The sequence below is a fragment of the Flavihumibacter petaseus NBRC 106054 genome, from assembly GCF_000974785.1.
In the GTDB taxonomy this organism is placed as follows: Bacteria; Bacteroidota; Bacteroidia; order Chitinophagales; family Chitinophagaceae; genus Flavihumibacter; species Flavihumibacter petaseus.
This window is the reverse complement of record NZ_BBWV01000003.1, coordinates 230687-346029: the sequence shown is the minus strand read 5'-3', so window position 1 is coordinate 346029 and position 115343 is coordinate 230687. Positions and strand designations below refer to the sequence as shown.

At 49.7% G+C, this 115343-nt stretch carries 113 protein-coding genes (2 of these 113 running past the window's edge); 25 read left to right on the top strand and 88 right to left on the bottom strand.

What is annotated here, in order from left to right; genetic code table 11:
• On the top strand, positions 1–164 hold the final stretch of the coding sequence (locus tag FPE01S_RS16865) for a hypothetical protein (protein ID WP_046370217.1). The gene continues 1099 nt to the left of window position 1, outside the view; only the last 164 of its 1263 coding nucleotides appear in the window; its start codon lies off the left edge, out of view; the stop codon is at positions 162–164.
• Positions 165–233: 69 nt separating this feature from the next.
• Here FPE01S_RS16865 and FPE01S_RS16860 read toward each other — a convergent pair whose 3' ends face one another.
• From FPE01S_RS16860 to fusA, 31 genes are all read right to left on the bottom strand, one after another.
• A complete protein-coding gene (locus FPE01S_RS16860) occupies positions 234–905 on the bottom strand; it encodes a response regulator transcription factor (protein WP_046370216.1) in 672 nt (223 codons plus the stop codon).
• Between the two features lie 811 nt (positions 906–1716).
• The gene (gene rpsA / locus FPE01S_RS16855) at positions 1717–3624 is read right to left on the bottom strand and encodes a 30S ribosomal protein S1 (protein WP_046370215.1); all 1908 of its coding nucleotides are present in this window, start codon (positions 3622–3624) and stop codon (positions 1717–1719) included.
• Between the two features lie 83 nt (positions 3625–3707).
• Positions 3708–4946 (bottom strand): BaiN/RdsA family NAD(P)/FAD-dependent oxidoreductase, encoded by a 1239-nt coding sequence (locus tag FPE01S_RS16850; RefSeq protein WP_046370214.1) that lies wholly within the window; start codon positions 4944–4946, stop codon positions 3708–3710.
• 26 nt (positions 4947–4972) lie between these two features.
• Complete coding sequence (locus FPE01S_RS16845) at positions 4973–5743, bottom strand: hypothetical protein (RefSeq protein WP_046370213.1); 771 nt, start codon at positions 5741–5743, stop codon at positions 4973–4975.
• An 83-nt stretch (positions 5744–5826) separates the two neighbouring features.
• Positions 5827–6627 (bottom strand): type I methionyl aminopeptidase, encoded by an 801-nt coding sequence (gene map, locus FPE01S_RS16840; protein ID WP_046370212.1) that lies wholly within the window; start codon positions 6625–6627, stop codon positions 5827–5829.
• A 103-nt stretch (positions 6628–6730) separates the two neighbouring features.
• Complete coding sequence (secY, locus tag FPE01S_RS16835) at positions 6731–8065, bottom strand: preprotein translocase subunit SecY (RefSeq protein WP_046370211.1); 1335 nt, start codon at positions 8063–8065, stop codon at positions 6731–6733.
• A 75-nt stretch (positions 8066–8140) separates the two neighbouring features.
• Positions 8141–8590, bottom strand: coding sequence for a 50S ribosomal protein L15 (gene rplO, locus FPE01S_RS16830; protein ID WP_046370210.1), 450 nt, complete (start codon positions 8588–8590; stop codon positions 8141–8143).
• A gap of 67 nt (positions 8591–8657) precedes the next feature.
• A complete protein-coding gene (gene rpmD / locus FPE01S_RS16825) occupies positions 8658–8837 on the bottom strand; it encodes a 50S ribosomal protein L30 (protein ID WP_046370677.1) in 180 nt (59 codons plus the stop codon).
• Between the two features lie 19 nt (positions 8838–8856).
• Entirely contained in the window at positions 8857–9375 is a 519-nt protein-coding gene (rpsE, locus tag FPE01S_RS16820; protein WP_046370209.1) for a 30S ribosomal protein S5, read from the bottom strand.
• Positions 9376–9414: 39 nt separating this feature from the next.
• On the bottom strand, positions 9415–9768 hold the full coding sequence (gene rplR / locus FPE01S_RS16815) for a 50S ribosomal protein L18 (protein WP_046370208.1): 354 nt from the start codon (positions 9766–9768) through the stop codon (positions 9415–9417).
• A 47-nt stretch (positions 9769–9815) separates the two neighbouring features.
• Positions 9816–10370 (bottom strand): 50S ribosomal protein L6, encoded by a 555-nt coding sequence (rplF, locus tag FPE01S_RS16810; protein WP_046370207.1) that lies wholly within the window; start codon positions 10368–10370, stop codon positions 9816–9818.
• 91 nt (positions 10371–10461) lie between these two features.
• Positions 10462–10860: a 30S ribosomal protein S8 gene (rpsH, locus tag FPE01S_RS16805; RefSeq protein ID WP_046370206.1), complete on the bottom strand. Its 399-nt coding sequence runs from the start codon at positions 10858–10860 to the stop codon at positions 10462–10464.
• Positions 10861–10925: 65 nt separating this feature from the next.
• Positions 10926–11195 carry a 30S ribosomal protein S14 gene (gene rpsN, locus FPE01S_RS16800; protein WP_046370205.1) on the bottom strand — a complete coding sequence of 90 codons (270 nt, stop codon included), beginning with the start codon at positions 11193–11195 and terminating at the stop codon, positions 10926–10928.
• A 13-nt stretch (positions 11196–11208) separates the two neighbouring features.
• Positions 11209–11790 carry a 50S ribosomal protein L5 gene (rplE, locus tag FPE01S_RS16795; protein WP_046370204.1) on the bottom strand — a complete coding sequence of 194 codons (582 nt, stop codon included), beginning with the start codon at positions 11788–11790 and terminating at the stop codon, positions 11209–11211.
• On the bottom strand, positions 11790–12128 hold the full coding sequence (gene rplX, locus FPE01S_RS16790; protein ID WP_046370203.1) for a 50S ribosomal protein L24: 339 nt from the start codon (positions 12126–12128) through the stop codon (positions 11790–11792). Before rplX ends, rplE begins: the two co-directional genes overlap by 1 nt.
• Before the next feature lie 70 nt (positions 12129–12198).
• The gene (gene rplN / locus FPE01S_RS16785) at positions 12199–12567 is read right to left on the bottom strand and encodes a 50S ribosomal protein L14 (protein WP_039142952.1); all 369 of its coding nucleotides are present in this window, start codon (positions 12565–12567) and stop codon (positions 12199–12201) included.
• 40 nt (positions 12568–12607) lie between these two features.
• Positions 12608–12865 (bottom strand): 30S ribosomal protein S17, encoded by a 258-nt coding sequence (gene rpsQ, locus FPE01S_RS16780; RefSeq protein WP_046370202.1) that lies wholly within the window; start codon positions 12863–12865, stop codon positions 12608–12610.
• 48 nt (positions 12866–12913) lie between these two features.
• Positions 12914–13123 (bottom strand): 50S ribosomal protein L29, encoded by a 210-nt coding sequence (gene rpmC / locus FPE01S_RS16775; protein ID WP_046370201.1) that lies wholly within the window; start codon positions 13121–13123, stop codon positions 12914–12916.
• Between the two features lie 31 nt (positions 13124–13154).
• Positions 13155–13574: a 50S ribosomal protein L16 gene (rplP, locus tag FPE01S_RS16770; protein WP_046370200.1), complete on the bottom strand. Its 420-nt coding sequence runs from the start codon at positions 13572–13574 to the stop codon at positions 13155–13157.
• A 26-nt stretch (positions 13575–13600) separates the two neighbouring features.
• Positions 13601–14398: a 30S ribosomal protein S3 gene (gene rpsC / locus FPE01S_RS16765; protein ID WP_046370199.1), complete on the bottom strand. Its 798-nt coding sequence runs from the start codon at positions 14396–14398 to the stop codon at positions 13601–13603.
• A 29-nt stretch (positions 14399–14427) separates the two neighbouring features.
• Positions 14428–14763: a 50S ribosomal protein L22 gene (gene rplV / locus FPE01S_RS16760; protein ID WP_046370198.1), complete on the bottom strand. Its 336-nt coding sequence runs from the start codon at positions 14761–14763 to the stop codon at positions 14428–14430.
• A 52-nt stretch (positions 14764–14815) separates the two neighbouring features.
• Entirely contained in the window at positions 14816–15085 is a 270-nt protein-coding gene (gene rpsS, locus FPE01S_RS16755) for a 30S ribosomal protein S19 (RefSeq protein WP_046370197.1), read from the bottom strand.
• 43 nt (positions 15086–15128) lie between these two features.
• A complete protein-coding gene (gene rplB / locus FPE01S_RS16750; protein WP_046370196.1) occupies positions 15129–15962 on the bottom strand; it encodes a 50S ribosomal protein L2 in 834 nt (277 codons plus the stop codon).
• Positions 15963–16037: 75 nt separating this feature from the next.
• The gene (gene rplW / locus FPE01S_RS16745; RefSeq protein WP_046370195.1) at positions 16038–16337 is read right to left on the bottom strand and encodes a 50S ribosomal protein L23; all 300 of its coding nucleotides are present in this window, start codon (positions 16335–16337) and stop codon (positions 16038–16040) included.
• A gap of 25 nt (positions 16338–16362) precedes the next feature.
• A complete protein-coding gene (rplD, locus tag FPE01S_RS16740; RefSeq protein WP_046370194.1) occupies positions 16363–17001 on the bottom strand; it encodes a 50S ribosomal protein L4 in 639 nt (212 codons plus the stop codon).
• A 19-nt stretch (positions 17002–17020) separates the two neighbouring features.
• Positions 17021–17638 (bottom strand): 50S ribosomal protein L3, encoded by a 618-nt coding sequence (rplC, locus tag FPE01S_RS16735; protein ID WP_046370193.1) that lies wholly within the window; start codon positions 17636–17638, stop codon positions 17021–17023.
• A gap of 415 nt (positions 17639–18053) precedes the next feature.
• A complete protein-coding gene (rpsJ, locus tag FPE01S_RS16730) occupies positions 18054–18359 on the bottom strand; it encodes a 30S ribosomal protein S10 (RefSeq protein ID WP_046370192.1) in 306 nt (101 codons plus the stop codon).
• A 74-nt stretch (positions 18360–18433) separates the two neighbouring features.
• Positions 18434–19009, bottom strand: a complete 576-nt coding sequence (locus tag FPE01S_RS16725; protein WP_046370191.1) for a DUF4126 domain-containing protein — start codon at positions 19007–19009, stop codon at positions 18434–18436.
• Positions 19010–19391: 382 nt separating this feature from the next.
• Entirely contained in the window at positions 19392–21575 is a 2184-nt protein-coding gene (locus FPE01S_RS16720; protein ID WP_157474071.1) for a S9 family peptidase, read from the bottom strand.
• Positions 21576–21604: 29 nt separating this feature from the next.
• A complete protein-coding gene (locus FPE01S_RS16715) occupies positions 21605–23149 on the bottom strand; it encodes a M20/M25/M40 family metallo-hydrolase (RefSeq protein WP_046370190.1) in 1545 nt (514 codons plus the stop codon).
• A gap of 146 nt (positions 23150–23295) precedes the next feature.
• Positions 23296–25440 carry an elongation factor G gene (gene fusA, locus FPE01S_RS16710; protein WP_046370189.1) on the bottom strand — a complete coding sequence of 715 codons (2145 nt, stop codon included), beginning with the start codon at positions 25438–25440 and terminating at the stop codon, positions 23296–23298.
• A gap of 1083 nt (positions 25441–26523) precedes the next feature.
• Here fusA and FPE01S_RS25705 point away from each other — a divergent pair.
• Positions 26524–26952: a hypothetical protein gene (locus FPE01S_RS25705; protein WP_052955925.1), complete on the top strand. Its 429-nt coding sequence runs from the start codon at positions 26524–26526 to the stop codon at positions 26950–26952.
• Positions 26953–27129: 177 nt separating this feature from the next.
• Here FPE01S_RS25705 and FPE01S_RS16700 read toward each other — a convergent pair whose 3' ends face one another.
• The 4 genes from FPE01S_RS16700 to FPE01S_RS16685 are packed head-to-tail and all read right to left on the bottom strand — an operon-like array spanning position 27130 to position 31672.
• The gene (locus tag FPE01S_RS16700; protein ID WP_046370188.1) at positions 27130–27699 is read right to left on the bottom strand and encodes a gluconate 2-dehydrogenase subunit 3 family protein; all 570 of its coding nucleotides are present in this window, start codon (positions 27697–27699) and stop codon (positions 27130–27132) included.
• Between the two features lie 31 nt (positions 27700–27730).
• Positions 27731–29422, bottom strand: coding sequence for a GMC oxidoreductase (locus FPE01S_RS16695; protein WP_046370187.1), 1692 nt, complete (start codon positions 29420–29422; stop codon positions 27731–27733).
• A 39-nt stretch (positions 29423–29461) separates the two neighbouring features.
• Entirely contained in the window at positions 29462–30358 is an 897-nt protein-coding gene (locus FPE01S_RS16690; protein WP_046370186.1) for a hydroxypyruvate isomerase family protein, read from the bottom strand.
• A 9-nt stretch (positions 30359–30367) separates the two neighbouring features.
• On the bottom strand, positions 30368–31672 hold the full coding sequence (locus FPE01S_RS16685; protein ID WP_046370185.1) for an MFS transporter: 1305 nt from the start codon (positions 31670–31672) through the stop codon (positions 30368–30370).
• Between the two features lie 230 nt (positions 31673–31902).
• Between FPE01S_RS16685 and FPE01S_RS16680 the strand changes: the two genes are divergently transcribed.
• From FPE01S_RS16680 to FPE01S_RS16650, 7 genes are all read left to right on the top strand, one after another.
• Positions 31903–33639, top strand: coding sequence for a GMC family oxidoreductase (locus FPE01S_RS16680; RefSeq protein ID WP_046370184.1), 1737 nt, complete (start codon positions 31903–31905; stop codon positions 33637–33639).
• A 16-nt stretch (positions 33640–33655) separates the two neighbouring features.
• Positions 33656–34321 (top strand): gluconate 2-dehydrogenase subunit 3 family protein, encoded by a 666-nt coding sequence (locus tag FPE01S_RS16675; protein WP_052955924.1) that lies wholly within the window; start codon positions 33656–33658, stop codon positions 34319–34321.
• Positions 34322–34324: 3 nt separating this feature from the next.
• Positions 34325–35482, top strand: a complete 1158-nt coding sequence (locus tag FPE01S_RS16670) for a Gfo/Idh/MocA family protein (protein WP_046370182.1) — start codon at positions 34325–34327, stop codon at positions 35480–35482.
• Between the two features lie 21 nt (positions 35483–35503).
• A complete protein-coding gene (locus FPE01S_RS16665) occupies positions 35504–36556 on the top strand; it encodes a sugar phosphate isomerase/epimerase family protein (RefSeq protein ID WP_046370181.1) in 1053 nt (350 codons plus the stop codon).
• Between the two features lie 13 nt (positions 36557–36569).
• The gene (locus FPE01S_RS16660) at positions 36570–36959 is read left to right on the top strand and encodes a c-type cytochrome (protein WP_046370180.1); all 390 of its coding nucleotides are present in this window, start codon (positions 36570–36572) and stop codon (positions 36957–36959) included.
• Between the two features lie 4 nt (positions 36960–36963).
• Positions 36964–37707 (top strand): 3-keto-disaccharide hydrolase, encoded by a 744-nt coding sequence (locus tag FPE01S_RS16655; protein WP_046370179.1) that lies wholly within the window; start codon positions 36964–36966, stop codon positions 37705–37707.
• Positions 37708–37768: 61 nt separating this feature from the next.
• Positions 37769–38503 (top strand): ThuA domain-containing protein, encoded by a 735-nt coding sequence (locus tag FPE01S_RS16650; protein ID WP_046370178.1) that lies wholly within the window; start codon positions 37769–37771, stop codon positions 38501–38503.
• Between the two features lie 8 nt (positions 38504–38511).
• Here the strand turns inward: FPE01S_RS16650 and FPE01S_RS16645 are convergent, their stop codons facing one another.
• From FPE01S_RS16645 to FPE01S_RS16610, 7 genes are all read right to left on the bottom strand, one after another.
• Positions 38512–38844: a hypothetical protein gene (locus tag FPE01S_RS16645; RefSeq protein WP_046370177.1), complete on the bottom strand. Its 333-nt coding sequence runs from the start codon at positions 38842–38844 to the stop codon at positions 38512–38514.
• A gap of 145 nt (positions 38845–38989) precedes the next feature.
• A complete protein-coding gene (locus FPE01S_RS16640; protein WP_046370176.1) occupies positions 38990–39538 on the bottom strand; it encodes a dihydrofolate reductase family protein in 549 nt (182 codons plus the stop codon).
• A gap of 58 nt (positions 39539–39596) precedes the next feature.
• Complete coding sequence (locus tag FPE01S_RS16635; RefSeq protein WP_046370175.1) at positions 39597–39986, bottom strand: DUF1801 domain-containing protein; 390 nt, start codon at positions 39984–39986, stop codon at positions 39597–39599.
• Positions 39976–40392, bottom strand: a complete 417-nt coding sequence (locus tag FPE01S_RS16630) for a hypothetical protein (protein ID WP_046370174.1) — start codon at positions 40390–40392, stop codon at positions 39976–39978. The genes FPE01S_RS16635 and FPE01S_RS16630 overlap by 11 nt, the downstream gene beginning before the upstream one ends.
• 43 nt (positions 40393–40435) lie before the next feature.
• Positions 40436–41383: a nuclear transport factor 2 family protein gene (locus FPE01S_RS25700; RefSeq protein WP_052955921.1), complete on the bottom strand. Its 948-nt coding sequence runs from the start codon at positions 41381–41383 to the stop codon at positions 40436–40438.
• The gene (locus FPE01S_RS16615; RefSeq protein ID WP_046370173.1) at positions 41358–41915 is read right to left on the bottom strand and encodes an NADPH-dependent FMN reductase; all 558 of its coding nucleotides are present in this window, start codon (positions 41913–41915) and stop codon (positions 41358–41360) included. The genes FPE01S_RS25700 and FPE01S_RS16615 overlap by 26 nt, the downstream gene beginning before the upstream one ends.
• A 21-nt stretch (positions 41916–41936) precedes the next feature.
• Positions 41937–42512: a hypothetical protein gene (locus tag FPE01S_RS16610; RefSeq protein ID WP_046370172.1), complete on the bottom strand. Its 576-nt coding sequence runs from the start codon at positions 42510–42512 to the stop codon at positions 41937–41939.
• Between the two features lie 125 nt (positions 42513–42637).
• On the opposite strand from FPE01S_RS16610, the gene FPE01S_RS25020 reads away from it, so the two are divergent.
• From FPE01S_RS25020 to FPE01S_RS16595, 3 genes are all read left to right on the top strand, one after another.
• Positions 42638–43912, top strand: a complete 1275-nt coding sequence (locus tag FPE01S_RS25020) for a hypothetical protein (protein ID WP_052955920.1) — start codon at positions 42638–42640, stop codon at positions 43910–43912.
• Positions 43913–44012: 100 nt separating this feature from the next.
• Positions 44013–45317 (top strand): OmpA family protein, encoded by a 1305-nt coding sequence (locus FPE01S_RS16600; protein WP_052955918.1) that lies wholly within the window; start codon positions 44013–44015, stop codon positions 45315–45317.
• Positions 45318–45417: 100 nt separating this feature from the next.
• A complete protein-coding gene (locus tag FPE01S_RS16595; protein WP_046370171.1) occupies positions 45418–47364 on the top strand; it encodes a tetratricopeptide repeat-containing sensor histidine kinase in 1947 nt (648 codons plus the stop codon).
• On the opposite strand, the gene FPE01S_RS16590 is transcribed toward FPE01S_RS16595, so the two are convergent.
• The 20 genes from FPE01S_RS16590 to FPE01S_RS16490 form a co-directional block, all read right to left on the bottom strand.
• Positions 47365–48141, bottom strand: coding sequence for a hypothetical protein (locus tag FPE01S_RS16590; RefSeq protein ID WP_157474070.1), 777 nt, complete (start codon positions 48139–48141; stop codon positions 47365–47367).
• A 156-nt stretch (positions 48142–48297) separates the two neighbouring features.
• The gene (locus FPE01S_RS16585) at positions 48298–48933 is read right to left on the bottom strand and encodes a response regulator (protein WP_046370169.1); all 636 of its coding nucleotides are present in this window, start codon (positions 48931–48933) and stop codon (positions 48298–48300) included.
• 14 nt (positions 48934–48947) lie between these two features.
• Entirely contained in the window at positions 48948–50459 is a 1512-nt protein-coding gene (locus FPE01S_RS16580) for a serine hydrolase (RefSeq protein ID WP_083990304.1), read from the bottom strand.
• A 73-nt stretch (positions 50460–50532) separates the two neighbouring features.
• A complete protein-coding gene (locus FPE01S_RS16575) occupies positions 50533–51444 on the bottom strand; it encodes a phosphate/phosphite/phosphonate ABC transporter substrate-binding protein (RefSeq protein ID WP_046370167.1) in 912 nt (303 codons plus the stop codon).
• A 55-nt stretch (positions 51445–51499) separates the two neighbouring features.
• The gene (locus tag FPE01S_RS16570) at positions 51500–52402 is read right to left on the bottom strand and encodes a DUF1338 domain-containing protein (protein WP_046370670.1); all 903 of its coding nucleotides are present in this window, start codon (positions 52400–52402) and stop codon (positions 51500–51502) included.
• Between the two features lie 39 nt (positions 52403–52441).
• Positions 52442–54748 carry an aminotransferase class III-fold pyridoxal phosphate-dependent enzyme gene (locus FPE01S_RS16565; protein ID WP_046370166.1) on the bottom strand — a complete coding sequence of 769 codons (2307 nt, stop codon included), beginning with the start codon at positions 54746–54748 and terminating at the stop codon, positions 52442–52444.
• Between the two features lie 2 nt (positions 54749–54750).
• Positions 54751–59769, bottom strand: a complete 5019-nt coding sequence (locus FPE01S_RS25535) for a glycoside hydrolase family 2 TIM barrel-domain containing protein (RefSeq protein WP_174446983.1) — start codon at positions 59767–59769, stop codon at positions 54751–54753.
• Positions 59770–59792: 23 nt separating this feature from the next.
• Positions 59793–61352 carry a RagB/SusD family nutrient uptake outer membrane protein gene (locus FPE01S_RS16555; RefSeq protein WP_169749184.1) on the bottom strand — a complete coding sequence of 520 codons (1560 nt, stop codon included), beginning with the start codon at positions 61350–61352 and terminating at the stop codon, positions 59793–59795.
• A gap of 26 nt (positions 61353–61378) precedes the next feature.
• The gene (locus FPE01S_RS16550; protein WP_046370164.1) at positions 61379–64780 is read right to left on the bottom strand and encodes a TonB-dependent receptor; all 3402 of its coding nucleotides are present in this window, start codon (positions 64778–64780) and stop codon (positions 61379–61381) included.
• A 26-nt stretch (positions 64781–64806) separates the two neighbouring features.
• Positions 64807–65880, bottom strand: coding sequence for a FecR family protein (locus tag FPE01S_RS16545; protein WP_046370163.1), 1074 nt, complete (start codon positions 65878–65880; stop codon positions 64807–64809).
• A gap of 56 nt (positions 65881–65936) precedes the next feature.
• Positions 65937–66548, bottom strand: a complete 612-nt coding sequence (locus FPE01S_RS16540; RefSeq protein ID WP_046370162.1) for an RNA polymerase sigma factor — start codon at positions 66546–66548, stop codon at positions 65937–65939.
• Between the two features lie 82 nt (positions 66549–66630).
• The gene (locus tag FPE01S_RS16535) at positions 66631–67317 is read right to left on the bottom strand and encodes a hypothetical protein (RefSeq protein ID WP_046370161.1); all 687 of its coding nucleotides are present in this window, start codon (positions 67315–67317) and stop codon (positions 66631–66633) included.
• 5 nt (positions 67318–67322) lie between these two features.
• Positions 67323–68411, bottom strand: a complete 1089-nt coding sequence (locus FPE01S_RS16530) for a DUF695 domain-containing protein (RefSeq protein ID WP_046370160.1) — start codon at positions 68409–68411, stop codon at positions 67323–67325.
• Between the two features lie 67 nt (positions 68412–68478).
• Positions 68479–69075: an HI_0983 family protein gene (locus FPE01S_RS16525; RefSeq protein WP_046370159.1), complete on the bottom strand. Its 597-nt coding sequence runs from the start codon at positions 69073–69075 to the stop codon at positions 68479–68481.
• Between the two features lie 73 nt (positions 69076–69148).
• Positions 69149–69676 carry a hypothetical protein gene (locus tag FPE01S_RS16520; protein ID WP_046370158.1) on the bottom strand — a complete coding sequence of 176 codons (528 nt, stop codon included), beginning with the start codon at positions 69674–69676 and terminating at the stop codon, positions 69149–69151.
• Positions 69677–70232: 556 nt separating this feature from the next.
• Positions 70233–70592 carry a hypothetical protein gene (locus FPE01S_RS16510; protein WP_046370156.1) on the bottom strand — a complete coding sequence of 120 codons (360 nt, stop codon included), beginning with the start codon at positions 70590–70592 and terminating at the stop codon, positions 70233–70235.
• A 328-nt stretch (positions 70593–70920) separates the two neighbouring features.
• Positions 70921–71805: a sugar phosphate isomerase/epimerase family protein gene (locus tag FPE01S_RS16505; protein WP_046370155.1), complete on the bottom strand. Its 885-nt coding sequence runs from the start codon at positions 71803–71805 to the stop codon at positions 70921–70923.
• A 426-nt stretch (positions 71806–72231) separates the two neighbouring features.
• Positions 72232–72699: a 30S ribosomal protein S7 gene (gene rpsG, locus FPE01S_RS16500; protein ID WP_046370154.1), complete on the bottom strand. Its 468-nt coding sequence runs from the start codon at positions 72697–72699 to the stop codon at positions 72232–72234.
• A gap of 18 nt (positions 72700–72717) precedes the next feature.
• Complete coding sequence (gene rpsL / locus FPE01S_RS16495) at positions 72718–73119, bottom strand: 30S ribosomal protein S12 (protein ID WP_046370153.1); 402 nt, start codon at positions 73117–73119, stop codon at positions 72718–72720.
• A 63-nt stretch (positions 73120–73182) separates the two neighbouring features.
• Entirely contained in the window at positions 73183–74247 is a 1065-nt protein-coding gene (locus FPE01S_RS16490) for a branched-chain amino acid aminotransferase (protein ID WP_046370668.1), read from the bottom strand.
• 110 nt (positions 74248–74357) lie between these two features.
• On the opposite strand from FPE01S_RS16490, the gene FPE01S_RS16485 reads away from it, so the two are divergent.
• Genes FPE01S_RS16485 through FPE01S_RS16465 form a run of 5 tightly spaced genes read left to right on the top strand, consistent with a single transcriptional unit; the run spans position 74358 to position 77598 of the window.
• Entirely contained in the window at positions 74358–74969 is a 612-nt protein-coding gene (locus FPE01S_RS16485; RefSeq protein ID WP_046370152.1) for a hypothetical protein, read from the top strand.
• A 10-nt stretch (positions 74970–74979) separates the two neighbouring features.
• Entirely contained in the window at positions 74980–75564 is a 585-nt protein-coding gene (rdgB, locus tag FPE01S_RS16480; protein ID WP_046370151.1) for an RdgB/HAM1 family non-canonical purine NTP pyrophosphatase, read from the top strand.
• A gap of 18 nt (positions 75565–75582) precedes the next feature.
• A complete protein-coding gene (locus FPE01S_RS16475) occupies positions 75583–76146 on the top strand; it encodes an RNA polymerase sigma factor (protein WP_157474069.1) in 564 nt (187 codons plus the stop codon).
• Positions 76147–76154: 8 nt separating this feature from the next.
• Entirely contained in the window at positions 76155–77108 is a 954-nt protein-coding gene (locus FPE01S_RS16470) for a hypothetical protein (protein ID WP_046370150.1), read from the top strand.
• Positions 77109–77157: 49 nt separating this feature from the next.
• On the top strand, positions 77158–77598 hold the full coding sequence (locus FPE01S_RS16465; RefSeq protein ID WP_046370149.1) for a thioesterase family protein: 441 nt from the start codon (positions 77158–77160) through the stop codon (positions 77596–77598).
• Positions 77599–77601: 3 nt separating this feature from the next.
• Here the strand turns inward: FPE01S_RS16465 and FPE01S_RS16460 are convergent, their stop codons facing one another.
• Genes FPE01S_RS16460 through FPE01S_RS16450 form a run of 3 tightly spaced genes read right to left on the bottom strand, consistent with a single transcriptional unit; the run spans position 77602 to position 80577 of the window.
• Positions 77602–78336 (bottom strand): shikimate dehydrogenase family protein, encoded by a 735-nt coding sequence (locus FPE01S_RS16460; protein WP_046370148.1) that lies wholly within the window; start codon positions 78334–78336, stop codon positions 77602–77604.
• Positions 78336–79106, bottom strand: a complete 771-nt coding sequence (locus FPE01S_RS16455; protein ID WP_046370147.1) for a phosphosulfolactate synthase — start codon at positions 79104–79106, stop codon at positions 78336–78338. The genes FPE01S_RS16460 and FPE01S_RS16455 overlap by 1 nt, the downstream gene beginning before the upstream one ends.
• 49 nt (positions 79107–79155) lie before the next feature.
• Positions 79156–80577 carry a tetratricopeptide repeat protein gene (locus FPE01S_RS16450; protein ID WP_046370146.1) on the bottom strand — a complete coding sequence of 474 codons (1422 nt, stop codon included), beginning with the start codon at positions 80575–80577 and terminating at the stop codon, positions 79156–79158.
• 509 nt (positions 80578–81086) lie between these two features.
• Here FPE01S_RS16450 and FPE01S_RS16445 point away from each other — a divergent pair.
• A complete protein-coding gene (locus FPE01S_RS16445; protein WP_046370145.1) occupies positions 81087–81470 on the top strand; it encodes a hypothetical protein in 384 nt (127 codons plus the stop codon).
• A 209-nt stretch (positions 81471–81679) separates the two neighbouring features.
• Here the strand turns inward: FPE01S_RS16445 and FPE01S_RS16440 are convergent, their stop codons facing one another.
• The 9 genes from FPE01S_RS16440 to FPE01S_RS16400 form a co-directional block, all read right to left on the bottom strand.
• Positions 81680–82345: a hypothetical protein gene (locus FPE01S_RS16440; RefSeq protein WP_157474068.1), complete on the bottom strand. Its 666-nt coding sequence runs from the start codon at positions 82343–82345 to the stop codon at positions 81680–81682.
• Between the two features lie 45 nt (positions 82346–82390).
• Complete coding sequence (gene yidC, locus FPE01S_RS16435; protein ID WP_046370143.1) at positions 82391–84244, bottom strand: membrane protein insertase YidC; 1854 nt, start codon at positions 84242–84244, stop codon at positions 82391–82393.
• Positions 84245–84461: 217 nt separating this feature from the next.
• Positions 84462–84863: a four helix bundle protein gene (locus FPE01S_RS16430; protein WP_046370142.1), complete on the bottom strand. Its 402-nt coding sequence runs from the start codon at positions 84861–84863 to the stop codon at positions 84462–84464.
• 231 nt (positions 84864–85094) lie between these two features.
• On the bottom strand, positions 85095–86741 hold the full coding sequence (gene pyrG, locus FPE01S_RS16425) for a CTP synthase (protein WP_046370141.1): 1647 nt from the start codon (positions 86739–86741) through the stop codon (positions 85095–85097).
• A gap of 236 nt (positions 86742–86977) precedes the next feature.
• A complete protein-coding gene (locus FPE01S_RS16420; RefSeq protein ID WP_046370140.1) occupies positions 86978–87160 on the bottom strand; it encodes a hypothetical protein in 183 nt (60 codons plus the stop codon).
• Between the two features lie 158 nt (positions 87161–87318).
• The gene (gene proC / locus FPE01S_RS16415) at positions 87319–88113 is read right to left on the bottom strand and encodes a pyrroline-5-carboxylate reductase (protein ID WP_046370139.1); all 795 of its coding nucleotides are present in this window, start codon (positions 88111–88113) and stop codon (positions 87319–87321) included.
• A 72-nt stretch (positions 88114–88185) separates the two neighbouring features.
• Positions 88186–89166 carry an ADP-glyceromanno-heptose 6-epimerase gene (rfaD, locus tag FPE01S_RS16410; RefSeq protein ID WP_217998229.1) on the bottom strand — a complete coding sequence of 327 codons (981 nt, stop codon included), beginning with the start codon at positions 89164–89166 and terminating at the stop codon, positions 88186–88188.
• A gap of 23 nt (positions 89167–89189) precedes the next feature.
• Positions 89190–91502: a phosphoribosylformylglycinamidine synthase subunit PurL gene (purL, locus tag FPE01S_RS16405; protein WP_245624013.1), complete on the bottom strand. Its 2313-nt coding sequence runs from the start codon at positions 91500–91502 to the stop codon at positions 89190–89192.
• Positions 91486–92628, bottom strand: coding sequence for a glycosyltransferase family 4 protein (locus tag FPE01S_RS16400; protein WP_052955916.1), 1143 nt, complete (start codon positions 92626–92628; stop codon positions 91486–91488). The genes purL and FPE01S_RS16400 overlap by 17 nt, the downstream gene beginning before the upstream one ends.
• 51 nt (positions 92629–92679) lie before the next feature.
• On the opposite strand from FPE01S_RS16400, the gene FPE01S_RS16395 reads away from it, so the two are divergent.
• From FPE01S_RS16395 to FPE01S_RS16385, 3 genes are all read left to right on the top strand, one after another.
• Complete coding sequence (locus FPE01S_RS16395) at positions 92680–93903, top strand: hypothetical protein (protein WP_046370138.1); 1224 nt, start codon at positions 92680–92682, stop codon at positions 93901–93903.
• A gap of 165 nt (positions 93904–94068) precedes the next feature.
• On the top strand, positions 94069–96258 hold the full coding sequence (locus tag FPE01S_RS16390) for a glutamine synthetase III family protein (protein ID WP_046370137.1): 2190 nt from the start codon (positions 94069–94071) through the stop codon (positions 96256–96258).
• 854 nt (positions 96259–97112) lie between these two features.
• Positions 97113–97343: a hypothetical protein gene (locus tag FPE01S_RS16385; RefSeq protein WP_046370136.1), complete on the top strand. Its 231-nt coding sequence runs from the start codon at positions 97113–97115 to the stop codon at positions 97341–97343.
• 29 nt (positions 97344–97372) lie between these two features.
• Here FPE01S_RS16385 and FPE01S_RS16380 read toward each other — a convergent pair whose 3' ends face one another.
• From FPE01S_RS16380 to FPE01S_RS16370, 3 genes are all read right to left on the bottom strand, one after another.
• Positions 97373–98038: a hypothetical protein gene (locus FPE01S_RS16380; protein ID WP_157474067.1), complete on the bottom strand. Its 666-nt coding sequence runs from the start codon at positions 98036–98038 to the stop codon at positions 97373–97375.
• 49 nt (positions 98039–98087) lie between these two features.
• Positions 98088–98483 carry a VOC family protein gene (locus tag FPE01S_RS16375; RefSeq protein ID WP_046370134.1) on the bottom strand — a complete coding sequence of 132 codons (396 nt, stop codon included), beginning with the start codon at positions 98481–98483 and terminating at the stop codon, positions 98088–98090.
• Between the two features lie 119 nt (positions 98484–98602).
• Positions 98603–98986, bottom strand: a complete 384-nt coding sequence (locus FPE01S_RS16370) for a cupin domain-containing protein (protein ID WP_046370133.1) — start codon at positions 98984–98986, stop codon at positions 98603–98605.
• Positions 98987–99233: 247 nt separating this feature from the next.
• Here FPE01S_RS16370 and FPE01S_RS16365 point away from each other — a divergent pair, with 247 nt between their 5' ends.
• Entirely contained in the window at positions 99234–100718 is a 1485-nt protein-coding gene (locus FPE01S_RS16365; RefSeq protein ID WP_083990336.1) for a DUF1254 domain-containing protein, read from the top strand.
• An 85-nt stretch (positions 100719–100803) separates the two neighbouring features.
• Here the strand turns inward: FPE01S_RS16365 and FPE01S_RS25695 are convergent, their stop codons facing one another.
• The 5 genes from FPE01S_RS25695 to FPE01S_RS16340 form a co-directional block, all read right to left on the bottom strand.
• Positions 100804–101040, bottom strand: coding sequence for a hypothetical protein (locus FPE01S_RS25695; RefSeq protein WP_046370132.1), 237 nt, complete (start codon positions 101038–101040; stop codon positions 100804–100806).
• 112 nt (positions 101041–101152) lie between these two features.
• Entirely contained in the window at positions 101153–101767 is a 615-nt protein-coding gene (locus FPE01S_RS25015) for a M949_RS01915 family surface polysaccharide biosynthesis protein (RefSeq protein ID WP_052955915.1), read from the bottom strand.
• A 19-nt stretch (positions 101768–101786) separates the two neighbouring features.
• On the bottom strand, positions 101787–102215 hold the full coding sequence (locus FPE01S_RS16350) for a hypothetical protein (protein WP_046370131.1): 429 nt from the start codon (positions 102213–102215) through the stop codon (positions 101787–101789).
• Positions 102212–102805 carry a class I SAM-dependent methyltransferase gene (locus tag FPE01S_RS16345; protein WP_046370130.1) on the bottom strand — a complete coding sequence of 198 codons (594 nt, stop codon included), beginning with the start codon at positions 102803–102805 and terminating at the stop codon, positions 102212–102214. Before FPE01S_RS16345 ends, FPE01S_RS16350 begins: the two co-directional genes overlap by 4 nt.
• 71 nt (positions 102806–102876) lie before the next feature.
• The gene (locus tag FPE01S_RS16340) at positions 102877–103188 is read right to left on the bottom strand and encodes a hypothetical protein (RefSeq protein WP_046370129.1); all 312 of its coding nucleotides are present in this window, start codon (positions 103186–103188) and stop codon (positions 102877–102879) included.
• 575 nt (positions 103189–103763) lie between these two features.
• Here FPE01S_RS16340 and pnuC point away from each other — a divergent pair.
• Positions 103764–104390, top strand: a complete 627-nt coding sequence (gene pnuC, locus FPE01S_RS16335; RefSeq protein ID WP_046370128.1) for a nicotinamide riboside transporter PnuC — start codon at positions 103764–103766, stop codon at positions 104388–104390.
• A gap of 93 nt (positions 104391–104483) precedes the next feature.
• Positions 104484–104969: a lipocalin-like domain-containing protein gene (locus tag FPE01S_RS16330; protein WP_046370127.1), complete on the top strand. Its 486-nt coding sequence runs from the start codon at positions 104484–104486 to the stop codon at positions 104967–104969.
• Between the two features lie 154 nt (positions 104970–105123).
• Here FPE01S_RS16330 and FPE01S_RS16325 read toward each other — a convergent pair whose 3' ends face one another.
• The 4 genes from FPE01S_RS16325 to FPE01S_RS16310 form a co-directional block, all read right to left on the bottom strand.
• Positions 105124–105507: an iron chaperone gene (locus tag FPE01S_RS16325; protein ID WP_046370126.1), complete on the bottom strand. Its 384-nt coding sequence runs from the start codon at positions 105505–105507 to the stop codon at positions 105124–105126.
• A 39-nt stretch (positions 105508–105546) separates the two neighbouring features.
• The gene (locus tag FPE01S_RS16320) at positions 105547–107991 is read right to left on the bottom strand and encodes an ABC transporter permease (protein ID WP_046370125.1); all 2445 of its coding nucleotides are present in this window, start codon (positions 107989–107991) and stop codon (positions 105547–105549) included.
• A 263-nt stretch (positions 107992–108254) separates the two neighbouring features.
• Entirely contained in the window at positions 108255–110648 is a 2394-nt protein-coding gene (locus FPE01S_RS16315) for an ABC transporter permease (RefSeq protein WP_046370124.1), read from the bottom strand.
• A gap of 846 nt (positions 110649–111494) precedes the next feature.
• Entirely contained in the window at positions 111495–111809 is a 315-nt protein-coding gene (locus FPE01S_RS16310) for a hypothetical protein (protein WP_046370123.1), read from the bottom strand.
• Positions 111810–111960: 151 nt separating this feature from the next.
• Between FPE01S_RS16310 and FPE01S_RS16305 the strand changes: the two genes are divergently transcribed.
• Positions 111961–112206: a hypothetical protein gene (locus FPE01S_RS16305; RefSeq protein WP_046370122.1), complete on the top strand. Its 246-nt coding sequence runs from the start codon at positions 111961–111963 to the stop codon at positions 112204–112206.
• Positions 112207–112336: 130 nt separating this feature from the next.
• Here FPE01S_RS16305 and FPE01S_RS16300 read toward each other — a convergent pair whose 3' ends face one another.
• Together FPE01S_RS16300 and FPE01S_RS16295 are read right to left on the bottom strand one after the other, a co-directional pair.
• Positions 112337–114625 (bottom strand): GH92 family glycosyl hydrolase, encoded by a 2289-nt coding sequence (locus FPE01S_RS16300; RefSeq protein WP_046370121.1) that lies wholly within the window; start codon positions 114623–114625, stop codon positions 112337–112339.
• Positions 114626–114645: 20 nt separating this feature from the next.
• Positions 114646–115343: the 3' end of an aminopeptidase P family protein gene (locus tag FPE01S_RS16295; protein WP_052955912.1), read on the bottom strand. It continues 949 nt past the right edge of the window; 698 of the gene's 1647 nt are visible here — the last part of the coding sequence; the start codon falls outside the window, past its right edge — the gene reads right to left on this strand; its stop codon occupies positions 114646–114648.

Below are 115343 nucleotides of genomic sequence, written 5' to 3'. Positions count from 1 at the left end.
CAACAGCAAAGCTGGACTGTGCCAATCGCCGGTTGAGGGCCCAGCGACAGGCCGAACACGATATCCAGGAAGTATCAACAAAATATCCCGGTGAACCAGGCCGGACCTTCGCCGAGCAAAGCAAAATATACATGCGGATCTCTACAATGGCCGCATGCCGCTGACAAAAGAAAGGGTGCCTGGCAAATGCCGGCACCCTCTGTTTATTCAATATAGGGTTAGTGAAAATACACTTATTGTTCCTGGACAAAGCCCTTCTTTACAGCATACATCACAAGGCCCGCCATGGACTTTGCTCCCGTCTTCGTTTTCAGTTTGTCACGGATCGCCTCCACCGTACGGGGACTGATATCAACGATATCGGCAATTTCCTTCGTGGTCTTCTCTTCGCACATCAGTTTCAGAATGCGGATCTCCTTATCGGATAACTGCGCATCCAACATCGTGTCAGGCTCCAGCTTACGGGTGCGCAAACCGGTGAGCAGCGCCTTATTGGTAAGCTCATTAAAGAAGAACTCCTGTTCATAGCAGGTCTTGATGGCCTGGTAGATGGTCTCTGAATCAGAATTTTTGGTCAGGTAAGAATTGGCGCCGATCTCCATCAGCTTGGAGATCATGGAATGGTCATTGTGCATGGAAAGGATGATCACCTTAACACCAGGATGCATTTTTCTGATCTCCGGAAGCGTTGATATCCCATCCATAATCGGCATCTGAATATCCAGCAGGATCACATCTGGTTCAATGTGTTTCAACAGGTTCAGCAGTTGCATCCCGTTGTCCGCTTCAGCAATCAGTTCAACATCCTTCTTGGCGGAAAGTGCAGTTTTCACCCCGGCCCGGAACAATGCGTGATCGTCCGCGATGGCTACTTTAATGGGGTTGTTAGGGTCAGGCTTTTTCATACGGTGAATTTTTCGATACGTCCGTGGATTTTACCGTGGACATTTTCAGAGCGCAAATTGTTAAAAATCCTGAACATTCACTATAGTAATAGTACGTAAATATACTTTTACGGAATATACGAATTCCCGGCCACCCGTGGAAATTCCGATTGAGATTCTAGTAGGAATACAGGATTACACTTAGTGTATTTACGACGATCGCGGTAAATACCGAAGTCCTGAAATTCAGCAATTCCGCTCTTGTGCCGCTATAGGCCCTTTTCTACTTTTGTATCAGAAGTTGATTGACGAGGATCGCAACCTCCAGCATCCAATGTCCAAGTAACAACCGTCCAGAACTTTTTCAATATCCTAAGAAACCGTCGAATCCAGTGTCAATCAACTTTCTTTTCTTCCAACATCCTGAATAACCATCCATTCCACTATCCTGAATCGTAGGCGAATCCGTACCTGGATTCCATTATCCAAGTACAGTTGTGAACCAGAATACACAACTTATATCATATCATGCCTGCTTTGAATGCAGCTGGAGCGCAGTAGCGAAGGGGAGACGAGAACCAAGCGCCTGAATAAGGAGTGAATGTTTATGAAATCAGCAGCCAACCTTCTAGGTTTACTTATTCAGTTGTAGTTTCAAGGCAGGCTTTTTTAAGATCATACCCCTACCAGTATTATTCCTATGTTAACCACCCAGTTTTTTCAATGCCCTGACCGAAACGAATGACGAGGGTGTAGCATTGGACAAGCATTGGACAAAAAAAAGGTGCAACCGCAAAGCGGATGCACCTTTCGGTTTTTAGCTATATGCAGCTTATTGCTGTTCGTTTTCGCCGCCCTCCAGCTTCTTCTTGAGTTCTGCCAGTACACCCAGGTCGCCCAGTGTCGCTTTCTCCACTTTGCTCTGGATATTCTTAACAGCCTTCTTCGTTTTGTCTGATTCGGCTTTTGCTTCTTTCTTCTGTGCTTCTTTTTCTTCCGCACGTGCAGCTTCCCAGGTACGCGTATGGCTTACCACGATGCGCTTCTCGTTGCGGTCGAATTCGATCACCATGAACGGAGCAGTTTCCTCAGCATTCACCTGGCCACCGGCTTCCTTGTTGAGATGACGGTTGGGAGCGAAACCTTCGAGACCGTAAGGCAGTTGAACGATGGCGCCTTTGTCATCCTTGCGGATAATGGTTCCTTCGTGAACTGTTCCGATAGCAAAGGTATCTTCCAGGGCATTCCATGGATCTTCTTCCAGTTGTTTGTGACCAAGCTGCAGCTTACGGTTTTCCTTGTCGATGCCAAGGATCATCACGTCGATGCGCTCACCAACCTTCGTGTACTCAGAAGGATGGTTGAATCGCTTCAGCCAGCTCAGATCGCTGATGTGGATCATACCACCAATTCCAGGCTCGAGCTCTACGAACACGCCATATGGAGTGATATTCTTCACCAGGCCGTTGTGACGGCTTTCCACAGGGTATTTGTTTTCGATCTCGTTCCAGGGATCAGGTGTCATTTGCTTGATAGAAAGACTCATCTTGCGGGCGTTCTTATCGAGCGTAACGATCTTCGCATCATACTCATCACCCAGCTTGAAGAACTCTTTCGCATTGATCGGGGTATTGGCCCATGTGATCTCACTTACGTGAACCAGACCTTCAACACCCGGCATGATCTCAAGGAATGCACCATAGTCTTCGATATTCACTACGCGGCCTTTAACAACATGACCTTCGCCGATGTTCTCAGGCAGCACATCCCAGGGATGCGGAGTCAGTTGCTTCAGACCAAGGCTGATACGCTTCTTGTCGTCGTCGAAATCGAGTACTACCACGTTCAGTTTCTGGTCCAGTTTCAGCACCTCTGAAGGGTGGTTGATACGGCCCCAGCTGATGTCGGTGATATAGAGGAGACCGTCGAGACCACCGAGGTCCATGAACGCACCGAAATCGGTAATGTTCTTGATCGTTCCCTCGAGTACCTGACCTTTTTCCAGTTTGCCCATGATCTCTGCACGTTGTGCTTCGATATCGCTTTCGATCAGCGCTTTGTGGGATACTACAGCATTCTTGATGGCTTCGTTTACCTTCACCACTTTGAATTCCATGGTCTTTCCAACAAACTGATCGTAGTCGGTAACAGGCTTAACGTCAATCTGTGAACCCGGCAGGAAGGTTTCCATACCGAACACATCAACGATAAGACCACCTTTGGTTTTGCTGGTAACAGTACCGGTAACAATCTCTCCGGTTTTGTGTACTTCAACAATTTTCTCCCAGGCACGGGTAATACGCGCCTGCTTGCGGCTCAGGTTCAGGTTACCCTGCCGGTCTTCTTTTTCCACCACCATTACTTCCACGTCATCGCCAATTTTCAGGTTGGGCTGATCACGGAATTCGTTCAGGGAAATGAGACCATCACTCTTGAAGCCGATGTTCAGTACCACGTCGGTCTTGGTAAGACCCACAACGAGGCCACGGATCAGTTCGCCGTCAGTAATCGCAACGAAAGTCTGATCGTAAACCTTGTCATACTTTGCTTTTTCATCAGCGCTGTAAGTAGATACATTACGCTTGTCGATGCTCCAGTCGAAGTCATCGTGGGCTGTCGCCTTGGGGGCTTCTGCCACTGCCTCAGGTGCAGTTGTTGTCGCTGTAGTTGCCTCTGCGGGTGCAGCTGCAGACTCCTGATCATCAGCGTTTAGTTGTTTTACAAAAAGATTTTGAAACATAGTGATTTCCCGATGGTTTTATTCGGGGCGGCAAAGATACGATAATTTCCGCTTCCGGCCTGCTTTTCAACCTGTCCTGAGTCCTATTTTTTAACGCCTTCCTGCCCTGCGGAAACCGCCATCGCGGCCAGCATTCCGCTGGTCCACGCATGCTGAAAATTGAATCCCCCGGTGATGCCGTCCACATCCATGATCTCACCCGCAAAATACAGCCCCTCGCATAGCCTGCTTTCCATGGTTTCCGGGTCAATTTCTGCCAAATTGATGCCGCCTGCCGTTACAAATTCTTCCTTGAAAGTTGTTTTTCCGGAAACTTCCATTTCCTGGCTGGTCAGCAGCTTGCAAAGCAGATTTAGCTTTTTGGCCGGCAGATCTGCCCACCGCAGATCACTGTCGGCCCCGGCAAGACCCAGAAAATAATCCCAAAGCCGCTGCGGCATGTTCACAGGGTTACGGTTGGCAATTTTTTGGGCGCCTTTGCCTTCCCTGAACTTACGCAGGTACTCCAGCAGGCTATTCTCATGATATTCAGGGGTCCAGTTCACTACTATCCTGAAATGCCACTGCTTCAATGCCAGCTCCCGTGCTCCCCAGGCACTTAACCGCAGCACGGCCGGACCGCTGAGTCCCCAGTGCGTGATCAGCACGGGACCCGTCTCCTCAAGCTTCGACCCCGTCAGTTTTACCCTGGCCTCAGGTTTCACAACCCCCATCAACTGTGTGATCGGATGCCCGGGAAGGTTAAAAGTGAATAATGAGGGGACCGGTGCCAGGGCCGTATGTCCAACAGCCTCCAGCCAACCAAAATGCTCTTTTTTCGTAAATCCGCCGGTAGCTACACAAACAGCATCAGCCTGCAGAACTTCCCGGCTGGTCCTCACTTTCCACCTGCCCCCATCCATTTCAAGTTGTTTTACTTCTTCCTGCATACGGATCTCCACCCCCCAGCGGTCCGCCTCCCTCAACAGGCACTGAATAATCGTACCGGAATCATCAGTCACCGGAAACATCCTTCCATCTGCCTCCGTCTTTAATTCAACCTGGCGGTCCCGGAACCATCCAATGGTATCTTCCGGACCAAAATGCCGGAACGCCTTCAGCAGGAATTTTTCACCCCGGGGATATTTTTTCACCAGCATCCCCGGCTGAAAACAGGCATGTGTCACATTACACCGGCCACCGCCGCTGATGCGCACTTTCGACAGTAATTTGGATGATTTTTCAAGCAGCGTGACCTTTAGGGAACGATCCATCCTTGCAGCATTAACCGCACAAAAAAAACCTGCGGCGCCGCCGCCTATGACCAATAATGAGTTTGCCATCCGCCGGCAAATTTAGCAGCATTCCTTCACTCGGGGTTAATCGTTTCCCACCAGTCACAAATCAGCCATTCCCCCTCCTCACAAACAAGTTGAAAGGTGTACCCCCTGGTACCTGGCAATGGTCCGCTATCCCTGATCAGTGCCTTGCCTTCATTTCCAGAATCCGTCACTACCAGCAGATCAGTTTCCAGCGCTTCAGGAGCAGCGAGTACCAACTGTTGCCGGTCTTCAACTGCCGCCTGCCAGATCTCATCGCGCGACACCAGCACCCCACCAGGCGAAATCCGGCTGTGCACCAGCCTGGCTATCGCTTCGTCCGCGCTACCCTGTCGCAACTGCTCCAGGAAGTCAATCACGCATCCTGCTGCACGCTGCCCTTCGTCTGACAGATCCTCATAACAGAAAACCATTTCCAGTCCGGGCAGCCGGATATCACAGATCTCTTCCGTAAACAGATCTTCAGTAATACACCGGTAAATTGTAAGCGGTGGATAGTCGCGGTCAAGTTCCAGGAAAATACCACTGTTGGCAAGCTGTTGCTGCAGGTGAGTCAGGGCATCCGTCGCGGCAACAGGTTCCAGCAAATCAGCAGGTATAAATTCCGGTCTGCCGATGTAATCATACACCGCTATACGACTTGCTTTATGCTGAAGGTCCTCCAGCTGACGCAGGTAATTCAGAAATGAAAATTCGTCTTTGGGAGAAGTGAACGCAGGGAAGGAAAAGTCCATTTGAAACACAGCTGCCAGGGCTTCCCGCATGGCTTTGTTGGCAAGCGTGTATTCTGTTTCAGTCATACTTTTTTTAAGCAAACTTGCTGCTTAAAAAAGTTCTGGTCAAGCGTGAAAGGACGGAATAGACCAGCGTGAAAAAACATCATCTAATAGGCATCAAAAAGAGCGGGATTAGCCTTCTCCGCGGCTTCAATCTCCTCAAAGGAAGACAACACATCCGCCTTGCCCCTGCGCACACAAATCGTGTGTTCATAGTGAGCGGCTGGCTTGCCGTCTTTGGTCTTCACCGTCCAGCCATCGTCGTCATAAAAGACTTCCTTTACACCCATATTGATCATGGGTTCGATGGCAATCACGAGTCCGTCGTTCAGCTTGGGACCACTACCGCGCTTGCCATAGTTAGGCACCTGCGGATCCTCGTGTAACCTGCGGCCAAGACCATGACCAACCAGCTCGCGTACAACACCGTATTTATGTTTCCGCTCGGCATAGTCCTGAACTGCGAAAGAGACATCCCCTACCCGGTTACCGGCAACAGCTTTTTCAATGCCCAGACGCAGCGATTCTTTGGTAACCCGCAACAACTGCTGTACCTCAGGTGAAATGTTACCGATGGCAAAAGTGTACGCGCTATCGCCATGAAAGCCGTTTTTATATACACCTACATCTACGGATACGATATCACCGTCCTTCAGTGGCTGATCCGTAGGAAATCCATGCACAACAGCATCATTTACACTGATACAACACGTAAACGGGTATCCCTTGTAATTTTTGAAAGAAGGAGTTGCACCACGTTCCACCATAAACTTTTCTGCAAACGCATCTACCTCCAGGGTGGAAATACCCGGCTTCAGGATTGCAGCAACTGCCGCGAGTGTTTTGCTGACCAGCAAGGCACTTTCGCGCATCAATTCAACTTCGGCTGTTGTTTTATAGTGGATCATGTGGCTAAAATTAAAAAATCAAAAGTCAAAAAGGGTTTCCGAATTTATGGTTGATACAACCATCGGCAACCTTTTCTGACTTTTGATCTATTCAGAGATTGAATTAAATCGGCGTACTGCTTACTGTTTGCCTTCCCTGGATCCTTCCGCTTTTCATGAGACCATCATACTGGCGCATGAGCAGTTGGGTTTCGATCTGTTGCAGGGTATCAAGGATTACACCTACCATGATCAGCAGTGACGTACCGCCGAAGAAAGAGGCGAAGCCCTGGGTAATGTTAACGCGCATCGCAAATCCGGGAAGGATACCTACCACAGCGAGCAATATGGCTCCAGGGAGGGTGATGCGGTCCATTACGGCACCGATATAGTCTGCAGTGGGCTGACCAGGTTTAACTCCAGGCACAAATCCGTTGTTCCGCTTGAGGTCTTCCGCGATCTGTTTGGGGTTAAAGATAAGCGCCGTATAGAGGAACGTAAAGGCAACAACGATCACTGCATATATGACCATGTGCCAGGCGTCCTTGGGATCCGAGAAGATCTTTGCAATACCTTTTCCGGATTCAAAGCTCGTGTAAGAGAACAGTGTTGGCAGGAACATGATGGCCTGGGCAAAGATGATCGGCATCACACCTGCACCATTCACCTTCAGGGGAAGGAACTGGCGTGCACCACCGAACTGTTTGTTCCCAATGATCTGTTTGGCATATTGTACCGGGATCTTGCGAACTCCCTGAACCAGCAGGATCAGTCCCATGATAATGGCAATGAGCACTGCGATTTCAATGATGAACAGGAGGAGACCACCGCCGCCACGGTTGCTTTTAGCAGCCCATTCCTGGATGGCAGCCTGGGGCAGACGGGCGAGGATACCCACCATGATGATCAGGGAAGTACCGTTACCCAGTCCTTTGTCGGTTATTTTCTCACCCAGCCACATTACGAAGAGTGTGCCTGCAGTAAGGATGATAGTGGTGGAGATCCAGAAATACGGATCATAGGCGCCAATGAGTGCCGCACCATTTACCTGGCGGATATAGGCTACATAGGCACCTGCCTGAACAGCTGTCACAATTACGGTGAGGTAACGTGTCCACTGGTTGATCTTTTTACGGCCACTTTCGCCTTCTTTCTGAATCTTCTGCATGCGTGGAACCAGGATGGTCATCAGCTGCATAAAGATGGAAGCCGAAATGTAAGGCATGATACCCAGGGCGAAAATAGACGCCTGGGAAAATGCACCGCCGGCAAAAGCATCGATTAGCCCCAGTGCGCCGGACTTAGCGCCGCTAAGGTTGATTTTGTTGGGATCCAGACCGGGCAACACGATATGTGCGCCGACACGGTAGATCAGAATAAGCAGCAGTGTGGTGATGATCTTGTTCCTCAGCTCCTCAATGCTCCAAATATTCTTGAGCGTCTGAATTAATTTCTTCACGGGTTTTCTGAAATTTTAATGAGCCTCAATAAAAAAAGACGCATTTCGTCAATGCGTCCGGCAAGATAAAGAAAATTACTTCACAATTTCTACGCTTCCACCCGCTGCTTCGATTGCTTTTTTAGCTTTTTCGCTAACAGCGTTTACCTTGAAGTTGAGCTTTGTTTTCAGATCTCCGTTACCCAGGATCTTAACATTGTCATACTGGGCAATCAGGCCATTGATATACAGCGTTTCCAGGCTGAATTCGGTAATGGCGTATTTTTCGGCAAGCTGATCGATTTGACCGAGGTTAAACACTTTGTATTCAACCCTGTGGATATTGTTGAAACCACGCTTCGGAATACGACGCTGGATCGGCATCTGGCCACCTTCGTGGGCCCTTTTGCTGGAGTAACCGGCACGGCTCTGGCCACCTTTGTTACCTTTTGTGGAAGTACCACCCTTACCGGATGCTTCACCACGACCTAAACGTTTTTCCTTGTGCGTTGCGCCTTGTGCAGGCTGAAGATTGTGCAGATTCATTTTTTGTTGATTTTAGACTTAACGGGGATCTGTTACCCCTCGCAATAGGTTTTGCTTACGCAAAACCTTAGATTTCTTCTACTTTAACCAGGTGTTCTACGGTCCTGACCATACCCAGGATCTGGGGAGTGGCTTCAACTTCACGGGAAGCGTTCATTTTTTTCAGACCGAGCGCTACCAGTGTTTGCTTTTGACGCTCAGGGCGGTCAATTGCACTTTTCACCTGGGTGATTTTGATCTTTTTCATCTGTATTGATTCAATCAGGTTATCCATTAAATACTTTCTTCAGGCCGATAGTTCTGGTTTTAGCCACCTGAACCGGTTCGCGGAGGGTAGCGAGTGCCTTGAAAGTTGCCTTTACCACGTTATGGGGATTGGCTGAACCCAGGCTTTTTGCCAGAACGTCAGTGATGCCTGCGCTTTCCAGAACGGCGCGCATGCTGCCTCCGGCGATTACGCCGGTACCATGGGCTGCGGGCTTGATCAGTACTTTGGCAGCACCTTCCTTAGCCAGCTGATCATGGGGAATGGTTCCATGCATAACCGGAACTTTGATCAGGTTTTTCTTGGCGTCCTCAATGCCTTTGGTGATGGCTTCCTGAACTTCTTTAGCTTTTCCCAGACCATGTCCTACCACGCCTGATTCATTGCCTACCACTACCAGGGCTGAAAAACTGAAAGCACGACCACCTTTGGTTGTTTTCACAACGCGGTTGATGGCAACTACTTTCTCTTTCAGTTCCAGGTCACCAGCTTTGACTTTGTTTAACGTTACTTTTGACATCTATCGCAAAATTAAGTTTGTTGTTAGGGATGTAAGGGATCAGAATTGCAGACCACCTTCGCGGGCGCCGTCAGCTACTGCTTTAACGCGACCATGGTAGAGCACACCACCACGATCAAATACCACTTCCTTGAAACCAAGCTCACCAGCTTTACGGGCGATGGTACCACCAACCAGTTTGCTCTTTTCAGATTTGGTTCCCTTTTGTGCCTGGATATCCTTGTCGCGCGTTGAAGCTGAAGCAAGGGTTACACCATTTACATCATCAATCAGCTGAACATATGTTTCGGCATTGCTGCGGAAAACTGACAGGCGGGGCTTGGAAGCGCTACCCGCAATCTTTTTGCGGATACGATATTTGATCTTTTGCCTCCTGATTGCTTTCGATTCCATTTTTCTTTATTTGTATTCCCGATACTGCCGGGAACTATTAACGATTATTACTTACCAGCAGATTTACCAGCTTTCTTGCGAACCACTTCACCAACGAAACGAACACCTTTTCCTTTGTACGGCTCAGGCTTACGCAGGCTGCGCAGTTTCGCAGCTACCTGACCCAGCAGTTGCTTGTCAGATGATTCGAGGATGATCTTTGGGTTCTGGCCTTTTTCAGTAAGTGTAGCTACTGTCAGCTCCTTGGGAACCTCGAAAATAATGTTGTGAGAGTAACCCAGTGCAAGATCCAGTACATTACCGGTATTGGCAGCTTTAAAACCCACACCAACGAGTTCCATCTGTGCTTTAAACCCTACTGTAACACCTTTCACCAGGTTGGCGATCAGCGCACGGTAAAGGCCATGTAATGCACGGTGACGGATCTGATCTGTGGGACGGCTGATGCGTACTTCACCATCAACTACTTCGAGGGTGATATCGCGGTCAATCGCCTGTTTCAATTCTCCTTTCGGTCCTTTAACGGTAACCGTATTGTCTTTGGCTACAGTAACTGTAACACCGGCAGGAACAGTAACGGGCTTCTTACCTATACGAGACATAACTTTTCAGTTTGTTATTTATTAGTATTGATCCGGTCTGTCGGTCAGCCGGCATAGGACGGCTTAAGGAAGACAGGACATTTCAAGTCAATTAATAGATGTAGCAAAGAACCTCTCCACCGACGTTCTGAGCTTTTGCTTCCTTATCGGTCATCACTCCTTTTGAAGTGGACACGATAGCAACACCAAGACCATTCTTCACGCGGGAAAAATCAGCGGGCTTGGAATACTGGCGCAGACCCGGACGGCTAACGCGCTCCAGGCTCTGGATAGCGGGTGCCTTGGTAGATGGGTCATACTTCAGGGCGATCTTGATCAGGCCCTGTTTGTTATCGTCTTCGAACTTGTACTTCAGGATATATCCTTTTTCGTACAGGATCTCGGTGATGCGTTTCTTCAAATTAGAAGCGGGGATTTCCACAATACGGTGGCCTGCCATCTGGGCATTGCGCACGCGGGTCAGAAAATCTGCTATAGGATCAGTAACCATTGTTCAGAATGAGTTGAGTTAATTAAAAATTTACAATGCGATATCCTATGATATCAATACCAGGATTACCAGCTCGCTTTTTTAACGCCTGGAATTTTACCAGCAAGCGCCATGTCGCGGAACATCACCCTTGACAGACCGAAATAGCGCATATAGCCTTTCGGGCGCCCGGTGAGCTGGCAACGATTTTTCAAACGAACAGGTGAGGCATTCCGGGGCAACGCGTCCAGCGCAGCATATTCTCCGGCGGCTTTCAGTGAAGCACGCTTCTCGGCGTACTTAGCAACCATTGCTTCCCTTTTCCTTTGCCTGGCTTCTACAGATTTTTTTGCCATTAGTTATTATATATTAAGCGTTTTCAGTTTTCTTAGCTGCATTCTTGAAGGGGATGCCCAGTTCCTTCAGGAGTTCGTAGGCTTCTTCATTGGTTTGTGCAGTAGTAACGAAAGTGATGTCGAGACCTGTGATCTTATTCACCTTATCGATGTCGATTTCGGGGAAAATGATCTGCTCGGTAACACCCAGGGTATAGTTGCCGCGGCCGTCGAATGACTTCTCGTTCACCCCTTTGAAATCCCGTACACGGGGAAGGGAAACAGCGATCAGGCGATCGAGGAATTCATACATTTTTTCACCACGCAGGGTAACCCGGGCACCGATCGGCATGTTCTTACGCAGTTTGAAGTTGGAAATATCCTTCTTCGACTGGGTAGCAACCGCTTTCTGGCCAGTGATTGTAGTCAGTTCCTCTACGGCAATATCCACCAGTTTTTTATCGGCAACTGCTCCATTTACACCACGGTTCAAACAGATTTTAGTCAGTTTGGGCGCCTGCATAATGGTTGAGTAACCAAATTTCTTCATTAAGGCAGGTACAACTTCTTTCTTGTACTTATCTGCCAGACGCGGAGTATATTTTACTGTGCTCATTACTTAATTACCTCCCCTGATTTTTTAGAAACACGTACAAGTTTACCGGTTTCACGGGTACGCTTCACTTTGGTGGCAGCACCTGCCTTCGCATCCCACAGCATAATATTGGAAATGCTGATTGGCGCTTCCTGCTTCACAATACCACCTTTGGTATTCTGGGCAGAGGGCTTAGTGTGCTTCGTGATGATATTCACGCCTTCCACCAATACGCGGCTCTTGTCGATGATCACCTCCAGCACCTTGCGGGGTTTCTTGAGGTCTTTGTCATCACCGGCAATCACCACCACTGTGTCGCCTTTTTTTATGTTGAACTTCGGTTTGAATCTTGTGCTCATTAGATTCGAGTTTAGCTATTTTTCACATTTAATACCTGTCCGTGCTCCCTTCAGGGGCGCAAAGGTACGATTATAATACTTCCGGAGCAAGAGAAATAATCTTCATATATCCCTTGTCGCGCAGTTCCCTGGCTACCGGTCCGAAAATCCGCGTACCGCGAGGCTCATCAGAGTTGTTCAACAATACCACGGCATTGTCGTCAAACCGGATGTAGGAACCATCTTTACGGCGAAGTTTGTTCTTGGTGCGAACGATAACCGCCTTGGTAACAGTACCTTTTTTAATACCGCCTGCAGGGATCGCATCTTTAACAGTTACCACGATCTTATCTCCGATCTTGGCGTAATCCTGACCGCTGTTGCCCAGTACACGGATCACCAGCACCTCTTTGGCGCCACTGTTATCAGCTACGTTCAGTCTGCTTTCTTGCTGAATCATCTTATAATTATTTAGCTATTAGTAATGTAAAACAGAGGGATTACTTCACTTTCTCAACTACTTCCACGAGCCTCCAGCGCTTTGTTTTGCTGAGGGGACGGGTTTCCATAATCCGGACAGTATCACCAATGCTGCACTCGTTCTTTTCGTCGTGTGCATGAAATTTGGTGGTCTTTTTCACGAACTTACCGTAGATGGGGTGCTTCACCTTTCTTTCAACGGCAACAGTAACGGTTTTCTCCATTTTGTTGCTGGTTACAACACCAATCCTTGTTTTACGCAAATTTCTTTCAGCCATTTTTATTCGTTTTAAGCTATTCGCTTTTTGTGTACAGCTGGACTGCGATTAAGCAGTAGCCAGTTTTTTCGTTAATTCCGTTTTCAGCCGGGATACATCCCTGCGGAGTGACCGGATGCTCATCGGGTTCTCCAGCGGCGTGATGGCATGGGCGAATTCAAGTTTCTTCAGGCGCAGTTCATCTTCCTGGATGCGGGCCTTCAGGTCGCTCACGCTCATGTCCTTGAGACTTTTAACGAAATCGATCTTTTTAGACATCGTATGCTCGATTTTAGTTGTTTAGCAAATGTTAGGACTGCAATTCCCTGCGAATCACAAACTTGGTTTTGATCGGCAGCTTCTGTGCAGCCAGTTCCATGGCAGCTTTTGCAACCTCAACAGGAACACCGTCGCACTCAAAAAGGATACGGCCTGGTTTTACTACGGCAGCCCAATGGTCGGGGTTACCTTTACCTTTACCCATCCTTACTTCGGCGGGCTTGCGGGTAACGATTTTATCAGGGAAAATGCGGATCCACACATTACCTTCCCGTTTCATGGAGCGGGTCATTGCCTGGCGGGCACTTTCGATCTGACGGTCGGTCATCCACACAGTTTCCAAAGCTTTCAATCCGAACGATCCGAATGACAGGGTTGCACCACGCTTGGTGTCGCCTTTTGCAGGCATCTTCTGCATTTTCCGGTGCTTCGTTCTTTTAGGTTGTAACATCTTTATTCAGTTTGAAAATGTTCGAATTAGTTTCTGCGACCTCCGCGATCTCCGCCACGGCCACCACGATCGCCTCCACGGCCACCGCCACGATGATCACCACCGCGGCCACCGCGATCGTCATCCCGGCGATCACGACGATCACTCAGGGCACCTTCCTTACCACCAATGAAGTTGGGGTTCAGGTCACGCTTGGCCAGTACTTCACCTTTACAGATCCATACCTTGATACCAATCTTACCATATACAGTCAGCGCGAAAACGTTAGCGTAATCAATGTCCATACGAAGTGTATGCAGCGGGGTACGACCCTGCTTGATCTCTTCTGAACGGGCAATCTCAGCACCACCCAAACGGCCGCTGACCTTAATTTTGATACCTTCAGCACCCATACGGAGCGCAGAAGCGATCGCCATTTTGATAGCGCGTTTGTAGTTGATACGGTTTTCGATCTGCTTGGCGATAGTGTCACCCACGATCATCGCGTCCAGTTCAGGACGGCGGATCTCGAGAATATTGATCTGCACATCATCCTTGCCCGTCAGTTTCTTCAGTTCTTCCTTAATACGGTCCACCTCATTACCACCTTTTCCTATGATGATACCAGGCTTGGAAGTGTGGATGGTAACGATCAGTTTACCGAGTGTACGCTCGATGACGATCTTGGAGATACCTCCTTTATTGATACGCGCCATGAGGTAAGTGCGGATCTTATGATCCTCAATCAGCTTGGAAGAATAGTCTTTCTTGCTTCCGAACCAATTGCTTTCCCATCCGCGGATAATACCCAACCTTGCACCAATAGGATTTGTTTTCTGACCCATGTTTGGTATATTAAGTTTATTCGATTGAATTATTTAGAATCTACAGTTACGGTTACGTGATTGCTACGCTTGCGTACACGATAGCCGCGGCCCTGGGGAGCCGGACGCATCCGCTTCAATGTTCTGCCACCATCTACAAAAATGGTTTTCACCACCAGTTTGGTTTCATCACCACCCTCATTCGCCTGCTTCCAGTTGCTGATAGCACTAACCACCAGTTTCCGCAGGGGAACAGCCGGATGCTTGGCATTGTGTTCCAGAATTGCCAGAGCCTTTTCAACGTCCAGACCGCGAACCAGGTCAGCGAGCAAACGCATCTTCCGGGGAGAGGTGGGATAATTATTCAGTTTAGCTACTGCTTCCATTGTTTTATGATTCTGTGACCTTCCTTACCGGAGCGCAGAAGATCCTTATTAATTACATTTTCTTACTTGAGTGTCCTTTGAAGTTGCGGGTAGGAGCAAACTCACCGAGTTTGTGACCAACCATAAACTCCGTTACATACACCGGGATGAACTTGTTGCCATTGTGCACGGCGAAAGTATGTCCCACAAAATCCGGAGAGATCGTTGAACGGCGGCTCCAGGTTTTGATAACACCCTTCTTGATTTTGCCATCGGTCATGCTCAGCACTTTCTGCTCCAGCTTGCTTTCGATATAAGGACCTTTTTTAATTGAACGAGCCATATTAAAAATGTTAGTAGTTAACAGGCTGACTTCGCATTACTGCTTACGCCAGCTTCTTACCGTTTTTGCGTTGGATAATCAGTTTGTCAGAACCTTTGGATCTGCGGGTCTTCTCGCCTTTCGCGTACTTACCGGTACGGCTGCGCGGATGACCACCAGAAGCACGTCCTTCACCACCACCCATCGGGTGATCTACAGGGTTCATCGCTACACCACGGTTGCGGGGGCGGATACCTTTCCAACGGTTCCGGCCGGCCTTACCCATGCTCTGCAGGTTGTGATCGCTGTTGGAAGCTTCCCCTACGGTAGCATAACAGTTGATCAGCACTTTGCGCAATTCACCGGAAGGCATTTTCAATACTGCGTATTTTTCTTCTTTGTTGCTCAGCTGTGCGGAAGTACCGGCACTGCGGGCAATCTTGCCACCCTGACCAGGCTGCAGTTCAATGTTGTGAACTACGGTACCAAGCGGCATATTCTTCAGCTGAAGCGCATTACCCAGTTCAGGAGCAACCGCATCACCGCTGATCACTTCTGCACCTACCTGAAGCCCCTGGGGAGCCAGGATGTAACGCTTCTCACCATCAACATAGTTCAACAGCGCGATGAAAGCAGAACGGTTCGGATCGTATTCAATGCTCGCAACTTTAGCAGGAATCTCCTTCTTGTTACGCTTGAAATCAACGATACGGTAATGCTTCGCGTGACCGCCACCAATGTAGCGCATGCTTCTGCGGCCCTGTGCGTTACGGCCACCGCTGCCTGTTTTCTTTTCCAGAAGGCTCTTCTCCGGCTGATCAGAAGTGATCTCCGCATACGCGTTTCCGATCCTCCACCGGGTACCGGCCGTCATGGGTTTGTATTTCCTTAATGCCATCTCTTTTTATTTTTTCGCGAACTTCTCAGCGTCGCTTACTTTAATACTATTGTTCCTTGTCAGTTTTGACGTTGCTTATACAGCACCGTACAGGTCGATCGTTTCACCTTCAGCTACAGTAACCAGTGCTTTCTTGTAAGCAGGTTTCTGGCCTTTGATAAAACCGGCTTTGGTAAACCTGGTTTTATTCTTACCGGGGATCACCGCGGTATTCACGTCCACTACAGTTACACCGTAGAAAGATTCGATCGCTTTTTTGATCTCCAGTTTATTCGCCTTACGCGCTACTTTGAAGGCGAAACGACGCAGGCTTTCCTGCTGTGCATTCGCTTTCTCGGTAAGGATCGGCTTTATCAGAACTTCAGAAAGTTTCATTGCTTTCTATTTAAAATGGTAATGTTTATGCGTTTTCTTCAACTTCTGCTTCAGTGAACACTTTCGCTGCGCTTTCGCTCAGCACCAGCACCTGGGCATTAACGATATCATAAGTATTCATATCGCTGAGCAGGATACCTTCCACAGCCGGAAGATTACGCAGGCTCAGGTACAGGTTATCGTTGTTCTCCGGAAGCACATACAGTGTCTTCTTTCCGGAAATGTTCAGCGCCTTCAGGGCAGCAGCGAAATTCTTGGTCTTGGGAGCTTCCAGTGTCAGATCTTCCACTACCACGATGGCATTTTCCTTTGCCTTATGAGCAAGTGCGCTCATTTTCGCCAGGTCCTTCACCTTACGGTTCAGCTTGAAGCTGTAATCGCGGGGCTTGGGTCCGAAGATGGTACCACCACCTTTGTACAGCGGGTTACGGAGGTTACCTTTCCGGGAACCGCCGGTTCCTTTCTGGCGGTGAAGCTTGCGGCTTGCACCTTTTACTTCCATACGGGTCTTCACCTTGTGCGTTCCCTGACGCTGTGCAGCCAGGTATTGCTTTACAGAAAGGTAGATCACGTGGTCATTGGGCTCAATGCCAAAGATCTCTTCCGGCAGGTCAAGCGTTCTTCCGGTCTTTTGTCCTTGTATGTTGAATACATCTACTTGCATCGTACTTCAATTAAATGGTTTACTTCTGGATAAAAACGATAGAACCAATATGGCCGGGAACAGAACCGCTGACCAGGATATAATTTTTATCGGGGAATACTTTCAGGATCTTCAGGCCTTTCATTTTCACGCGGTCATTGCCCATACGGCCTGCCATGCGCATACCCTTCATAACGCGGGATGCGTCTGAAGAGTTACCCAGAGAACCCGGAGCGCGCTGACGGTCGTGCTGGCCGTGTGATGCTTCACCCACACCAGAGAATCCGTGGCGCTTTACTACACCCTGAAAACCTTTACCCTTGGTTTGACCTACTACCTCAACTTTATCGCCTTCAGCGAAAATGTCGGCGGTAACGGTTTCACCGAGGGCCTTTTCTATGGAATAATCGCGAAATTCTTTAACGAAACGTTTGGCAGCTGTTTGTGCCTTGGAGAAGTGATTGGTTTCGGCTTTGGTGGCGTTCTTTTCTTTCTTGTCGCCAAAAGCCAGCTGGAGGGCATTGTACCCGTCGGTTTCTTTGGTTTTCACCTGCGTAACAACGCAAGGACCAGCTTCAATGATGGTGCATGCGGTTTGCTTTCCATCGGGACTGAAAATGCTGGTCATCCCAATCTTTTTGCCAATAATTCCTTTCATTTAATTACCATTTGTGCCGCATGGTTAAAAGGACATTCCTACTGGCATCATCCTGCATTACCTGGCGGTATCATGCGGATGATTGCTTGCGGATTTCAATCCCCGTTTGCTATTGACCTTTTCCGTTCGGACGCCCGGACTGCTCCGGAGTGTCACCCGCCTACGCTAAAGCTTCGGCGGGCAAAGGAAGTACCAATAGTAAACAAACCCTGAACGGCTTGTTCATATTTACTTTTACTTGTAAATGGATGATAAAGGATTTCCGGTGGATTTGCCTTTTCATCCAACCCCAGCGCTCTTTTCCCCTTGCTTTCGCTTCAGGTTGAGAGATGAGGCAGTTATTTATAAGAACTAATTTCTTTTCTGGACCCGAAGGTCATTTCCGGACTGCCGCTTCCTCTGCCGCGGCCGGCCGTCAGGCTTTGATCTCTACTTCAACACCAGAAGGAAGGTCGAGCTTGCTCAACGCATCCACCGTACGGCTGGAAGAAGTATAGATATCCAGCAAACGCTTGTGCGTGCTCAGTTGGAATTGCTCCCGGGCCTTCTTGTTCACGTGCGGGGACCGCAGAACGGTGAACACTTTCTTCTGTGTAGGCAAAGGAATGGGTCCTGTAACCACGGCACCTGTGCTACGAACGGTTTTCACGATCTTTTCGGCAGATTTGTCTACCAGATTGTGATCGTAGGACTGCAATTTTATTCTGATTCGCTGTGACATACCTGTTATCCCAAAACTTTAATTGGGAGTGCAAAGGTAAAGGACATTTTGATTGGTGCCAAAGAATTGTGCGATTATTTACCATTTTTCCCGGAAAAAAACCGCCTGAAAACCTTTATGGTCAGCCAGCCGGCCACCATTACCATCGCCGCGGCGGTCAGCACAGGCAGAAACATCGCAGCAACCGAGCCGCCGCCGGCAGCCAGGTTCTCCCCGGTTGCAACAACAGCATTCCCCGCTCCCGCTGTGGTTTTTGTACTCAGTAACCGCAACATTCCCGACCCTACCTGGATCGTCCCGGCAATCGAACCTCCCGCCAGGATGGCTATCCCCCACCGCCAGAGCGGTGTCACATCCCCTGCGGGAAAAACAGAAAATGCCAGCAACGCCCCCGCCGCCACGGCCAGCGGTGCCGCTATGGTATCCAACAGGTTATCAATAAAAGGCACATAATAGGCAGCAATCTCCAATGCAGTTGCTGTTCCGAAACAGGCTATCGCCGGCCATCCCGCCAGCCACAGCATATCACCCTGTAGCGGTACCCAGCCCAACCTCGCCCCCACCGCACTAAGCAACAGCGGCAGGAAAATCCTGAACCCGCAACAGGCACTCAGGGCTATTCCCATACAAACGGCGATAAAATAAGACATGAGCGGGTTTTGGTTTAAAAGTAGAGAAGTTTAGGGGTTAAACTTTTGAAAATCCCATCACCTACCTGTTATTTAATTGATTATCAATCAATTATTTATTAATTGTAGGCTTACACCTGTATAAAACCCTTGTCCATGGCCCGTTTCAGCATTAAATATCCATTATTCATCGATTAAAAACCGTTTATTCATAGACAAGCCCTAAGCCTTATCAATAGATAATCGATGATTTAACGATATACAAACAATGCATGGATCTCCGGACGATCGTGGTCGAATAGATATTGTAACCGGAAAACAAAAAGTTTGGGGCTTGACAGCGGGCAATGAATACCCCCTGTCAAACCCCAAACTTTTATCCTTCGGCTATAACCTGTTACTATTACCGACCCCCCGGCGGACAATGCTTCCGCAGGTACTCCGTAAACAGGGTCGTCAGGTGCAAAAACGTTCCCTCTCCTTCAGAAATGCTGTGCGTCCGGTTAGGATAACTCATCATCTGGAACTGCCGGTTATATTTGATCAGTTCGTTGAACAGCATCTCTGCATTGTTGTAATGCACGTTGTCGTCACCGGTTCCATGGATATACAACAGGTTGCCTTTCAGATTTTTAGCGTAGGTGATCGGCGACCCCTTTACAAAATCTTCCAGGTTTTCCTGGGGCAGCCCCATGTAACGCTCCTGGTAGATATTGTCGTAGGTCAGCTGGTTGCCCACTGCTGCGACGGCAATACCGGTTTTGTAGATCTCCGGGTACTGGAACATCAGGTTCAGGGTAGCCGATCCGCCACCGCTCCATCCCCAGACAGCCACCCGGCTGGAATCCACGTAGGGTAATTTGAGAATCTCCCTCGCACCCATCGCCTGGTCGCGGATATTCACGATGCCGATTTTGCGGTAAACGCTTTTCCTCCAGGCCCTGCCCTTGGGTACCGGTGTACCCCGGTTATCGATAGAAACATAGATATATCCATCCTGCAGGAAATTCCCCCGGTACATGTAATTGTATCCGGTTCCCCAGCTGTCTTTTACTGTCTGGCCCCAGGGTTCGGTATACACCATGAAGAGCACGGGGTATTTCTTAGTCGAATCAAAATTGGCCGGCTTTGCCATCCAGGCATCCATAGTAATGCCATCTGCTGTCGTCACCTGGAAGAACCGCAGGTTGGATTTGGCTGAACTGGACTTTGCGACGGCATCAGCAACAGCGGGAGATCCCGTTACAGGACGCTGATCTTTCAGGGAGATGAACTCCTCCACCCCCTTGGTGTAATAATTCGAAAAGCGATGTTTGGCAAACAACGCATTGGGACCAATGTCATAGTCGTGCGATCCCTGCTGGGTAGCAGGACTCACCCTTTCCGCGTTTCCTTTTCCATCAAGCCTGGAGCGGTAGAGGTATCGTTGCGTGGCATTTTCAGGGGATGCGATATAATAAACATAATTGCCTTTCTCATCTATTCTTACCAGATCAAGCAGGTCAATATTCCCTTTGGTCAGCAGGGTCTCTTTTTTCCCGTCACGGCTGACCCGGTAAATGTGCCGCCAGCCATCTTTTTCACTTACCCAGAGAAACTCCTTTCCCCCGTTGAGCCAATCCCAGCCACCATTGGCATAATCCTGGTCCCATGACGGTTGTATATCTATCCAGGCGCTGTCATGTTCATGATAGATCGTTTGAATGGTACCGCTGGCCGCATTGCACAGCAGTAATTTGGAGTCTTGCTGCTTGCGGTCGAGGTACTGTACGATCACTTCATTGCTGTTGGCAGCCCATTCCATCCGCGGCGCATAGTTTCCTTTGTCTTCGTCATAGGGAATGGCCATCCATACAGTTTGGCCACCTGCAGCCGGCAAAACGCCAATCCGGAAAGAAGATGGTTTAATGCCCGCGACGGGATACTCAACCCGGATAGCTACAGGGTAAATGCTGTCGGTATTGTTCACCATCAGGTAATCCGGCGTTTTATTGGCATTGATCTGCCAGAAGGCGATTTGCCGGCTGTCGGGACTCCACCGGAAACCATCGCGACAGAAGAACTCTTCTTCATAAGCCCAGTCGAAAGTGCCGTTGATCCGCTGGCGGCTGCCATCGCTGGTTAATGCCAGCGGAACGTTGCTGCCCAACGTTTCCACATACAGGTTGTTGCCGCTTACATATGCAGCTTTGCTTCCGTCGGGAGAAATCTTGGCGAACATCAGTGAAGCTTCCGGAAGGCCTTTGCCCAGCTGTTGCAGCGTTCCTGTTGCCCTGTCGTAAACCCAGTAATCGCCCCTGGTCTCATAACGCCACACTTTCCGCGTATTGGTGAACAGGAGGAATTTGTTACCGTCAGCGCTGATGGAGAATTCCTTAACCGGTAATGGTGTGGAAGCGCCTGCGGGAATCAGTTTTTCCTTCGAAACAATGATTTCCGGCTGATTGGCAGGAAGGTTGACTTTTACAATATTTCCTTCCTGGTTATCCCAATAGGCCTGCCCGTCAGTGGTCCACTGTATACCGCTTTGCGCGAAGGATGTGCCGGTGAACAGGCAGCAGCACAATATTGACAGTATTCTGAACATATAAGTAAATGTATTATTGCTGTTTAAATTTAATTCAGTCCGCCTTTCCGGGTGGGTGATTTGGGTTCTGGCCACTTTCCGGGCTCACCTTTGCTGTTGGCGGGAAGGATCGCTTTTTCACGGGAAGTGGTAGCCGGATCTTCCGAAGCCATATAAGCGAGAATGGCTGCCAGGATCGCGTTACTGCGGAGATCGTCAAACACGATCTTATCGTAAGTATCACGATTGGTATGCCAGGTGTAATTGCCATAAGACCAGCTGAGTGAGCTCAGGGAAAATGCCGGTGCACCGGCTGCAACAAATGAAGCAAAGTCAGATCCTCCGGTACCGGGTGAACCGGGGAAACTTGTCTTCACGGTATCGCGGATAAAAGCAGGTGCTTTGGCCAGCCAGCGACCGAGATAGTCGTATGAATTCAGGAAACCCTGGCCGGCAAGGTTGGTCACGCGGCCGGTGCCGTTATCCTGGTTGAACACTACCTGGATATTCTTTACAATCTCCGGATGATCTGCCACAAATGCGCGGGAACCATTGAGCCCCTGTTCTTCGCTGCCCCAGTGCCCTACAAGGATAGTGCGTTTCGGGTTCGGGTACAACAGTTTGAGGATGCGCATGGCTTCCATCATGCAAAGCGTTCCGGTGCCGTTGTCGGTTGCGCCCGTGCCGCCATCCCAGGAATCAAAGTGCGCAGACAGGATCACATATTCATCGGGCTTTTCAATTCCCTTAATTGATGCGATAGTATTGAAGGTTGGTACTGTTCCCAATTCTTTGGAATCCGCCCGGATTGCCAGTTTGGGTTTCTTTCCGCCTTCTGCCAGCCGGTAAACGAGTCCGTAATCTTCCAGCGAAAGATCAACGGTCGGGATTTTTTTAGCCTGCGCACCAAAGATCTTGTTTACGCCGAATCCCTGTGACCAGTAACTCATCACGATTCCGGCTGCCCCGGCTTTTTCGAGGGCTTCGGGGAGGGTTCTGTTGGTAAGACCGGTTTTCTCAATGCGTTTTCTCCAGGCATCCGTTGCGGCGGTCCTGTCTTTCTTCATCTGATCGAAAGAGGCTTTAGCCGCATATTCATTCCAGTTATAGTCTGGCCGGCCTGTGGGCTGCAGCATAGAGATCATGACGAATTTGCCTTTTACGGCCGGAAGCCAGCTACGGAAAGCATTGGAATCAGAAACCTCCGGAAGGATAATGACCTCAGCCGTAACCGTTTTCCCATTCGTAGAGCCACTCCAGGCAAGTTGCATGCCTTCCAGCGATTTCACACGTGGGGCGACCATATCGATATGGGTGATGCCGCGTTCCCAGCCGCGCCATTCTCCCCAGGCTTCGTTCTTCGCTTCAATACCCCAGCTTTTATATTTTTCGATCGCCCAGTCATGGGCCTGTTTCATCTGGGGTGATCCGACGAGCCGTGGACCGATACCGTCCAGCAGTTCGTGAGCAAGTGGTTGAAGCTGCGAATTGGTTGTCGCTTCTTTCACAATAGCTTCAACCATGAGGGAATCTTTGTTTTGTGCATTGGCCGTCTGCACCAGGCCAGCTAAAATCAGGGCGTAAATAAGTTTCATCAAGTGGGTGTTAATAGGGCAAGATAAGTGTTCCGCTGCAGCACAACTATTCCCGGATAAAGAACTGTTGGTGTTGGTCAAAAAAAAGCCACCCCGCTGTTGCGGGGTGGCAGTATCTGCGAGCTGCCGGGATCCGGCTGCTTTCATTAAGCGTTCACTTTACCTTTTACCTTCGCGATCACTTCTTCAGCGATGTTGTTGGGAGCCGGTGCATAGTGAGAGAACTCCATGGTAGAGGATGCACGGCCGGAAGACAGTGAGCGGAGTTGGGTTACATAACCGAACATTTCGCTCAGCGGTACTTTAGCTTTGATCACCTGGGCATTGTTACGGCTGTCCATACCTTCCATCATACCACGACGGCGGTTCAGGTCACCTGTTACATCACCCATGTACTGATCCGGCGTAACCACTTCCACTTTCATGATGGGTTCCAGCAGTACGGGCTTCGCTTTGCGTGCAGCTTCGCGGAAACCTTGCTTGGCGCAAAGTTCAAAGCTCATCGCATCGGAGTCAACTGCGTGGAAAGAACCGTCAAATACGCGGATCTTCATGTTCACTACGGGATAGTTAGCCAGTACACCGTTGGTCATGGCCAATCCGAAGCCTTTCTGAATCGCCGGAACGAATTCGCGGGGGATAGAACCACCGAAGATATCGTTCACGAACTGGTAGCCCTGGCCAGGGTTTGCAGCCAGCCAATCTTCATCAGCCGCGCTCAGTTCAAACACGATGTCGGCGAATTTACCGCGACCACCGGTTTGCTTTTTCAGGGTTTCGCGGTGTTCCACTTTACCACTGAATGCTTCTTTATAAGCCACCATGGGGTTACCCTGGTTCACTTCCACTTTAAATTCACGACGCATACGGTCGATGATGATCTCCAGGTGCAGTTCGCCCATTCCACGGAGGATGGTCTGACCGGTTTCTTCGTCGGTATTCACGCGAAGGGTCGGATCTTCTTCCACCAGTTTAGCGATAGCCATACCCATCTTATCAACGTCAGCCTGGGTTTTAGGTTCAACCGCTACGGCGATAACCGGCTCGGGGATGAACATGTTTTCCAGGGTGATCGGATGATCTTCATCACAAAGGGTATCACCGGTTTTGATTTCCTTGAAACCTACTGCCGCACCGATATCACCGGCTTCGATAAAGTCGATCGGGTTCTGCTTGTTGGCGAACATTTTCATGATCCGGCTGATCCTTTCCTTTTTGCCGCTACGAACGTTCAGCACGTAGGAACCTGCATCGAGGTGACCGGAATAAACCCGGAAGAAGGCGAGACGGCCTACAAACGGATCGGTCATGATTTTAAATGCCAGGGCAGCGAATGGCTCTTTTGCGTTTGCTTTCCGAACCAGTGGCTCACCGGTGTTCGGGTCTGTACCCTGCGTATCCGGAATATCAACGGGAGAAGGCAGGTAACGGCAAACGGCATCGAGTGCTGTCTGTACACCTTTGTTCTTGAAAGAAGAACCACACATCATCGGAACGATGCTGAGGTCAATGGTTGCCTTACGGATCGCTTCGTGCATTTCCTCTTCGGTGATGCTGTTGGGATCTTCGAAGAATTTTTCCATCAGGTTGTCATCGTATTCAGCAACCGCTTCTACGAGGTTAGCCCTCCACTCTTCTGCTTCTTCTTTCATATCTGCAGGCACATCGATCTCGTCGAAGGTCATACCTTCTGTTTCCATATGCCAGATGATACCTTTCATCTTGATCAGGTCCACCACGCCTTTGAAGTCGTCTTCAGCGCCGATCGGGAGCTGCAGGGGAACTGCCTTGGAACCGAGCATTTCCTTCACCTGCTTCACTACATTAAGGAAGTCGGCGCCGGAGCGGTCCATTTTGTTTACAAAGCCGATACGGGGAACGCCGTAACGGTTAGCCTGGCGCCATACGGTTTCAGACTGGGGTTCAACACCATCAACAGCAGAGAACAGGGCGATCAAACCGTCCAGTACACGCATTGAACGCTCCACTTCCACGGTAAAGTCCACGTGGCCGGGAGTATCGATGATGTTGAAAGAGTATTTTTTAGAGTCAGGTGTAACTGTACCCTTGTTGGTCGGGAAATTCCACTGGCAGCTTACCGCAGCTGAGGTAATGGTGATACCACGCTCTTTTTCCTGCTCCATCCAGTCGGTGGTAGCGGCACCATCATGCACCTCACCGATACGGTGAATCATCCCTGTGTAACGGAGGATACGCTCCGTGGTAGTCGTCTTGCCCGCATCGATGTGGGCTGCGATACCGAAATTCCGTTGAAATTTTAAGTCTGCCATTGTCTATATGTTAAAAAAGTTAGGTCTAAAGTCAATTCGAGGCGCAAAGGTAGGGAAAAATGTTGTTTAGTTGTTTAAGTGTTTAAGAGTTTAGGAGTTGGCGTGATTGCTGGAGGGGAAGCCCGGTGAAAAGAAGGTTTGGGGTTTGGGGTCTGAAGTATGGGGGTTGGTTTGAAGTTTGAACTTTCAGCCGGTTGCTGAATTGTTTACAAAAGCGGTAGCGGTGCCCTTGTAATCAACAGCTATGATTGATGCAAAAGCCTGGAAATACCCGGGTGAGGGTCAGCACTTTAGGGTAAATGGCTGAAATCTAAATTCCTAAGCTACCACCAACAATCCCGGTCAATGCCCGCTGCTTTCCAATTGGCAGCTCGAATTGAAGCAGATATTGCAGCAGGTGTTGTAACTGGTGTTGAAACTGGTGCTGTAATTGGTTTTAAGGCACAGAAACGACACTGATTGTTCGACGGCAACCAAAGGCCTCAGGCATAAATACAGAAGGCGCAAAAAGGCTAAAACCGGCCAGCAAAACAGGGATTATTCAACTTGTCTGAAGCCGGAGTGAAGTCAAAACACCCACGCTGATGAGAAATTTACACGACCGGGGCTGGCATTTTGACGGGAACTACTGCTCAGCAAACCCGCGGACCATCGAAGAATTTCTGTAATGCCCGCGTTAACCTCCGCTGAAAAAATGTCAAATTTTCAAGCCTGATCGAGGCTATCCCATTCTGATTCCCATCTGGCAATACCCCAAAAAGCAGGTTATATCCCGTGTCTCATAATTCAGGAACCTCTTACTTTACTACGGGAGCACCAGGCTCATGAATCGCATGAAATCCTTTTCCAGTATACGTTTGGGGCTCCTCTCCTGTACTCCGGAAGTATAGCCGGAAACTACTTTCTGAAGGTTTTTGGATACAATCGATGAGTTTTCGGATGTGCATAGTTAACACGATATCCACTTTTTATAAAACCGGCATAAAAAAGTGACTGCCAATTTGGTATCTATTTAAAAAGGAATGTAAATTTAAAGATCATTCATGTAACCCATTATTTCTCACTCATTAAATCACGATCAATATGCCCACAAAAAAGAAGGCCGTTAAAAAAGCACCGGCCAAAAAGGCAGTAAAAAAAGCCGTTGTTAAAAAAGCGGTTGCTAAAAAAGCGGTTAAGAAAGCAGTTGCTAAAAAAGCCGTTAAAAAAGCGGTAGCCAAAAAAGCGGTTAAAAAAGCAGTCGCTAAAAAAGCTGTGAAAAAAGCGATCGCTAAAAAAGTGGTTAAAAAAGCTGTTGCTAAAAAAGCTGTGAAAAAAGCTGTGGTGAATAAGGCAGTTAAAAAAGCTGTGGTGAAAAAGGCTATTAAAAAAGCCATTGTGAAGAAGGCTGTGAAAAAAGCTGCGGTAAAGAGGGCAGTTAAAAAAGCCATTAAAAATGCAGTAATAGCCCCGGTTGTTGAAGCTCCCGTAATGGACACACCTTCAGCACCCATGGAAGAGTCTGCATCTTAAGCATAAACATTCTTGTAAAAAAGCCACCTGTCCGGTGGCTTTTTTTTGCCCCTGAATAACGTTTACAATTAACCGCAACTCGCTGCCGGATTTGCATAACAGGCTGAGGCTACCCACAAAAAGAAGAGTGGGTTTCAGGAAACCCACTCTTTATTTAGTTAATTGTAAACAACCTTATCAGGTTGCCCAGGCGCGATCACCTTTCTTATAAGGAATACAGCCTTCGTATTTACCCGGCACCGGCACATATCGCAATGCCTTCGTAGCGCCCACTTCAGAGGTGAAATACCCCTGGAGCGTCAGGTCCTTCATCATCTTGAAATAATGACTGGGATCCTCGTCTTTCTTGTTCTTCTGGTATTCCCTGGCTTCCTTGTCAAGCGCCGTCAGCAACTCTTTTTTCTGAGCCGCATCAAGGTTCATGAAATTTTTGCCAAACTGCTTATCGCTTGCTGCTTCCAATGCTGTCAATCCTTCCACAAAGGCCTTCTGATTCTTCTCTTCATAACAATCAGTAACCATCACTTTCATAAAGGCGCCGATCTTTGCAGCTTTTGCACCGGGCGTATCCGTAGTCGGAATAATGGTTTCTCCTACTTCGTCCAGCAGGGCAATGTCATCCGGAGTAAAATCCGTCAGCGAAGCCCTTTTGGGCTCCTGCTTACAACCCGTCAGGAAAAGCTGGGAACCCACCATGGTTCCGCCGAGTATTACCGCAACAGTCGATACTGCTTTTCTTCTGTTCATGATAATGATTTTTTTCGTTTACGTATGATGGTTATAAGTTGTTTTTCTTGAGCTCGCTTACTGCATGATCCGCAGCTCTCGCTGTAAGCGCCATATAGGTCAGCGAAGGATTCACACAGGCAGCAGAAGTCATACACGCACCATCGGTTACATATACGTTCTTCGCATCCCATACCTGGTTGAAGCCATTGAGTACAGAGGTTTTGGGATCACGGCCCATCCGCGCTGTACCCATTTCATGGATACCACGTCCGGGTGTTCCATCACCGTCCCATTTCCTCACATCCTTTACACCTGCCCTTTCCAGCATTTCTGCCGCATCATTCATCATATCCACCCGCATCTTCTTCTCATTGTCTTTCAGCTCGCAGTCGATCGCCAGTACATTCAGCCCCCATTTGTCCTTTTTGGACTTATCCAGGGTCACTTTGTTTTCATGATACGGAAGAATCTCACCGAATCCTCCCATACCCATGGACCACTGTCCTGGTTCCTGGAGGGCTTCTTTCAGTTCCTGGCCGATGTTCAGCTCAGCAATCTCGCGGCTCCATCCGGAACGGCTCGCACCGCCCTGGTAGCCGAAACCACGGAGATAGTCCCGCTTTGACTCACCACCAGCCCACGGCAGGTTCTGGTAACGGGGAATATAAATACCGTTCGGACGACGGCCATAGTAGTATTTGTCCTCATACCCTTCCACAGTTCCCGAAGCACCCACACCGAGATGGTGGTCCATCAGGTTGTGACCCAGCGCACCGGAACTGCTTCCGAGTCCGTCAGGCCAGATCTCTGTCGCAGAATTCATAAGGATCCAGGTACTGTTCAGTGCAGAGGCGTTCAGGAAAACCACCTTTGCATAGTATTCGTAAGTCTTGCCGTTTTCTGCATCGAGCACCTCTACCCCCTTGGCCTTCTTCGTGTCTTTATCGTAGAGGATTTTGGTAACAATGCTGAACGGACGCAGGGTCAGGTTGCCGGTAGCCATCGCTGCAGGCAAAGTGGCCGACTGGGTGCTGAAATAAGCACCGAACGGACAACCCAGCCAGCATTTATTGCGGTACTGGCAATTGGTCCGGCCATTATGGGGAGCAGTCAGGTTAGCGCTCCGTCCCATGATAAACGCCCGGGAGCCCTTATAGGCCGCTTCAATTCTCGTCTTTACATCCTTCTCCACACAGTTCATTTCCATCGCCGGAAGAAAATCACCGTCAGGCAGCTGCTTCAGCCCTTCCTTTGAACCGTTCACTCCTGCGAATTTCTCCGCGTAGCTGTACCAGGAAGCTATGTCTTTATAACGGATCGGCCAGTCCACACCAAAGCCGTCCTTGGCATTGGCCTCAAAATCAAGATCGCTCCAGCGATAGCTTTGCCTTCCCCAGGTCAGCGATCTGCCGCCTACCTGGTAGCCACGGAACCAGTCAAAACGTTTCACCTCCGTATATGGGCAATCTTTTTCGTTCACCCAGAAATCAAGGTTTGTTTCATTGAGCGGATAGTCTCTTTTCAGCACAGGATAATTAGCGATCATTTCCTGGGTACGACCGCCACGGTGGGGGAAATCCCAGGGATGTTTGTTGGCGCTCACGTAATCTTTCACGTGCTGCACATCACGCCCCCTTTCGAGCATGATCACTTTAAGCCCTTTTTCTGTGAGTTCTTTCGCAGCCCATCCGCCACTGATTCCGGATCCTACTACGATTGCATCAAAAGTATTGTCAGCCATAAACGTTGATTGAGTTTTTCAGGGTAAAACAAATATTTATCAGACATCGCAAAGTTGAACAGCCTTGCGCAGGGATGCGATCTTGTCATCATCTTTTGGAATGAATTCCTGGGCAACATATCCTTTGAAGCCGGTCGCAACAATCGCTTTCATGATCGCAGGATAATTCAGCTCCTGCCTTTCGTCGATCTCGTTACGGCCCGGGTTACCGCCGGTATGGTAGTGACCAAAGTACTGGTAGTTGTTCTGAATCGAGCGGATAATATCGCCCTCATCGATCTGCATGTGATAGATATCGAACAGCAGGCTGAAATTCGCTGAACCCAGTCGTTTTACCAGTTCGATGCCCCATGCGGAACGATCGCACATATAGTCTTTGTGGTCCACCCTGCTGTTGAGCAATTCCATATGCAGCACCACTTTGTGCTTTTCCGCCAGGGCGATGACGCGTTTCAATCCTGCTACTGAATTCTTCAGGCCGGTTTCATCATCCAGTCCTTTCCGGTTACCACTGAAGCAGATCAGGTTTGTATAGCCGGCCTTTGCCACTTGCGGGATCATGTCTGTATAATTTTTCACCAGCTGATCATGGTATTCCGTGTGACAGAAACCATCGGTGAGGTTGATCTCGGCACCATTGCACATGGATGAATAGAGATCATACTTTTTCAGGGTATCCCACTCTTTGGGTCCCACCAGGTCGATAGCGCTGATACCTATTGCTTTTGCCTGCTTGCACAATTCGTCCAGTGACAGCTGGCCATAGGTCCACCTGCAGACAGAGTGCCTGATATTTCCTTTCATGGTCAATTTTTCTGCTGAAGTTTCCGGAGCCGGTTCTATAGCGGCAAATCCGGCAGTGGGTGCGAGCGCAATTCCTGCACCGGCCACTAACAACTGCTTCACTGCCTTCCGCCTCGAATTATTTTGTTTCATTGGGGTCTGTTAATGGGAAGACGCCACGCGCACACTATTCCCTTTGGATTTTGATTTCATATAGAAGAATAACCCTGCGAATACGATCGACAGGATGATGGGAATAACCATGGTCACATTAATGATTTCGGGACCAGCTGCACGTTTTGCTTCTACGAGTGCATTGGCCAGGTCGGAACCGGGAGGCGCGGCATTGTAGGTTGCCAGGTCGGCACCGGCGGGCAATTTGGAAGCCAGCAGACGGTCATAATATCCACTTATGAAAATGGTATAGAGGGAAACACCGAACATACCTGCGCCACCAACGAGGTTAAGGCCAACAGCACCGGTGCGGGGCAGGTTCTCTGCTACAAATCCGATCATGGTAGGCCAGAAATAACACACGCCAATTCCGAAGACAAGTGCTCCGACAAAGAGCATGTTGCCGCTGAAATGGCCGAGCATATATAATCCTATGGTTGATACGATTGCAGACATGAGCAATACGCCGGTCGCTGAGAAGCGACCCACTACCGGTCCGGCAAAAGCGCGGCCCAGCACCATTACACCGGTTTCAATGGTCAGCAGTAACAGTGCATTATCGGTAACATTCTTTAATAATACATCAATCCATTGGCCGGTAAACAGTTCTGTAATGGCCGTACCCAGCATCAGGACCACCATCAGGATAAACAGGGGGTTCAGCAGTGAAGCATACATCTCACGGGTAGACACACCTGAAGCAACCCTTTCCGTAACGGGAAACTCACGTTTGGCAAAAAGGTAACCATACAAAACAGTCGGGATCAGCATGATCGCAACGAGGAACTTCCAGTTCTGCATGAAATCAGTACCGGGAACCTGTACCCCCAGCAGTTTCACGATCAGGGTTCCGATCACGATGCCGCCGGGAAACCACAGGTGAAAGTGATTAAGTTTGGTTGTTTTTTTATCGGTATAAAGACTGGCCACTAACGGGTTACAGGCCGCTTCTACTGTTCCGTTCCCCAATCCTATAAGGAGGGTGGATATAAACAGTGACCAGAATCCCGTTGCGGTGATCGTCAGAATGATACCCAGGAAATGAAATACTGCTGCCATCAGCAACAGCTTCTTCATGCCGATAATATCCACAACCATTCCACCGATGATAATGGCAAGCGGGAAACCCCAGAATGCAGTACTGGTAATGATACCTGCCTGTTCTGCAGTGAGGCCGAATTCATGAATCCAGGTTCCGAGAAGACCGGCACGGATGCCGAAAGAGAGTGAGGTTACAAGTAGGGCCAGACAGCTGGCAACAAAGAGCTGGTTACGGTTGATGTTGGCTTGCATATCGGTGTTTTATTCTATCAGAGCGGCATAAATTTATGGGTTTCACGTGTATTAAATACACTGTTTTGCTTTCTGACTGAAAAAAAATACCGGAAGTGAAGTTCCGTTGATTCTTTTTTAGCCAATTAACCTGATTTTTTATCAGATCTGCCATCCTGCGGATTTTCAGCAGTTGAATTATTTTATCGATTAATTTAGCCCCTCTTTCTCACTAAACCACACTTGCAACAATGGGAGATCTCCAGATCAAGAAGAAAGCTACCCAATACGATGTGATCATTGTAGGTTCCGGCGCGGGCGGCGGCATGGCTGCCTACATCCTTGCCCATGCAGGACTTAAAGTATGCCTGATGGAAGCCGGTCCGATGTTCGATCCTCAGAAAAATGTGACCCAATTAAAAAACCCCTGGGAGTCTCCACGGCGTGGTGCATCCAATATCCGGCCGTTCGGAGATTTCGACGCCTGTTACGGCGGCTGGGAACTGGAAGGCGAGCCCTATACAAAAGCTCCGGGAACACAGTGGGACTGGTTCCGCGCGCGGATGCTGGGCGGCCGTACCAACCACTGGGGTCGCATATCCCTGCGATTCGGGCCAAAGGATTTTCAGCGTAAAAGTATTGACGGACTGGGTGACAACTGGCCGCTCACCTATGATGAACTGAAGCCCTATTACGACAGACTCGACAAACTGGTAGGCATTTTCGGCACCGTGGAGGGAATCGAAAATGAACCTGATGGCATTTTTCTGCCACCGCCCAAACCGCGGCTGCATGAGCTGATGATCAAAAATGCCGCTACAAGTGCCGGTGTGAAAGTGATCCCATCAAGACTTTCCATCCTCACGCAAAAAATCAATGACTCGCGGGGTTCCTGCTTTTTCTGCGCCCAGTGCGGCAGATCCTGCCAGGTATATGCCGATTTCTCCTCTTCCAGTGTGCTGGTGAAACCTGCCATTGAAACCAAAAATGTGGAAGTGATACCGAACGCCATGGTGCGTGAAGTACTCACCAATAAGGAAGGCAAAGCAACCGGTGTTTCCTATATCAGCAAAGATGATATGCAGGAATACCAGATTGAAGGCAAGGCAGTCATCCTGGCTGCAAGCGCCGTGGAAAGCTCCAGGATCCTGCTTAACTCCAAATCTGACAGGCACCCCAACGGACTGGCCAATTCCAGTGATGTGGTGGGCCGCTACCTGCACGATTCTACCGGCGCAGAAATTGGCGGTATCATCCCCGGACTAATGGGCCGCAAACGCTATAATGAAGACGGCGTCGGCGGCATGCACGTGTATTCGCCCTGGTGGCTTGATAATAAGAAACTCGATTTCCCAAGGGGTTATCATATTGAATATTGGGGAGGTTTTGGCCAACCAGCGTACGGATTCGGCATGGGCATCCAGAGCATGAACGGACAATTCCCGGTAAACGGTCAGAAAAAAGAAGCCGGTGGCTATGGCCGCTCGCTGAAAGAAGACCAGCGTTATTACTTCGGTGCCGGCGTAGGAATGGCAGGACGAGGCGAAGCGATCGCCTACCGGGAAAATACCGCACTGATCGATCCGAATGTGGTGGACAAATTCGGCATCCCTGTGGTGAAATTCAATGTGAAGTGGAGTGAGCATGAGATCAAACAGGCCAAACACATGAAGGAAACCTTTAAGGAGATCCTGCACAAAATGGGTGCGGTGGTAACCTGGGGCGGCAGTGACGGACCGGAAAACAATTACGGCCTGAATTCTCCCGGTAAGATCATCCACGAAGCCGGAACAGCCCGTATGGGTAATGATCCGAAAACATCGGCTTTAAATAAATGGAACCAGGCCCACGACTGCAGCAACCTGTTTGTAATGGATGGTGCCTCCTTTGTTTCCCAGGCCGATAAAAACATTACCTGGACGATCATGGCGCTGGCAATGCGTGCCAGTGAATACCTGATCGATCAGCTTAAAAAACAGAATATCTAACGCCCATACTTAAACGATGGATAGAAGAAAATCGATCAAAGCCATAGCGCTCGGCTCATTGTCTACCGGTATATTGATGGATGCCTGTAAGGAACCGGAAAAGAAAGTGGAAGACAAAACCGCTGCTGCCTCCTCTCCTGCCGGACCCGACCGAAGGCCCGAAGAGATCGCCCGGTTTGAACAGCTGAATGCTATCAAATTCTTTACCGATGCAGAGATGGCAACTATCACGCTGCTCGGCGACATCATTATTCCCAAAGATGATGTAAGCGGCAGTGCTTCCGATGCCAAAGTGCCGGAATTCATAGAATTCATTGTCAAGGACATGCCGGAACACCAGATCCCGATGCGTGGCGGCTTGCGCTGGCTTGATCTGCAATGTCTTCAGCAGTTCGGCAAGGCATTCAAAGACTGCAGTGAAGGGGACCGCATCAAAATGGTGGATCAGATCGCATACCCGGAAAAGGCAAAACCCGCCATGCAACAGGGTGTGGCTTTCTTTAACCTGATGCGTGACCTGACCTGCACAGGCTTTTACACTTCCGAAATCGGTATTAAGGATATCGGCTATATCGGCAATGCGCCCAACCAGTGGAACGGCGTACCGGACGATGTGTTGAAACAATACAACCTGGCCTACACGGAAAAGGAATTGAAAGAATGTGTCAGCTTCAATAAATAATACATGAGCAGGAAACTCAGGATGGGAATGATCGGCGGTGGCAAAGACGCATTTATAGGCGCAGTGCACCGCATCGCTGCAACGATGGATGGGGAGATCGAACTGGTGTGTGGCGCCTTTAGCAGCAACGCAGAAAAATCAAAGATCAGTGGCGCGGCACTTTATCTTCCCGAAGACAGGGTATACGGCGACTACAGGGAAATGATCGAAAAAGAGAAGGCATTACCTGCCGACCGCAGGATGGACTTTGTCGCCATCGTCACGCCCAATCACATGCATTTCGGTCCCGCAAAGCTTGCGATGGAAAATGGTTTTCATGTAGTGCTCGACAAGCCTGCAACCTTCACACTTGATGAAGCAAAGGAACTGAAGAAGGTAATTGAGCAGACGGGTGCGATCTTCTGCCTGACCCACACCTATACCGGTTATCCCATGGTAAAGGAAGCCCGGCAGGTAGTGGCCAGCGGACGCCTGGGGAAGATCCGTAAAGTGTATGTGCAGTACCCGCAGGGCTGGTTGAGCACCTATCGCGAAGGCACGCATTACAAGCAGGCTGAATGGAGAACTGACCCGGCACGAAGCGGCATTTCCGGCTGCATGGGTGATATCGGAACGCATGCGTTCAATATGGCGGAGTATGTGACGGGCGAAAAAATGACACACCTGTGCGCTGAACTCAATATCGTGGTTCCAAACCGACTGCTCGACGATGACGGTATGGTAATGATGAAATTTACCAATGGTGTAACCGGCCTGCTCTATGCCAGCCAGGTTGCTGCCGGGGAAGAAAACAATGTGAGGGTAACAGTATATGGAGAAAAAGGGGGACTGGAATGGCGGCAGGAAGATGCGAACAGCCTCGTCCTGAAATGGCTTGACCAGCCGGCACAGATCCTTCGCGCGGGTGCAGATTACCTCAGCACATTTGCGAAGGCCGGCACCCGTACGCCGCCCGGTCATCCGGAAGGTTACCTGGAGGCATTTGCCAATCTCTACATGAATTTTGCTCATACCCTGCGTGCAAAACTGGAAGGGAAAAAAGTTCCTGAAGAATGGCTGGATTTTCCCGGAATTGACGAAGGAATACGAGGCATGGCCTTTATCGAACAGGTAATGGCCAGCAATGCCTCAGCGCAGAAATGGACTCCCTTCGAGATCTGATAAAACAAAAATTCAACGCTGATGACTACATTAAAAGGCCCGGGTATTTTTCTTGCCCAGTTCCTGGGTGACAATGCACCTTTCAATAACCTGCAATCCATCTGTCTTTGGGCAGAAGCGCTGGGATTTAAAGGTGTTCAGATTCCTACCTGGGACAGCCGGTGCATTGACCTGAAGCAGGCCGCCGAAAGCAAAACCTATGCCGATGAAATAAAGGGCATAGTGGAAAACGCAGGCCTGCAGATCACCGAACTCAGTACACATCTGCAGGGACAGCTCGTTGCTGTTCACCCTGCCTACAACGAACTGTTTGATGGATTCGCTCCCAAAGAAGTACACGGCAACCCTGCCGCCCGCACCGAGTGGGCGATCCAGCAATTGAAATATGCTGCCAAAGCATCCGAAAACCTCGGACTGAATGCACATGCCACGTTCAGCGGCTCACTGTTGTGGCATACTGTTTATCCCTGGCCCCAGCGGCCAGCCGGCCTGGTTGAGACAGGGTTTAAGGAACTTGCCAAAAGGTGGAGACCTATACTGGATGTATTTGATGCCTCCGGAGTAGACCTCTGTTACGAAATTCATCCCGGGGAAGATCTGCATGATGGCATCAGTTACGAAATGTTCCTGAAGGAGGTGAATAACCACCCGCGTGCCTGCCTGCTGTACGACCCCTCCCACTTTGTATTGCAATGCCTCGATTACCTGGAATATATCGATATTTATCATGAGCGCATCCGGATGTTCCATGTAAAGGATGCAGAGTTTAATCCAACTGGCCGGCAAGGCGTTTACGGCGGCTACCAGAGCTGGATCAACCGTGCCGGCAGGTTCCGTTCACTTGGTGATGGTCAGGTGGATTTTGGCAGCATCTTCAGCAAGCTTGCCGCATATGATTATAAAGGCTGGGCTGTGATGGAATGGGAATGCTGTCTCAAACATCCGGAAGACGGTGCAACAGAAGGTGCTATCTTTATCCGCGATCACATCATCAGGGTAACGGAAAAAGCCTTTGACGATTTTGCCGGAACCGGTTCAGATGAAGCGTTCAACAAAAAAATTCTCGGTATCTAACTAAACAACCAATATGAAAAAGTATGTTTTACTGGCAGGGATCAGCGCCTTTGCCATTGCTTGCGGAAGCGGCGGATCAGAAAAGACAGGTACGGATTCTGCCAGCGCTGCAAAAACAGAACAGCCGGCAGCTGCTCCGGCTGACGACAAGGCAATCGAACTGATCGCTGCAAACGACTGCCTGACCTGCCATAAAGTAAACGAAAAAGCTATCGGACCTTCGTACACGGATGTTGCTAAAAAATACGAAGCCAGCGACGCAGTGGTACATGATCTTTCTTCGAAGATCATCAAAGGCGGCAGTGGCGTATGGGGCACCGTACCGATGACACCGCATCCGCAGCTGAGCGAAGCTGATGCACAGACAATGGTGAAATACATCCTGACTCTTAAAAACCAATAATAGTATGCGTAAAACCCTTGCCCTGCTGGGTGGCGCTGCCATTATGCTGGCAGCCTGTTCAGGGTCCAAAAAAACATCTGCCGTGGCAGACAATTCACTTTCCGCGAAAGAACAAAAAGATGGCTGGCAACTGCTTTTCGATGGCCAGTCTACCAAAGGCTGGCATACCTACGGCAAAACTGAAGTAGGCGCTGCCTGGAAGATCCAGGACGGTGCCATCTACCTGGATGCGACCCACAAAGACGGCTGGCAGGTGAGTGGCGGTGGTGACATCGTTTCGGATGAATCTTTTGAGAATTTTCACCTTTCACTCGACTGGAAGATCTCCCCGAACGGTAACAGTGGCATTATCATTGACGTGCAGGATGACAAGCCAAAATATGAGTTTGTCTGGTATACCGGACCCGAGATCCAGGTACTGGACAACGACGGTCATCCGGACGGCAAAATCACCAAGCATCGTGCAGCCAATCTGTACGACCTGATCGCATCTACTGTTGAGCCGGTTAAACCAGTCGGTCAATGGAACCACGCTGAGATCATCCAGCATAACAATCACCTCGAAATCAAACTGAATGGCGTAACAACAGTGAGCACCAGTATGTGGGATGACAACTGGAAAAACCTGATCGCCAACAGCAAATTCAAGGACATGCCCGACTTCGGAAAATTCCATTCCGGCCATATTGCCCTGCAGGATCACGGCAATGAAGTTTGGTACAAAAACATCAAGATCCGCAAACTCTGATTTACAATGTTGTAACAAGGCTGCTACGGCAGCCTTGTTCTTTTTCCGCAAGTTTAGCCATATGAAAAAATTACTCCTCTCCGCCCTTATCGCAATCACCCTGTTTCCCGCCTGCACCCCTGGAAACCACCAGCAAAGCCCCGCCGGCAACAAGAAAGTGCTCGTTTATTCCGCCACCCGTGGTTACCGCCACGAATCCATTCCGGATGGCATTGCAGCCATCAAAACACTGGGAGCCACGAATCACTGGGATGTAGTCAGTTCAGAAGATACCGCCTTATTCTCCGATAACAAGATCTCCGGCTATGATGCGATTGTATTTCTCAGCACTACCGGTACCGTACTTAGCAACGAAGGAGAAAAAGCATTACAGGATTATGTTCATGCAGGCGGCGGTATCGTTGGGGTACATGCCGCGACGGATTGTGAATACAACTGGCCCTGGTACAATCGAATGATGGGTGCCTGGTTTGAATCCCATCCTGAACAACAGGTGGCAACGCTGAAGAAAACAACTGAGGTACACCCCTCAACTGCCATGTTGCCTGCCGAATGGAGCCGGAAGGACGAATGGTATAATTTCAAAAATTTCAACGACCAGGTGAAAGTGGTATTACTACTGGATGAAACTTCCTACAAAGGCGGGAAAATGAATGGTTATCACCCGGCAGCCTGGTACCATCAGTTTGAAGGGGGAAAGATCTTCTATACCACGTTGGGACACACCAAAGAAAGCTATAGTGAACCGCTATTCCTGCAGCATCTTGAGGCTGGTATCAGAAGCGTGTTGAAGTAAGGGCCACCTCAGGTTCCGTTCATCAGTCCGCGGAAAAACTGAATGCCACCAAACAGCATCAGTGCGTAGAACAGAAAACTGATTTCGGCGATCGTAGCGATCGTACCACCGATGAACCACAAGGCGCCAAAGAACATATCCTTACGGGCATCCGCTTTTTTTGACTTGATTACCTGTCGCTGGATATCTCTGACAACAGTATTTGCTGATTCAGCATCGTGCCCATCTTCCATGAGCGCCTTTACTGTTGCTTTTGCGTCCAGGTGTTTGTTGACCATGAGTTCAACGGCATGGTTATAGATGCCAGCCCCGGGAGACAATATTTCTTCTCTCTTTTCCATCACAGGTCGGGTGTTTAGGGTATTACAAAATACGGCAACGAAGGTAACCCGCCAATTAAAGGTTCTTAATTTCGTTGTGTTGCCAATAATCGACGACGAACGATTTAAATAGTTAACGGTAAGTGGGGAGAATGGGTTGCGTATTTTAACCCTTGCGGTAGATCTGCATCACGATGCCGGAGGCAAACGGTTTCGTGTTCAGCAGTTTAAGATCGATCCTGTGGGGAATATTTTTGAAAAGCCGCAGCCCTTCTCCCAGGATTATGGGTTGAATGCAGAGCCTGAGTTCATCAATGAGACCGGTAGGCAACAGGGCGGCGATAAATGACGGAGACCCAAGCGCGATGGGCTTTCCTTCCCGCTCCTTCAATGCACGAATGAAGTTTTCAGGATCCTGCTTCACAAGCGTGGTATTTTTCCACGTCACCTCCTGCAACGTGCTGGAAAAAACCACTTTATCAATGTCATCGATCAGCCGGGCAAAGGTATCCATGGGAATGTTACCGGTGGGATGTTTAACAACCTCAGGCCAGGCATCTTCCATCAGCTGGTAAGTCTTCCTTCCGAAAACTATGGTGTCGGTTTCGCGAAGCAGGTCATTTGCGGCTTCATGCACCTCGGCATCTGCGATCATTGCGGTATGGTCACAGAAGCCATCCAGCGTCATGTTGATAAAAGCTATTAGAGGGCGCATACAGGCAAATTACTGTATTGAAAAAAGGGAACCCGGGGCAAACAGGACAAACTTGCAGCTATTTAAGCCTTTCCAGTTTTCCTTTTCTTTTGATCAGGTTTTTGTAATCCCATTGAATTTCAGCAGATTTTTTCAGCCACCGGGTAAGTTCAGTGGTATCAACCTGGTTTGCTGCTGTATATCTTTTTTCCGCCGCTTTAAATGTACCCTCTTTGACCAGTCCGGGTTCATCAAATGATTGTCCGCTCCAGAACAACAGCCGTACAGCGTCCTTCAGCTTGCTGTATCCCACGATCGGGTTTCCTTCCAGGAACCAGACCGGATGCGCATGCCAGACCTTGTTCTCCGCATCCGGCAATGCCGCAAGGATCGTTTTGGCCAGCAGGTTGCAGATAGTCCGGTCTTCTTTGCCCTGAGCATCATTATAGGCTTTGACATCAGCGTTCATGATCTCCCTTTATTTGTTGGTGTTGAGGAAAATATTCTTTTGAAACCGCTGCTACCAGCGCACCAAATGCGCCCGCCATAAAAATCATTGAAATACTGGCAGCCAGCATTCCCAAGACTATCCAGGCCTCAGTAAAGCCGGAACCATAGGCTCCCAGTTTTGCAGCTATATAAAACCCGGCACTGCCATCAAATATGCCCATAGCTGCTGTCAGCAAAATCGTTGTCCACATCCCGGAAACCCGCCAGATAAAATGCCCTGCTACCGCATAATTGACGAGGCTAACCAAAGCAAACCAATAGTATGAAATGTCAAGTTGAACCGCTGCAAGTGATCCAAGAATATCAGTAGTCAGGATGCCAAGTATACCGAAGACAAAAGGGGTAAGAGCAGCTTTCAATTGCATAAGGTTTAAAAGTGTCCTCCAAATTAATACAGTTTATGCAAACTCAGGCGATATCAGTGATCCTGGAAATCAGTTCCCCGGAAAATTCAAAAACTGTCCGGCCCTTCAGCGCCAGCGACGATCCTTTTTTCATGCCATCCGGAAAGTCCGTTGCCAGAATTGCCGAATAGTTGATGTTCACGGTGGTTTGTTCCATGCTGTGCACCATGGATACAGGCTGTTGCCTGCGGCTGCTGAAATACGATAACGCTTGTGTCGCCTGCTGCCGAAAGGCATCAATGCCCTCCAGGTGAAGGGTAATGGTGCCCTGCGATTCATTTTCAAAAACGATCGATTCTGACAGATCAGCGATCATCGCTTCAACGTCAAAATTGTTGTACCCGCTGAGATAGTTATTGATCAGTTTTTCCCGGACAGGTACAGACGGCTTCAAGGCATGGGCGATATATCCAGGTGCTTCACCAGTCTCCTGTCGCAATAACATATTCAGTTGCGCCACATGATGCTGCACATGCCGGAGATTATAAACGAGTATCTCCAGCACCGAACAGTTACGGGAGGCGTCACTGACCAGGTCAAGGTTGAGATCAGCTGAACCGTTCAACCAGTGTGCAAGGAAATCGCTTTCCCCCAACCCGGAAACAACTGTATTACAACGATCCTTGCACACGTGCAACCAGGCTAACATTGCCCGCTTTGGATAAACAGCATCGGGTACCACATCATCAATGGCATTTTCGGGTAGCCGAAAAGGATCATACAAAGTGTACGGCAGGCCCGCTGAAAATTTTTCCGGTGGAATGGAAATGAAATAATCAAAGAACACCAGCGTATGGTAGGCGATATAATAAAATTTCGTTCTGCCGTTCCAGGTTTCATCCGGGCACATACTGATCGCATTACCCAGCATATCTGCTGCAGCGTTGAGATTGCTGAGTAACGAGTTCTGCAATGCGCCGGCAAGGTCATGCGGTGTGTTTGCTGATGCCATCAGATTGTTGTATAAAAGCTGACGAAAATGCCGCTACTGCAGCTGACGTGGCCGCGTCGGTGATTCGACCTTCCTGGTCGGTCTTTCCCCTGACACCCGGAATCAGCAGCGTTGTATCCTGCGTAACCCTGGCGCCGAGTGTTTCCATGATCAGCAGTAATTCCTCCTGCCCTTTTACGCCACTGGCAGAAGCCGTAATCAGCCCAACTGGTTTATCGGTCCAGATCACAGTGGCCACACACCATTCCAAAGCATTTTTCAGCCCCGACGGAATACTGAAAATGTATTCAGGAGTACAGATGATCACTCCCGCTGCTGCTTCAATCTCCTGCCGGAATTTCATGATGGCATCAGGAGGCGCCTCAACGGACAATGCCGGATCAAAGTGCGGCAGGGATTTCAGTCCGGCAGACATTCTCACGGCCATACCAGACCGCTGTAAATGGTCATTGACCACTTCCAGGATTGTTCCGGCGGAAGATCCCGTACTGGCACTGCCATTGATAAAGAGTATGTATTGCTGATCTGTCACAGTCAGAACACAAATATACGGTCACTGGTGTCTTGTATAGACGAATATGGGATCTTCCATCGAAGTGTCAGTAGCAGCATAGATATAAAGCAACATTTTGCCCTCCCAACTGGTTAATTTATACAGGTAGTTTTCCGGCTGCAATTCTTCTTTATTCGCCTGGCGTACGGTAGTGCCATCACCGGAACAGCCATGTTTGGTCGTTTTGAAATTACCTTCCACAGGATAAAAGATCAGCTTATCACTACCGGTAAAAACTACCGTTCCTTTTTTGGTGGTGAAAATTTCTGTTACACAATCAGACGAATTCCTTAGTCCCAGGTATTGCATGAACTCTATGCGCCCTTTCCCGCCCTGCTCCGAAAATACATATTGTCGCGCTGCCTCAGTTTCATTACCCACTTCGTGACCATTATCGTTATAATAGGCTATGGGACCAAAACCACCCCAAAACCAGATACCACTTAACAATATTTCCGGAACAGCCGAGCCTGGCGAATCCTGATAGAGGTCTTTAACTTCCTGATCAGTTTTACTGCAGCCCGATAGCGCAAACAGGGCAAACAATAAACCGAATAATTTTCTTTGCAACGTCATAGATAAAAATTTAGGACTGCGAAATAAGTCATCGGTCGTCGCCCCACAGACAGTAAAAGACCGTGTTTTCCAAACTCAGTAGTAACACGGAGATGCAATGCATTGTACCGCAGTAGTATTGCACCATGAAAAAAAACCGCATCCTGTTGCTGCTCCTGGTCGCCCTGGGCGCCTGCAGCAAACATCACCCGGAAACTCCACCTGACGGTGCCGTAACCCAGCCCCTACCAGCACCAGCCGGACAACCCATCGGAGAATCTGAAATTTTCTTTATTGGCACAGACGGAGGGATCATCGAAAGCGAAGACGGAATCGTCAAAATTGATATTCCTGCAGGGGCACTCGATGCCGAAACCGAAATCTCCATTCAGCCATTGCACAATACTGCCTCTCATGGCATCGGACAGGCATATCGCTTGACGCCACACGGAAACATCTTTCGAAAAAAAGTAACCCTTACTTTCAATTACTGGAAATACCGCCATGTACTGTCGGGCCCGCAGGCAGTGGAGATTGCGACACAGGATGACAAGGGATTCTGGACGGGTATCGGTGGCACAGTCAATGATACCGCGCAAAAAATAGTGTCCGTGAAATCAGATCATTTCAGTGACTGGGCGCTGATCGAATCTATGGAACTATCACCCGCAGTCAAAACTGTGTCACCCGGCGAAGCAATCAGGCTGCAGGCACTCCGATATGTTTTCCCGGTAGCGGGTGATGACTGGGTAGTGCCGCTTACGCATCCTGCCGCAGGCAGCGGAGAGCCCCTGAAAATTGAAGCAACCTACATCAGGAAATGGACGCTCAACGGTCCCGGCAAACTGGAACCAAATGGATCAGAAGCGGTCTATACAGCACCCACTTCAACCGGGGGCAGCAGGTCAGCCACCATTTCACTTGAGTTGTCGGTAAGTGGCAGCAAGGTATTGCTGATCAGTACCATTTATTTTATAGAAGATGGCATCTCACTGAGTATAAACGGAGGGTCCTGGCAACAATTCCCGGCTATGGCTTTTACCATGCAGGAATCCAATCTGCGTAGCCTGACCAACCTCCGGACGAATGCCACAGATCCCCAGATGGTGTTTCTATGGCCTGAAAACGATCTGGATAATGAAACCCATTATTGGTACATGCACAATGTAGAAGATGCTGATGTTACATTCGAATGGGATGACCCATCACTGGACAAAACCATTGTGTCCTTCTTTTTCGATGGTGAAAAGACTTACGACAGCGGCGGTTTTCTCGCTACGCAGGAGCTGGAAAAAGATGGTAAAAAATACCTGACCGGGGTTTTCATTATTGACAAAGCCGGAGAAATCGATCGCACTAATGGTGAACAGATCTCAGTCAAAAGGGTCATCGGAACCTACAAAGTGCAACGCGACTGGTAGCCGCCCAAAACTACGTACTACTACTGATTTGGGAATTACGACACAACTACTGATAAACAGACCCTTCCTGAATAATTTCTTTGCATAAACTGAATTCATTATGAAAAGGATACTGCTGGTGCTCGTGGGATGCCTGCCACTGGTCGCATATTGCCAGCTGCAGGTTGCAGACAGGGTGAAACAAAAAGCGAAACAGCGCGCTGAGAGGCATGTGGACAATGCCATAGACAAATCAATGGACAAAGCTGAAGAAGAAATCAGCAATGAAGTCAAAAAACAACCTTCCACCGATAAGGATGTTTCACAACCGGCCCAGAAAAACAGCCAACCAGCACAGGCCGGTGGCGGGGGACTAAAAAGCTATAGCCGTTATGATTTCATTCCCGGTGAACGCATTGTATTTGCAACAGACTTTACCGGCGACGCGATCGGAGAATTGCCCGTGAACTGGACCACCGATAATCGCGGAGAGACGGTATCCGTTGAAAACAGGAAAGGTCAATGGCTCCGGTTGTTTCCTAACAGCCGGTTTGCTTCTCCGGCTGTTCAGAAGCTTCCAGAAAATTTTACCCTGGAGGCTGATATCCTTATTGCCTACAACGGCGGGGAAGGGTATGTATATCCTGAGGTAGAAATCAAATTGCTGGATCTCCTGCCGGGAAAAGAACGGCTCAATTCCTATGTGATCAACCAGGACGCTTCCAATGAAGTATCGCTGGCACTGGCGCCCGGGGGCACCGGTAGTCCCATTAAGGTTCTACTGAAAAGCTTTGCAAAAGGCAGCAGCTATTTTAATAACCAGCCGAAAGAGCTCAATGCCGTCATCGGTAAAAATGGGGTTTCTTTTCACCTGGCTGTATGGGTGCAGAAAGAACGCATCCGCTATTGGATCAACCAGGACAAAATCTTCGACATTCCCCAGGCAGTTCCCTCCGAGGCCAGGTTCAACCATATCGGCTTTAGCGTGGAGTCTTCCCTTTACACTGACGATCAGCTGGGCATCTACGTTACCAACCTGAAGGTCGCCGAAGGCACTCCTGATGTCCGCAACAAGCTTATCACCGAAGGCAGGATGGAAACCAACGGTATCCTGTTCGACGTTGCTTCTGACTGGATCAAACCGGAAAGCGCCGGTGTACTTAAAGAAATAGCCTCGGTACTGAAGAGTAATCCCTCGCTTTCCATCCGGATCATTGGCCATACTGATACCGACGGCGATGCCGCTGCGAACCTGGAGCTTTCCAAAAAACGGTCGGCTGCCGTAAAAAATACGCTATCAACCGATTTCGGGATCGAACCGAACCGTATGCAAACGGATGGATTGGGAGAAACGAGACCAGTTTCTGAAAATAAAACCAGTGAAGGAAAGGCAAAGAACCGAAGGGTGGAATTTGTCAGGCTCTGACGGGTAATATGCCGTAGCCAACGGCTACCCCTGCAATTCATCGCGATTGCAGGGGTTTTTTACATGAATTCTATATTTTCGGGCTTCCCATTTATTGAAAATGAAATCAAACCTCCTTCCTGCTTTTATCATTTGCATGACGCTTTCATCCGTTGCTTTCTCCCAGGAGAAAAACGATGAAAAATTGCAAAAGATCATGAAAAACGCCGACGACACTTCCGGGATCAATGCCCTGATGAACTATGGTGTTGACCTGATCAATGTTGACAATAAAAAAGCTATCCGGATATTTACCGTATCCCTGGAAAAAAGCCAAAGGATCAATTATGACTATGGAATCGGATCCAGTTACGCGCGGCTGGGCTATATCGAAGGCCATGAAGGCCGGCATGCGGCAGGAATCGACTTCACCAAAAAGGCACTGGCACATTTCATAAAGATCAACAGGATCAAGGGGATCACTTTATGTTATATCAACCTCGGCTTCAATTACAATATTCTCGCCATGCCCGATAGTGCCCTTCACTATTTCTTTGAAGGTATCACGCTGCTGGAGAAAACCAAATCAGAACCGGGCAAACTCGCCCGCTTATACGAAAATGTTGGCAATACTTTCGGGAACAGGAAGGAACTGGACAAAGCGGTAGAATACGCGCAGAAAGCCATCAAACTGGCATTATCCATCCATGACAGCGATTATATCGTTACAGCCTGGACAAGCCTATCCAACAGCTATACGCAATCACAGCAATACGAAAAGGGGCTGGATGCAGTACTCGAAGCAAAAAAATACCTTCCGGTCAGGGAAGACCCGATACTGGCAGAAAAGGTCTATAGTAAAATGGCAAGCGCCTATGTGGGGCTTCAGCAAGCAGACGCCGCCATTGCCGCTGCCACGAAGGCCATGCAGTATTCCGCAGCAACTGCACCCGATTACTATATCGCCGCCGGACTAAACCTTGCAAGTGCCTATGAATTGAAAAAGGATTATAAAAATGAACTGCGCGTCCTAATCGACTTGCAGCATCGGGCAGAATCCAACAATAACCTGTTTCACCTGTTTGCGATTTACGATCAGCTGGCACAGGTAAATGCACTGACCGGGAATTACAGCGACGCATACCTGTTCAAAAGCAAACATGCCGCTTACAAAGACTCGTTCTTTACGGAACAGAATAGTAAAAACATCGCAGAAATTGAAACGCGGTATAAAACTGCAGAGCAAGGAAAAGCACTTTCCGAAAAACAACTCCAGCTTACCCAAAAGGAACTGGATCTGAAGAAAAGCAACCAGTTCATTCTGATTACCGTCGCGGGAATTGTGGTCACCGCACTGTTGGCATTGCTATTGTACCTGCAGGCCCGGAACAGGAAAAAAGCCTACCGCCTTCAACTGGTAGCCATACAACAACGCAAGGAACGCGATATGCTGCAGGCGCTCATGGAGGGTGAAGAAACAGAACGTGCCCGTATCGCCCGTGATCTCCATGATGGCGTAGCAGGAATGCTTGCTGCAGCGAAAATGCATATCAGCAACAGCCCCCTGGAGTCATCCAATGCAGAAAACATCATGCAAATCGTCTCACTGCTCGACACGGCTTCTGCTGAAATAAGGAAAACCTCTCACAACCTTATGCCGGAGGTGCTATTGCAACACGGACTGGATGAAGCGTTAAGGAGATACTGTGGCAATATCAGCAGCAGCAAACTAACCGTTCAGTATGATTCCTGGGGAGACCCCATTAGTCTTAACGCTACCGTCCAGCTGGCCATTTACCGCACCGTACAGGAACTATTGAACAACGTAGTGAAACATGCCGGGGCAACAGAAGCGATGGTACAATTCAGTCATCAGAATGGACTGTTGTCAATTGCCGTGCAGGACAATGGTATCGGTTTTTCAGCAGCGGAGGAAAATCACACCGGTATGGGCCTCCGTAACCTTGATAGCCGGGTAAGGGCTATCCAGGGGAGACTCGACATTGAAACTGCACCAGGAAAAGGTGTCAGCGCCTACCTGGAATTCGAAACGGCCAGGTCTGCCTGATCATTGTTTGGTGTCAGAATCGCTTCCTGCTGTCATGTTTAAAATACGGGTGTCGAAATATAGCACTTCGCCAATGGTTAGCAATGACATTTCAGCCCAAAGCATTTTCTCGATCGCTTCAATAGCCCTCGACTGAATATCTCCCAGTACGGGAAGTACTATATCCTTCTCCGCGGCAGTCAATAGGTCACCGTATGCCAATTCGTCAAGCAATAAATGCACCTTTTTAAACGCACCGGTATACTGGTCATAATGCGTTTTCCACAATTGCTGTCTGGCAGTATATTGAGCAACATTCAGGTCTACCTGCCTGGAAGCTTTCTCCCCGGCAACCATCTCACTGTTTCTAAGCTGTGCCTCTTTTTGCGAAAAATCGCGCTGGATTTTATTTTCTTCCTTATAAAACTGTTGCCACCCGAATTGTTGTTGCAGGTCGAAAATACGCAGCACAGCAACCTTATGCGGGGAATTCAACTGTTGCAGCTTTTTTCTTGTGCCTTCGTCCAGGTATGGCCGGTTGGCAGCATGTTTCCAGCGAATATCTTCAGCGTATACAGAATCGGGCATATCAGGCATGGGCTGCGCGTGCATCTTGTCACGAATAAATGCATCATGAATCGACGCATCCAGTTTCCCGAGCTGGTGATAGGGAACAGATACCTTTTCTTCAAAGGAAAACTGCTCGCCCCAGGTGGTATGCAGGGTAAACAATCTATGCAGTTCCTCCAGGGTCGGCGGAACCGGCTGGATCTTCCGGAGAATCAGATCAGCATTCAAACGAACAGGCTGTTGTGAATGGGCAGATAAACCAAAAAAGCACAAAAATATCCAAACAGGACTCAGGTGTTTCATAGGTGCAAAACAACGCAAACCCCTGCTTGTCCAGTTCTGCCCAAATACTGCTTTAAGGAATTCAGTAGTTATACGTAGCCGCTATTCCACCAGGCCGCGCCGGATCGCCTCTTTCACCAGCATTGCCGTGTTCTTTGCACTCAGCTTCTGGGAAAGATTCAGGCGATGGGTCTCAACTGTCCGGAGACTGATATACAGCCGGTCGGCAATTTCCTGGTTGCTTAACCCTTCTGCGATCAGCTTCAGGATTTCCTTTTCACGGTTGGTGAGCGGAATATCAAAAATCGATCGCCGCTGCCCCGTGAGGCTTTCTTTCAACAGGATATCCTTAATGGTTTCATCCAGGAACTCCTCTCCCGCCATAACGGTTTCAATCGCTTTGATCACCGTCTGCTTGTCCGCATTCTTCAGCAAATAGCCGCTGGCCCCGCTCCGCATCATCTGTTTCACCAGGTGCGACTCATCGAAACTGCTGAATGCAATAATCCGGAGATCCGGGTTGAGTTTACGGATCTGCCGGCAAAGGTCGATGCCGCTTACGCCCGGCATCTGAATGTCCAGGAATAAAACCTCCGCGGATCCCTGCTCCAGGTAAGACAATAAGGCGTCAGCGTTCGTAGTGGTGAACACAACATCCAGCTCCGCCCCCGTTAACATGCTGGTCAGCCCGTCTATTACTACCTGGTGATCGTCAATAGCTATTATTCTTACCGCCATGATCTCCAATGATACTATTTTCCCTCTATCTGTTGTAGCATTTTTCTGCCGTTTTCATTATTGGGGTTTAATTCCATCGACTTCCTGTACATCGCGATGGCTTCCTCTTTACGTCCGTTGGCCAGAAGCGCCTCCCCGTAGCTGTCCCAGGCATTCCAGCTGCCGGGAAACAAATCCGCATTCAGCTTAAAAACGATCAGGGCTTCCCTGAAATGGTGTTCTTCCGGAAAATGAAAAGGATTGTCGTTCCCCATCAGGTCATATCCCAGGAGGTTAATTTCCTCCTCATCTATAAAATAAGTGGCAGTGTCTTTCTCCATTTCGGCGAATGCCTTTGCGGCCGCTGCCTCACCCTGCTGCATCAGGATACGTCCATAGGCTGTTGCAATATTTTTCTTCGGGAGCGGTACCGTCCTGTTATTCAGCAATGACAATGCTTTCATGCCGGTAGCCTGCGCAGTAAAGTGCGCGTTATCAAACAGAATGACGGTTTGACGGCGGCTGATATTGCGCAGGAGCACACAACTCAGCCCGGTTGCTGCACCAGCGTGATACACTACCAGGCCGTTACTGGAATCAGCAGCTATTTCCCACCCCAGTCCGAAAAGATTGCGGTTGGCAGTACCACTGTTGAGCAACTGTGGCTTATACGCTGAATCCCTGGAGATATCAGACACCAGTTTATGACCATACCATGCCTCATCAAACAGCAGCAGATCCTCAACAGTACTCACATAATCTCCAAATCCGGAAAACCCGTAAGCGGTCCAGTATTCCCGGATATAGGGAACGCTATTGGCTTTGATGGCAAAGGAATCGTAACGGTGCCGGTAAAGGTGGGGATAAGCAAACTTGCCAACATCCTGCAGATTGTACTGATCCGTAAGCGGCAGAAAGACTGTGTGACGCATATTCGCCGGACGCAGGACCATCTTCTGGATATACTCTTTATACGACATTCCGGAAGCCTTCTCGATCACCAGTGCCAGTACGAGATAATTGATATTGTCATAATTGCCGTTGTCGCCGGGGGCATAGATCAGCGGAACCGGATGCGCAGCCACCTGTGGCAAAAAATCAGCATTGTAAAATATGCGCTGCGGCGATTCCTTCCTGAGCGAATCAAAATAACGGTTGTAAGGAGGCAGTCCTGATGTATGGGACAGCAGCTGCCGGATCTTAATCTCCGGGTAAGGAAACTCAGGGAGCAGTTTCCGGACGGCATCAGACACATTCAGTTTACCTTTCTCCTGCAACTGCAGGATGGCAGTTGCTGTCAGCAATTTGGAAATCGAAGCAATGGGAAACCGGATATCCGGGGTGTTGGGCAACTGCTTTCCAAAGTCAGCAAAACCATAGGATTTCCTGAAAAGGACTTTTCCATGTTCCGCAATCAGCACATTCCCGCTGAATTGCTGGTTGGCAGCCATAGCGTCAAAGAACCGGTCTAAGGTTGCCGTGGTTGGCTGGGCCTGTACGATCACCATATGGATGACCAGTAAAAGGGAAAGCAGGATTGTTCTCATTCAGGGTTTGTTTTGCGGCGTTGCCATTTCTTCCACAATAAAGAAGGAATAATTGGTTCTAACAACTGTGGTGTCATTCGATCAGTTGCCATAACCGGGTATTGCTGCCGAACATTTTCCGGAACTGATCATATTCCTGGTCACTTATCTTCCGGAAACCGCGCGCACCTTTGAACTCGGTCCAGCCGTTACAGAAATTTACAAAAACGCCGGGGTCTTTTTCATTCAGATTCGTTAAAAGTGCTGAAACCTGATGCCTGAACGGTTCGCTGGTGCCTGAACGGTATACAACCGGGCCAAGGGGAATGTTATTGAAAGAATCTATCGCGACGGCTTTTCCGGAAAAACCCTGGTGAATGCGGGCGCTGTCTATTTCTGCGCACCCACACCCGCCGAGTACAGCATTGCCACTCAGCACAGCTTCTACCACTTTCTTATGTGTGCCGGCATAGGTTAGTGAAAACGAGGAATCAGGATTGGCGATACCTGCGCTGTTGAACAACAACCTCGGTACCAGGTTGCCGGATGTGGAGGAACTGTTCACCAGCGCCAGGGATGGCCGGCCTTGTACAAGCCTGAGGTCCGACAGCCTGGTATATCCTGCCGACTTTAAAGCGATCAGGCAACCGCCATAGTTGGTACCTGCACTGCCCTGCATGTCAAGGTTCACCAGCGGCTTGGCTTTGCCCGGCGTTTTTCGTTGCAATATGAGATAGCCGGACGTATTCATCATGGCGAAATCCACGCTGTCATGCTGTATAGCGCTGATCAGCGCGGATACGGTAGGATAACTGACCGCCCTGAACTCACGGCCGGTAGCCTGGGACAAATATTGCACCAGTGGCCCGAGATTGGCCAGGCGATTATTGGTTGAGTAAGTATAAGTGGCGAAGATATACGGGCGTTGCTGACCGACAGCCCGGCATAAAGATCCGGACGCGGCAAAAAGTAAAGCTGCCGTAATCCAATGTCTGAAAATAATCATGAATGCTGCCTGTTAAGGAAACACAATATACGTCCCTCCTGAATAGGCGCGCCGGTCAGCGTTCTGTTTGGGCCCGGTAGGTACTCTCAAAAATACGGTTGGCATTCGCTGCTTCAAAGCCTTCACGCCGATGGTGGCGGGTTATATCCGCCCGATCAGTGTCACGGAAAGCTTCCAGCACCTTCCGCTCAGCAAATTCGACATAAGACCCTGGTATCAGCTGCTGAACACCACCGGCAAATTCTGCCAGCAACTTCCGCGCAACGGTAGCACTTTGCAGCAGGTTGCCATCCGGACTCGTTTTGATTTTGCCACCGGAGTTGTTCAGCACAAAGCCATGCCGTTCAAGGAAGGCATTAAAAGCAGGAATGGTATCGTATCCTTCCTTCAGGTTGTGAACACTGATGGTAAAATGATTGAGATAATACCGGTTGAATATTACCCAGGCGGCATATTCGCTTTCATTCAGCAACACCTGGTAGTCAGCAAAAGCTGGTGTCTCCCATAAGCCGCTATGAAGGAATTCGTCTACCTGTGCTGCGTTGTTCAGATCCAGCGCATCAACCGGATCCTGCTGTATAACACTGGTATACCTGCTGATGATATTTCTCGCCGCATCGCTGAGTTCTGGCACACGCAATTCACTGATGAAAATGCGCGGGAGTTCCGGCTTTGGCGGAGCATACCAGTACGCGTCAAGTTTTTTCTCCGCGAAATTATAGTAATCGCGTTTTTCATAACCAAGGTGCAGGAAGATCCTTTCCAGTGAACGGATGCCCAGGTGCGGAACACCCAACGTCCGGAAAGCAATATGATCGTTTTCAATCTCGCCGGCTTGGGTAATAATCCCCTCGGTAATCATGGCATTGATGATCGCATTCACATCGGGAACGCGATCCTGGTAGCGGCGCATGAGGCCTTCCATCACGTCATTGGCCAGCGCAGTTATAGTTTGCATTGTTGTTTGTTTTTTGCGTTTACGCTTTTCACGCATTTGTCAGTAACCTAAATCTGTCATTACTTCATGCAGCAGGGAAACAAAGCCATCCACGTTGCTTTTATTGAAAACCATCGGCGGTTTTATTTTCAGCACATTGTACAGTGGACCATCGGTGCTGACCAGGTAACCGCGATCGCGCATCGCTTCTACAATTCCATCTATCTCGGGTACTGCCGGTTCAAGGGTTTCTGCATTCCTGACCAGCTCCACACCGATAAACAACCCGTGACCGCGAACATCTCCGATCAATGGATGCAGCGGAGCCAGATTCCTTAACCGCTCCAGGAAATAGTTACCGGTATCCAGCGCATGCTGCTGCAGCGCTTCCTGCCTGATCACCTGCAATACAGCCTTACCGGTGGCCATAGACACAGGATTTCCACCATAGGTATTAAAGTATTCCATACCATTATTGAAAGCATCCGCCAAAGCTTCAGTAACCACCACAGCCGCCAGCGGATGGCCATTCCCGATAGGTTTGCCCAGCACTACAATATCGGGTTCCACGTCCTGCAATTCAAATCCCCAGAACTTTTCTCCAACCCTGCCAAAACCTACCTGCACCTCGTCGGCAATACATATACCCCCCACTGCACGGACTGCACGGTAAACTGCCTGAAGGTAGCCCGGGGGCAGGGGGATCTGTCCGCCCACTCCCAGTAGCGTTTCACAGATAAACGCCGCCGGTGCTTTACCCTCCTGCTGTAACATTCCGATGATCCGCTCCACATCGGCGGCGTACTTTTCTCCGGCCCCGGGATCGCTTAACCGGTACGGACCCCGGTAGCCATCAGGATTCATCGCCTTGTGGATATAGGGCATCCGGCCAAAACCACCCTTGCCATCAAATTTGTACGGACTCATTTCAATTGCCGCCGTAGACGTTCCATGATAGGCGTGATCCAGCACAATCACATCCTTCTGACGGGTAAAATGCCGGCTGATCCTGATCGCAAGATCATTTGCTTCACTCCCTGAATTGGTGAAGTAACAAACTTTCAGGCGCGACGGCAATGTGGCAGTAAGCATTTCTGCATAGTCAACCAGGTGATCGTTCAGGTAACGGGTATTGGTATTCAACGTGGCTATCTGGTGCTGCATAGCTTTGACGACTACAGGATGGCAATGACCCACATGGCTTACATTATTTACACAATCCACATATGTGTTGCCCAGGTCGTCGTAGAGATACTGCAGGGCACCCTTCACAATCCTGAGTTTTTTCCGGTAACTGATGCTGAGATTTCTGCCAACATGATCGCGCCGCCGTTCCAGGATCTCTTCATACCCCTCAGTTGCTTCGATCAGTCCTTCAAGTCCGCAGATCTTCCGGAAAGTGTCCTGCGCGCGCAGCGGGTTGATCGTGATCAGCTGTAACAGCAGCTTCCAGGCAGGTGCCTCCGTGATAAAATGATGTTCATTATCGCTGTCATTGGAACGGTTGGCGGCAGACTTGCAAACACTGATGCACAACCGGCCGGCAACCAGGTAATACAATAGATCCGCTTCCTGTTCCGTGATGGGTAACGTGTCATGATAACCTTTCACTACTTCAGCCGCCGCTTCCAGCGGGTCATCCTTACCCAGCATGGCATAGGTGCAGGCGATTGCGAGGTTATTGATCAGTGGCGCATAGACCATATCTCCGAAATCAATCAGTCCCGCAAACTGACCATCCCTAACCAGTACGTTGTAGTCATTCGCATCGTTATGGATATAGGCCTTCGTCAGCTTACCAAGTACCTGCTGCACTTCCGTTTCAAACTGCAGCAGGAAATAACCGGCCACACGGCGTTGCTCATGGTCACGGATGTATGGGAGCATCGGGCGCACTTCCAGTGCGTGGCTGATATCCCACTCATAGTGACGGTGCATGGCCGGGTGCCTGAAGTTTGCCAATGCCCGGTCCATCCTGGCCAATCCCCTTCCTATACTGTGCAGCAAAGCCGGTGAATGATGTGTTGTATCCACCAGGAAATCACCTTCCAGGTAGTTCATCACGCGCAGGTAGATCGTTCTGCCCTCAATTTCTTCCTGAACAATATTCAGGCCGCCTGCGGACTTCAGTGATCGTTGAAAAAAGCCTGCAACTTCAGTATCGGCGAGGTGTTCAAGTATACTTACCTGTGCCTCAAGAAAATATGGATCATGAGCAGCGGCAGCTACCTTGCAGATGTATTTCTTTCCGTCGTTGGTGGTTAATACTGCGTTCTGCTCGTCATATCCGTTCAGCATTTCCAGTTGGCCATTGAGGCTGAAATGCTTCTGCAATAAACCGGAAAACTGTGATGCGTTGATATACATGATCAGGGTGTGCGTTCTTTTAATAATAGTAATATCATGGCGGCGGACCAGCTAAAGTTAACAGCATTCAGCCCTTTACCGGATAACGGATGATAGTTTTCATAAAGGGGCGCATTATCAGACATGCCTGCTGCATGCTGCAAAACTTTTTGTTCCATTGCGTTAGCTGCATGGGTGAAACCCGCGCGGCGCAAGCCGGTGACGGCAAAATACACCTGGTCGAGCCAGACCGGCCCACGCCAGTAGCCGTTCAATGGATCAAATGCGGCGTGCGAAACATTCAGTGTTGGCAAGGGCACCCAGGTATTGAAATAACGCTCGTCAATAAGTTTGCTGCAAACTGCCTTAGCCTGATCAGGCGATGCTATTTCTGCCCAAAGCGGTAACCAACCCTCCGGCCCCGGAATGCTGATAAGCCGGTCGCCCGGAATTTTCCGGTCATAATAATATCCGGATTTCCGATCGTAAAACTGACTGTTGATCAGTTGTTTCAAATCATTGGCGTCCTTACGCCATTCGCCGGCTATTTCATTTCTACCCAATACCACAGCGATTTCGGCGAGGTACAGCTTTTCGCGATACAAAAAGGTATTCAGATCAACAGACTCCTGGTTAAGCGACCATGCTCCTTCGTGATTCTTCAGCATAACAGCACTGTCGAAACGAATAGCATTGTCCATACCACTTTCCCATGCAGCTGCAATGCGGGTGCCATCGGTAGAGCCAAATTCACAGAGACCGTTGCGGTCATGATCACGATTCAGATACCACCATTGGTGATATTTTACGAGTGAAGGATAAAATTCCCGCAACAATGCCGTATCTGCAGTTACCCGGAAGATCTCCAGTACCGCCCAGGCAGCCAGCGGTGCCTTTGTGTTGCGCCAGTTGTTCTCTGTCTTATCTGCATAAATACAATCCGGAACCATGCCCGCACTGTCCTGGTAACTGAACATACAACGGAGATTCTCTTTCGCCAGCGCGGTATCAATACTGGCGAGCGCCGCAGCATGTTTCCAGCTGTCCCAGCTCCAGAAGCCATAAAAACCCTGGTAAGATGCTGATGGAAAAGTTCCGGCGTGACGCAGGTCCTTCGAAGCAGACCGCCAGTTGGTCATCAGTGTAATGACAGCTTTTACTGCAAGCCGCTTTTCTGCCGCATTGAATTGCTGAGCAGAACAGGCACCGAAATAATTATAAAGGTAAGTATCCCACCGCTGCTCCTGTTGCTGTAATACCAGCCAGGGAGCTGTAGTTCGACCATACTGACCGCTGGTTGAACTGTCGGGAAAAAAAGACTGCAATTGCCAGGTTTCATACCTGTCTCCGGCAGGTATCCGGATTTCACCGGCAGCAGCAGAATACCCGCCTGATTCAGTTTTGATTTTAAAAGTTGCGTCATCCGGCAGGTCAATCCGGAACAAATTAGCTGATCCGGAAAACCGTGTCAGGATGCTGTTGTTTTCTGCATAAAGTCGGCAAGTTTTATTCAGTACATCTCCTATCCATCCAATTTCCAGGAGACGATCCTGCTTCCCCGTGTTGGTGATTGCTGCGCTGATCATCGCCTGCCGATCATTGACAAATACAAGTGTCAGATCAACCTGCAAGCCGGTATATTGCAAATGCTGTAACAATCTTCCGGGCTGATATTGTACCAGGGTGCGACTGGTATCCGGAGCAAGTAGCTCCCCCTTTTCCCGAATGGTGATTTTCCCCAGCGTGTTGGCCAGCCATTCACCCTGCATGTCCATCACAAGGGGGCCGATAAAAGACCCATGGTCTGTACCTGAAGCAGGTAAAGCATAGGCATGCCATGCACCCAGGTCGCTGAATACTGTTGTTTCGATTGCCTTTGCGTCAGAGACCTTGTAACGGAGGTCGAGCACATTGGTATACTCTTTCGAATGGGTTAGCTCACTGGCTGACCGGATATTGAAACGGAAGCGGTAATTCCCATAAGGCAGGCAGTATTCAGCATGCGTCTTTGCTCCCCAGCTGTTGTCGCCGCCAACGCCCATTTGTTTGAGGTCAATATTTACCTGGTGATAATTATCGTGATCGATCGTTGATCCATGAATATTGCGCGTTCGGTCAAAGTCGATTTTTTTCCTGTCGAATGGAAGTATTCCGAAGGAAAAAGCAGGATCGCCGGAAAATTGCAGCCCATTTCCGTTACTATCTGTCATGCTCATCCGCAACACATCAGTGCGGTATCCGGACTCCTGCGCCCTTGGATAGGGATGGAAAAGTGAATCTGCCGGCATCGAATACTGATCAATGGCAGCGGCGGCTTTGCGGTCGCTGTAATTATCAAAGGGGCCGCGACCGAACCAGGTGGTAGTTTGCAGTGATCGTCTGATTTTAAAACAAAGACCAAATCGCGGTAGTTCCGGCAGGTTGTTTCCAAGTACCTGCATATCCACGCTGATCGTCACACCACCATCACCTGATATCCTGTATACTGTCGTATAAAAAGCATTTGCTGCTGGCAGGAAATGCCGGGTCGTAACACCGGTAACTGACTCCTGCTCCCGGATAAGTGTCCATTGAACCAGTTTTGCGGTTTCACCGGCATGTTGCCAAATCGCGCTGCGTATCTGCAAACTGTTACCGATATCATTATCGGTAGCGGCCCGCCAGAAATCAGGCAGAACGGCAGCTGCAAGAATATTCCCATTGCCATAATCTATCTCGTTAAGCCATCCGCTGTGCTTGTCCCAACCCAGTTTTATCTTGCTGTTGCCGATATAATATCCGGTGGCGGTATCCAGCAATGCCAGTGGTTGTGTGTTCACCTGGCGCACCGCTATACCATCCTGCCGTTGCGCTGTTCCGTCCAGTTCAAACTGCTCCCAGGCCAGCAGGTGACCTGCAGGCACCAGCGCATCAGCAGCAGCGGTAAAGGCTTGTAGCAGCAGGTATGATTCGCCCTTAACCAGCAACCTGTTCTCAGGCAATTCCAGGTGAACAACCGTATCGCGGCCTGCCCCGATGTTGACTTGCGGCAACAATCCGCCGGCTATAGTTTTACCGGAAGATTTTACCGACCAGCGTATGTTAATTCCTGTAAGTGTGCGAAAGGCAAAACGGTTGCTGATGCGTACAGCCGCTGAAAGCGGTAGGGCTTCAAATGAAATATTCTGGTACACTTTCTTCAGCTCAAATGCCTGGGGATGTGGCTGCCGGTCTGCCTGGAAAAGACCATCAGCACAAAAACTGGTATCACTCGTCGCACCGACAGTTCCCATATCACTGCCATAGGCCCAAAAGGGCCTCCCCTTCTCATCTTTTTTGCGGAAAGCCTGATCCGAGAAATCCCATATGAAACCGCCCTGCAGTTGCGGATAGCGGTAAATCAGGTCCCAGTCGTCTTTCAGGTTACCACCACTGTTGCCCATCATATGCGCATACTCGCATTGGATCAGTGGCCGGTCACGCCATTCCTTCACATATTCCTGCATCACATTCACCGATTTATACATCGGGCAAAAAATATCCGTAAAGGGATTGGTCCTCGCTTCCTCATATTGCACCGGCCGGGTATTGTCACGTGCTTTGGTCCACCAGTAGGTCGCTTCAAAATTTTGCCCGAACCGGCTCTCATTGCCCAGCGACCAGGTAATGATGCAGGTGAAGTTCTTATCCCTTTCTACCATGCGCTGGGTGCGGTTTAGATATGCTGCCAGCCAGTCAGGTTTGTCCGACAACGTTTTGGCCGGATGAAAATCCATACCATCGCATTCGATATTGGCCTCATCGATCACATAAATGCCATAGCGGTCACACAATGCATACCATTCTTCCCTGTTGGGATAATGACTGTTGCGCACTGCGTTGATGTTAAACTGCTTCATGATCCGGATATCATTGACCATGCTTTCTGTGGTGATCACCTTCCCCTTCAGCATATCGTGTTCATGCCGGTTCACGCCTTTGATCTTGATTGCCCTGCCATTAACAAGGAACAACCCGTTCTTCACTTCCACCCGCCGAAAACCTATAGGCTGCCGGATTACTTCTATTAGTTTCCCGTTTGCATCACGATGCATCAATAACAGGTCATACAGAACAGGCTGCTCCGCATTCCAGGGATGTACACGCGGGATTACTTTTTTTACCTGCACCGAATCCCCGTTATCCACCTGAATTTTTGCCTGGTAAAGGACGCCGGGGCTAGCTCCCCGGTCGAGCAATCGCAATTCCAGCTGATGCCCTTTCGCCGGCCGCTTTCCCTCCCAGGCTACGGCAACGGATAACCCGCCATCGTGGTACTGATCATCCAGACCAGCTTTCACAAAGAAATCGCGGATATGGTACTGCGGCCGGCGGGTAAGCGTGACCGATCTTTCGATGCCACTCAACTTCCACATATCCTGCCCTTCGAGGTAAGTGCCATCGCTGAAACGAAACACCTGTACCGCAACGCGGTTCTTTCCTTTCTTCAGCAACGCTGAAACCTCAAATTCTGCGGGCGTTTTACTGTCTTTACTGAACCCGGCATACCGGCCATTCACCCAACAGTAAAAGAATGAATTAACCGCCCCGAAACGGAGATAGATCTTGTCTCCCTTCCAGTTTGCCGGGAGTTCAAAGTCGCGCAGATAGGAACCTACGGGATTGAAGTCCTTTGGCACAAAGGGGGGATCCGGCTTGATCGGATATTCAACATCGGTAAATATGTATCGATCGTACCCTTCCGTCTGCCAGTTTGCAGGTACACGGATGTCAGCCCAGCGGCCGGCGTCAAATCCCTCCCGGAAGAAATCCTGCGGCCGCTCCGCCACAGTTTTCACCCAGTGAAATTTCCAGGAGCCATCCAGGGAAATTATGGCTGTTGATGGCGCTTCGGTCATACAACGCTGTTCATCACGGTAAGGCTCAAACCATGCATGGGGCGCTACCGTATTGAAAGAAACACGTTGAGGATTCTCCCAGTCATTCACCTGTTGTGCTACCGCACAGCGCCCCGTAACCACCAGCGTCATAAACAGCAGCCGGCGCCACATTCTTGTACACATTGTCATTCGTCCCGCTTATACAATTACCAGTTCTGAGCCTGGCGGCTATTGGGATTTTTACTGATCTCCGACAGGGGCACCGGGTAGATATCATGCTTGCCATCAATGAAGTTATTGGCAAATTCCTGCTGGTGACCGGTCATCACCGCCTTGATCTTTTCCGGCGCCACTTTGCCCCTGCTCCAGCGATACAGGTCCGACCAGCGGATGCTGTATTCCATGGCGAGTTCGCAGGGGCGCTCATGATGCCTGATCTGTAGCCGCAGCGCATCCTTGCTCATCTGACCCAGCGGGGCAGCCTTGGATCTTTCCCGCACTTCATTTACGAGTGCCAGGGCGTCTTCCGTCAGGCCGCTTTCATTGAGCGACTCCGCCTGCATCAGCAGGACATCAGCGTAACGCATGAGATTGATGTTGATACCGGTGTAGTTATGGTTGTCGGCGAGATCAGTGGGTGTGGTATATTTCTTAAAGAAGACCGGGTGGTTCAGATCGTCCTTTACTTCAGCATAGGTGCGGTATACGTCGGGCTGATCCACTACCGGTGCCACTGACAGCGGATCATCAAAGAACATGGTACCGTACACACGGTCACTGTATCCGCCGTCTGTGCGTTTGTCTGTTTTCAATTCTGTAGCCAACCAGTCGGATGGATAAAAGAGCTCCCAGCCATTCAGGGCATAGGAACTTACTTCCCACGCCATCGGCGTACGTTCGTCGTTGTCGTTGGTCCTGTCTGCTGAAAACTGGATCTCGAACAATGACTCCGGACCGTTTTCGGACAGGCCATTAAAATTGTCTTCATACTTCGGCAGCAAATGGTATTTGCCACTGCTGATCACTTCCTGGAAGGCAGCGCTGGCTTCCGTAAACTTTTCCTGGAATAAATAAGTCTTTCCGAGATATGCCTGTGCAGTATACCGGGTAACGCGACCTAGTTCCTCCGGCGAAAGGTATTCCTCCGGAAGATGGGCAACACCATCTTTCAGATCTGCCTCGATTTGCGCCCAGATGTCTGCTTCTGTCGCGGGAGCCGGATAATATTCTGCATTGTTCTTAACAGTCGCAGTAATAAGTGGAATATTGGTGAAATAACTTTGCAACAACAGGTAAAAATGTGCTCTCAGAAACTTTGCTTCAGCAATCAGCGAAGCTTTTTCTTCATCTGACAATCCGGTCTGCGCATTGGAAGAAACATTAGGGATATTTTCAATGCACTGGTTGGCGCGGTTGATCCCCGCAAAGCACATGTGCCACAGGTTGGTGAAGCTACTTTCGTCGGTGGAATAGGTGAAAGTCTGCAGCCGTTTCCCATAACCCTCGGCCTTGTTGTTGATCATTTCATCGGTCTTGTATTCCGAAGCAACATAGGTCTCTTCAAACCAGGTCCATTTTGACCCATCCGCTGCCTGCAAGGCTGCATAGGTTGCAGTGATCGCCTGTAAAGCCTGCTCCTTTGTTTTCCAGAAAGAGGCACCCGACAATTCATTCTGATTTTCTTGTTCCAGGAAGTCTTTTGAACAACCCGTTCCTGCGGCTACCAATATAGAGAGTGCGGCACCGTATATAATATTTTTATTCATGGCAATTGATTGAATCATTAGAAGGATTAAAACTCAACATTCAGTCCGGCAAAGAAGCTGCGTGACAACGGGTAGAGTCCGCGATCGACACCCCTTGCAAAGGACGAATAGTTTACTACGCCGGGGTCATAGCCGGAATAATTGGTTATGGTGAACAGGTTCGTTGCACCTACATAGGCCCGGAGGACATTGAATCCTTTTACATTGAACCGATATCCAAGCTGCATGCTCTTCAATCTCAGGTACGAACCTTTTTCCAAAAATAGATCGGATGGCCGGCCCATATTTAAGTTCGCATCGATCTCGGTGACGCGCGGTATATTGCTGCCGGAATTAGCGGTCGTCCAGGCATTGAGCAAGTCAGTCGATTTGTTGAATATGTTGTTCTGATACATCAGGCGTTTCGCGCCGTTATACATATGGTTGCCCTGAGTCCCCTGGAAGAAGATATTGAGGTCGAAATGTTGATAGGAGAAATTGGTGGTTAGTCCATATTCCACTCTGGGAAGCCCGCTGCCCATATAGGTCCTGTCGTCATCATTCAGTTCACCATCTTTATTGATGTCCACGAAGCGGATATCGCCCAGCTGTGCATTTGGCTGAAGCACCTTAACGTCTTCCAGTTCTTTTTCAGTTTTGATTACGCCTGCTGTCTGAAAAAGGTAAAACCTTCCGATTTCGCCTCCTACTTCTGTGCGGGTTGTCGGGAAATTGTTATAGTCCATATAACCATCCTCGAACGCCTCGTCTGCGAAACCAAGCTTCAGGATCTTGTTGCGGCTCATGGAAACATTGGCGGTAATGTCAAATTTCAGGTCGCCCTGGTATTTACGGTAAGTAACGGCAATATCAACACCCTGGTTCTGCATCTCACCGGCATTCATGATGGGATTCTCAAGCAGGCCCGTACTTGGTGGCAGCGGTATTTTCACCAGCATGTCTGTGGTTTTCGTCCGGAAATAATCCACGATCAGTAACAATCGTTCATTAAGTACGGAGAGATCAAAGCCGGCATTGAAGGTGGCCGACTGCTCCCATCGAATATCCGGCGAGGATGCCTTCGTCACGATCGCTCCGACAGCCACCGCCTGGCGTAATCCGGCTCCGAAAGGATAGTTAACGACCGGACCTCCTGTGGTAACTGTCGGTGGCAGGTACAGGTAGTCAGGGATGCCCTGGTTGCCAAGGATACCGTAACTGCCGCGCAGCTTAAGTTCGCTGACGGATCCGATATTGTCTTTGAAGAATTTTTCATCACTCACACGCCATGCGCCGGATACAGAATAGAAAGTGCCGTATTTGTTGTCATCCGAAAAGCGGGAAGATCCATCACGGCGAACAGTGGCACCGAAGAGGTATTTACCATCGTAGGAATAGTTCAAGCGGGCGAACCAGGAACGAAGCGAACTTTCCAACAAAGCTCCACCCGATCCTTTGTCTCCGATTCCACCATCCAGTGAACCAAGATCATTGGAAGGAAGATTGTTATCACTTCCGGAAAGGCTTTTATATTTCTCATTTTCCTGTGAATAGCCGCCAACCGCATTAATACTGTGAACGTCATTCAGTATTTTATTAAAGGTGAAAACAGCATTGACCACATCCCTGAAACGGCGATCGCGGAACTCGTACAACTGGGCAGTAGGATTCTGCACTTTTGCTCCCATATAATAGGTAGGAATATGTGTATAGGAATAACCATCTGCTGAATTGAAACCATACTGGAGTTTAAAACTCAGTGGCTTCAGGATCTGGTATTCGCCATACACATTGCCGATAAAATAGTTGGGCTGATCACGACTGGTAACCAGGTTCTGGTAGCCCACCGGATTCACGGCATCTGTCATCTGACTGCCGATCCTGGCACCATACCCTCCGTCATTTTCAGGATCATAAAGTTTATGATGGGGTACCCTGTTGAGCATTTCGTAAATAAGCGGATAGCCTGCGTTCTGCCCGTTGCTCCTGCTTTCATTAGATCCCTGCAACAGCCGGCGGTTTGTTTTGGAGAACGTAAAAGATTCACCGAACTTGAATTTCCCTTTGGTGAGATCGGAGTTCACCTGCAGGTTATAACGTTCAAAACTGGTTTCAATCGCAATACCGTCCTGGGCATAGCGACCAAAAGAAACATTCATCCGCATATCTTTTGTGCCACCGGAAACAGAAACGTCAATCTTGTTCTCAGGCGCTGTGCGGAAAAATTCCGATTGCCAGTCGTTGTCAGGATAGGGCAGGATTTGGCCGTTATCATCCTCATAGGTGTCGGACATTACATAGTCCAGTGGATCCGAACCATCGTTGGCAGCTACCTGTTTCAATATTGAATTGTATTGCACCCGGTTGGTAAGGGGCAGTTTTTTCGCCAGCTGGCTGACGCCATAATACGTATTGATGCCAATGAGGATCTTACCGGAACGCCCGCGTCTGGTCGTCACCATGATCACACCATTGGAAGCACGCGATCCGTAAATGGTCGCGGCAGAGGCATCCTTCAATACATCGATGGACTGGATATCGGCAGGGTTGATGGCATTGATATCTCCGGGAATGCCGTCGATCACATACAGCGGTTCATTATTATTAATAGTGGAAAGTCCGCGCACCAGCACTACCGGTGCCGCACCCGGATCTCCTGAGCCCGGTGCCGCATTCACACCGGCAACCTGGCCCTGTAACATACCCGCAACATTGGCGCCGGTCAGTTTCTCCATATTCTTTGTATTAACGGAAGAAACGGCACCGATCACATCTTTTTTACGTTGTGTACCATAACCGATCACCACCACCTGTTCCATCTGCCGGCTCGTGGGCATCAGCACTACATCCAGCTGGCTGCGTCCGTTCAGCGGCTCAATAACCGGGTCATATCCCACCAGGGAAATCTCCAGAACAGCACTTGCAGGCAGATCCTTCAGCTGGAATTTGCCGCTTTCATCAGTAGCCATTCCGTTGGCAGCATTGCGTAGCTTTACTGTAGCTCCTGGAAGCGGGTCTCCGTTGGTCGTGCGAACGGTACCACGAATGCTTTCTCCTCCTGCAACGGATTCCGAAGTTTTCACAGCAACCGGCTTCACCAGGATATTGTCTTTGTCCACCCTGAAATCGAGACCTGACTGTAATCCGACCTGGCTCAGCAATTCACTGACAGTCCGCTCTTTTTTGTCGAGGGTTACTTTTTTGGAACGGTCGAGATCATCATTGTTGTAGGTAAATTTCAACCGTGTTTTTTCACTGATCCTGTTAAATACCGTAAGGATATCGGCATTGTCAAAACCAAGGGTAATTTTTTTGGCAGCATTGTTTTCCTGTGAAGTGGATGGCGGTGTTGCCTGTGCCTGTACCGGCGCATTTTTCAGCAGGCAGATGGCCATCAGGGGCAAAAGGAGGCTATAACGCCACCCGGTTGCGGGTTGCAGTCTTCTCATATAGCAGCATTAATGATTTCTAAATTCTATTTGTCCAGGATCGTTACCTGTTTGTCGTTGATCGAATAACGTAAGTTGTTTACATAGGCAATTGCTTTCAGCACTTCATCCAGCTGGCGGTTTACAAATTCACCATTGAAATGAATAGGCCGTGTTGGTTTTGCCCGGATGATGACTTCCATACCAAACCAGTATTGCAGTTTTTCGGCAATCTCGCCGAGCGATGCATCACGGAAGGTCAGCTGGCCATTGAGCCACTGGAATTCATCCTCTACTGCAAAGGTGCCGGACGATTGTTTTCTGCTGGTACGGTCTACACTTACCCATTGCCCCGGCGACAAAATCGCCGGCTCATGTTGCTGTTGCTGATCATCCAACTGCACACGGCCTTCAAGTAGTGCCGTCCGGATAAATGGTTCGAAGTTGTAGGCGCGTACTTTGAACACGGTTCCCAGAGCTTTGACGGTGAGTGCATTATTGTTTACCACGAAGGGCCTCGTCGCGTCTTTGGCCACTTCGAACATTGCCTCCCCTTCCAGCTGCAACTGGCGGTCAGCGCGATTATAGTTCAGCGGTATGCGCAATTCACTGTTTGAATTGAGCACTACTGCCGAGCCATCGGCAAGCTCAATATGCCGGCGTTCACCGTTGCCGGTCACATATTTTTCGAAAGCAAGCACTGCATTGTTTTCATCGGTCCTGCTCTGCCATTTGTGCCACTGATAGCCGGCAAACAGGAGCAAACAGGCAGCAGCGGCAACAGTCATCCAGCGCAGCAGCGGCAACCGGCGAACCGGAGTTAACGGGGGCATCGATGAATCCGGGAGCGGAAGTCCGTTCTGTTGCAACTCGTTTGCTGCAATTGCTTCCACGGCTGCCCGCAGTTTGGCAAATTCGACCGATTTCTGCTCTTTCGTCAGCCGGATACCCAGCGCAAACAACATTCTCCGGGCAACGGCTGCTTTGGACTGTTGGGCCGGATCTGCCGCCAGCAATTGTTCCCAGTGCGCAACGGCTGCTTCGTCCGAATCCAGGCAGTAGTGGACAAATGAATCGTCCAGCAATAACTCTTCTATGCTATAATCACGTTGATCGGCCATGTTCTATAGTAAAGTGGAGGAGGTTGAAATTTTTTACCAGAAAAAACGGTAAATATTTAAAACTTTTTCAGAATGGTCAGCCAGGCGAGCACAAACGGCACATCCCCAAGCTCTTCCCGCAAACGGCTGATGGCATTGTGAATGGTATTGTATACCGTGCGCACGGAAGTGTTGGACTGCTCCGCAATGTCTTCGTATTCCAGTTCTTCAAAAAAACGCATCCGAATAAACATGCGTTGCCGCTCTGTCAGGTTGTCGAGCGCCTTCCGGATCTGCTCACGCCGTATATTATCCAGCTCATGGCCGATCAGTGCATCTTCGTAGGATGATTCTGTAAGGATAACCGGCGGATTGGCCGGAAGCTCAACGGTTAGATCCTTTTCACGGCGAATGGCATGAAACAGCTGGCGTTTAAAGCAGATGAACAGGTATCCGCGTACATTCTCCACTTCAGGAAGCGTTGTACGGCGGCCCCACAGGTCGATAAAGACAGTATTGATGGCAGATTTTACCAGGTGGGCATCGGGGGAAGACAAAAGGCCGAAACGATAGAACCGGTCATATTCGGCATGATATAACCAGTACAGGCTTTGCTCGTTGTGCATGCGGAAAGCCTGCCAGTGTTGCTGGTAAGAAGCAGTCGTTTGGGTGTCGGTGTTTGCGCTCATCCTCAAAGCCGGAACCAGCCGGTCAGGCGAGCCTGTATCCGGCGGTCCGCTAATTTAAGGAGAAACTAGCCGGATACGGAAATTATTGAGCTGATGCCCGTGTCGCCAGAAACTGCATTAACCTCGTAGCGCAGTCCAGTGCCGGTGCTGCCAATGGATCCCCGAACAGGGTATTAATGGGCGCTTCGCCAAAATACAATCCATCGGATACCAGGAAAGTGATCCTGGCGGTACCTGCGGCAGGATGGGGACGCCTGGGTTGTTCCCATGGCCCGATCTGTTCAATCACTACCCGGCTTTTGTCAAACAGATCTTGTCTCAGCGCATTGGCAGCCTGGTCACCCTTAGCCTCCCAGATCACCATCTTGCCCGATTGGTTGATATACCGCGCAGTACCGTCAGCAAAAGATGCCAGCACATCAAGCCCCTGGTCAAGCCCAACTTCAACAATCACTCCCAGCAATGCTTTATTCGGTGCTGCACTTCCCTGCAACCGCAGGCGATTGCAGGCCAGAATCCTGTACCTGGAATCGACAGCCGGATCATTTGCTACATTTTTCAGATCTTCCGCGCCGGACTGTTCTGCAAATATTATGGTAACGGGATAGCTTTCCGGTGTGCCTGTGTTCAGGCGAAATAATTCCGGTACATCACAAAACAGGAGGTTATAGAGGAGGTTAAGCGATTCATCCGCATAGGGCCGGTCGGGCAACATTATCCCTTCCGGTTGCGGTGAGGCATTCTTCTTAAAGAAATTAAACAACCCCATAGAGATTATTTGAGGTGATAATGTTCTACAAATTCCCAGTATTTGTCTTTTCGTATGCTAAACGTCATTTTATAACGGCCAGCCAGTTCTTTTTGCTTTCCTGTTATAACCTTTGCCGGCTTCCTGAATTCCTTGCAGGCAAAATAAATCTCACGTACGTTCCTGGCCGTTTGCCTGCCGATATTAAGGTAACCATCGGCGTCTTTCAGCAATGCTGAAATTGATTCTTCAATATCATTCAGTTCCGCTAATGTATCGTCACCAGGCATGCCGTTCCTTGCTGTGCTAAAATAAGATATCATCACAGTAAGCGCCCAGGGATGCGATGCTTTTGCATCCCAGTCCAACAGATCCCTGTTGATGGCAGCAATCAGCAATTTTCCATTATCCAGTTGCCCTTGCATCAACGTATAGTTATCATTGTCTGTATCCCTTCTCACGCTATCATACTTTTCCATGAACTCTTTTTCCCGCCAGGTCAGGTAATCCTTCAATTTCTCCAGGGGGATCTTTTCTCCGCTTGCTGACGGCCCTGCTACTTCGAGCCAGTCGATACTCATTGCGAATTCCAGTTCGCCGAGATAATTGTCCAGGAAGATGTACACCCCCCTGGTAATCTCCGTAACATTGGATTCGTTATAGTCCTCGTGAATGATGGTGATATCGATCTTATCGGGATATTGCTCATGTTGCTGAGCAACAAAATGCATATTATCCGTGCTGAAAGTATAACCCGACATTTCCAGGTTGAATGCTTCGGTTGCCGGTTTATGTGCAGTGAATTTCCATCCCGCTATTGCAGGAGCAGCTGCAACCAGTTCTTCGACAAATACAAAATTACCAATCTCACCGTCCGCCGTAATGATCAGTTCAACGGTATTTTCATCAGACATCCCCGTCAGAAAATGAAACCCTTCGTTAAGCTGATCGAGTGCGGGCGCCAGCTTGCGAAAAAACACCTTTTCAATTGCTGTTCCGGTGGTCACGGATTCGCGGAACGGCTGCTCGTTTTTCGCAAACCAGACCCAGAAATCATCATAAGTACGAATTGCAGGAAGTTTAGGACCGAACAGGCCCCTGAGATTTTTCAGCATGTGTAGTATAAGGTTTTGTACAGCCGGAACTGTTCCCGGAAAGATAGATAAAGCGGGACAATTCCCGTCAGGATCCTGATAGTTTTATCACGGGAAGTTTCGACGAAACCATTTCATTCAACATTTTTTTTCTTTCCTCCTTAAGACTCTTCAGAAATGGATTGATCGCATCACCATAGGCCCTTTTCGAATACGCATATAATAATAGCCCCTGTTTTCCATTGCCCAGGTCGACCATGCGGTAGCGGTAAATATTGAACTCCTGTATTTCGGCTGCGCCCTGGGATTTCGCCCCCATCAGGAAATCAAGCAGATATTCCTTCTTGTCGGGACTTTCGCTTACCTGAAAATTACAGGTCGGATCGGTTTGTTTCCGTGCTGTTAGTTCAGATGTTTTCTGCTGCACGGCATCTTTCACCGAAACATTTTCTGCCAGCAGAAAGATAGACATCATCTGGTTGAACCGATCTGCTGATTCGCCTTTGGGCAGATACTCCTGGATATAATAAGTGGCCGATGGCTTGCTCGTCCACGCCAACTGAAATGAATTGCCATTGAAACTGAGCGGGCCCTTTACGCCAAGGCGTTCAACCGGCTCAACAGGCGCAACAGAAAAATGACCAAGGGAAAGCATTGCTGTCAACAGGAAAAAAATGATGGACATCGTGCGGGTTTAAGGGAGTGATGAATATTCCAGGGCACGACGGCAGTTCCTCAAAAGGTATAACTGAAAGATACTATTTATTCGGTGCGATCAATATACTTCTGAAGAAAACAGGGAACCCCAACAGGCCTTCCTGAATCTCCAGTTGAACAACAGAGAAATGGTGAATCGATTGCTCATAGGAACAGGGAAAGAATATCCGTTTGTTCACGCCGGCATAGTTCACCACTGCGTATGGCGTGCGGCACGCTCTTTTCCTTTTTGATTTATTGCCCGTCTCCAATACCGGTAGGCTGACCTGCTCAAATGCCGGATCTCTCCAGTAGTAATTCGCAATCATTACTCCCGGGAAGGAAACTGCAGCACCAGTGAGCATACCATAGAAAAAAACAGTGTAGATGCCCTGCCTGCCCTTCCAGATCCGGTAGAAAAGAAACACGCCCGGAACAGCCCCTGCCGCAAGTAACAGTAACTTGGTCCGGGTTGCCATGAAAGTCTGATCCGTAAGCAGGAATCCCCAGATCAGGAGGCCGGCACTGATCGTAACCAGCAAGTATGCTAACCTGCTTTCGCGGTGGACCTCCCTGGAATGATATAGCATGGGCAAATAAGGTTCTGTAAGCAATGTAGCGCATTCTCCACACCTGTACAAGGGAAGTTGTGTTCTCCTCCCTTAAAGTTTTGCCTCATCAAACAATGGAAGAATCCTTCCAGGCAACCTGATTCTGGTATGAAACTGACCTGTCTGCATCCAAAGCAGATATGCATTTGCCCGATCAGTTCATTGCCACTACCATAAAATTGCAACACATGCCGGAAGACTGGTGCGCAGTCGTTGGCATATAAAACATCACCCGGTGAAGTTGGCGATAACAGGTCAGATAGCGCGCTTTGCTCATCAGCAGAAAGCCACTTCTCTACAAGTGGCCGGTGAAGTATTTTACCTTCCGCAGTAACAAAACTGACCCCGCCAAAAATCCGATTGCACCTGATGGTATCCCCTAAAAAATAAGCACTATCCAGGATAGCAGTATCGCCCACCAATAACAAAACTTTTGAAACCGGCTTCCCTGGAAAACAAGCTGTCTTCTCTTTACACTGGCTCGCAGTAACAATTGCTGATAAGAGCATCAAAACGGTTATCCATCGTTGCCACCTCATTTCCTCCTGTATAAAATAAAACCTCTGATGATCGTAGATATGCCCAGAACCATTAAGCCCCATAGAACCAGGTAGGTGCCTCCCACGAAGTTGGCGGCATAGGCGTAGGACATATAAGTCATGAGGAGCCCGCTGAGTAAAAACACACCTCCCATGATCAGGGAATTCCGAAAGCTCTTTCTGTCGGCAGCATCAGCTTGCAAATTCTCGATTATAGTTTTTGCATAATAGGGTTCCACGCCTTCTTCAGTTAGCAACTGTATTATCTTTTCAACTGAAATGCCGGAACCGAGCATACCCCTGACCCGTTCGTGCAGGTGGTCGATGGCCAACTGCGTATCATCCTTATGATCCATGACTAACGAGTTTTAAGCTTTGGAAATGCCATCATCATCGTTGACCTGGTAGTCAGGCATCTTCGGATGCAACCCGTATTGATTCGTACCGTATTGGCTGTCGGCAAAAAGCAGCCAGAGACCAGGATACCATACTCGAGGCGACGGATTCTTCCGTCAAAGGAGAATGGAGCTTTAAACATGTGATAAGGTTTATAGCGGACAGGTTAATATTTGTCCGCGGCATAATGATAGAGAAATCGCGGCAACTGTACAATAGGGCTCTCTGAAATTCTATAAAAAAAGCCGGCATCCTGAAGAATGCCGGCTATCAAAAGTATAATACAGTTTACACCAGGTTGGCCTTGATGTATTTGATGCTGCTGTTGATGCTGCCGATCGGATCGGGCACATAGTTGTTCTCCTGCTCCACAAAGAAGTGTTTCAGTCCCGCCGTTTTTGCCGCGCTGAAAATGCGTTTAAAATCAACACTGCCATTACCCACTTCTGTGTTCTGGCTGCGGTTTACTTTGTCCATATCCTTAACATGCCACATCGGAGCCCGACCTTTCAGTTTTTCGATCAGTGCAACAGGATCCAGTCCGGCAAAGACTACCCAGTACAGATCCAGTTCCCACTGTACGAGATTCGGATCACATTCTTTGGTCATGATATCATAACCGGTTACACCATCATATGATTTAAACTCGAAATCGTGGTTATGGTAAGCAAGTTTCAGTCCAGCCTTCTTCACGATTTCTGCAGCAGAATTGATCCTTCCCACCAGGCGTTTGTAACCATCGAGGTCGTTGCGCAGTTCCTGGTTGAGCCAGGGTATGGTAAAGAATTCGTGCTTCATGGTCAGACAGGCCTGGATCTGGCTATCCAGCTCCTCGCGTCCCTCATCCCCGTTACCCGCGAGCCATTTTGCCGGTGCGTAGTGGCCGCTGGGACTAACCAGCCCCTTGCCATGAAGATATGCGGCGAATTCACTGACTGGCATTCCGAAGAACTTGCCATCGCCATATCCATACAATTCAACTTTCTTGTAACCCGCTGCTGCGATCTGATCGAGTACGGGTTTCGCGCCATCCTTCGACACCAGGTCCCGGAGCGTATACAACTGTATACCAACGGCTGCATTTTTCTTATTGGCCAGCAACAGGTCAGGAAGCAGCAGGGCGGCTGAGCCTACCAGTGCACTGTTCCTGAGGAATGATCTGCGAGTTGTCATCAGGTAAAAAATTTTAGGATTGGAAGGTAGGAAAGTTTGACTGTTTAGAAGTTTGGAAGTTTAAAGGTTTAGAAGTTAGGTTCCCGAAGGACGAGCACACCAAAACAAACGGGAAATACGGATCTATGGTTTGAGTGCTACAGGTATTGCCTGCCGAAGCGAACCGTTGGCAGAAGCTATATCGTAGGCAGGGGAATACTGCTCCATCAACACACAGCACCTTCGTAACCACCACCCCTTCTTCCAAGCGCCACAGCCCCCCTGCGGTCTCTGTGTGAAAACCAACTTGCGCCCCTTTGCTCCTTAGCGGGGCGCTTGCGCCCTTGCGTGAAAAAACATTGCGTGAAAGCTACTCAGCGCCCTTTTCCATAACAAAACCGCCCGATTACTCGGGCGGTTCCTATAAATAAGTAGAATCGACTTCGGTTAGATACGGAAGTGAGAGAACGCTTTGTTGGCTTCAGCCATACGATGCGTATCTTCTTTCTTCTTGAAAGCACCACCTTCGCCCTTAGCAGCTGCTACGATTTCATTCGCCAGCTTGTCTGCCATGCTGCGGCCGTTTCGGTCGCGGCTGTAGCGGATCAGCCATTTGATGCTGAGAGAGATCTTCCTGTCCGGACGAACCTCTGCAGGAATCTGGAAAGTAGCACCACCGATACGGCGGCTGCGTACTTCTACAGCTGGGGTAACATTCTGCAATGCACGCTTCCAAACTTCATAACCATTGTCATTGGTAGTTTTTGCCACCTTGTCAATAGCGTCATAGAAGATTTCGTATGCAACACTTTTTTTACCCTCCCACATGATGTTATTCACGAAACGGGTAACCAGGGTATCATTAAACCGGGCATCAGGAGCCAACGGTAATTTCTTGGGTTGTGTTTTCCTCATGGAAAAAGAGATTTAGAATTATTTTTTACCAGCTGGCTTGGCTGCACCTGCTTTTTCTTTCTTAGTTCCGTATTTAGAACGGCTTTGCTTCCTGTCCTTCACACCAGCGGTATCAAGGCTGCCCCGAACAATATGGTAACGAACACCCGGAAGATCCTTCACCCTTCCCCCGCGGATCAGCACGATGGAGTGCTCCTGCAGGTTATGGCCCTCACCCGGGATATAAGCGATCACCTCTACTTTGTTGGTCAAACGAACTTTTGCCACTTTACGAAGTGCGGAGTTCGGTTTCTTGGGGGTAGTGGTGTACACGCGGGTACAAACACCGCGACGCTGCGGGCACGCATCCAGCGCCCTGGACTTACTCTTTGCCCGGATGATTTCTCTTCCTTTTCTTACTAATTGCTGTATTGTAGGCATTCTAACCTTATTTATTTGGGACGGCAAAGGTAGTTTGCCTTCCGTAAAAAACAAAATAAAATTCTAAATCCGCCACATCCATTCGTGGCTGTCAACTGCCCGGCCTTCCCGGATTGCTGCGAGTCTTTCCCGCACTTCATTCTGAACCGGCGTCTTTTCCAGGTTCATATCCAGCGCAAACTCCTTGTATTTCAATTCTTTGATCGGCGCGATCACCGCTGCCGTACCGGTTCCGAAGGCTTCCGTCAACTGACCCTTTTCGTACGCATGAAGCAACTCCTCAATATGGATCCTGCGTTCTTCCACCCGGATCCCCATTTCACCGAGCACCGTGATCACACTGTCACGCGTCACCCCGGCCAGGATAGTTCCCTCATCCAGCGAGGGCGTCACCGCCACCCCGTCAATAATGAAGAACACATTCATCATACCCACTTCCTGCAGCCATTTGTGCTCTACCGCATCCGTCCACAATACCTGGTCGTAACCCTGTTTGCGGGCTTCCGTAGCAGCCAGCATGCTCCCGCCGTAATTGCCGGCATTTTTCGAAAATCCCACACCGCCCGGAGCAGCGCGCGTATAGTTCTCCTCCACGAGGATTTTCATCGGAGCTGCATAGTAGGGGCCGGTAGGACTCAGGATGATCAGGAACTTATAGGTTTCACTGGGACGAACACCCAGCATCTGGTCTGTTGAGAACATAAACGGCCGGATATACAGCGCATGTTCCTTCATGTTCGGGATCCAGTTCTTATCCAGCGCGATCAGCTTGCGCATGCCTTCCATGAAGATCTCCTCCGGTACCTGCGGCATATTCATCCGGGCAGCAGATTTATTGAACCGCGCGTAGTTGTCATATGGGCGGAACACAAAAGCATTCCCTTCCGCATCGCGATAGGCTTTGATTCCTTCGAAAATAGCCTGTCCATAATGCAGGGCGGCAAGGGAGGGATCCAGCTGAAGGGGCTGGTAGGGCATAATTTCCACATTTTTCCATTCACCACCTTCGTAATCTGCCACCAGCATGTGGTCAGTAAAATATTTGCCGAAAGGGATGTTTTCCAAGGGCGTGTCATTCAGCCTGGTCCGCTCGACTTTGCGCACCGGGATGTCAAAAGCTGCAATCATATTCGGTACATTTGTGGCTGCAAAGAAACAACGAAAAAAACGGGCTGCCAAACGGTCCATCCATTTTTCACTAACAATTGTTAGCTTTTTTTTGCCCTTAACTGCTTTTCATGGAATTGAACCAGATTCAGCTCAATAATGACCTCCTGCAGGCCCTGTACAAGCATGTGCTGGTACTGGACGATACTACGCAGGGAGCACCACCGCCAACTAGCCTGCCGGCAAATACCGCCGGTACTGTCTCCACCGTTCCCGAAGCGCCGGCTGCGGTACCCGCATCTCCTACGGTACAACGGGCCGCTGCACCAGCCGGACCGGTCAACTTTCTCGGCAAGAACCAGCGCAACTTCACCGTTCTGGTGCATTATCCGGGGATACCCTACCTGCCGGACGAGGCCTTTACTTTCCTGGGCAACGTACTCAATGCCTGCCAGCTTCACGCAGCCGACATAGCCATTGTCAATACTGCCACAGCCGGCTTTTCGCTGGCCACTGTAACAGACCAGCTGCAACCCCGGCAGATCATTGCATTCGGACTACCCGCAAACGTTCTGTCTGCAATGACCGGATGGAAGGCGGCTCAATCCTTCGCTCCAGTAAAGCCTGCCGGTGCTATACAGCTTGGAGCACCCGCCCTGGAAGCCTTCTACCAGCAGGGGGAAGCATCCCGTCCGCTTAAAAAGCAATTGTGGGAAAGCCTGAAACAAATCCTGGGAATATAATACCACTCAAATGGAGCTGATCTTTGCCACCAACAACCCCAATAAGGTTGCTGAAATACAAAACATACTACCTCCTTCCTTCCATGCCATTTCTCTGAAAGAGGGCGGCATCCTGATCGATATACCTGAACCACATGACACCCTGGAGGGAAATGCCACGGAGAAATCGACCACCATCCACCGGCTTACCGGAAAAGACTGCTTCAGCGAAGACACCGGACTGGAAGTAGCCGTACTGAATGGTGAACCCGGCGTCCGATCCGCCCGCTATGCCGGTGAACCATCTGATCCAAAGGCCAACATCAACCGCCTGCTGCAGGAAATGAAGGGGAAATCTGATCGCAAAGCCCGGTTCAGAACAGTCATTTCCTTAATTTTAGCCGGACAGGAGCATATTTTTGAAGGCATTTGTGAAGGAACGATAACCGAAGCACCCCGTGGGAACGGTGGTTTCGGCTATGATCCTGTCTTTCAGCCGGATGGTGCCTTAGAGACTTTCGGGGAAATGACGATGGAAGGAAAAAAAGCCTTCAGCCACAGGAGGAAAGCAACGGATCAATTGGTAGCATTCTTATTCCAACAGATCGGAAAATAAACAGGGAACCGAAAAAAAGTGCAGCAATCAGCCAACCAAAATATCAGCGATACCGACTTAGTCAAAGGAAGTATTGCCGGCGATGCCCGGATGCAGGAGGCATTATACCAGCGTTATGCCGGAAAAATGTATGCTGTCTGCCTGCGGTATTCCGGCAATAACGATGACGCGCAGGACCTGTTACAGGAAGGATTTATCAAAGTATTCCGGAACCTGGACAAGTTTCGGAACGAAGGCTCCTTTGAAGGCTGGCTGCGACGCGTTTTCGTCAATACCTCCATTGAACATTACCGTAGAAAGGTACATTTGAACAGCATTACCGAAAACGAAGAGGTACGCATCGAAGACCCCTCCGTGTCGGTTCTGGATCAGTTGGCAGAAAGGGATATTGTGCAACTGGTGCAGGAATTATCTCCGGGTTACCGGGCTGTGTTCAACTTATATGTCATCGAAGGTTACTCCCACAAGGAGATCGGCGACATGTTACATATCAGTGAAGGCACCAGCAAATCACAGCTGGCGCGAGCGAAATCGCTGCTACAGAAAAAAGTGGCGGAATATTTAGGAGAAAAAAGAAAATAGAGGCAATCATGCCAGACCGCCTGAGCGATAGAATCCAACAGTGGGAAACACCACCTCCCCAAGGGGCATGGGAAGCCATCGCCGCAACCCTGCGGGAAGACCGGGCTGAGCAGCAACTGCGCGACCGCCTGTTGCCAATGGAGGCCACTCCCCCTCCTGCTGCATGGTCAGCCATTGCCGGCGCACTCGCCGCTCCTTCCATCTCCGAAAACACTTATACGTATACCGTAACACCAGACGCAGTACCTGTTTTCAGCGACAGCACCAGTACTGACCAATCATTGCCGGAAACACAACATCCGAAAAAAGCGATGGTGGTGCCAATCAGGCCCCTGTACCCTTACCTTTTCCGCTACAGCGCCGTAGCAGCGGTGATTGCCCTGCTGGTCTGGGTACTGAACCGCAACCCCGAAGGCAGGCCCGAACAGGACCTGGGCACCGCGATCACAGCGCCGGCCAAAGCATCCACTGTTCCGCCCACGGTAACTCCTGCAACGCCAACGCCCACTTCTGCAAAGGATGAGCTCGAAGCACTCAACTCTTCTGTTACTTCAAAAACTTCTGATCCCGATAAATATACCAAGCCGCTGAAAACAGCGAGGCCGCCTAGGCTGGACAGGCACGCTCCTGCCAGCACTTCCAACAGCATATCAGCAGACGACCTGCGGGCAACAACATCTACTATGCGCAATTCTCCGCAGCAGGAACTGCCCGTACAACAGAAAGATCCCCGCTATATCAGCATCACGAACGAAGCCGGCCAAACCGTCAGGCTATCCTCCAAATTTGCGCCACTGTACTACCAGCTGACCGGACAGGCCGATCAGCCGGATCCCAACGGAAAACGCCGCAAATTACTCCAGCTGCTGGAAGACAGGATGACCCGCGTGCCGTTCGTGCCCGATCCTCAGAACTTCTTTGATATTATGTTGTATCACGAGCTGCTGCAGGCAGAGCAGTAGCGGACTGCCAGTACCTATATCATTTAATTTTGCGTGAAACCTGCAGCAAATGGCCCGCATCAAAATAGAACTCCCCCAAAAATTCATCTTCCAGACACGCGTTCCTATCCGTATCACCGATATGAACTACGGTAACCACCTTGGTAATGATAGGGTGCTGACGCTGGCACATGAGGCGCGGGTGCAGTTCCTCCAGTTTGCCGGCTATAGTGAACTGGACCTTTCCGGTGCAGGCCTCATCATGGCAGATACCGCCATCGAGTTCCGCCAGGAGATCTTTTACGGCGATGAGATCCGGGTAAGCGTGGTCGCCAATGATTTCACCAACTTCGGTTTTGATATCATTTACCTGTTTGAAAAGATCACAACGGAGAAAACAACAATAGCTGCAGTGGTGAAAACAGGAATGGTGTGCTTTGATTACAGCAAAAGAAAGGTAACGAAAGTGCCGGCCGGCGTGGAAGCAGCATTGAGCGCTGATAAAGCATAAACCTTAACGATTCCAGATCTTCCAGCTTTCCAGTGCCTGGATTTCCAGCATATCATGACCATTCTCTATTACCGCACCGCGTTCCAGGCCTTCTGAAAGAAAGCGCGTACACGGCGGATTATACACCAGGTCGTAAAGGTAATGATCCCGGCTCAGCATGGAGTACTGCATGGGCGGCCGGGTGCCCAGGTCGGGCTTCATGCCCAGGGGCGTGGTATTGATCCATACCAGACTCTCCGCCTGGAGTTCATGGGAAAGTCCCTCATAGGAAAGTATGCCTTGCCCGGGGTTTGCATTGCGGCTCACCACGCTGAAAGGAATACCCAGTAACCGCAATACATATTGCACCGCCTTTGATGCGCCACCGGTACCCAGCACCAATGCCGGGTAATGCCCCGGCTTCAGTTTCCGGCTGAAAGATTTTTCAAATCCCGTCACATCAGTATTGTGCCCAATAAGCTTACCATTTACAATGCGGATGCAATTACAGGCACCGATCTCCTGCACTACAGGGGAAACTTCGTCCAGGTAAGGGATCACCTGTTCCTTGTAGGGAATGGTAACATTCAGTCCCTCGATACCGGGGTTATTTTGAAGAAGTGCCGGTAATTCGGTTATTGATTCGAGCGGATAATTTTCGTAAACAGCAGCTATCCCTTCCCGTTGGAACTTTTCTGTGAAAAAGCCCTTCGAAAAGGAATGCCCCAGCGGATATCCGATCAGTCCGAAATGACGCATCAGGCCATTTCTTTATCAAGGAAAAGATTGAAAGTGTCGCCGCGAAGTCCGACACGCATGGCCTCCAGGCTGATCACTTCAGTGGGAGCGATATTGCCAAGGTTAACATTGCAGCCGATCAGTTCAATGAAATACAGCTGCTGCGCTTTCTGCGGTGCTTCCCAAAGGATTCTTTCTTCCGGGATCTGGGTCAGGATCTCCTGCACCAGGCCTTCCCGCACTTCACCGCTGCCGCGATAGATGCCCACATTACCGGCTTCCCGTGCCTCAGCAATCACATAGGTGGATCCCGCTTCAAGCTCGGCCCGCATCAGTTCGATCCACTTGTAGGGAGGAATAATATGTGCGGCATCCTTGCTGCCCACTTCACTGAGCACCGTGCCGTGCTTGGTCAGCTTTTCTATATAACCGCATTTTTCTGAATGGGGAATGGTGATCGATCCATCGCTCACTTCCATGTAGGAAATGCCAAAATCCTTACAGACTGCGATATAGTCTTCAAACTGGTTCCTGATCAGGAACGCCTCGAACAAAGTACCGCCAAAATATACAGGTATGTCGTAGGAACGATAAACTTCCAACTTCTCACGAAGATTGGGCGTTACGAAAGATGTACCAAATCCAAGCTTCACGATATCTACATGGGGGTACGAAACGCTCATGAAATGTTTGCTCTCTTCAATACTCAGACCCTTATCCATCACCATGGTAATACCCTTCTGGCGTGGCCTGGCCAGCCTTTCGGGCATTTGTGTTAAGTTGAAATTCATTGGCTGCTGTTTAATGAACGCCGCGCAAAAATAGGAAACCGCGCGGACATTATGCTTTCCCTGCCTTCCGGTTGCGGGCGATAACGTCTACCACCAACTGATTTTGCAAGACAGAAGGGTGTAAAGCAACGAAATCTTTCAGCAGTTTGGGTGCTTTTAAAATGGCACGCTCGAGATAGATCAGGGCCTCCTTGGTTTTGCCCAGTGCCAAAAGTATGGCACTTTTATAATATATAAACAATGGCTTTCCTTCAGTGTGCAACAAAGCTGCTTCCGCCTGCTCCAGTGCTTCGTCATAAAACTCGCCGCCATACAGGCAGCGGATCAACGCTTCCCAGCCAGTAACCGATTTCGGCCGGGCCCGCACTACATTCGAGAAATAAAAGATCGCATCCTTCACTTCCCCTAACTGGATCTTACACTCGCCCATCGCGAGGTTGAATTCAGGTTGCGACTTGCTCAGCTGGAGTGCTGTCTCCAGCTGCCTCACTGCCTGCCCCCACTGTTCCTCGTTGATATAGGTACAGGCAATCTTATAATACAGTTTGCTGTCGTCGGGAGTCAGGTGCACCGCCTTGCGGTAATAAAAACGCGCCTGTGCAAAGTTCTTGAGGCGGTCATAACAATGCCCGATCGCTTCGTAAATGACATCTTCGGGACGGGTAAGTTCCAGTACTTTTTCCAGCACTTCTATGGCTTCGCGGAACTTACGGAGACGAATAAACGCATCGCCCATATTCCGGTAAGCGTAGTCAAACTTCTCATCGATCGTGATAGCAAATTTGTAGGCGTCGATCGCCTTCTCGTACAACTTCAATCCCTGGTAGGCAGCAGCCAGGTTGAACCAGGCCAGTTCATTGTACGGGAGTTCTTCCAGGATCTGCTGGTGCAGCCGGATGCTTTCCTCATTCCGCCCGGTAAAATCCGTCCAGAAACATATTTTGTACAACGCTTCCTCATTGGAAGGTTCCTGTTCCAGGATCATTTTCAGGCAATCAAACAACTTGTCGAACTCTTCATAATCATCATATACATCCGCCAGTTCAAAAAGCAATTCGATGCGCTCTTCTCCTTCAAACAATTCCAGCGCATTCTCCAGGATCTGTACGGCTTTGTCCTGCTGGTCCAGTGCCAGGTATGCATCCGTTCGCAGAATATACAAACTGATATCACGGCTGTCCAGCAGCTCCGCCAGTTCAAGGATGGCCAGCGCATCCTGGTACTTTCGCGTAGCGATCAGGATTTCTGCCTTGCGCATCAGCAATGAAGAAGAATAGGGAAACTGCTCCACAGCCATATCACAAGCTTCCTGCGCCTGCGCCAGGTCCTCTGATTCGTCAAAATAATTGATGATTTTCTCAAACGAGTCTTCGTCTAGAAAGGAATAGGAACGGCCAGATTTGCGATCATGGTAAATTTTCAACAAAGCCTCCAGGTCCTCTCTATCCTGCCGAAAAGGATATTCTTTCATTTACAATGGGTTATTCTAATTTAGCAGATTCAAAAAAAATGACCAACTTTTTTATTCACACATCTGCGAATGGATGTGCAAAGATTTCCCGTAATTGATCGTTTCGTGGAACGGTCCGCGTTTCACGAGTGGAATTCATCTTCCGGCAGCGATTTTTTCACGCAGTGAGGTCTTTTTTTCATGCGATAGCGCTGGCTACCTCCGCTGACGCTTCGGTAGCCGAAGGCCCGCGCCACGCAAAGGAGCATAATAAGCTGATGATGCAGGTTGTTCAGTAGCAGGGAGTTATCAGTAGTGAGCAAGTATATGCGCCGGTAGTCGCCTGCAGCTTGTCGCTACTTCGTGGCCCGTGGTGGCATTTTACCAACCCGGTACGGATTTTTTAGGTTTTTTTGTAACATTATTGAACGCCAGGCGTTAAATAAATACTAATTGCCGTTAAAGACATATTAAAATTTGTGATAAACGGTTTCGCAATTAGCAATTTTTTTTACTATTTTTGTCTCGAGATGATCAAAAACCTCCATACACGCCTTAGCCGCCATCGCTACAAACTCGTAGCAGCAGCCTGCCTCCTTACCGTGGCAGGGTTGGCTTTCGCCAGTATGGGTGGAGAAAAAAGAGGAAAGAAAACCACCACAGTTAAATCAGAGTTTACCCCTATTCGGACAACTTCTGGCTTTACCCTTAAAGCGGGACCGGTATACAAAGGAAGCATGATCTTCAACCAATCCACCGCAAACGGTCAACTCAGCCTCAATTCAGTGATCACTTACCAGAAAGGCAATACGACTTACATCATGCCGTATAACCATCGCATCAACCTGGGTAACACCAAGCCAGCCTGCGATAATACCGAAATGCTGAAGCTTCGCCTCCGCATTAATAAATAAGCCTATATTATTGCCCTAAAAACTGATCGCCTGCAAAGGCGTTTTTTTTTGCCCTGCCTACGCTAGAGCTTCGGCAGGCGAAGCCTGCAAATAGACTTAAGCAACTGCATAGTTAACGCCCCAGCAGTCAAAGCCGCGGCAATCATCTGTTTACTTCTGTAAAACAATTTCGGTATTGGCATGTCACCTGTCCTGACACATCTTCCAAACTATCCTCCTCCCCCCTTCCTACCCTTTTTGCTTTCTTCATAGCTCAGTTCCCGGTAGCCGGATTTGGGAATATCAAATTTTGCCACAGGAACAGGATTAAGAGATACCTGGGACACAACATAACGGATAGTCAGTTTGCCCTGGATCAATTCATATTCCAGCGGCAACCCTTTCAGGTTGGCAAACTGTGAGTTGTAGTCGTTGTTCTCCGGAACGATCTCATCCGTATAATAGACTGTGAAAGTGCCACCATCCTTCATTTTGGCAACGGCTTTGCGGCACTTGTAACCAGCAAGCTGTTTGGTTTCATCGGTAGGCGTAAACGTGATGCCCTCGTATTTACGGTTTTTGTCTTTCCAGTCATCAGCAGTCATCCGGATCAGTAGCTTCTGACCGCCAATTTCCTGTAACACCACGGCTGCGCCGGTCCGGCTGTCATGTATGGTGGTGAAATTGGCCAGAGCACTGGTCATCTCGGAACGGCTGAGGCTCCCCTTCAGGTATACCGTAGTGGTAGCGCCATCAAAAGCATCGGCCAGTTTCGGTTCTGCCGTACCGGTATTGATTACCGCATCATAAACGATGGTAATGTCGGAAACCTTTTTCTGAGCGTTTGCCAGCAACAGCATTATGCTGCAAAAAAGCGAAAGGACTATCTTTTTCATTTGCATCTGACTGGTATACAGACGGCAAAATACGGTCCTCAGTTGTCATTTCCCCTTTTTCTGCTGCATTTCCTGCATCTTTTTCTGGGTTTCCTGCATCTGTTCGATGCGCTGCGACCATTTACTCTTGGCCTTTGGCTTGCTCCGGTTCTCCGCGAGTTGCGCAACGATCTTGTCGTGGTCGATGATATAATTCTGGATCACCCACTGCAGGATCAGCGTAATAACGTTGGAAACCGTATAATACCAGGTCAGCGCCGAAGGCAGGCGATTGAAGAAGAACAGCAGGATAACCGGGAAGAAATACGGCATGTATTTCAGCATCGGGTTATTCTGGTCTGGCGTCATGTTGGCATTATACACGGAGATCAGGAAACTCGTCAGTACAGCGGTGATGGTAAAGAGACTGATATGGTCACCAAAGCCGAGCGGAATGGAGAAAGGCAGTTTGGCAATCACGTCATAGGTACTCAGGTCATCTGCCCACAGGAACGGTTGTCCCCGCAGCGCCACATTCGAGTTAAAGAAACTATAGAGGGAAAAGAAGATCGGGATCTGCAGCAAAGCCGGAATACAACCGCCCAGGGGGTTCACACCCGCTTCACGGAAGAGCTTCATCTGGTCCATTCCGAAAGCCTGCTGGTCATCACCATGTTTGGCTTTGAGGGCGTCAATCTCGGGGCGCAGTGCTTTCATCTTTGCACCACTCAGGTAACTGGTGTACACCAGCGGAGAAGTAACGAGACGGATAAAGATGGTCAGGAGGGCAATTGCAAAACCATAATTCAGGATGAATTTCCGGATGAAATCGAAGAACGGCATGATGATGAACTGGTTGATCGGCCGCACAAAAGAGTATACTCCCTGTCCGAGGTTCACGATCTTATCCATCTTCTCCACACCGATATTCCGGAGGATCTTGTAATCATTCGGGCCATAATACAGCTGAAGCGGAACAACAGCGGAATTGCCGGTGGTAATTTTTTTCTGGAAGCTGGCTTTTGCAGAAACGATCAGTGACCCGGTATCTTCGGAAGGTGTCGTCCAGTCTACCTGGCCGGCATCAAACTTATCTTTTGCAATCAAAGTAGAGTTGAAGAATTGCTGCTTGACGCTTGTCCAGTGCAGCGGTCCCTCAAACTTTTTGGTATTGCTGGAAACCAGGTTGAAATAATCATATTCATCCTTTTCAACGAGTACCAGTTGTGATTGCTGCCGTTCGTACCGCAGGTCTTTTTCCTGTTTCCTGGCATCTACATTCCATTGCAGGTTGAGGTTCTGCTGGGATAGCAGTTTATCGGTTCCACTCAGTTTAACGTTGAAATCAACAAGGTAGGAATGAGGGTGCAGTACAAACTCATGGATGATCGTTTCGCCGTTATTCCCCCGCACTTCGTAAGTAAGCACCTGGTTGCCGGATGCATCTGCCTGCACGCCCTTATCCTGGAAGAACAGGTCAGCCACTTCGCTGGTCTGATTGGCACCGGTCATCACTTTATAACTGATCCCCTCGCTGCCGTTATCCACCAGCTTTACCAGGCTGCTGTCGGACCGCTTGTATTGTTTGAGCACCACCTCATGAGGTTGGGCACCGTGGTTGGAAAAGCGAATGCTCAGCAGGTCGTTTTCCAGGGTCTGGAATTTTTCCAGGCCTTTCGTGGCAAGTTCCCATCCCGTAGCATTGGAGTCAATCTTCAAAGCAGCAGTGTCAGCAGCCCGCAAGGCAAGCTCAGCAGCAGCCTTCTTTTTAGCCGTTTCGATCCGTGCAATCGAATCCGTATACTGCTGCTGCTTCACCTGAAGCTCACGGCTATTTTTTGAACTGATAAACAGGTAAAGAAAAAGTAAGATACCCAGAAGCACAAAACCAATGACTGTATTCCGATCCATGCTTTGCATGTAGTAATAATTTTAAGACGGGCAAAGATAGGTAGTTTACTCTTGCTGCCTTAAAATGATATGGAGAAAAGAAGTTTGAAGTCTGAGGTTTGGGGTTTGATGTTGGGTTTGAAGTTTGAGGGTTATAGCAATCGGTAAAGTGAATTGCTCCCGGACATAATTACAATAATAAGCTTGTGGTAATGAGCTACTTAATGGAATTATGGCACTTTAAAGATCAGCCCATCCTGCCTTTGAACTGCTGCCCTTTGATGCCGGAATGATTCAGGTAAAAGGACAGCTTTCGAATCATCCTGTCCAGGATGGATAGTCGGCTTGTTAGTAACGCAACATCGGCCTGGTTAAAAATGCCAAAATCTCCGCAACGGATAATCTGGGATGTCAGTTCCTGGAGTTCACCGCTGGCAACAAAAAGCGCATGTATAAATTCTTTCTGACTGCTACGGCCAAAGCCCTCAGCAATATTATCGGCTATTGATCCTGCGCTGTTTCGGATCTGTATTTTTAATCCCTGATTCTGCTGGAAAAATAATGTATCAGTACGTTGATAGACGATCAGGGATATTTCCCTTGCTTTCTGCCAAATGACGAGATCTTCAAGTTTGGATATGGTGGCCATACCCGAATCTCGCCCAAAACAGAATACTCAACCCAGGCAAAAACACGGTTTCCCGGCAGGTATTATAACCTTTTTGCAAGAAAGAATCAAGTTGTTCACATTTCCCATATCCCTCAAACCGCCGACGCTAAGCTTTACGCCTTCGCTAACGCTGCAATTGATAATGTCGTTGGGCAACTCCCAACCTCAAACCCAACCTCAAACCCCAAACCCCAAACCTCAAACCTTCTTCTAAATCATTTCCGACTGCAACAACGGATTCCTCACCCCCTCTCTCCTTTCCGCATTCTCCTTGGCGGCCTTGATAAAGTGGACGAAGATCGGCTGCGGACACTCCACGGTGCTCTTCAGCTCGGGATGGTACTGTACGCCGAAGAAGAAGGGATGATCAGGCAGCTCAACGATCTCGACGAGACCGCTTTCCGGGTTTTTCCCGCTGGCTACCAGGCCGGCTTTTTCGAAGGCTTCCAGGTACTGGTTGTTGAATTCCCAGCGGTGGCGGTGACGCTCGCTAATCTCCGTATGACCGTAAATGCGATGCGCCAGGGTGCCTTCCTTGATCTGGCAGGCATAAGCGCCGAGACGCATGGTGCCCCCCTTGGCAGTCACCTCTTTCTGGCTTTCCATGAGGTCGATCACAGCGTGGGCGGTAGAAGGATCCATTTCTGTAGAATGGGCATCTTTCCAGTGCAGCACATTCCGCGCAAATTCGATCACGCTCATCTGCATCCCCAGGCAAATACCGAAGAATGGCAATTTGCGCTCGCGGGCATATTTAACGGCCGTGATCTTTCCTTCAATGCCGCGGTGTCCAAATCCGGGTGCAACCAGCAGCCCGTCCAGGTGACCCAGTTTTTCATCAACATTTTCATCGGTGATAAATTCACTGTGAACATTGACAACGTTTACTTTACACTCGTTCATGGCGCCAGCATGAATAAACGCTTCCAGGATAGATTTATAGGCATCCTGCAGCTCGATATACTTGCCGATCAGGCCGATGGTTACCTTGCTTTTGGGGTATTTCAGCTTGTCGAGGAACTCCTTCCATTTGCCCAGTTCAGGCTCGCTGTACTGTGTGATATTCATTTTACGCAGACAGATCAGGTCAAGCTTCTCCCGCATCATCGCCAGTGGCACTTCATAAATGGTGGGTGCATCTGCCGCCTCAATCACGGCTTCCTTCTTGACGTTACAGAAAAGCGCGATCTTCCTGCGGATCTCAGGCCCCAGGGGCTCTTCTGTACGACAAACAATAATGTCGGGATGTACACCTTCCTGGCTCAGCATCCGTACGCTGTGCTGGGTGGGCTTGGTCTTCAGTTCCTTGGCGGCGCGCAGGTATGGGATCAGGGTGAGGTGGATTACCACACAATCCTCTTCCGGCAGTTCCCACTGCAACTGGCGGACAGCCTCAATAAACGGAAGACTTTCAATATCACCCACCGTACCGCCGATCTCCGTGATCACTATATCGTACCCATCCTGACCGAGGAGCAGCATACGGCGTTTGATCTCGTCAGTGATATGGGGCACCACCTGCACAGTTTTGCCGAGGTAGGCTCCTTCTCTTTCCTTATTGATCACGGTCTGATAAATGCGACCGGTGGTAACGTTGTTGGATTGTGTGGTGAAAATGTTCAGGAAACGTTCGTAGTGGCCAAGGTCCAGATCGGTCTCCGCCCCGTCTTCGGTTACATAACACTCACCATGCTCATAAGGATTGAGCGTTCCTGGGTCAACATTGATATAAGGGTCAAATTTCTGGATGGTCACTTTCAGACCCCTCGCCTGGAGCAACTTCCCGAGCGAAGCCGCAATAATTCCCTTCCCCAGTGATGATGTAACGCCTCCCGTTACAAAGATATACTTGGCCATAACACTTGATTTCTTTCAATAAAATATAATGACCGGGCATGTACCGAAGTACTGTCCGAGACTGTTTGATAAGGATGTCTGAAAAACCGCTTTCCTGTCTGAATCGACCTGCGGATACCAGTGAGGTATATTATGTTCCGAAAGGTCAAGCAAAGATACAAGGAATTCTGATACCCTGAAAACACAATAGGCACCCGGTTGCCCGGATGCCTATTTTTTCCTTTGGTGATTATTGCTTATTCGGTTACACCTGGATGCTGAATGGGTGCCGGTGTGATCGGCGTGGTCTTGATCAGCCCAGATTGATTTCTTTTCAGTAAAATGTCTTTAATCCGATCCGCGTTGTCCTTGTTGGCATGCAGCGCCGCAATAGCAACAATTTCAACCAGCAATACCCATAAGCTGACGTATTTTTTCATAAACAGAGGTTTGAAAGATTGGATATTGGCTTATGCGTGCGCAATTTATATATTAATCTAATTTCAGCCAAAACAGGTTTAGTTTTTACTGTTATTAGTAACGCAGCATCCGCCACATTATTTTAATGTGTTTTATTGTGTTCAAACAACGGATAATTTCAGCCTTTCTGGATCTTTCCAAAACTGGCCGAAATGCCTTTAATCAGAGATGAACTGAAACCCTGGTGTTCCATTTCATTAAGGCCTGCAATCGTACACCCCTTAGGAGTGGTCACTTTATCTATCTCGTATTCAGGGTGGGTACCCTTCAGTAGTAAAAGTTCTGCTGCCCCCTTCACCGTTTGTGCGGCGATAAGGCTTGCCGTAGCTGCGTCGAATCCGATCTCAATGCCGCCCTGTATATTGGCCCGGATGTACCGCATTGCATACGCTGTGCCACAAGCCCCCAACACAGTCGCAGCGTCCATCAGCTGCTCATCAATCATTGCCACACGCCCCAGTTGGGTAAAAATTTCCATCACCAGATCCACCTGCGGTTTCCCCGCTTTGTGGAAAGCAATACACGTCATGCTCTCCCGGATCGCGATCGCCGTGTTCGGCATGGCCCTGAAAACCGGAACCCCGGATGGCAATTCCGCTGCCAGTTCAGGTATGCTAACCCCGGTTACTACAGAAACTACAATCTTATCAGGTGTAATCACGCCAGCTATCTCACGCAACACTTCCTTAACCTGGAACGGTTTCACCGCCAACAACACCACATCTGCATCTTTTGCGGCTACCGGGTTATTGTCTGTGACCCTGATCCCTTTCTGCTGCAACGGCTGCAGCAAAGTGATATTTCTACGGGTGACGGTAATTTTGGATGCCTCGGTGAAGCCCCCGGCCAGTAATCCTTCTGCGATCGAAATGCCCAGGTTACCTCCACCAATGATAGCAATGCTCTTGCTCATTGATACTATATATATTGAAAAGCCACCAATCCAGACGGAAGGGTGGCAGCAATCGGAAGCGAAGATATGGATTTAATAGAATTTACCGCTCATTAAATAATTGCGTACATAATCTTCAACGCCTTCTTCCAGGGAGTAAAAAGGCTCAGAATATCCCGCATCCCGCAGCTTGCGCATATCCGCCTCCGTGAAGTACTGGTACTTGTCCCGGATATCCTCGGGCATATCGATAAATTCAATCACAGGCTCCCGGTCCATTCCCCGGAAAGTGGACAAAACCAGGTCCTGGAAAGCCCTCGCCGATCCGGTACCCAGGTTGTACAACCCCGACGCCGGCTGGTTTTCCATCAGCCAGTAACAGATCCGGATAACATCCTTCACATACACAAAATCCCGCAGCTGCTGCCCGTCTTTGAAATCCGGACGATGAGAACGGAAAAGCTTCACTTTGCCGTTCTGCTGCACCTGGCGGAAAGAATGCCAGATCACTGATGCCATCCGGCCTTTATGATATTCATTAGGTCCGTAAACATTGAAGAATTTCAGTCCAGCCCAGAATGGAGGGCGATAGGTTTCATGGAGCACCCATTTGTCGAACTCGTTCTTGGAAACCCCGTAAGGATTCAATGGCTTCAGGCTGAAGGACAACTGGTGGTCGTCTTTATAGCCATATTCCCCGCTGCCGTAGGTAGCCGCCGAAGAAGCATATACCAGCGGGATATTGTGCACGCAGCAATAATTCCAGATTTTCTGGGAATATTCCACGTTCAGTTCCTGGTGGATGGCATAATTGAATTCGGTGGTGTCGGTACGGGCGCCGATATGGAAGATGAAGTCGATATGCGGTTTCTGACTGCCCAGCCACTCGAAAAACCGGCTCCGCTCCACCATATGGAGGAAACGCTTGTTCAGCAGGTTGGGTTCCTTTTCCGATTTGGAGAAATCATCTACCAGGATCAGGTTATTAAAGCCTTTCAGATTGAGAAATCCCACCAGGCAGCTGCCGATAAAGCCCGCTGCACCGGTTACGACGATCACCGAATTTTTATTCATGTCTTAAAGGTAAGGAATGACCATTACAATGCGCTGAGGGCATGATCAGCAGCATGACCCGCCAGCAATTTTTCAATCGCGGTATCATAAGCTGTTTTCCATTCCCCGATCTGCCCCCATGCTTCGCCGTCAATTTTTACCGCACCGGAAGTAACTGTTCCGAGTTTCCGGAATGATTTGCCGGAAAGACTTTGCTCAAATGCTGCCTCCTGTCCCTTGCTAACGGAAACCAGTACCCGACTCTGACCTTCACCAAAGAGATAGGCATCTTTCCGGATAGCGGCATCCGTCGTGATGTCAAATCCAAGGTTGCGGTAGCACCCGGCTTCCACGAGGGCGATGAACAATCCGCCTTCTGAAAGGTCATGGGCAGATACGATCTTTTTGTCGCGGATCAATGTTGCCACTGCCTGCTGCAGGGCAAATTCCTCATCCAGTTCAAAGCGCGGTGCCGGGGAGAATTCCACACCATGAATCTTATGGAGATATTCGGAGCTGGCGATATCGTCTGTTGCTGTGCCCACCAGGTAAATGCTGTCGCCTTCCTGCACGAAGGACAAGGTCATCCGGTCATTGATCGACTCGAGCAATCCCACCATGCCGATGGTTGGTGTAGGATAAACCGCACCCTCAGGGTGCTGGTTATAAAAGCTCACATTACCGCCGGTTACCGGTGTATTGAATTTCCGGCAGGCATCACCCATACCCTTTATGGCATTCACAAACTGGAAGTACACCTGGGGGTCATAGGGGTTGCCGAAGTTCAGGCAGTTCGTCACACCAAGCGGTTCACCACCGCTGCACACGATATTCCTGGCAGCTTCAGCCACGGCGATCTGCGCGCCTTTATAAGGATCCGCATAAACGTAGCGGCTGTTACAATCCGTTGTTACCGCCAGGGCCTTATCGCTTGGCTTGGCCAGTACTACAGGTGCATCGCTGGGAGCGTTTGTAGAAGTGTTTCCTGTACCAACCATGCTGTCATACTGAACATATACCCAGCGCTTGTTGGCAATATTGGGAATGGTCACCAGTTTCTCTGCAACTTTCCGCAGGTCACCAGGCATCTTTACAGACGAAGCATCAAAGCCTTTGATCTTTTCGAAATAGGCCGGTGTTTCATAGGCCCTTTCGTATTGGGGGGCACCACCGCCCAGTACCAGCTCATGTGCAGGAAGCGAAGCTTCCAGTTCACCATGCATGTAGAAATCAAGCAAGCCGGTCGTGGTCACTTCACCGATCACCGCACAGGGCAGATCCCACTTGTCGAAAATGGCCTGCACCACGGCTTCCTTACCTTTCTCTACCACCATCAGCATACGCTCCTGGCTTTCACTGAGCAACAATTCCCAGGTTTTCATATTGGCCTGACGGGTCGGCACTTTGTCGAGATCGATCCGCATACCCACACCGCCTTTGGCGCTCATTTCCGCTGTGGAACAGATAATGCCCGCAGCACCCATATCCTGCATGCCGACCACGGTTCCTGTCTGAATCACTTCGAGACATGCTTCGAGAAGTTTCTTTTCCTGGAAGGGATCACCCACCTGCACCGCCGGCAGTTCATCAGCGCTTTCCGCGGTAATATCAGCGGAAGCAAAGGAAGCACCACCAATGCCGTCTTTTCCGGTGGCAGATCCCACGAACAACACGGGATTGCCTTCGCCCTCAGCGGTGGCGCTCACGGTTCCACCGGCCTTAACGATTCCCACACTCATGGCATTCACGAGCGGGTTGGTATGGTAACAGCCTTCAAAATAGATCTCGCCGCCCACAGTCGGCACCCCGAAACAGTTGCCGTAATGGCCGATGCCATGCACCACGCCACCCAGCAGGTGCTGGGTCTTTGCTTCGGTCAGGTTACCGAAACGAAGCGAATTGAGGGAAGCGATCGGTCTCGCCCCCATGGTAAAGATATCGCGATGGATTCCGCCTACCCCGGTCGCAGCGCCCTGGAAGGGTTCAATGGCCGAGGGGTGGTTATGACTTTCAATTTTAAATACTACACCCCAGTCATCACCGATGTCCATCAGACCCGCATTCTCCTCACCTGCTGCCACCAGCATCCTGCCGCCATCGCGGGGAAGGGTTTTCAGCCATTTGATGGAATTTTTATAGCTACAGTGCTCACTCCACATGCCACTGAAGGCGCAGAGTTCGTTGAAATTGGGCGTACGGCCGAGTTTTTCCTTGATGAGCTCAAATTCCTGGGCGGTGAGGCGGAGTTGTTCCGCCGTTTTTACGGTTACTTCCATGGTAATTGTGGTAGTGAAAGAAAGCGCAAAGTTAACGGACGGCAACTGAAGAAAAAAGAGACTTTCAGCGGAGGTTTTCATAAACATCCAGCTGTGCTTGCCAGATATCGGGCGGTGAGAACCGCTGCTGTACCATCGGCCGGCCCGCCAATCCGTGCTGGCGCCGCAGTTCCGGCTGCAGCAGGTACGTTTCGAGGGCATGCCGCAAGGCGTCGGCATTGCCGCGGGCGAACAAAACGCCATTTACACCCGCCGCCACCGCATCCCGGCAGCCGGGTATATCCGGCGCCACCACGGGAACCCCCATTGCCGCTGCCTCGATCAGCACATTCCCGAAACCCTCACGGTAAGAAGGCAGTACCAGCACATCCATCGCCCCGTAAACAGGCCGCAGATCCGCCTGTTTTCCCAGGTAAATAATGGAAGGATCACTTTCAAGCTGTTTCAGGTAGGTTGACCCGATCGGATCATTTCCCTCCATGGGACCAGCCAGCAATAGCCGCAACCGGGGAAACCTGGCCCGCATTTCAGCGAAAGTATCCAGGAGCAGTTCAATGCCCTTGTCCCTGGACAGCCGGCCGGCAAAACCGATCACGGGATCTCCTGCTTCAATATGGTATTGCTCCTGTAACAGCCGGGTGGCTGCTTCCTGTTCGGCACTCCGCTCATAGTAAGCTGTATCCACCCCGTTGCAGCTTCCCGACCCGATCACGATCGACCGTGCCGCACTGATGATCTTTTCTGTTATGGCGTGTTCCCGCAAAGAGGGACTCACCACCCAGGTCTGGTTTGCCAGGGCTGCACTGGTGCGCTCCACCCCCATGAGCAATTGCTTTTTCCAACCCTTACGGGTATCCGAAACAAGTCCGTGTAACGTAAAAATGCGCTTAGGGATCCCGGTTAGCTTCCCGGCAATCAGAATAAGCAGACCCGATTTCGGGTTACCTGCATTGATAATATCCGGCTTTTCCTTTCGCAGGATCCTGACAATGCTGAACAGGCAACGGAGATCGTCCAACGGCGTAATGGATTTGCTGAAAGGGATAGTATATAAGGTAGCCTGTTCCTTTTCGGCCAGCCGGCTGATCTCCTCTCCCGGTCCGGATATGATCACAACCTTATGACCCTTTCCCGCCAGGAATGCCACCTGCCCTTTCAGAAAAGCGGCACAATACGAACTGTTCACACCAAGGAGGATTTTGGCCATAGCTGGGAAAATACTGCAATTAACGAAAAGGCATTTATTATTTTGCGGACGATGCCTTCTGTAGTTACCATACTCCTCTACCTTTTCTGGCTGTTTGCCGGATGTGCCCTGCTGCTGCGGAGCCGGCAAATTCGGTTAACCGGTATCGGTAGTTACCGGTGGCTGGGCTTCTACGGAATAAAAATCATCACTGGTACAGTTTACGGCATGTGGTATGCCCGTCAACCCGGCTCCGACACCTGGCGCTTTCACGAGGGCGCCCTCATCGAATACCACGAACTCTGGCATCAGCCGGGTCACTATTTCACGGGGATTTTCAGGGAAATCCTGTATAAGCCCGGCGGCCTGCTGCAAAGCTCCGGCTACTGGAATGACCTGAGGGATAACCTGATGCTGAAAGTGATCAGCCTGATGGATGTGCTAAGTGGCGGCAATTATTATATTAATGTGGTGTTGTACGAATGGTTCACCCTGTGGGGCATGGTCTGGTTGGTACTGGCGCTCACGGCTGTCGCAGGAATAAAAATGCCGTGGTGGACCTGGGCAGCACTCTGCCTGCTGCCATCCTGCCTGTTCTGGACCAGCGGCATCCATCGCGATGGCTTTGTTCTCCTGCTCACCGCAGGTTTGTTGTACCAGGTCACTCACCCTTCTCAAAAGCTTTTCGGGCGTTTTGGCCTCCCCGTGATGACGCTGACGCTGCTGTTCTTTGTGCGTAATTATATGGCAATCCTGCTGGCACCAGGAATCCTGGTCTACCTGCTGGCGCAGGAATTCAACTTCCGGTGGAAGAACGGCCTCATCCTCGCTACCTACGGATTGCTGGTCACCGGCATCTGCTCCATACCGGAGGGACGGACCGCCCTGCTGGAAAAACAGGCGGCCTTCAGCCTCCTGGAAGGCCGGTCAAGGATGCCGGAATTCCTCCTGGAAGATAATCCGCTTAATTTTATTATAAATATTCCTAATTCGATATGGCGCGCCCTCAGTTACCCCCGTTTGGGTGACCAGGGGGGAATATTATCCCTGGTTGCCACAGTAGAAGGCACCATGCTGATCATCTTCTGGGCCCTGACGATCGCTTTCGCCTGGCGATGGCGGCACCGTGCGGAAAATTTATCCTATCTACTGATCTGTTCCTCAGTTACTTGCCTGTGGGTGATCGGTATCACTGTACCTTTTGCGGGTGCCCTTGTACGTTACCGCTGTATCCCCCAGCTGCTATTGACGGCAGCATCCTGCCTGCTTTACCTGCGCCGAAAACATATTGCATAAAATTGCATGTTTATAAAAACGGTCAGTTTTTGAGGTAAAACGATGGTTAAACGATTGAATTGTATCAATTTTTTAACCAACTTAGCCGAAATTTCGAAAAATCGGTTTAAGGCCGTTCTATATTCGCGTTTTGTCATTTATTTGCACAGCTAAAAATCAAACTTCATGTCATCATTACGTTTCAAAGCGTTGGAAAGCATCGCCCAGTCGAAGGAGACACCACTGGTGGGGACAACCAAGATCACTGCCTTATTTGGAGAAAATGTATTCACCCTGCAGAAAGCCCGTGCTTTCCTGAGTGACGAAGGGTACAAGAGCCTGGTAGCTTCTATCAAAGGTGGCAAGAAGATTGACCGCCAGGTAGCCAACCAGATCGCCGCCGGCATCCGCCAGTGGGCAGAATCCAAAGGGGTAACCCATTTCACCCACTGGTTCCAGCCCCTTACCGGTACTTCAGCTGAAAAGCACGACTCTTTCTTCACGCTGAAAGGTGATGGCACCGCCATCGAAGAATTTGATGGTGCTGCACTCATCCAGCAGGAGCCTGATGCATCTTCTTTCCCCTCCGGCGGCATCCGCGCTACTTTTGAAGCCCGCGGTTATACTGCATGGGATCCCTCTTCACCAGCGTTTATCCTGGAAGTTTCCCAGGGCAAAACACTCTGCATCCCGACCATCTTCGTTTCCTACACCGGTGAAACGCTCGACTATAAAGCGCCCCTGCTGAAGAGCCTTGAGGCCCTCAACAAAAGCGCTGTTGAAGTAGCCAACTATTTCGACAAAAACGTGAACCGCGTCAGCGCTACCCTCGGCTGGGAGCAGGAATATTTCGTAATCGACGAAGGCATGTTCAATGCCCGCCCCGACCTCGTACTGAGCGGCCGTACCGTATTCGGACATGCCCCTGCAAAAGGACAGCAGCTGGAAGACCATTATTTCGGCAGCATCCCCGAGCGCGTATATGCCTATATGCGTGATTTCGAAAATGAGTGCTACAAACTGGGTATTCCCCTCCGCACCCGTCACAATGAAGTGGCTCCTGCACAGTTCGAGTGCGCCCCCATCTTCGAAGAAGTAAGCGTTGCGGTTGATCACAACACCCTCCTGATGGACATCATGGATCGTGTTGCACGCCGCCACAAACTGCGTGTACTGCTCCATGAGAAGCCATTCGCCGGCATCAACGGTAGCGGTAAGCACAACAACTGGAGCATGAGCACCGATACCGGTGTTAACCTGCTGGCTCCCGGCAAAACGCCGAAGACCAACCTGATGTTCCTCACCTTCTTCGTGAACACCATCAAAGCCGTTTACGACTACAGCGACGTACTGCGTGCCTCTATCGCCTCTGCAGGCAACGATCACCGCCTGGGTGCCAACGAAGCACCTCCGGCCATCATCTCTGTATTCGTTGGTCAATACCTGTTCAACGTGCTCAACGAGATCAAAGAGCGCGTGGGCGACAAATTCGACGAACAGGATGAAGCCATCCTGAAACTCGATCTGCACCGCAGCATTCCTGAACTGCTGCTCGACAATACTGACCGGAACCGTACTTCACCGTTCGCATTCACCGGCAACAAATTCGAGTTCCGCGCTGTAGGCTCAACTGCCAACTGCGCTAACCCGATGATCGTGCTGAACACCATCCTGGCCGACACCCTGAAGAAATTCAAAAAGGATGTTGACGCCCTGATCGAAAAAGGTGAAAAGAAAGAGATCGCCATCATGCACGTGATCCGCGAGTACATCGTTGCGAGCGACAAAGTACTGTTCGAAGGCGACGGTTACAGCGAAGCATGGGAAAAAGAAGCTGAAAAGCGCGGCCTTCCCAATGTAAAAGCTACTCCGCTGGCACTGGATGCCCTGGTTACCGAAAAAGCGAAACACCTCTTCGAAAAGAATGACGTGCTCACCCACATTGAACTGGAAGCCCGTCACGAAATCGAACTGGAAAAGTATATCAAGCGCGTTCAGATCGAAGCCCGCATCATGGGTGAACTCTGCACCAGCCATATACTTCCCGCTGCTGTAAAATATCAGAACGTTCTGATCAACAATATCAAGGGTATGAAGGATCTCGGACTGGAAGATCAGACTTCCAACCAGAAGCAGATACTCGTGAAGATCAGCGAACACATCAACAAACTGAGCGACCTCGTGGAGAAAATGATCGAAGCCCGCAAAGTTTGCAACGCGATGGACAACACCCGCACTAAGGCAATCGCTTACGAAAGCCAGGTGAAGGGGCCTTATTTCGACGCCATCCGTTACAGTGTGGACAAGCTGGAACTCCTGGTAGACGACTCCTACTGGCCGCTGCCGAAGTACCGCGAGATGCTGTTCATCCGCTAAGTCTTTTTGGATCAAAACCAACTGCGAAGGAAGCCCGCTCGGAAGAGTGGGCTTTTCCTTTCTTACCCACCAGCTTTGACTGCTGAAGCGTTAGCGTAAGCAGTAGCTTTAGCGAAGGTGGGTTTTTAGAAGTTTAGGAGTTTATGAGTTTAGAAGTTTAGAAGTTGGGAACCCCGTGGGAGAGGTTTGATGTTTGCCTTTGCCCACCAAAACTTTAGCGAAGGTGGGGGTTTGCGGTCTGAGATTGGGTTTGAGGTTGAAGTTGGGTTCGATGGGCACGCATTCGATTAAATTTAATCCAACAAGCCAATGGCAATTGCCGAAATAGACCTAATTCTGCGTAAAAAATTCAACTACTAAACGGAACCACTAGTTTATTTTTCTGCAACGCAGTCTGGTGGCTCATTTCACTCAGTTTTACAAATTGGCCTTTTTCAAAAAAGCAATACCCACTTCCCGAAGGGGATTATTTACCGGCGAAAAGCTTTCTATATTGTTCCCGCCTCGAGGCCTTTCCCGCCTTTATCAAATATAAAATAGCGTAGCAGGCTGCAGTAGCTGCCGCCGATGCCACGAATAAAAATAGTCCTGGTCATAACCCTGACCCGTGAAAGTTCTGTTCTCTGCTTGAAAAATCAATGAGAAGGAATCAATCTCGAATTTTTCAGATCATGATAGCGGAATCTGCCTTCCAGACCAATCAGCCGCTGGCCGCGGCTGTAAATAGAATCAGTTTTCGTCGCATTGATATCCCGCCAAAATAGCTCCGTTTTTTCAACTTTCTAAACGTTGCCACCCCATGGCAGACTTATTGCAGGCATAACAATAAGGAACTGCTGCTAAATACCGCCATTATGAAAAAGGTTGCTATCACCACTACCCTGGTCACTTTATACCTGGTCTTTTTCCAGCTGACCCCTTTCATCGGGTTCTCGCCTGCTGCAATTTCATGGATGTTCATAGCCTCACCCTTCCTCATCATTGGAATGGTTTACGTCATACTGAAATACGGCAAACCGTCCAGGTATACTTTTGATGAAAGATTTTATGATGACCTGGATTATGAAAGAAACGGCAAAGAATAGTAGTACTGGAAAACGTGAATCAGACCTCCTTAATGCTTACCTCCCTGGATGTCATTAATTTCCGATACGGTCAGGTCTTTGAATTCAGCTTCAAGATAGTGTGCATTTTCTTCAACCGTATCGCGGAATCCGGCTTCTTTCCGTCGTTGGTTAACATTTCCGCGATCCCTGATCGGCCACATCACCCATTGGAATTCCTTATTCCCGGTCTTCGGGTTCAAAAGGGTTAGCCCCACCGCCTGCGTACCGTAAATCTGTTCCTGGTTTTGCATCATCAGCAACCTGTCCTGCATTTTTGCTACCAGCATAAAAGGCAGCTCGCCATTTTTCCCCGCGGTTTCAACAAGCGGAAAATATTTCTGAATATTGGGTGTGTTGTGTTGCAACACATACCATGCGGCTTCATTGGTTGGTTCACCTACCAGGCTCTTACCGGGATATCCCTGGTGAATGAAAATGCTTTCAATTTCTGCCCAGTTGGAAGAATCGCTTTTTTGCTGCAACTTCCACAGATGCCGGTTTAAAGAATCTGCCGGAATACCAAACTGCTTTGCAAGCGAAAGTTTTTTCGCATTATCCAAACTCATCATCTCCCGGTATTTCTGATCGAGAGCCATGATAGAATCCAACCGCCTTTTCAGCTCCGTGTCCAATTGCCCCTGGCCAACAACCAGCTTGGCGGTCAGCAATATCATAAAAGAAAACAATAACTTTTCGAAGCGCATAGTAACAGGAAGTTACTCTTTATTTTTTGGGTTCAAACAACTCGATCAGGTTGCCCGAAGGATCCTTTAAAAGTATCTGCTTCCCACCCTGCCCCACAATCAATTCATTGCGAAAACTAGCCTGTTTTGCTTTGAGTTGCTCAATTAGAGCGTCCAGATTGTCTACGCCAAGTTGTATCCTGTTCCATCCACCCGGTTGGGGAACAGTTCCGTCAGGCATCGACTGTCCCGCGCCGCCAAAGCCGGGTTTATTGAAATACAAATTCAGGCTCCCCTTGGATAGCTTGGCAAAACCGGGCTCTACCTGCATGTCTACCTGGAATCCCAGCAAATCTCTATAGAAAGACACCACTTCACCCAGGTCATTTATAATATAACGGACACCGAAAAATTCGGTCCTGGTGTTACGCTCCATATGATTTAGTTTGGATTGAAAAGAAACATAGTTGAAAGGACAAACATCATCAAAGCTTGCCGTTATAGAGGCGTTTGTTGCCATCAACCGGTATAGCGGCAAGCCAGTGTGGGTGGAGTTCACTTCTTATCCAGCTGTTTCGCGAATTGTTCCGCGCTCAGCACCTCGATACCTACAAATTCCTGGTTGCCTTCCACCCACGCATCATGCCCCGGCGGGATCGTGTAAGAGTCGCCTGCTTTGATGGTTTGTTTCGATCCGTCATTCATTTGGATAGTAATGCTGCCGGACACAACATATCCCACATGGGAAAGCTGGCACGAATCAGTGTGCACTACCGGCTTGATGCATTCAGACCACCGCCATCCGGGCTTCATGTGCATGCGTGCCATTGTATACCCATCCAGTCGCACAATTTCAACCTTCGTTTTATCAGGTTGCCGAACCTCATCGGGTGTTTCAAGAGACTTCGCCTCGAGTTTGCTAACTGCTACTGGATTCATCTGACATAGATTGATCCGCCTACTTTTTCGCAATACGCAGGGATTTCGGCGTTCTTCCCTTAATAAAGTTATTTTGGTTATTCCGATTGCTGAAAATTTGTTGGATACGACCAAAGCCAAAAAATCAGTACATTCAGGTTCCTTCCCCCGGTTAGTCTCGTACAGGACGATTATTCCCCGTCAGCTGCAAGCCAGGTTACCGGCTGTTGTGCGGCCGGCGACACCAACATTCAACAACGCTAAGAACATGAAACATCTCCTGCTTTATGTGTTGCCCTTAATAGCAATGGCCGCTTGCAATCAACCGCAGAACACCAATTCACCGGAAACTGCTTCAGATACAGCCCATTCCGAAAGTAGTGCCAGGAACGAAGGCGGTTCAGCCACTGCCTTTAAAGCCGCTGATGCTATCGAACAGGCCGTCTACAGCCGGGCCTTCAATGCTGTGATCTGGGGGATGCCGGCAGTAAACTTTGAACTGATGGCAGAAAGCCTGTCAAAAGCAAAAGGGGATTTTAACCAGGTGGTCTACTGGTCAAAACCCGTAACGGCAATCAACCAGACCCTGACCCCCAACCCCGATGTCATTTATGTAAATCCCTTCTACGATACCAGGAAGGGGCCCGTGGTGTTGGAAATACCGCCCGCCAGCGGGATCTCTTCCATTACGGGCTCAATTGACGATTCCTGGCAGTTGCCCATTGAAGACGTCGGTCCGGCGGGGCTGGACAAAGGCAAAGGCGGAAAATACCTCCTGCTGCCTCCCGGTTTCAAAGGAAAAGTGCCGTCAGGATATTTCCCGCTTCCGGTGGAAACCTATACTGGTTTCGTGATTCTCCGTTCCAACCTGGGCGACCGTAGCGAGCAGGATATGGCCCGGGCAGTCGACTATGGGAAACAGGTAAAGATCTATCCGCTGGCAGAGGCAGGCAATTCTCCAAAAACCGTTTACCTCGACCTGTTGCAGACCCCTTTCGGCAATGTCATTCCCTATGACCTTCACTTCTTTGAATCACTCAACAGTTTTGTACAGCGTGAACCCTGGCTGGAACGGGATATGGCCATGATCGACCCGCTGAAAACCATCGGTATTGAAAAAGGAAAAGCCTTTTCTCCCAACGCCCGCACCAAAGAGATTCTCGCCGCTGCAGCCAAAGACGCCCATGCCTTTATCCGGAGTGATCTTGAAAAAGTTTTCGATCCGCCTTTCTATGAAGGCACACACTGGGCCTTGCCGGTTTCGCCTGCAACGGTGCAGGCAATGACCACGCATTACAATGACGTCAACTTCTATCCCATTGATCAGCGTGCGGTTGCTTATTCCCTGGCATACTTCAGTGCCAAACACCTCGGCACCGGACAATTCTACCTGATGAATATCCAGGACAAAGTGCGCCAGCCGCTGATCGGTTCAAAAACCTACAAGCTGAACATACCTGCGAATGTTCCCGTGAAACTCTATTGGTCCGTTACCGTATATGACGCCGCCACGCATGCGCTGGTCACAGGAATGCCCTATGCCAGTCGCGCTTCCAACTCCCCCGGACTGCAAAAGAATGCGGATGGCTCAGTAGACCTTTGGTTCAGTGCAACCGCACCCGAAGGCAAGTCTGCGAACTGGATCCCTGTAAATGCGAAAGGGAACTTCGAATTGCTCGCCCGCTTCTATGGACCGGAAAAAGCTTTCTTTGAAAAGGCCTGGAAAATGGGGGATCCCGAAGAAGTGAAATAACCCATAGGAATGGGTTACGCCCCGTGACTCAGCTTCCTGGTCGCCTGAGCAATACTGTGAATTACTTTACGGGCATCGCAGTTATTTAATCCCGCCCCCCAACAGGCATTGAATTCCAGCACAAACCAACCTGTTGTAATAATATAAGCAATGTCAATTGCGCCAATACAAAGGCGAAGGCCTGGTTACCATAAATACTAATGACACTGTCGGACAGGTCATCCTGTTTGATCCAGAACTTACCTGGCCGTAAAACATCGCCTCCAATGGATTGCCATGTAGCGGCAACAGCTTCAAATTCCGAATCCGTCTTTTCCGGCATGAATAATATACTGGCAGTGCGGTACAAGTAATACGCTCGCTTTGGAATGATTTCTAGCAAACTACAAATAAATACAGGGGTAGTAGTTTGTAGCCAAAAAGTTCAATTACATTCACTTTGTTGCTTCATCAGGATAATCGAAAAGATATTCCACCCACAACGCTTTCGCGTATTCCAGGAAACCATCGGGCAACTGGCCGAATGACCAGTCTGGAACGAATTTCCCGCCTGCCTCATTATCCATCATCTGCGAGGACGTTTGAGAAGTACCCCGGATGACATACTTGTTGCTGCCCTGGTGCAGGACAAGTTTCAGTGTACGTACACTCACATCCCCGGTGCAGGTCGTCGAATACATCATCCAGGTTTCTGAAATGCCGTTCTTGTCAAGGTCCGTTATACGCACCGATCCTGCCCGGAATTCCGTTATCACATCCAATGGGCAATCTCTCACATAATCAGTAAGCTTCCACAAAAGTGAATCACCATTGATGATATGGTAAGCATACAGTGATTTTTCCCGGCTGTCCCCGTTACCATCCTTTCCTGTATGCCAGGTTTCCTTCCCTTCCGTCAATATCAAAGAATTTGTGCCAAGCTTATCCACCCAACGCGCGGCATGCACTACTTTTCCGGGGAACTTAAATTTCTGCTGAAGGGTATCGGCGCGAAAAGATTTCGGGACCGGCTGCGCCTTTCCCAAAACCGGCAGCAAAAAGATCAGCATCCAACAAGGTGCACACCTATTAAATCTTCTCATAACTAATAATGAATACGCCGAACCACTTTCGGATGTTTGGTTTGTTGGTAGCGATCAACGGCTTCTTCCCCGCCTGGAGTTTTGTATACTCCTCGGTTTCCAGGCGCAGGTATTTGATATTATCCTGTAAATACTGGTAGATTTCATTCCTGGTGATGGCATCCTTCACCCTGAAGTGTTCGTAGGAATCTGCATTGTACCTTACCACAAAATTGTCCCGCCCGTTTTCCATTTCAACTGCCTTGAAATAATGCACCGGAACACCAGAGCAATTCCGCTCCGGCAATTTATTCGCGCGCAGGTCAGCCAGCACCTGCTCCATTTCGGTTGGTCTTGGATTGATCCGGTAGAGGGTCTCTTCAGAGAAAGCAATGATCCGGTCATCGCCTTTTTCTTCGTTTGTCCAGAATTTCATACAGTACTTTTGATCAGATGATAATAATGATTGTCGCCTTCGTCCTCAAATTCGCTCACCAGCTTTAATCCAAAACCCGACAACAGCGCCAGGTATCGTTCAGCACCAAGTGACACAGATCCCCGGTCCGTCAATACATCGATCCAGGTGATAGTCTTCGTAGGCGCAGTAAATAAAAACTGTCCACCTTCCTCCAAACCTCCGGCAACTTTTTTCAATACCAGTTCCTGTGATTCCGCAGGCAGCAGGAAAATCAATCCAATCGCCACTACAGCATCAAACTTCCTGTTAAAGAAAACAGATGTTTCCACCGGCTCGCAGGCAACAGGAACTCCGGGAAAATTCTTCCGGAAGGCCGCTTCCATCGTCGGAGCAGCATCGACGCCATACACTGAAAATCCCGCATCCAGCAAAACTTTAGTACCAGGTATACCCGTTCCGCAACCAAGATCCAGTACTGTACAGCCTTTCTTCAAATGCACTACCCACTGTTTCAATTCATGCGCACCAATGCCATGAACTGCACTGCCCCGGGTGGCGATAAACTCCCGGGCCTTCCGCTCATATCCATTGGAATTATCCGTTGACATAGTTCAGAAAGTCCATTTGACGATGGTAATAATCCCCGTAATCAGACTGATAGCCAGGAAAATAAAAAGTATTATGCATCCCGGTTAGTGTCAATATCATCGCTTTTCCGCGGGCCAAACCGCACTTCACTGATCCTGAATTCACTATCCTGCTCCATACAATTCTGTAGGTCCTCCAGTGACACCCTATCATTCAGCACATGACTTTTCCCTTCCGCTTCAGCAGCCTGCAGTAGCGAAAGCGCCATCATCTTCAACCCATCAGCATTCGCCTGAATATATCCACCCTCATTCCGATGGGTATAAATTCCAATCTTCACCTGCTCCTTCCGGATAGCACCTTCCAGTTCCTTCACAAGGAACTCAATTTTATTAACGCCCATTTCCACCTGGTAAAATTTGATAATCCAATTGTCGGAAGCTGATTTTCCTATAAAATATCTGCACGAATATCATCATCATTAAAAATTGAAAACCGATCCCGCAACATTTGCCACCCGCGACAATCTCTTTGCGCCTTTGCACCTTTGCGTGCTTTGCGCGAAACTACCTAAGCGCCAGCGCAGGCAGCAAGATAATTCCCTTCCCATTCCTTTGCAAGCAATTTCATAAAAAAGCTGCGCCATCACTGACGCAGCTCACAAGAAACAATTGGACATAATATGCCGGTAGCAAATCATCCTGCAAAAGTGAACAGCGCCGCCGATAATCTGGTGCAGGTAACAATATGATAACAATGCACGGCTTCCGGTAGATCCGGTGTAATATTGCAAGCTGTCTTAAGAAATGGTTTGAAGTTTGGAGTCTGTAGTTTGTGGTTAAGTTTGAAGTTGGGCCTGCAGCTCAACGCTTTCGAATAACGTTATCGTACACAGGTATCGGATTTCGCCAACGCCAACCTTTAACCTCAAACCCAACTCCAAACCTCAAACCGCAAACTTCAAACATTCCTTTACACATGAGTTTCTCCGACTGGCTCTCCCTCCTCTCCCAGCAAATCCTTGCTACCGACCTCCTGCAGTGGACCGCCATCATCCTCAGCGTAGCCGAAGTGCTGCTGGCCCGCGCCAACAAAGTATGGCTCTACCCCACTGGTATCGTCGCCACGGTGATCTCCATCTATATTCTCACGAAAGCCGGACTCTATGCCGAAAGCCTGCTGAACGGCTACTATGTTGTGATGAGCATTTACGGCTGGTGGTATTGGGTCAAGAAACAAGACAACCACCCGGTAACCATCACCCGCAGTACCGCGGCAGAATGGCGCATCACAACCGCCATTTCATTGCTCGGTTGCGCCGCGCTCTATTTCCTGCTTCGCCATTTTACCGATTCCACCGTACCCCTCTGGGACGCCTGGGTCAGCAGCACCGCCTGGGCCGGCATGTGGCTGCTTGCCCGTCGTAAACTGGAAAACTGGATCCTCCTGAACATCTCCAACGCTTTCGCCATCCCGCTCCTGTTCCATAAAGACCTCCCGCTTTATGCATTGCTGACCATCTTCCTGTTCATTGTTGCCGTTGTGGGTTATTTAGATTGGAAAAGAAAGCTGACCCATGTCCTGCGGGCAAACAGTAAAAACTAAGTAGAACAACGTAGATTCAAAAACCCGCCTTTTCCCCGAAAAATACCTGTACCACGCTGGCTAGTTTTGCTCCCGCAAATCAAAAAACCAGTTATGAATCGTTACAGAACGGCCTGCGCGGCCACGCTTATCCTCGGTATTGGATTATTCGCGGCATCCTGCCACAAAAAGAAAGTGGAAGATCTTATCTCCGGCAACGATGAGATCTCTTCCCAGCTTGTCAACAAAAAATGGAACCTGACGGAACAGACCATCGCCCCTGCTATTGATGTAAATGGCGACGGAACCCCTGATACCAACATGCTCAACTTTTTACCGGAATGCGCAAAAGACGACTATATCGTATTCGACAAAGAAGGCAGCTTTACCATCTTCGATGGCACCAACCTGTGTACTGAATCCCAGCCGGAGGTGGGCTCGTGGTTGCTGACCAACGAAAAGGATCTGCTCATCACACAACCCGCCGGCATCCGCGAAGCAAAAGTGATCAGCATCACCGGCACCAGCATGAAACTCGAAGTGAAAGATTTCCTGGAAGGACAAAACGTGACGATCACTGAAGTGTATACGAAGCGATAGAAGAAAAGACCAAAGTGTAGGTGGCTGCGCGCCTGCATCTCTGCGAGTCCCGCGTGAAAACCACTTTGCGCCTTTGCACCTTTGCGTGCTTTGCGCGAAAAAAAAACAATTGCGTGAAAAAACACCCGCGTGAAAGGCGCGCAGCGCCTGCCGCCTACCCCTTTGCCTTTTCCGCTTCCTCCTTCACCCGGAACTTAACAATTTTTGCCACCAGCGTGAGCGGCAGCTTCTCCTCCAATGGAAACTGGATCGCGCCCTTCGACGTCACATACCCCGCGAGCTCCTTCTCAAACGCCGCCACACCCGACGGAGCAGGATAAAACCCGATATGCTTCTTCGCCGCCGCAAAGTGAACAAGATTGCGTTTCAGTTTGAAAGTCGGCATGCCATAGGCCATCGCTTCAACAGCCGCGGGCGCGGCCTTCCGGATGGTGTCGCGCATCGCTTCCAGGCGCGCTTTCACTTCGCCGTCAAAACCCGCGATATAGGCGTCGATATCAGCTGGCGGGGTACCCGCTGCTTTTGCTCCCTGCTGCATAAGTTGCTGATTTATGTTTGGCCGGAGAATTCTCCGGACCTACTCCGTCCTTAAAGATAACGCAGGATTCCGTAAAGCCGCACGGGCAGAATGGATCGCTACCGTCACCAGCGCAATACCGGCAATAAGCAGCAAGGGCAGCAACAACAAAACGGGACTCACCTCGATCCGGAACGCATAGTCGCTCAGCCAGCCGTTCAGGATAATCCACGATACCGGCATCGCAATTACACCAGCGATCAGTACCAGTTTCAGGTATTCTCGGCTCAGCAGGCCTACCAGTTCGGGCACACTGGCACCCAGCACTTTCCGCAGGCCCACTTCTTTGGTCCGCTTGCTGATGGAATACAACGACAAGCCAAACAGTCCCAGCGATGCCACGAGCACAGAGAGCAACGTAAACCACCAAAGCACGGAAGAGAACAACCGGTCATTCTGGTATTGCTGCGCAAAGCGCTGGTCGAGGAAGCTATAGGTAAAAGGAGATTCGGGAAATCTTTTCAGCCAGAGTTGCCGCACCTGGTCCACCAGCTGCTGCATATCACCCGTTTCCACTTTAAGGGAATACCAGTTCATATCAGCTTCCTGGCTGGGATAAAACACGATGGGATCATAACTGTACTGGAGCGATTGCTGGTGGTAGTCATACAACACACCGATGATCCTGCAGTCATGACCGGCGCCATTGATGATCTGCCCGATTGCCGCCTGCGGTGAAGCATATCCAAATACTTTCGAGGCCGTTTCATTCAAAACAATATTCAATACCTGTGTGGTATCGTTCGAATAGGGCTTATCCTTATCGAACCCGCGGCCGGCTGCGAATTTCAGGCCGTATTGGGCAAAGAAATGTTCATCCACGCCGAAGGTCCGGCAGCTCTTGTTGTCGAGGGATGTCTGCCGGTGGAAACCCGTAGAGCTGCCCACTTCACCGCCGGGCACGTCCGTAGAGGCCGCAACGGCTTTCACCCCGTGGAGCGCACGCAGGTCATTAAGAAAGGACTGAATGGTCATCAATGCGGCACTGTCCTGGTTCACCGTCTGTTCCAGCACCAGCGTCTGCCGGATGTCAACCCCCAGTTCGCGTTTACTCATGAACGTAAGCTGGCGATAGAATCCGATCGCCCCGGCAGTCAGCACGATGGCCGCAGTGAACTGCAATACCACCAGTGATTTCTGGAAGATATGGCTGCCGCGGCCACTGCCTCTTCCACTTCCCCGGCCACTGCTTAGTCCGCTGGAAGATTTCAGCGTTTGAATCGGCTGGAAAGAAGACAACACAAATGCGGGATAGAAACCCGACAGCAAAGTACTCACGAGCAGGAAAGCGAGCAGGCTCACCCAGAACAGGGCATTGGCCTGCTGGAGACTCGTAATATCTCTTCCGACCAGCTGTGCAAAAGCCGGAAGCGACAAACTGAAAATGATATACCCGATCAATGCCCCGGCGATATTACCGATAAAGGATTCCGCCAGGAACTGCCGCACCAGTTGTATGCGGCTGGCACCAACCACCTTGCGCACCCCGATCTCCCGGGAACGTTCCAGCGAATGCGCTGTGGCAAGGTTGACGTGATTGATCAGGGAGATGAACAGGATCATCAGCGCCGCAATCCCCAGGTATTTGAGATAATAAAGGTTCCCATTGCCATCCAGTTCATAGCTGTAGGGCGATCGCGTATGGATGTCACGAATCGGTTGCAGTTTGAATTCAACGGAATAGTTCGCTTCCTTCATGTCGGCGGACTTATATTTCTCCGCAAACGCCGGCAACTTGGCCTCGAGTGTCTTGATATCGGAAGGCTTGTTCAGCAGCAGGTAGGTATAGAAATCGGTCCAGCCCCAGCTTGTATTCGCCCGCCCGTTAGTGATCTGTATGTATTTGTCGAAGTTGAGGAGGATATTGAACCGCAGGTGTGAATTGGCGGGAAGATCTTTCACCACCGCTTTCACGATATAGTCTTCGTTGTCGAAGCGGAGGGATTTCCCGACAGCGTTGGCATCGCCGAAATATTTGATCGCCGTGCTGTGCGTCACCACCGCATCATTCAGCTGGGTCAGCGCCGTCGCCGGACTACCCTTTTCGAACTCGCAGGTGAATACTTTGAACACGTTGGGATCCGTGAAATAGATATTGCCGGACTCATTGAATTTGTTGTCGCCGTGGCGTACAATGCCCCAGCGTTTCCGGAAACGAACCGCCTCCTTTACTTCCGGGAAATCGTGTTTCATGGCAGGTGCCAGCGCAGGATAGGTAAAAGCAAAGGTCTGCGGCATGCCGTTCTTCTCAGTCATGATCATCGGTACCCGCACGATCCGGTCTTTGTTGACCTGGTAATCGTCGTAACTGTATTCGAACCGGAGATAGTTGGCAATCAGCAGGAACACGGCAATACCAATAGCGAGACCCAGGATATGTATGGCTGAAAACACTTTTTTCTTCAGCAGGTTTCGCCAGCCGGTCTTGAAAAAATTAGTCAGCATCTTGTTTCTTTTATTGGTGAATATTTTCCCGCAATTTTTTTTTCGCTATTTTTTTCTCGCAAAGGCGCAATGGTGCAAAGGCGCCAAGATTGAATATTGAATTAATTATCCGGCACACCTCGTTCTACTGACACCAAAATCTTTTTAGTTTCAATCACCTTCTTACCACTTCAACTTCAAAATTTCCTTTCAAATCCTTTGCGCCTTTGCACCATTGCGCCTTTGCGTGAAACCTTTGCGAGCTCCACAAAACCTTTGCGAGCTTACTCTGTGCGCAGGCTCTTCACCGGATTCGCCAGCGCCGCGCGGAAGGTCTGTATGCTGATCACCAGCAATGCCACCACGAGCAACAAGATCCCCGCGATCACAAACACGGTTGCAGTTAATGATATCCGGTAGCTGAAATCCTGCAGCCAGCGGCGGGCAAAGAGCCAGCTGAACGGAATGGCAATGGCGCAGGCCACCAATACAAGGCGAAGGAAACTACGGCTCAGCATCCACACGAGACCGCTGGTGCTGGCGCCCAGTACTTTCCGCACGCCGATCTCCTTGATGCGCTGCTGCACCGTAAAGGCGGACAAGCCGAGCAATCCCACGCAGGCGAGCAGGATGGCCACCCCGGAGAACAGGCTGATCACCTGGGCGGTCTGCTTTTCTGTTTTATAGAGGCGGTTGAATTCTTCATCCATGAAGCGGTAGCTGAAGGGACGGTGCGGCACCAGGGTTTTCCAGGTTTTTTCCAGGTACGCAATAGTCTGCGACAGGTTCGCGCCGTCTGTTTTTACGATCAGGTTGTTGCCGCCCCAGTCGATGGGGAACAGCACCAGCGACTTGATCGGAGTATGCAGGGAAGCAAAATGGAAATCTTTCACCACGCCGCTCACCTCACCCGGACGGCCATCGCCGAGGAACATTTTTTGTCCCACTGCTTTCTCCGGCGTCCAGCCCAACTGGCGTGCAGCAGATTCATTCAACAGGAAATGATAGTAATTGCTGTCGCTGTTTTCGTGTTGCGTTTCCTTCATATCAGCCTTCCTGATCCCTTCGCCGGCAACCAGGGGAAGGTTGATGGCATCGAGGAATTCTTCATCTACCGGGTTCGCATAAACGCTGAGTTCGGTACCTGATGCCATATCCGCGCGGCGCATGGAAAAGCCGCCCACGATATTGACGGGCAGCTGGTTGACGCGGCTCACGGCACGAACATGCGGATCCTTTTTGAATTCGGTCTTCATGGTTTCCAGCTTCTGCGCGATCTTTTCGTCGATATTGATCACCAGGCTGTGCTCGCGGTCGAAGCCCAGGGATTTGTTCTGGATATAACGGAACTGTTGCTGGATCACGAAAGTGGCGATCAGCAGGAAAGCAGAAATGGTGAACTGGAAAACGGTGAGGGATTGCCGCAGGAAATGTCCCTTGCTGGTGTTGCGGAAACTGCCTTTCAATACTTTCACCGGCTGAAAACCTGACAATACGAGGGCGGGATACGAACCCGCCAGCAGGGCGATACTGGCGATCATGATCACGACAGCCGCAATAATGCCCGGTTGCATCAGTTCCCGGATGCCCAGTTCGCGGCCAACCAGATGATTGAAGGGCGGCAACAGGAATTTCACCAGCACCACACTAAGAATGAGCGCCAGCACACAAAGCACTATTGATTCACCGATGAACTGCCAGAAGACCTGTCCCCTGCTGGCGCCGGCCACTTTGCGGATGCCGACTTCCCGCGCACGCTCCAGCGAACGCGCGGTACTCATGTTCACATAGGTAAAGCAGGCGATCAGCAGGATCAGCACGGCGATGCCGGAAGCAATATAGATATAGGCGATATTGGTATTCGGTTCGAAGGAGTCAAAAGGAGAATGGAGGTGGATGCTGGTGTAGGGCTCCAGCCAGTAGGTCAGGAACGTATTGGGATCAGCCATTTCCTTTTTCATGAAAGGGCCGATCTTGGCCTGCAGTTTCGCGATATCGGAAGGCTGTTTCAGCAGTAGGTAGGTGCTGTAGTTGGCGTTCCAGTAGGTGGGTTCGTTGCTGGTACCGAGACTGGAAAAGCTGGCCAGCAGGTCGAAGCGGATCTGTGAATTGGAGGGACTCTCATCGGCTACGCCGGTCACTTCGTAGTTCGTCTGGTTGCTGCCTACCTGGATGATCTTGCCGATGGGGTTTTCCTCGCCGAAATATCTTTTCGCGGTAGCTGCGGATAAGACCACCTGGTTGGGCCGCATCAGCACCTGTTGGGGATTGCCTTTCCGGAGCGTGAAAGCCGGAAATACATTGAAGAAAGTCGAGTCAGCATAGATGAACCGGCGTTCTTCAAACAGCTTCTCGCCCACTTTTACGAGTCCGCCGCCCCAGGTCATCCGGACGCCATCTTCCACTTCCGGAAAATTGCGTTTAAAACTCGGGAACACGTATGTACTCGTGTAATTCCCTTTGTTCGGTTCTGTGCCGCCGAAACTGTATTCCATGATCACGCGTGCGATCCGGTCGCCTTTGGGCTGGAAGCGGTCGTAACTGAGTTCGTGGCGGATATACAGCACCATCAGCAGGCAGCAGGTCAGCGCCACTGTGAGTCCCGACAAATTGATAACACTGAACCCCTTGTGCTTCATGAGGCTTCTGATCGCGATCTTGAAATAGTTCAACAGCATGTCCGGTCGTATTGGTCGTTTAAAATTTCAACAAAAAAGGTTTTTCCGCGGAAATGGATTTTCGGATAAGGTGCCTGTGAAATCTGAATAAAGTTTAAGAACCCCGCTTCCGGATAAGGTTAAAAGGACAAGGTTTATAATGACCGGGGTTCTGTGCCAATAAAAACAAAGCAGATACCAAGAATGCAAAACTATGGTTTTCAATTTATTAGCACTTTGCTTCCGCATCGGGTGTCCGGTTCCGATACAGAATCCGTTCATTCGCGTACAATCTGAAGCTGCTTCGCCCATCGAAGCCCTGCCTAGCCTTCCGACGCTTTAGCGAAGAAAGGATCTGCTTTTTTGAAAATGATCAATTTGCAAAATCTTCTGAAATAAGCCACCAGACTGCGTTTCAGAAAAATAAACTGATACTTCCGTTTACTACACGAATCGTTGTACACGAAAGTCATCCACTGAATAGCCGGTGTCGGTGGTTGTGTCAGGAGGTTAACCAGATGACCTGAGTCAGGATTATTCCATGTGTTTATGGATGGTTTACCAAGGCACATCTTTTGACTTCGTGCAGCGGCAGTGGTCGTTTACAAACGCGTAAATTAATAAAACGCAGTCTGGTGGCTCATTTCACTGAGTTTAATGAATTACCAAAGTTCAAAAAAGCAACTCCCACCTACGCTAAAGCTACGGTAGGCAAAGCCCCACCCACGGTAACGCTACTAGCTCCGCTTCATTCTGGCAGGCAAATACGGAAGTCAAGGCCCACGGCCGCTAAGTGTCACATTCCGAAGGGGCGCAAAAAAACCCGCCGGTTCGCGGCGGGGGGACGGTAACTACCAGTTATGGCCATTACTGCGGAATACTATAATAGCCCTTGTCGGCCTTACGCGGCTGCGGCTGCACATACAGCACCGTTTGGCGGGGCAGTTTTTTATTGTTATCGCCAATCGCGTAATAGCCTTTCTTCACTTCAGGCGCTGGTCCGTCAGCAGCCAGCTTCAATCCGGCGGAATACTTCCGCGATGCATTATCGCCAATGGAATAATATCCTTTGCCTGTTGCTGCGGGACGCGAAGAATCCCCGGGAGCAGTCTGCGCAGCGGCAGTTTGTAAAAAGGCAAGGGAAAGAAAAAGGGCTACGGCGGGAAGAACTAATTTTTTCATGATGATGCGTTTAAGATTTATCGTTGAACCGGCATGGCAGATCGCGCCAGGCCATCAAATGAACTGATCAAACTATTAATGGAACTATCTGAAAAGAACCTACAGCCGGAAACAGCAATGCAGAATATGTAGTGGAGAAGTTGAACCAGAAATGCGCGATGTAACCGGCGCGCCATCAGCTATAGAAACGGGGAAAGTAAATGCGTTCGCTGCAGCGGAAACCACAGGTACGGAAGCTGCCCTCTCTTCGGACAAATGCTCAGCTGGAAAAACCCGCACAACAGGCGAACCGGAACCTTCCGCCTCGCGTTCCGATGAAGCCGATGATACCGGAGAACCGAAAGCCGGCGCCCCGAATGCCGAAACACCTACTCCGCTGCAAAGAAAAGCAGCGTAAAGCAAGGTGGTCAGTATGGCTTTGAGTCGCTTCATGTTTCGCTTCATGAGATGACGCAAAGTTACCAACGAACGCTTGCTTTACGCTGCTGCAAACTGTTAAAACAACCGCGAAAGAGATTAACGCGGGATTAATTTTCCATATAGAATTCCATCACCCCGCCCGCCAATATCGTTTCATGATCAATGTTATACCCGTTAAACGGCTTACCATTCAACACGATCTTCTTCACATGCACATTCTTCGCACTCTGGTTGTGTGCAACAATTGTAAACGTTTTGCCGCCGCCCAACTGGAGAACCGCCTTATCCACCGCCGGACTACCAATGGCATACTGATTACTGCCGGGTGCAACGGGATAAAATCCAATGCTGCTGAAGATATACCAGGCACTCATTTGTCCGCAGTCATCATTTCCACCCAATCCATCCGGCGCCGACTTGTACTGGTGCTTCAAAATCATCCGCACCCGCTCCTGCGTCTTGCGCGGCGCGCCCGCATCATTATAGAGATAAGCGACATGGTGCGACGGCTCATTGCCATGCACATAGTTACCAATGATCCCGTCCCGCGTGATGTCTTCCGTATGCGCAAAGAACTCATCGGGCAGATGCATCGTAAACAAAGAATCCAGGTGCCGAACAAAAGCTTTATTCCCGCCCATCAGCGCAATCAATGCCTTCGGATCATGCGGTACATACAGGCTGTAATTCCAGGCATTCCCCTCGATATACCCCTTCTGATGCGTACTCAACGGATCAAACTCCGTCACAAAACTGCCATCCTTCAACTTCGCCTGCATATACCCCGTCGCCGGATTCCACACATTCCGGAAATTCCCGGACCGCTTTAAAAATTCTTCGTAGATATCATTACGGCCAAGCTTCTTCGCCATCTGCGCGATCGCCCAGTCGTCATACGCATATTCCAGGGTCTTGGATACCGACGCACCACTCAGATCCTCCGGCACATAACCCATATCCATATACGCACCTACCCCATCATAACTGCGGTGCCGCGCACTCGCCACACAGGCATCAAGCGCCTTGTTTGCGTCGAAAGGCGCATTGCCCTTCATCACCGCATCCGCGATCACACTCACACTGTGATACCCGATCATGCACCAGTTGTCATTCGCATAATGACTCCAAACAGGCAACAATTTATGTACGCTCTGATCATAATGCGCCAGCATGGATTGCACCATATCGGCATTCCGCTGCGGCTGCACCAGGTTCAGCAAAGGATGCAAGGCCCGGTAAGTATCCCACAGAGAGAAAGTCGTGTAGTTCGTAAAGCCCGATGCCGTATGGATATTCTGATCGAGCCCCTTGTAACGGCCATCCACATCCATGTAGATCGTGGGACTCAAAGCCGCGTGATACATCGCTGTGTAAAAACTTTCCAGCGTTTCCTGCTCTTTGCTTTCGATGCTCAGCTTCGCGAGTTCCTGCTCCCAGGCCGCTTCTCCCGCTGCCTTCACCGCTGCGAAATCCCATCCCGGGATCTCCGTCCGCATGTTCAGCAATGCTCCTTCCGTACTCACTGACGACAATGCAAACTTGATCTGCACCGCCTCTCCGGCTTCCACATCGAAATCAAAATATGACCTGATCCGGTGACCGGCCATCTCCGGGAAATCCTTGTCCTGTTTGAACTTGCCCCAGAAGCCGCGATAAGCCTGCGCAGGATCCATCTTTCTAAACCCATAAGTTTTGATTGGCTTCGAAAAGCTCATCGCGAAATAGACCGTCCGCGTCCGCGCCCAGCCATTCGTCTGCCGGTAACCCGTCACGAGCGTATCATTTTCCACCCGGAAGAAAGTCCACACGTTCTTGTCATCATAATTGTAGATGCCGTGCATGCCATCGAGGATGATATGCGCCTGTGTCTTTTCCGGGAAAGTATACTTGTGCATGCCCACCCGCGCCGAAGCGGTCAGCTCCGCCGTGATGTTCTGGTCGTCGAGTTTCACCTTGTAATAGGCGGGCGATGCCGTTTCATTGGCGTGGCTGAATTTTGAGCGATAACCACTCTCCGGGTGTGCAGCCGTACCTGGATTCAGTTGCAGCGCGCCGGTCGTGGGCATGATCAGGAAATCACCCAGATCCGAGTGGCCCGTGCCGCTGAAATGCGTGTGACTGAAACCCACGATCGTGGCGTCATCGTACTGGTAGCCCGCGCAGTATTTGTACACATCGGGATTGTACTTGCCATTCATTTCGTAGGGGATCGTATCGGTATCGGGACTCAATTGCACCATGCCGAAGGGCACGGTCGCCCCGGGATAAACATGCCCCATTCTTTGTGTGCCGTTGAGCGGCTTAACATATTGGGTGAGGGACTTTGTTTGTGCTGAACTGGCCTGCACGGTAATCATTCCTGCAGCAGGCAGAAAAAACAGTAGGATATTTCTCATGTGTAGTATTTCCAAAAAAATTAAAACCCTTTTTTGTCACCCGGACGCGGGAGCTGCAGGCCATCCACAAAACTGCTCTCGGCGATCAGTTTCTCGATCTCCGCTGCCTTCCGTGGCGCCAGGGTACTCAGCAATTCGCATTGCTTTTTCGTGATCCGGATATCATCTTCAATGCGCACCGCAATATTCCACCATTTCCGGTCAACCGGGCTGTTTTCAGGAATATAGATTCCGGGTTCCACAGTTATCACCATATTTTCTTTCAATATGCTGTAATCGCCTTTATCGTGCACATCCAGCCCGATAAAATGGGAACAGCCATGCGGGTAATACTTCCGGATGTCCTCCGGTTTCTGGATCAATCCCAGCTTCAGCATCCCGCGGGTCAGTACCGCTCTTGCCGTATCCTCGATCGCCTTGAAGGTGGTGCCTGGCTGCGCGATCTTAAACACGGCCTCCTGCGCATCATAAACCAAATCATAGATCTGTCGCTGCTCCCTGCTGAATTTCCCATTTGCCGGAAAAGTGCGGGTCACATCCGCAGCATAGCCATGATACATCGCCCCCACATCCATTAGCACCATATTCTGACCCACTTCAGTGGCCGTATTTGTCTCATAATGCAGGATACAGCCATTTTCCCCCGCACCCACGATAGATCCATAGGCCACATCTTCTGCGCCCAGCTTCTTGTGAATAAACTCCTGCACACCCTGCA

Bases quoted from the DNA above. Each gene is read 5' to 3' on its own strand.
- rpsA (WP_046370215.1), bottom strand. From the start codon at position 3,624: ATGTTTCAAAATCTTTTTGTAAAACAACTAAACGCTGATGATCAGGAG.
- map (WP_046370212.1), bottom strand. From the start codon at position 6,627: ATGATCCACTATAAAACAACAGCCGAAGTTGAATTGATGCGCGAAAGT.
- FPE01S_RS16570 (WP_046370670.1), bottom strand. From the start codon at position 52,402: ATGCAAACTATAACTGCGCTGGCCAATGACGTGATGGAAGGCCTCATG.
- rplP (WP_046370200.1), bottom strand. From the start codon at position 13,574: ATGTTACAACCTAAAAGAACGAAGCACCGGAAAATGCAGAAGATGCCT.
- purL (WP_245624013.1), bottom strand. From the start codon at position 91,502: ATGAAAACCTCCGCTGAAAGTCTCTTTTTTCTTCAGTTGCCGTCCGTT.
- FPE01S_RS16420 (WP_046370140.1), bottom strand. From the start codon at position 87,160: ATGAAAAAATACGTCAGCTTATGGGTATTGCTGGTTGAAATTGTTGCT.
- FPE01S_RS16385 (WP_046370136.1), top strand. From the start codon at position 97,113: ATGAAAAAGGTTGCTATCACCACTACCCTGGTCACTTTATACCTGGTC.
- FPE01S_RS16325 (WP_046370126.1), bottom strand. From the start codon at position 105,507: ATGCAGCAGGGAGCAAAAGCAGCGGGTACCCCGCCAGCTGATATCGAC.
- FPE01S_RS16860 (WP_046370216.1), bottom strand. From the start codon at position 905: ATGAAAAAGCCTGACCCTAACAACCCCATTAAAGTAGCCATCGCGGAC.
- FPE01S_RS16680 (WP_046370184.1), top strand. From the start codon at position 31,903: ATGGGAGATCTCCAGATCAAGAAGAAAGCTACCCAATACGATGTGATC.
- rpsC (WP_046370199.1), bottom strand. From the start codon at position 14,398: ATGGGTCAGAAAACAAATCCTATTGGTGCAAGGTTGGGTATTATCCGC.
- FPE01S_RS16540 (WP_046370162.1), bottom strand. From the start codon at position 66,548: ATGAGCGCAAACACCGACACCCAAACGACTGCTTCTTACCAGCAACAC.
- FPE01S_RS25535 (WP_174446983.1), bottom strand. From the start codon at position 59,769: ATGTGTACAAGAATGTGGCGCCGGCTGCTGTTTATGACGCTGGTGGTT.
- rpsQ (WP_046370202.1), bottom strand. From the start codon at position 12,865: ATGGCTGAAAGAAATTTGCGTAAAACAAGGATTGGTGTTGTAACCAGC.
- FPE01S_RS16375 (WP_046370134.1), bottom strand. From the start codon at position 98,483: ATGGAGCGTAACACCAGGACCGAATTTTTCGGTGTCCGTTATATTATA.
- FPE01S_RS16370 (WP_046370133.1), bottom strand. From the start codon at position 98,986: ATGAATCCAGTAGCAGTTAGCAAACTCGAGGCGAAGTCTCTTGAAACA.
- FPE01S_RS16485 (WP_046370152.1), top strand. From the start codon at position 74,358: ATGGAATTGAACCAGATTCAGCTCAATAATGACCTCCTGCAGGCCCTG.
- FPE01S_RS16465 (WP_046370149.1), top strand. From the start codon at position 77,158: ATGGCCCGCATCAAAATAGAACTCCCCCAAAAATTCATCTTCCAGACA.
- FPE01S_RS16640 (WP_046370176.1), bottom strand. From the start codon at position 39,538: ATGCGCCCTCTAATAGCTTTTATCAACATGACGCTGGATGGCTTCTGT.
- FPE01S_RS16445 (WP_046370145.1), top strand. From the start codon at position 81,087: ATGATCAAAAACCTCCATACACGCCTTAGCCGCCATCGCTACAAACTC.
- FPE01S_RS25695 (WP_046370132.1), bottom strand. From the start codon at position 101,040: ATGCCGGAAAAGACGGATTCGGAATTTGAAGCTGTTGCCGCTACATGG.
- FPE01S_RS16725 (WP_046370191.1), bottom strand. From the start codon at position 19,009: ATGTCTTATTTTATCGCCGTTTGTATGGGAATAGCCCTGAGTGCCTGT.
- FPE01S_RS16330 (WP_046370127.1), top strand. From the start codon at position 104,484: ATGAATCGTTACAGAACGGCCTGCGCGGCCACGCTTATCCTCGGTATT.
- FPE01S_RS16510 (WP_046370156.1), bottom strand. From the start codon at position 70,592: ATGGATCATAAGGATGATACGCAGTTGGCCATCGACCACCTGCACGAA.
- FPE01S_RS16345 (WP_046370130.1), bottom strand. From the start codon at position 102,805: ATGTCAACGGATAATTCCAATGGATATGAGCGGAAGGCCCGGGAGTTT.
- FPE01S_RS16310 (WP_046370123.1), bottom strand. From the start codon at position 111,809: ATGAAAAAATTAGTTCTTCCCGCCGTAGCCCTTTTTCTTTCCCTTGCC.
- FPE01S_RS16455 (WP_046370147.1), bottom strand. From the start codon at position 79,106: ATGAATTTCAACTTAACACAAATGCCCGAAAGGCTGGCCAGGCCACGC.
- rplF (WP_046370207.1), bottom strand. From the start codon at position 10,370: ATGTCTCGTATAGGTAAGAAGCCCGTTACTGTTCCTGCCGGTGTTACA.
- rplC (WP_046370193.1), bottom strand. From the start codon at position 17,638: ATGAAAGGAATTATTGGCAAAAAGATTGGGATGACCAGCATTTTCAGT.
- FPE01S_RS16315 (WP_046370124.1), bottom strand. From the start codon at position 110,648: ATGCTGTTGAACTATTTCAAGATCGCGATCAGAAGCCTCATGAAGCAC.
- rpsG (WP_046370154.1), bottom strand. From the start codon at position 72,699: ATGAGGAAAACACAACCCAAGAAATTACCGTTGGCTCCTGATGCCCGG.
- FPE01S_RS16660 (WP_046370180.1), top strand. From the start codon at position 36,570: ATGAAAAAGTATGTTTTACTGGCAGGGATCAGCGCCTTTGCCATTGCT.
- rplX (WP_046370203.1), bottom strand. From the start codon at position 12,128: ATGAGCACAAGATTCAAACCGAAGTTCAACATAAAAAAAGGCGACACA.
- rplB (WP_046370196.1), bottom strand. From the start codon at position 15,962: ATGGCATTAAGGAAATACAAACCCATGACGGCCGGTACCCGGTGGAGG.
- rplW (WP_046370195.1), bottom strand. From the start codon at position 16,337: ATGAAACTTTCTGAAGTTCTGATAAAGCCGATCCTTACCGAGAAAGCG.
- FPE01S_RS16365 (WP_083990336.1), top strand. From the start codon at position 99,234: ATGAAACATCTCCTGCTTTATGTGTTGCCCTTAATAGCAATGGCCGCT.
- FPE01S_RS16670 (WP_046370182.1), top strand. From the start codon at position 34,325: ATGAGCAGGAAACTCAGGATGGGAATGATCGGCGGTGGCAAAGACGCA.
- FPE01S_RS16650 (WP_046370178.1), top strand. From the start codon at position 37,769: ATGAAAAAATTACTCCTCTCCGCCCTTATCGCAATCACCCTGTTTCCC.
- FPE01S_RS16845 (WP_046370213.1), bottom strand. From the start codon at position 5,743: ATGACTGAAACAGAATACACGCTTGCCAACAAAGCCATGCGGGAAGCC.
- FPE01S_RS16505 (WP_046370155.1), bottom strand. From the start codon at position 71,805: ATGACAACTCGCAGATCATTCCTCAGGAACAGTGCACTGGTAGGCTCA.
- FPE01S_RS16850 (WP_046370214.1), bottom strand. From the start codon at position 4,946: ATGGCAAACTCATTATTGGTCATAGGCGGCGGCGCCGCAGGTTTTTTT.
- FPE01S_RS25015 (WP_052955915.1), bottom strand. From the start codon at position 101,767: ATGCTGATCTTTTTGCTGCCGGTTTTGGGAAAGGCGCAGCCGGTCCCG.
- rpsN (WP_046370205.1), bottom strand. From the start codon at position 11,195: ATGGCAAAAAAATCTGTAGAAGCCAGGCAAAGGAAAAGGGAAGCAATG.
- rplO (WP_046370210.1), bottom strand. From the start codon at position 8,590: ATGAATCTGCACAATCTTCAGCCTGCACAAGGCGCAACGCACAAGGAA.
- FPE01S_RS16700 (WP_046370188.1), bottom strand. From the start codon at position 27,699: ATGAACAGAAGAAAAGCAGTATCGACTGTTGCGGTAATACTCGGCGGA.
- fusA (WP_046370189.1), bottom strand. From the start codon at position 25,440: ATGGCAGACTTAAAATTTCAACGGAATTTCGGTATCGCAGCCCACATC.
- FPE01S_RS16450 (WP_046370146.1), bottom strand. From the start codon at position 80,577: ATGAAAGAATATCCTTTTCGGCAGGATAGAGAGGACCTGGAGGCTTTG.
- FPE01S_RS16390 (WP_046370137.1), top strand. From the start codon at position 94,069: ATGTCATCATTACGTTTCAAAGCGTTGGAAAGCATCGCCCAGTCGAAG.
- FPE01S_RS16645 (WP_046370177.1), bottom strand. From the start codon at position 38,844: ATGGAAAAGAGAGAAGAAATATTGTCTCCCGGGGCTGGCATCTATAAC.
- rplE (WP_046370204.1), bottom strand. From the start codon at position 11,790: ATGAGCACAGTAAAATATACTCCGCGTCTGGCAGATAAGTACAAGAAA.
- pyrG (WP_046370141.1), bottom strand. From the start codon at position 86,741: ATGGCCAAGTATATCTTTGTAACGGGAGGCGTTACATCATCACTGGGG.
- FPE01S_RS25705 (WP_052955925.1), top strand. From the start codon at position 26,524: ATGCCCACAAAAAAGAAGGCCGTTAAAAAAGCACCGGCCAAAAAGGCA.
- FPE01S_RS16555 (WP_169749184.1), bottom strand. From the start codon at position 61,352: ATGAATAAAAATATTATATACGGTGCCGCACTCTCTATATTGGTAGCC.
- FPE01S_RS16690 (WP_046370186.1), bottom strand. From the start codon at position 30,358: ATGAAACAAAATAATTCGAGGCGGAAGGCAGTGAAGCAGTTGTTAGTG.
- FPE01S_RS16595 (WP_046370171.1), top strand. From the start codon at position 45,418: ATGAAATCAAACCTCCTTCCTGCTTTTATCATTTGCATGACGCTTTCA.
- FPE01S_RS16550 (WP_046370164.1), bottom strand. From the start codon at position 64,780: ATGAGAAGACTGCAACCCGCAACCGGGTGGCGTTATAGCCTCCTTTTG.
- FPE01S_RS16525 (WP_046370159.1), bottom strand. From the start codon at position 69,075: ATGTCCATCATTTTTTTCCTGTTGACAGCAATGCTTTCCCTTGGTCAT.
- FPE01S_RS16520 (WP_046370158.1), bottom strand. From the start codon at position 69,676: ATGCTATATCATTCCAGGGAGGTCCACCGCGAAAGCAGGTTAGCATAC.
- FPE01S_RS16720 (WP_157474071.1), bottom strand. From the start codon at position 21,575: ATGTTCAGAATACTGTCAATATTGTGCTGCTGCCTGTTCACCGGCACA.
- FPE01S_RS16440 (WP_157474068.1), bottom strand. From the start codon at position 82,345: ATGAAAAAGATAGTCCTTTCGCTTTTTTGCAGCATAATGCTGTTGCTG.
- FPE01S_RS16655 (WP_046370179.1), top strand. From the start codon at position 36,964: ATGCGTAAAACCCTTGCCCTGCTGGGTGGCGCTGCCATTATGCTGGCA.
- FPE01S_RS25700 (WP_052955921.1), bottom strand. From the start codon at position 41,383: ATGGCATCAGCAAACACACCGCATGACCTTGCCGGCGCATTGCAGAAC.
- FPE01S_RS16635 (WP_046370175.1), bottom strand. From the start codon at position 39,986: ATGAACGCTGATGTCAAAGCCTATAATGATGCTCAGGGCAAAGAAGAC.
- FPE01S_RS16305 (WP_046370122.1), top strand. From the start codon at position 111,961: ATGCGCGATGTAACCGGCGCGCCATCAGCTATAGAAACGGGGAAAGTA.
- rpsL (WP_046370153.1), bottom strand. From the start codon at position 73,119: ATGCCTACAATACAGCAATTAGTAAGAAAAGGAAGAGAAATCATCCGG.
- rpmD (WP_046370677.1), bottom strand. From the start codon at position 8,837: ATGAAAAAGATCAAAATCACCCAGGTGAAAAGTGCAATTGACCGCCCT.
- FPE01S_RS16600 (WP_052955918.1), top strand. From the start codon at position 44,013: ATGAAAAGGATACTGCTGGTGCTCGTGGGATGCCTGCCACTGGTCGCA.
- FPE01S_RS16340 (WP_046370129.1), bottom strand. From the start codon at position 103,188: ATGGGCGTTAATAAAATTGAGTTCCTTGTGAAGGAACTGGAAGGTGCT.
- pnuC (WP_046370128.1), top strand. From the start codon at position 103,764: ATGAGTTTCTCCGACTGGCTCTCCCTCCTCTCCCAGCAAATCCTTGCT.
- FPE01S_RS16580 (WP_083990304.1), bottom strand. From the start codon at position 50,459: ATGAGAACAATCCTGCTTTCCCTTTTACTGGTCATCCATATGGTGATC.
- FPE01S_RS16715 (WP_046370190.1), bottom strand. From the start codon at position 23,149: ATGAAACTTATTTACGCCCTGATTTTAGCTGGCCTGGTGCAGACGGCC.
- FPE01S_RS16685 (WP_046370185.1), bottom strand. From the start codon at position 31,672: ATGCAAGCCAACATCAACCGTAACCAGCTCTTTGTTGCCAGCTGTCTG.
- yidC (WP_046370143.1), bottom strand. From the start codon at position 84,244: ATGCAAAGCATGGATCGGAATACAGTCATTGGTTTTGTGCTTCTGGGT.
- rpsJ (WP_046370192.1), bottom strand. From the start codon at position 18,359: ATGTCACAGCGAATCAGAATAAAATTGCAGTCCTACGATCACAATCTG.
- rplV (WP_046370198.1), bottom strand. From the start codon at position 14,763: ATGGAAGCAGTAGCTAAACTGAATAATTATCCCACCTCTCCCCGGAAG.
- rpsH (WP_046370206.1), bottom strand. From the start codon at position 10,860: ATGGTTACTGATCCTATAGCAGATTTTCTGACCCGCGTGCGCAATGCC.
- FPE01S_RS16665 (WP_046370181.1), top strand. From the start codon at position 35,504: ATGACTACATTAAAAGGCCCGGGTATTTTTCTTGCCCAGTTCCTGGGT.
- rplN (WP_039142952.1), bottom strand. From the start codon at position 12,567: ATGATTCAGCAAGAAAGCAGACTGAACGTAGCTGATAACAGTGGCGCC.
- FPE01S_RS16530 (WP_046370160.1), bottom strand. From the start codon at position 68,411: ATGCTGAAAAATCTCAGGGGCCTGTTCGGTCCTAAACTTCCTGCAATT.
- FPE01S_RS16585 (WP_046370169.1), bottom strand. From the start codon at position 48,933: ATGGCGGTAAGAATAATAGCTATTGACGATCACCAGGTAGTAATAGAC.
- FPE01S_RS16575 (WP_046370167.1), bottom strand. From the start codon at position 51,444: ATGATTATTTTCAGACATTGGATTACGGCAGCTTTACTTTTTGCCGCG.
- rfaD (WP_217998229.1), bottom strand. From the start codon at position 89,166: ATGAATAAAAATTCGGTGATCGTCGTAACCGGTGCAGCGGGCTTTATC.
- FPE01S_RS16380 (WP_157474067.1), bottom strand. From the start codon at position 98,038: ATGATATTGCTGACCGCCAAGCTGGTTGTTGGCCAGGGGCAATTGGAC.
- rpsS (WP_046370197.1), bottom strand. From the start codon at position 15,085: ATGGCTCGTTCAATTAAAAAAGGTCCTTATATCGAAAGCAAGCTGGAG.
- rpsE (WP_046370209.1), bottom strand. From the start codon at position 9,375: ATGTCAAAAGTAACGTTAAACAAAGTCAAAGCTGGTGACCTGGAACTG.
- FPE01S_RS16535 (WP_046370161.1), bottom strand. From the start codon at position 67,317: ATGGGGTTGTTTAATTTCTTTAAGAAGAATGCCTCACCGCAACCGGAA.
- FPE01S_RS16695 (WP_046370187.1), bottom strand. From the start codon at position 29,422: ATGGCTGACAATACTTTTGATGCAATCGTAGTAGGATCCGGAATCAGT.
- FPE01S_RS16675 (WP_052955924.1), top strand. From the start codon at position 33,656: ATGGATAGAAGAAAATCGATCAAAGCCATAGCGCTCGGCTCATTGTCT.
- rpmC (WP_046370201.1), bottom strand. From the start codon at position 13,123: ATGTCTAAAAAGATCGATTTCGTTAAAAGTCTCAAGGACATGAGCGTG.
- FPE01S_RS16350 (WP_046370131.1), bottom strand. From the start codon at position 102,215: ATGAAATTCTGGACAAACGAAGAAAAAGGCGATGACCGGATCATTGCT.
- rplD (WP_046370194.1), bottom strand. From the start codon at position 17,001: ATGCAAGTAGATGTATTCAACATACAAGGACAAAAGACCGGAAGAACG.
- FPE01S_RS16610 (WP_046370172.1), bottom strand. From the start codon at position 42,512: ATGACGTTGCAAAGAAAATTATTCGGTTTATTGTTTGCCCTGTTTGCG.
- FPE01S_RS16490 (WP_046370668.1), bottom strand. From the start codon at position 74,247: ATGATTGCAGCTTTTGACATCCCGGTGCGCAAAGTCGAGCGGACCAGG.
- rdgB (WP_046370151.1), top strand. From the start codon at position 74,980: ATGGAGCTGATCTTTGCCACCAACAACCCCAATAAGGTTGCTGAAATA.
- FPE01S_RS16300 (WP_046370121.1), bottom strand. From the start codon at position 114,625: ATGAGAAATATCCTACTGTTTTTTCTGCCTGCTGCAGGAATGATTACC.
- FPE01S_RS16470 (WP_046370150.1), top strand. From the start codon at position 76,155: ATGCCAGACCGCCTGAGCGATAGAATCCAACAGTGGGAAACACCACCT.
- FPE01S_RS16320 (WP_046370125.1), bottom strand. From the start codon at position 107,991: ATGCTGACTAATTTTTTCAAGACCGGCTGGCGAAACCTGCTGAAGAAA.
- FPE01S_RS16395 (WP_046370138.1), top strand. From the start codon at position 92,680: ATGCCTTCTGTAGTTACCATACTCCTCTACCTTTTCTGGCTGTTTGCC.
- FPE01S_RS16400 (WP_052955916.1), bottom strand. From the start codon at position 92,628: ATGGCCAAAATCCTCCTTGGTGTGAACAGTTCGTATTGTGCCGCTTTT.
- rplR (WP_046370208.1), bottom strand. From the start codon at position 9,768: ATGGAATCGAAAGCAATCAGGAGGCAAAAGATCAAATATCGTATCCGC.
- proC (WP_046370139.1), bottom strand. From the start codon at position 88,113: ATGAGCAAGAGCATTGCTATCATTGGTGGAGGTAACCTGGGCATTTCG.
- FPE01S_RS16630 (WP_046370174.1), bottom strand. From the start codon at position 40,392: ATGCAATTGAAAGCTGCTCTTACCCCTTTTGTCTTCGGTATACTTGGC.
- FPE01S_RS16430 (WP_046370142.1), bottom strand. From the start codon at position 84,863: ATGGCCACCATATCCAAACTTGAAGATCTCGTCATTTGGCAGAAAGCA.
- FPE01S_RS16545 (WP_046370163.1), bottom strand. From the start codon at position 65,880: ATGGCCGATCAACGTGATTATAGCATAGAAGAGTTATTGCTGGACGAT.
- FPE01S_RS16565 (WP_046370166.1), bottom strand. From the start codon at position 54,748: ATGTATATCAACGCATCACAGTTTTCCGGTTTATTGCAGAAGCATTTC.
- FPE01S_RS16460 (WP_046370148.1), bottom strand. From the start codon at position 78,336: ATGCGTCATTTCGGACTGATCGGATATCCGCTGGGGCATTCCTTTTCG.
- FPE01S_RS25020 (WP_052955920.1), top strand. From the start codon at position 42,638: ATGAAAAAAAACCGCATCCTGTTGCTGCTCCTGGTCGCCCTGGGCGCC.